Raw genomic sequence first — 115,343 nt, forward strand, 5'->3', positions numbered from 1 at the left:
GGCTGTTACCAAGGCAGAGTGATTGGTAAGTGAAATGGCGGGGAGCGCTTGCTGCAGACGATCGGCTAAGTAGTCTCCATTCAGTTCATCCCATTCTTGGACTAAGGAATTACGAAAAGATGAGGGGACAGGCCTTTTGGATAGAAAGCCTTTCATGAGCTCGCCGACAATATGATCACAATCAGAGGCGCTCCCCCCATTGCCGCATAGCAGCATTTTTCCATCGGAATGGAACGCTTCCGCACATAATTGGAATGCCGCTATAATATCATGCGTACATATGTCTAAGTCTGGATAACGGGTTACAAGCTGCTGCATATGGTTTTCCAGGACCATTTTCTCCATCGTAAAATTCCCCTATCTACCGATCTCATCGGCTCGAAAATCATTAGAAATAGCGGCAATTTGAGGCAACCAGCTCTTATATGTTTCCAAAGAGAATGCGGGGAAGCCAAGCAGGTAGTGATTGCCATAGGTTCGTCCCTGAATGTTCCATTCAATGAGCAGTAATTGCTGCTTGGCATGGGAAATCGAGATTTTCCCTAGCTCAGAAGTGCCGTTAGCCTCGACCTCAAAGCTCCCTGCCATAAGCGTTTCTTTGGAATCAGCATCCCAAATGCGATAAGATCCAACAGCGGATTCCCGGGAGTCATTGCCTGCGGCTACACGCACATGCCAATTCTCAGGTTCATCGATCATTATGCAGACGGGGACTTGGCTTCTTTGGATATAATGAAAGGCCAACTTCTTGCCATAGTAATAATCAACGACGCTATCAGAGAATTGGGGCCAGCCGTCGATCATATTCCACCAGATGATGCCTGTTTTCCGCCATTTTTTGAGTCTGGCCGTCTCGATGAAGAACTTCTTGGCCTCAGCTTGGGAAATTTGCGATGCGAGTATAAAGTCTTCGATAGATTCGGGAACGGCACCGAATAACTCCTTAATTTGGTTCGCCATTAATTGGATCCGTGTCGCGTTATGTCCTTGATAGCCGCTAACTGCCGTTGCGTGCGCGACCCATTGCTCATCCTTACTGTTAAATGGCCATAGATGATCGGGTTCGATAAACTTTTGGATTGACGATAGATTCGGACAGCCATGATACCCAATTTCAGAGATAAAATGGTCACTACTCGTCTTATAATAGGAACTTTTATAGTAATCCCGCGGGCCCCAAAGATGCCGTTCGGGAGCTAGGTTCATGTTGCCTGAACGGATCACCTCAGGTGACAGGTAGGGAGAACTTGGCAAATAAGCACGGTGAGGATCATACTGCTGAATCACTTGCGGAAGCAAGCTTCGTGTGATCTGATTCACGCCAGGATCAGGCAGACCATACCACCCATAAGCCTCGTCACATTCGTTATCCCCGCACCATAGAACAAGCGAGGCGTGGTTCCGTAATTTGCGGACAACAGCGCTTGCTTCAAGTCGCATGGACTCGCTGAACTCGGGCGTTTGTGGATAGACAGCGCAAGCCATGGCAAAGTCCTGCCAGACCATTAACCCATGACGGTCGCAGAAGTTAAAAAAGGCATGATCCTCATAGACATTGCCTCCCCAGCAACGAACGATGTTGCTGCCTGTTTCAGTGAACAGCTGGAGAGCCTTCTCGTAGCGACTGGCGTCTCGGCTATGAAACGCATCCATCGGCACCCAATTTGAGCCTTTGCACATGATCGGGGTATGGTTTACTTTAAATAGGAATTCGCCGCCCGCTTCAATCGTGGTTGTTTCGGTCCGAATCAATTGAACATGACGAATGCCGATTTGCTCTGTACGTGAAGCGAGTATACGTCCCTGATGAATTAATTCGGTCGTCATCTCATAGAGATGGGGATCCCCATATCCATTCGGCCACCAGAGCAGGGGGTTCTCGATGGAAACGGTAAGGGAGCCGACGTTGAATAAGACGGGCCTACTCAGCTGAAACTGAGATGCTCCTGACCTGCCGCTCACCCGAATCTCCAATCCATGATAAAAATAAGCAGGATCTGTGGTCACTCGGTAAAATAATCCGATTTGGGCAGCTGAAAGATTTTTATCTACAGATAGGGTATAGAAATATAGATCGGTCAGGGCATGATCCTCACATGCGACCAACGATACGGATCGCCAAATGCCCGCAGACACTGCGCGGGGCATAATATCCCATCCGAAGCTATGAGCAGCCTTGCGTACGAATAATTGCTCGCCATTGGTGGCCTGTCCATAGCAAATCACATCGGTGCTGCGCTGCCCTGCCTCGATAATCGGCGAACGCAACCGGACAAATAGCGTATTCTCACCATCGTACAGGAGTGTATTTGTTGTTTCGAGACTCACTTCAATGAACATATTGTCGCTGGAGCCAAGCTCTTCGCCGTTCAACCAGTAAGTTGCGCAGCAGTCAACCCCTTGAAACACCAGCTCGGTTCGCTTGCCCGCCATCGTTGGCGGAGCGGTGAACGTTAAGCTGTACCACCACTCATAGAGCTCGTAAGGGCGAAGTTCATTAATATTGGTTCCTACGAAGGGCTCAGGAAGCAGGTCGCTCCCTACTAAGTCGAGCTCGACATTCCCCGGTACTTGAGCGTTAATACAAGGCAAATCTAAGTTGTTCAATTCATCTGGATGGTGGACCTGCCATTCTCCTTGCGGAAAATAAACAAGCTTCCATTGACCGTCCAGGCACAGTTCTTTTGTCATTTGAAAACCTCCTTCAATTAAGTGCCAATGGATTCATTGTAAAAGGGAGGCCGTAATAAAACTTGCCGTATGTTCAGAATACTTGCACGATTATCGGATATGACTCATTTTGAAGGAAAATGCACAATGTGTAATATACTTTGCCGTAAGTATCACCTAAAGTTGAAATGTAATATGAAGTGATTTATATGGGGAATGGGGTTTGTCACATGCCTACGAATCAATATGAGCTTCACCGCCAAGTTCCAGTTTACGATCGTGCTGATTTGGTAGTCATTGGGGGAGGGCCCGCTGGTGTTGCTGCAGCCATAGCTGGAGCCCGTTGCGGGAAAAGGGTGATTCTGCTTGAACACTCCGCTCAGCTCGGGGGGATGGGAACACTTGGAAATGTGAGTATTTTTATGAAGGTTGGCAATTGCACAGGCATTTATAGGGAGCTCATTGCTGAGTTTGCTTCTGCACATCTGCCGAATGGCCATGAGGAAGGTTTAGAGCATCAATTTAATCCATTTCGTCTCCGCTATTACTTAAATGAAAAGTTGGAACGCGAGCATGTAAAGGTCTGCTATCATACGAGTTTTGTTTCCTCTGTTCTCATCGAGAATCAGTTGAAGGCAGTAATCATCAACACCCGGGAAGGATTACGAGCTGTTGAAGGGGGAATATTTCTCGATTGCACGGGAGATGCGCGCGTAGCGATTGATGCTGGGGCTGCTTACACATCAGGGCGCGAATCTGATGGGATGACACAGCCCATGACGCTGATGTTTATGATGCAGAATACCGGGGCGCCTGTACAAGCCTATTTGCCAGAGGGATGCTATTCCTATGAGACGCCAGCGGATTTGCCCCAAGGGCGGCACTTATATTGGGAGCGAATGGGCGATGGCACGTTGCTGGTGAATATGAGTCGGGTAAAAGGGAATGGCGCAAAAATCGATGATGTTAATTTTGCAGAGAAGGAGTGTCTTCGACAGGTTTTCTCTATCGCGAATTATTTACAGCGAAATGGTTTTGAGACCTACACGATTTCCCATATTGCATCGCAAACAGGAGTCAGAGAAACGAATCAGCACGTAGGATTATATACACTGACGGAAGAGGACTTAATGACAGGTCGCCGCTGCGCAGATGTGGTGGCGCAAACGAACTACGAGATCGATATCCATAGTCCTGACGGCGCAAAGGTTACCGATGAGAGGCACATCGATGGTTATGACATTCCTTATCGCTGCATGGTACCGGCAAGTATTGAGGGAGTATTGGTAGCCGGGCGCGCTATATCCGCCACCCATGTAGCGATGTCATCCATGCGTATTCAGGCTACGTGTTACGCGCTAGGCCAAGCGGCAGGGATAGCTGCTTCGATTGCGATAGACAGCAATTCCAAGTTGAGAGACGTTCCTATCGAAAAGCTTCATGAAGAATTAAAGAAGCAAGGTGTTCATTTTGTTCAATGAATGATCCAAGGATATGAACTGAAGCTGACCTCAGATGAATATGATTTTACAATTGAAGGAGTTGCGTGCCCATGAATCCAGAGAGCCGCCGACAGACTGCGGAAGCATTTATTTTTGTCCGAGAAGAGAACGTGTCTATCCGGTACCGTCCTTTAGTCAAGCATCCTATGGTATTGCGGAGTCATGCGGATGAGGATCATCCGGACAATATCCTTTACGCAGAGGGAATAGATTATGTCGTCGATTACGATCGCGGTGTCATTCGCCGGACAACGCAAAGCGGGATCCCTGATTGGTCCCGTCACGAATTATACAGCCAAACGGAGTTTGATCATACCGTATTCAAAAATTGCAGCAATCGTGAATTTACCGTGTATGGGGATTATGTGTATGAGAACGATCCGTTAACAGACGGCTTCGTTGCCCATGATAAAAGCGAAAATCGAGCCGGAGTGGAGCGCTGGTTTTCCAAATTGCGAACCAGCGAGGAGAGTTCAATCGTTGTTTTTGGCGACAGCATTAGTGCAGGCGGGGAGGCGAGCGAAGAAAAGTTTATGTACTTCAACCGAGTTCATCAATTTCTCAATGATCACTATCCGAGCAGCCGAATCCGTCTGTTGAATAAATCAGTCGGAGGTGAAACGAGCAAAGATGGAAAGAATCGCCTAGAGCGCGATGTCATTCCTTTGCGGCCTGATCTCGTAATCATCGGATTCGGGATGAACGATCAGAACAAATATGGGGAAGGAGTAGGTGTTTCGCCGGCGGATTTTGAAAGCAATCTACGTCAAATGATCGAGGCCATTAAGAAGTTGGGCAACAGCGATATTGTGCTCGTTACGCCTTGCCTGCCGAATCCGAAATGGTGGTATGCCAGCGGATGGACTGGCCGGTATGCGGAAGTCATCCGCCGGCTGGGCCGGGAATATGGTGTCGGCGTAGCTGACGTCACTGCGCTTTGGGAGCAGGAACTGGCAGCCGGCAAATCACCGGAAAGTCTGCTCCTGAACAACATCAATCATCCGAATGATTATGGGCACTGGCTTTATTTCCAAGCTTTTGTCCCGCTGCTAAGGGATAACTTAAATATAATCGAAACGGGAAAAGCTTGAGAAATCAAGCTTTTTTGTATTTGGACTCCTTCACAAAACCGGCCGTCCAGCACTCGGAGAAAACCCATACTTCCTTTTAAAACAACGAATAAAATAAGGCAAAGAATTAAAGCCCGACGCCAGAGCTATTTCCGTAACAGGTAAGCTGGAATTATGCAGCAGCCTATGAGCGTATTGAAGTCTGTGCTCCTGCACATATTGCTGAAACGATTGACCGATGATGCTACTAAATTTTTCGCTAAAATAGTTCGGGCTCCATGTTGTGTGTGCTGCTGCTTGTTTCAATGTAATGGGTTCACGAAAATGAAAATCGATATAGTTCAAGGCTTTGCGCAGTTTGATTCGTTCAGGGACATCGCTGGAAGAAGTCTCTATAGTAGTGTGGAGATCCGTCGGAATCATACGCAGCAGATCAACAAGCAATCTGTCCAATGTGGCACGGATGGCTTGTTTTTTGCCGATTCTGGATGCTGTGCACTCCGCTAATAATCGGCGGCACTCCATTTCGATATAAATCAAATATTCACCCTCGCAGCGGACGGATAAACGATTAGGCTGCCTAAAGAGAAAGAGTCGCAGCTCCTCATCGAGCCATTCCTCAGTAAATTTCAAATTGATTAAACGAAGCGGGAAACCTGGGTCAGGAATAATGGTATGGAAATCAACAGGGGTTAAAAGGTAAACCGAGCCTGGGACGAGTTGGGACGACTCACCGTTTAAGATTTGCGTACCTCTTCCAGATAGAATAATCTCCATCTCAAAAAATTCATGGCCATGCAAATCGTGAAACCGGCTTACCTCATACTCAGAGATGCTGAAATGAAAGGATGGTGTGAGAAATTCATCGATCATATACCGATAGGGTGCTGGCGCTTTTCGCATAACTACGCTCCTCTCCTTACTTCCCATGTGTGTAGTATACAATATCAAGCGCATTCGTAGGTGGGGACAACTCTGTTTTCCTGCGAAGCTTACCAAGGTTAGAGGAAAACACGTGATTTGGAGGATTCTAACTCAATGGAACCTACACTTTTTTGGAGGAAAATACCTAGTTTATAATATACATTCCCTGGGCCATCCCCTAAAGTTGGGGTATCGACCAAGATGGCAGTCAAAATTACTAAGCTAGGATGTGTTGGATGGATGGTAAGAATTTTCAAGAAAAATTTCGGAGTGACCCTACTGGCACTACCAGGATTCCTGTTGATTTTACTATTTAATTATGTGCCGCTTTACGGATTACTGCTTCCTTTTAAAAATTATAAGTACAATTTGGGGATTTGGAATAGCCCGTGGGTCGGGTTAGACAATTTCGGCTTCTTATTTAATGGCAATGTGCTGTACAGGGTTCTGCGCAATACGCTCCTGTATAACACGGTTTTCATTATTTTGGGGACGTTCCTCTCCATCGTCATTGCCCTATTGCTATTCGAGTTGAGTCGGAAATTTGTAAAGGTGTATCAAACGATTTTGTTCATTCCTTACTTTATTTCCTGGGTAGTTGCTGGATTTGCCTTTCGGGCCCTGTTTGATATGGATCATGGCGTTATCAACTCCCTCTTGGTTGCTATGGGCAAAGCACCGATCCTCTGGTACAGCGAACCTCAGTATTGGCCGTACATTTTAGTAGCCGCAGCTGTTTGGAAGGGACTTGGGTATGGATCGGTCATCTATTACGCCGCTCTTATGGGGATTGATGCCGAGTATTATGATGCAGCCAAAATCGATGGCGCTAGTAAACTTCGCCAGGCATTTTCGATCTCAATCCCGATGATCAAACCGATGATTACCATGTTGGTTATCCTGCAAATCGGAAGTATTTGCTACAGTGATTTCGGTTTGTTCTACAATGTCACGTTGAATTCATCCTTGATTTATCAGACGACGGACGTCATTGATACTTTCGTGTATCGCTCTCTGATTGATATGGGGGATATCGGGATGGCATCGGCAGCAGGCTTCTTTCAATCGATCGTCGGGTTTTGCCTGGTTCTGTTAACCAATACGATCGTAAGACGGATTAATCCTGAAAATTCACTTTTCTAAGGAGCATCGACTATGAATTCTTACAAAGCAATTCGGTTAAGACCTACATTGACCATAGGAAAATTAGTGATTCATATCTCATTTATTTTGTTGTGTGCGGTGTGTGTGTTTCCTTTTCTTGTCATTATCGGCACCTCATTTCAAACGGAAAATGACATTATCAAATTTGGCTACTCCATGATCCCCAAAAACTTTACGTTAGATGCGTATAAGGTGATTCTGCGTGAGCCAACTGTTCTGCTGAACTCTTATCTGGTTACAATCGGTACGACGATCATCGGTTCTTTGATTGGGATGTGGGTAACCACGACCTACGCCTATGCGATTTCGCGCAAAGATTATTCCTATCGTACGTTCCTTGCCTTTTTCATCTTCTTCACGATGCTCTTTCATGGAGGGATGGTTCCTTCTTATATCCTGATGGTGAAATGGTTGGGACTCCGTAACAACATCCTGGCACTCATTTTGCCGTATCTGATTAGCGGTTGGTTCGTGCTGTTGATGAAAGGTTTCTTGCAAACAATACCAGATGCCATTATTGAATCAGCTAAAATGGACGGCGCAGGCGAGCTGCGCATATTTACCCAAATTGTTTTGCAAATATCCAAACCAGCACTGGCAACATTAGGCCTGTTCTTTGCTCTCCAATACTGGAATGATTGGTGGCTGACCTTGCTTTACATGGACCAGAGCAATTTAATGAAGCTGCAATATTTACTTATTCGTGTTCTAAAAAATATGGAGTATTTGAATTCGGCCGAGGCCATTCAATATGGACTTGTGAAACCAGGTATGCAAGTACCTTCATTAACTGCTCGCATGGCAATGTGTATTTTGGCTGCAGGACCGATGCTGCTTGTTTTCCCGCTGTTTCAGAAGTATTTTGTTCAGGGGTTAACGGTAGGTTCTGTCAAAGGTTAATAATTTCAGGTGCAGGAGAACCGCGCTGCGTCTGTAAATTATATAAAGACAATATAAGGGAGGCAATCCACGTGAAAGGTCAACAAACAAAAGCTGCAAAATGGTTAGTACCAGGAACATCCGTCTTGCTTGCATCAACGATTGTGATTAGCGGCTGCAGTACAGATGACAAAACGAGTCAAAGCGCAAGCCCAGCTGCTAGTACGGCAGCAAGTACGGCAAGTACGAGTCCGACGAAAGATTATGTGGATATTAGCTGGTTCATGCCCAAACCGATCGACAATATGAAGGATCAAGAAGCGGTTGAAGCGGCAGCGAACAAACTGATTAAGGAAAAATTGAATGCCAATGTAAAATTTAACTTAATTGATAATGCGGGCTGGGAAGATAAGATCAAGCTGAAGTCCGCTGCCGGTGAGCCCTATGATCTCGTATTTACTTCCAATTCGTCCAATAACTTGAATGCGAATGTGCAAAAGGGTGCCTTTATGCCCCTCGATGACTTATTGCAGAAGTATGGTCAAAATATTTTGAAGAAAGTAGATCCTCGCGCTTGGAAAGCTGTTACTTATAAAGGCAAGATTATGGCGATCCCTGCGCAGACCCCTTACAGTCCGGCATCTGCCTATGTATTTAAAAAAGATTTAGTTGAAAAATATAAATTCGATTATAAGAACGTCAAGAGCCTTGCTGACTTAGAGCCATTCTTGAAACAGATTAAGGAAAATGAGCCGAACATGATTCCCGTCATTGCCACGGCCAATGGAGCGACCTCTGGCGTAGGGTTACCCGACTATACAACTGTCGTTGGTGGCATATCTTTCAGCGAGAAGGATGGTAAATTCGTCAAGACGCTTGATATTCCACAAAATTATGAAAATTATCGCGTTATGAATGATTTTTATAAGAAAGGCTACATTGCCAAGGATGCAGCGATCAAAACAGATTATCTAGCTGAAGCGAAATCCGGAAAATATGCCGTGCTGCGTGATTCAGGCGGTTATACCGAGGATGGGTCGAAATCGACGAGCACGTATGGCTTCCCAACGGTTGAAACATTCAGCTCCCAGCCGACCATTTCAACTGCTTCCATGACTGCTGCTGCAACAGCGATTAGTGCAACTTCGAAGAATCCAGAAAGAGCGATGATGCTGCTCGATTATATTTGGAGTGACAAGTACTTATTGAATACACTTGCTTATGGCGTTGAAGGTAAAAATTACACGGTTAAATCGGGTACAGTTAAAGATCCTAACCCAACGATCGAAGCGAAAAGCGGTGCTGAACAAACATGGGCGATTTGGCACAACTGGCTTGGGCCGCTTTGGGATCAATGGGATTCCAACTGGAATTCAACGAAAGCTTTGGAAGCGATGAGAAAAACAAACGACAACGGTAAGGCATCAGGTTTGCTTGGATTCGTCTTTAACAACGAGCCGGTTAAAACGGAAATTGCACAAATCAATGCCGTCAATAAAGAGGCAAACCCGATCTTTACGACGGGATCCATGCCGGACTACGCGAAGTATGTTGAGGATACGAAGAAGAAACTGGTTGATGCAGGTATAGATAAAATAATGGCTGAGATTCAGAAGCAATATGATGCTTGGAAGGCAGGTAAGTAACTAACGACATGTTCTTGTGACGATAATGACGCTGCTGAGTTTAGGCAGTGTCATTATTTTCAAGAAGCCAATTAATCCACAAGGAAAGGGAGTTTAATGATGATTAAAAAGCTTTTAGGCATGATCGTTACCGCTCTACTTGTATGCGCTTTCACAATTGTGCTTCAGTCAACTGAAGTTAAAGCGGAAGCCACTACTCCTGAAGGGGGGTATGTAATCGATGAGGATTTCTCGTTCTTATCAGCCTTGACACCAGGGAATAGTCAGCCATCCGGGTGGGATGTTCGCGCTGCCGGAGGAGCGCTGGTCTCCCTGTACAATACGAATTTCAAAATCAGCGACACGAGCACGGTGCTGCCCGTTTCTATGAATAAGAAATTTGTTTCTCAAAGCGAAGGCAGTCTGACTATGGAATTTCGAATAAAGCCTTTGTCCGTTATAGACGGTTTGAAGTGGCAGTTGCTCAGCAATGACATCGTAGGCGTCAGCTTAATTACGCAAAACAATACGCTTAGTCTGGAGACCGGCACCAACACCGTTATTCCTCTGCAAACCTATGTAGCAAACATTGAATATGGCATCAAGGTCGTTATGAACCTGAACACGCACACGACAGATGTGTATATCAATGGTGTGAGGAAGGCGAACGGTGCACCCTTCAAAAATGCCGTAACGAATCTGAATCAGTTTCAAGTGAAAACAGGCGACGCCTCCATGGGGGAGTTCTTCTTTGGTCCTTTGAAAATTTATAAAGGGTATGTCGTCAATGAGAGACTCATTTCGGTCGTTGCCGGTGGCGCGATTCCGCAGGATTGGACTGCTGTTACGTCAGGCGGCGCAATTACCGTCGGCAGCATGCTTAGTTCCCCGCAGCCGGATATCAATAGTATGAAGCTGAACGCAAGCTCGGCTACAGGCAGTATGAGCCTGACTAAAACGATCTCGCCGATATCGGATAATTTCACCTACGACTTCAAGGTTCTTTACAAGCAGAAGGCGGATGGATTGGAAGCTGAGTTAAAAAGCGGCACGACGAGCGTCATCAAATTAACGACGGCTGGCGATAAATTGGCTTATGTCAACGGCAGCGGGCAAACTGTCTCGTTGGATTATTTAGCGAATCTGTGGACGCATATTCAGATCAAAGTGAACTGGGCGACGGCTCTAGCGGATATTTATATCAATGATAAGCTTCAAGAGGAAGGTGTAGCGCTCGCTTCAGGCGTGACAGCTATTGACAGTATCAAATTCACAACCCCCGCCTCGTATCGGGGAGAAATGTGGCTCGACGATATTCTCTTGTATAAAACGGTGCCCCTCCCGGCTGACTATGTACCGGCTCCTGTTGTGGTCAGTAAGGACGCGGGCGCTCCGAAAGTGGGCGTTCAAAGCTGCCCGATGTGGCGGGAAGGCCATCATTTGGGTTGGGATATGATTCAGCCTTACCCGGATCGGACGCCTCTTCTTGGATTCTACGACGAAGGCAACCCGGAAACGGCCGATTGGGAGTCGAAATGGCTGGAAGAGCACGGCATCGATTTCCAGATGTCCTGCTGGTTCAGACCGCTAGGCGGAGATACGGATCGGATGCCGATTAAAGATTCGTATTTATCCCATGCTTTGGATAACGGTTATTTTAATGGCGCGTATAGCGATCAAACCAAATTCGCGATTATGTTTGAAAACCTCAATTCCAAAGTTAAAGATGCTGCAGATTTCCGAACAAATCTGATTCCGTACTGGATTGAATATTATTTTAAAGATCCGCGTTATTTGAAGATCGACGGTAAACCTGTATTCACGATCTACAATTATGAAGAGTTATTCAATGCTTTTAAAGACAGCAATGGCAACGATCATGTGAAGGAGGAGCTGGATAACTTTCGGACCGAAGTGAGCAATGCGGGGTTGGGGGATATGATCCTGTTGAACGTATATAACGGGACGGACTACGCGCAGTTGAAGAAACGCAAAGATGCTGGCTTTGATGGCGTGTATGCATATTCCTGGGGCTCCTTTGGCGGACATCCGGAATTTCAGAAATTGAAAATGACGCAAGAGAAGGATGCTGGCGCCATCGATATTATCCCTGGTTTGAGCATGGGCAGAGATGATACGGCTTGGGGCTTGAACTTCGGTTATTATGCGACGCCGTCGGAATTCGAGTCTTTGGCGCAGTGGACGAAGGATAGCTTTATGCCATCGCTTCCTGCAGGCAGTCTTGGTAAGAAGCTGGTGATGCTGGATAACTGGAATGAGTTTGGAGAAGGCCACTTTATTATGCCTGCGGGGCTGGCCGGTTTCGGGTATGTGGATGCCATTCGCAATGTATTTGGAAGCAGTGCACCGCATACGGACAGCGTGCCAACGCAGACTCAGAAGGATCGGATCAATACCCTTTATCCTGCGGGGAGAGTGGTTCCTAATTTGAACCAACCTCAGCCAGTGATGACCAATGTCTACGGGAACATGTGGGAATTCAATACGCCGGGTGATGCGGAAGGCTGGACAGTTGAAAAGCAGATTGTAGGCGTGACCGTACAGGATGGCAGTTTTTCGGGGGTAACGAACAATACCGATCCCGGCATTCGTTCCGCTGATCACCTTGGGATCAAGGCAGAGGACATTCCTTATATTGTAATTCGAATGAAGAACAGTGCGAATGATATTGACGGCCGCTTCTTCTTTACGACGGAGGCAGATGGTACCTGGAATGAGGCTAAGGCTGTCGGCTACTTTGTAAATCCGTTGGATAGTGGTTATACGGAATACATTATTGAGGCATGGAGAAACAAGAACTGGACGGGGACAATCCGGCAAATGCGGATCGATCCAATTTCGGCTGTAGGGCCTATTAGCATCGATTACATTCGAACCATTTATTCCCCTCAGCCTGGTATTCGGACTTACGTCGACGGCGTTTACAAACCGTTCAGCCAACCAGCTCTTCTGCAGGACGGCATCGTGATGCTTCCTATGAAAGAGACCTACCTGCAAATAGGCGCAAAGCCGGAATGGGACCCTGCGACGAATACTCTGTTGGCTGTGAAAGATAACGTTGTCTATAAAGTAAAGGTCGGCGATAGCATAGCTTATAAGGGGAATCAGGCAATTACGTTAGAGCATGCGCCTGTTAAGCTGGCGAACGGAACAGTATTGGTGCCGCTCAGCTATCTTCACCAAGCTTTTGGCGCTATAACGAAGTGGAATGCAGCTGCGCAAAAAGTAGATATTTATCCAACGGCGATCACATGGGATTTTACGACGAGCAGCGGTTGGACGGCGAACAGTCAGATCGCGAATCCCGTCGTTGCGAATGGCGTCTTCAGCGGAACTTCAAACGGGGTATCTGGAAGTGTCCAGCCAGCGATTCTTTCACCGGATAATTTGGAATTTGCCGCTTCGGATATTAGACGGATTCGCGTCCGAATGAACAACATGACAATTGGCAATGAGGCAAAAATTTATTTTACGACGACCGCGGATAGCACTTGGAATGAGGCGAAAATGCTCTCGTCTTATATCCTCCCGAACGATGCCGTTTATCGGGAATATGTATTCGATACGTCAAGCTTCGCTGCGTGGACGGGGACTATTAAACAAATTCAAGTGGTGCCAACGACGGCTTCCGGAGCCTTCAGTCTGGATTCCGTTCAATTGGAAATTACGCCTACGGTTGCACTAAAAGGAGATAATCTCATTGAAGATCCGGGATTTGAAGGAAGTATAACTTCACAATATAAGCTGCAGAATGCGACTGCTGCAAAGGATACGACACAATCACATAGCGGCCATCAGTCCGTCAAGATCACGAAATCGACACGTTACGGCAGTATTAGTTTTCCAGTGAACGTGGAAAAAGGCAAGCCGTATACGTACTCAGCTTGGGCCAAGTTGGCAACTGGCACGACGACCAATGAATTTTTAAGGGTGGGAATCCAATATAACTTGGACGGGGGTCCTCCCAAGCAACTCATTATTTTCACAAGCCCTGGTCTGAAAGCGGGAGAATGGACACAGATCGAAGGTACTTACACGATTCAGGAATCAGGAGTCGTAACGAATGTTCTAATGTATCTCTATACGGAGATTAACAATCCAGGCGGAGTTTACTATGTCGATGACGTTGCGGTTAAGCCAATAACAGATTCAGGAAGTTCGGTTTGGGTTCATCCATCGAATATAAGTTTTGGTGCGACCTCAATGACGGTAGGTGTTGGTAAAACCAAAGCATTGGTTCCTGCGTTCACACCAGTGAATGTAAGCAATAAAGAATTAATCTGGCGTTCGAGCAATCCAAGTGTAGCGACAGTGGATGTGAACGGCATGGTGTATGGCGCGAGCTTAGGCACAGCAACGATAACGGCAACGACGGTAGATGGCGGAAAAGTCGCATCTGTGCTCGTCACGGTAGATGCTACGGTTTCAGTTACGGGAGTGTCGCTAACACCGACTTCACTCAGCTTGCCGCTCGGCACTCAGCAAACGCTTGTCCCGACGGTAACACCGGCCAATGCAACCAATAAGCTCATCAAATGGGAATCCGTGAATCCCTTTGTGGCGGCCGTCGATACCAATGGGATCGTTACAGGCGTGGGCACGGGCATAACCCAAATTAAAGCAACCTCGGATGATTCGGGTAAGCAAGCTATCGTTACGGTTACGGTAACAGCACCGACGAACACGGTACAAGGCACGAACCTGATTGTAGATCCTGGCATGGAAGGCAGTACATTAGCGGCTCCTAACTACGCTTATCAGGCAGTGCCTTCCCTGACTTCGGCGGAACAACATTCGGGCCAGAAGTCCTTATTGTTGACGAAGACCGATAAATACGGAGGCGTTAAATTTCCTGTCCCACTTGTAAAAGGCAAACCCTATTACTATTCAACCTGGGCGAAACTAGCATCTGCTCCTACTTCCACCGAGACGATCAGGATCGGCTTGCAGTATAAGCTAGACGGTGATCCTATACCTAAACAGTATATTATGTTCGTCAGTCCATCCCTAAATGCTACAGAATGGAAACAAGTGCAAGGGAGTCTGATTATTAATGAAACGGGTGTTGTAACCGAAACAACCATGTTTTTATACACCGAAACTCAGGGTAACGGCACTCCGTTCTATGTTGATGACGTGGAGGTCAGACCATTGACTGTCGATGATATACCTCCCGTTACGGTCAGTGACGCGCCGTCTGGCTGGCAGACAACGGCTCAGGTTGTTCACTTGACGGCGAGTGACTCGGGAAGTGGCGTCGCAAGCACATTCTACAGCTTGAATCATGGCGCTTACGTGGCTGGGAATACGATCTCCATCGCTGCCGAAGGTGCACACACGCTGGATTTTTACAGCAAGGACTTGGCTGGTAATCAGGAAGCGACGCAAACCGTCGCTGTCCGAATCGACAGTACGGTCCCAACAACAACGGCTGTCGTTGTCCCATCAGTGCCAGACGGATCGAGTGGTAATTACATCAATCCTGTTACGGTCACGCTAAATGCTTCTGATAACTTGTCTAGCGTTGGGCAGGTTGTCTATAGCGTGAATAACGGAGTGACATGGACGCCTTACACAGCTGCGCTTACCTTTGATAAGCAGGGGGCGTATACACTCCAGTACCGTGCGACCGACTTAGCGGGCAACAGCGAGACAGCCAAGAGCATAAGCTTCAATCTCGCCGCTACAGCGGTGAAGGTTCAGCTCAAAGACAGCACCGGCAATCCGTTAAGCGGCGGAATTGTCAAATATTTGGATGGCACTTGGAAAGAGTTTGGCGTAACCGATGCTTCCGGCTCTATCAGTAAGTCGTTAGGGGAAAAGAGCTATCTCTTCTCTATGACATATGAAGGGAAAACGCAGCAGCTTACGCAAAACATCAGTACGAATGCTAATGTTGGTTTTCAGACGGAGTTGGTTCAAGTACATCTGCAAGACAGCCAGGGTAACCCGTTAAATGGCGGGAACGTAAAGTTTCTCTCCTCCGGCAGTTGGCGGACACTGGGCACGACGGCAGGTGGAAAAATAAGCATGGAAGTATTCCCTGATACGTATACGATCGGGATGACGTATGAAGGGAAATACAAGGAAATCGTTCAGAATACGGCTGCCAGCAGCAACGTTGTTTTTAGCACGGTAAAGGCGAGCGTGCAGTTAAGAGACAGCCAAGGCAATCCACTTGATGGAGCCGTTGTCGACTACTATACAGGAGGTAGTTGGAAGCCAATGGGCACTACGGTTGGTGGAGAAATCAGTAAAGAACTGCTCGCCGATACGTATACGTTCGGATTGACGTATGCAGGCAAGCGTCTAGAAACAGTCCAAAGTACAGCTGCGAACCCTGTTGTCAGCTTCCATACGGTGAAAGCTACCTTGCAAGTGAAAGACAGCTCTGGTAATCCGCTGAGCGGTGGTACTGCAAAGTTCTACTCGGGGGGAAGCTGGCAAAACCTCGGACCTGCAACATCAGGAGAGGTTAGCAAAGAATTACTGCCTGCCAGTTATACGTTCAGCATGACGTATGGTGGTACGACAAAGGAAAGCACGCGTGATATTAGTGTTGATCCGGTAGTTGTTTTCCAATATTGAAATAGGGTAACTACACAGGAACCCATCAAACAAAGGAGCTTATCAAAGTGACCAAGATAAAAGTAGGTATTATCGGTTTAGGAGAAGTCGCGCAAATGGTTCATTTGCCGATACTGGAGTCTCTGTCTGAGCTTTATGAGATCGAAGCCATATGTGATATTTCACCCCAACTGTTAGCCAAGATCGGCGAGAAATATCGTGTGAAGCATTTATTTCTGAACATGTCTGATATGTTGGAACAGTCTGATCTTGATGCTGTTTTTGTACTGAATAATATGGAATATCATACGGAATGTACAATTGCAGCACTGAACAAGAACATCCATGTATTTGTAGAAAAGCCCATGTGCATTACCCAAGGTGAGGCTCATGCGATTATTCAAGCGCGCGATGCCTCACGCGCACATGTCATGGTAGGCTATATGCGGCGTTTTGCTCCCGCCTACCTTCGGGCGCTCGAAGAAGTAAAGACGCTAGGACCGATTATTTATGCCCGCGTGCGGGATATTATTGGCCCTAATCCATTTTTTACGCGTCAATCCACCCCTATTTATCGTTTTAATGATATCCCTGCCCAAGCTGCACAGGATCGCAAGGAACGGAATGCCAGATTAATGAGAGAGGCGATTGGCGATTTGCCAGATGAGATGTATGGCGCCTATGGCTTGTTGCTGGGACTCAATAGTCATGACATATCGGCTATGCGAGAGTTAATTGGGATGCCGATTGGGGTCAAAGCAGCCTCCTCTTGGCTGGGGGGAAGATTCAAGAATGCCATCTTTGAATATGAAGGGTTTAACGTAACCTTTGAAACGGGGGTAGATCAACAAGGCCGATTTGATGGGCATATCGAGGTGTTTGGGGAGAATAAGTCTATTCTCGTCCAGTACGATACGCCGTATATCAGACAGTTGCCAACGACGCTGCATATCAATGAGACAATTGGAGACAGCTTTAATCAATCAACTGTCCGACCGACCTACAAGGATGCTTATGTGGTTGAGTTGGAATACTTCCACGAAGTCGTTTCGAAGGGGTTGCCGCCCAAAACGACACCCGAAGATTATTTGCAGGATCTCCTGATTTTCCAAATGATCATGGATGCTATTCAGCAATAATAGAAGAATGATCGTCGAGTGTAAGGCACGGGGAGCAATTATTATTTATAAACTTATCGGAATAGTTGAGTAAGAGGTGCATTGACAATGAAAGTATGTTTAAACGAAGAATGGCAGCTAACGTGGGAGCCGCTCTACCGACAGCCGGCAGACTATTTACAAGTTAAAAATAAAGGGCAGAATTGGCTGCGGACAGATTTGCCCTGCGATGTGCATATGCCGCTCATCGAGCAAGGGATCATCGCGGAACCGCTAGTAGCGGATCAATGCTTTTCGAGTGAATGGATCGAGGACCGGTCTTGGTGGTTTAAGAAGACATTCATATTGACGGAGGATCAGCTGCATGCAGACCAAGTGATTCTTCGATTTGAATCTTTAGATGTAGAAGCCGATATCTGGTTGAATGATGTCCATCTGGGCCATCATCGCAGTGCTTTTTATCCATTTGCTTGTGATGTGAAAGGTAAGACGCAGCAGGGAGTTAATCAACTCCTTGTGCGTGTTACCACTGGTTTGGAGCACTACTCCGAGAATGATCTTGCGCTCATTCGCGAGGCCAAAGTGGTGTATGAGAATGAGCAGGTCGTTCACAGAGGCGATCATCGTCGTGGCATGCTGAGAAAACCGCAATATGTATTTGGTTGGGATTGGGGACCAAGGGTCGCGACGTGCGGGATTATGGGCGAGGTAAGTCTTGAATTTGCCCAAAGTTTTCAGATTCGCGACATTCATGTCACAACGACAAGATTGGATGCTGTCAGCAAAGCTGCACACTTACAGTTTCAAGTAGAGCTAGAGAATCTGCATCCTTTTCAAACGCTAGAAACAGAGCTGAAACTGGCACTGCTTTTCAATGGCAAGGAAGTTCAGCATATTGGGAAGGATTGTTGCCTACGTTCCGGGCTGAACTATATCGTCATTCCGATGGAAGTGCCTGATGCTCAATTTTGGTGGCCCAACGGGATGGGTGAGCAGCCGCTGTATTCGATTCGGGCAACCCTGCAGACGCCAACACATGTTGTAGAATACCCCCCTTTTTCATATGGGATACGCACATTGCACCTAAACATGGATAAAATCCCAGAGCATCAGGATGAACGTTCGTTCACATTTGAAATTAACGGTGTGACTGTCTTCAGTAAAGGTGGAAACTGGATTCCTGCGGATGCCATCTATGCGCGGGTCACGGATGCTAAATATGAAACTCTGCTCAGTGAAGCCAAGGAAGCGAACTTCAATATGCTGCGTGTGTGGGGAGGAGGTATCTACGAGAGGGATATTTTCTATGAGAAATGTGACCAATACGGGATTCTGGTTTGGCAAGATTTCATGTTCACCTGCGCGAAATACCCAGATCATTTGGCTTGGTTTCGGGACGAAGTAGAGCGGGAGATCGATTATCAGACTCGTCGGCTTCGCAATCACTGTTCCCTCGCGCTTTGGTGCGGCAACAATGAGAATCATTGGGGTTTTGAGGAGTGGTGGAATGAGACACAAGCTGCCGATTTCTATGGGGGAGCGGCCTGTTACAATGATATAGCGCCCCGTCTTGTCCAGCGGAACTGCCCGGATATTCCCTATTGGAATAGCTCGCCTTACGGCGGTGCCCATCCGAATGGCAACCAATCGGGTGACACGCATCATTGGAATGATTGCATGATGCATGCCGACATGGAAAAACGAATTACACCTGAGGAATATGACAAGGTGAGCGGTAAATTTGTATCGGAGTATGGCTACATTGGCCCTTGCCGTAAAGGTTCCACGGCTATCTACCATCCTGGTCAGCCGCTTGATAGCAAAAGTAAAATTTGGAGGCTTCATACGAATTTTTTCGAAAAAGATACGGTACTTGCCGGTATCAACAAGCATTATTTGGCTGGGGAACACTTGGGGATTGATGATTATTTGCTATATGCAGGTTTATGTCAGGGTGTAATGCTGGGGTATTCACTTGAGGCAATACGATCTAAGATGTTTTGTTCTGGCGCATTATTCTGGATGTACAATGATTGCTGGGGAGAGGTCGGCTGGTCGATCATTGATTATTACCTAACCCGCAAGATTTCTTATTATTTTGTGAAACGGGCATTAGCGCCGGTAAAACTCATTTTACGCGAGCAAGATGGGATGATTCAGCTTACAGCCATCAATGAAACTAGCTCGGTTATTCGTGAAGTCCTAGAATACGGCTTAGTCTACTATGATGGAAACGAGAAGCAATCAACGGAGGTAGAAGTGGAACTCCCGCCATTCTCGCGGGAAGTCGTCCTGCAATGGTCAACACCTGCCTATTCTTCGAGAGAGGCGTGTATCTTCGTCAGTGTGTTAAGTGAATCCAGCGAAATACGCCCAGCTGTGATACAAAACGAAGTGGTTCGCGGTCTCATTTTGCCTGACCCGCAAGTAAAGGTATCCGACATTCATGCTGTAGAACATGGGCAAATCCGTTGCACGGTTTCAAGCGAAGCCTTTGCGCATGCGGTGCATTTTGGATTGGACGAAGGGATTCGATTGAGTGACGAATATTTCGATTTGCTCCCAGGTGAGAAGCGGGATATTACAATACAGCACGGGGACATTGCCCTTACAACAGATCAGATCGTACCTCGAGGGATCACACTCAATAATAATGAAGGCGGATTATAAAATGAAACAGAAATTTGCTGTACAACTATACACCTTGCGAAACGAATGTGAACAAGATTTCCCGGGCGTGCTAAGAGAACTGAAGCAGATGGGCTGGGCAGGGGTTGAACTGGCGGGTTTGCACAGTTACACGGTTGAAGAGATTTCCGACGTGCTGCAAGAAACAGGCTTACAAACCGCGGGCATGCATGTTTCACTGCAGCGTTTAAGCAGTGAGCTAGAGAGCGTGCTTACGGAAGCACGACTTTTCAACACGACATCATTAATCTGCCCCTCTGTCCCCCATGAGCTTCGAAATGAGGAAGGCTACCGTCAATTTAAGAACCAATTAAATGACATTGCGAGGGAAATACAGCAGGATGGCTTTACACTCAGCTTTCACAATCATGCTTTCGAGTTTGAAACAAATATAGACGGTACGAATGCTTTGGAATATCTGATTGAGCCATCTGCGGATAATGCCGTATTGGCAGAAATCGATGTCTACTGGGTAAAGAAAGCTGGGAAAGATCCTGCTGCCTTCATTCGTCCATATAGCCACAGGATGCCTACGATGCATGTGAAGGATATGACCAATGACGAGAGACAGACGTATGCTGAAATTGGCACAGGCGTTATCGATTTCGATCCTATATTGAGTTGGGGAGAGCGGAATGGCGTAGCATGGTACGTCGTGGAGCAGGATGTGTGTCAGGGCAAACCAATGGACTGTGTAAAGCTTAGCTTAACGAATTTACACCGAATAGCGGACCGACTTTTAGAATATCGATAGTCGCATAAAGAAGGAGCTGCTTTGTGGCAGCTCTTTTTTCATTGGTATCTTGTTAGAGTAACATTCCGGAGATCTCTTCTAAATCAATGGTTGCCAATTAAACTGTAACCTGATAGTATACACTTAATCGAATATGAACCTTCGGGGCAGGGTGCAATTCCCTACCGGCGGTGAGGATACCCGTGTGTATCTAAGCCCGCGACTCCCAGCCAGCAATGGTTGGGACTGACTTGGTGTGATTCCAAGGCCGACGGTATAGTCCGGATGAGAGAAGGTGAAGAACAAACTTGTTAAATTTCATTATTTAACAGGTCTGTTTGTCAATGCCCCCGCCATCAACATGAGCGGGGGTATTGTTCTTCGAGAAGGTTCAATTCAAAACATTCTTAGGAGGTTTTTGAATTGGAAAATGCATTTAAGCTTGGTAGTAAAGGTGCGACTTCGCAATCCACACGTACGAGTGGTATGAGCGGAATCTGGTATGTCGCGCTTGGTGCAACCCTATGGGGGCTAGATCCACTATTTCGCATCTTATTATTGAAAAGCTTTACCTCTGCGCAAATCGTATTCATCGAGCATGTCCTATTGGCCATTTACGCGGTACCTGTACTGATGAAGTATCGCCGTACGCTAACTGGCAAACTTTCGCTTGCCGTTATTGGTGCGCTGCTCTTCATTTCTTGGGGGGGATCGGCAATTGCCACCATTCTCTTCACCGCGGCATTCTCTCATGGCAGCGCCAATGCGATCTTACTTCTGCAGAAATTACAGCCCTTATTCGCCATCATCCTAGCGCGTGTGCTGCTCAAAGAAACACTGCCTTCGAAGTTTTTTGCCTATATTGGGGTGGCATTGATAGGTACTTATCTTTTGACATTCGGCCTCGGTTTACCCGGCATGGGATTGAAGGATTTAGGTACAATAAGCTGCTTATTTTCTATACTGGCAGCTGTTTTATGGGGCGGTTCCACAGTAATGGGGAAATTCCTGCTTCAGAAAAAGTTGGATTTCCCAGTTGTGACCTCACTTCGCTTCTTGCTGGCACTACCGCTTCTGACGATTGTTCTGTTAGCGAGTGGCGACCACTGGCAGCTGAACGGTTCGAGCAGTGGGTTGACGATTATCGCGGTAAACCTGCTGTTCCAAGCCTTTTTCCCAGGATTGCTTAGCATGCTGCTTTATTATAAAGGCTTGTCTTCCACTAAAGCGTTCTTCGCAACATTAGCCGAACTTGCCTTCCCTGCAGTTGGGGTCTGTATGAACTGGCTTGTCTTCGGTCAAAAGCTAACGATAGGTCAGCTGCTTGGGTTTATACTTATCTGGTTGACGCTGTGGTTTATGAGTCGGCAGAGTAACCAGCAGGGATAAATAGAGGCTTTCGGAACCGAGGTTGGTGGGATACATGGAAAAACGCCAGTTAATTTTCGCTTTTTCACCATAAATCGCGGATTAGATGGATGACATGAAGTTATGTTCAGCGGATTCGGCTTAATGGCTGTGAAACGGTGAAATTAACTGGAGTAAATACAGCTATTCGTCTAACATAGCGTATTTCCCACTAAGTTAACGGGAGAAAATCCAGTTAGTTGTATCAACTGTCGCTGAAGCAGTAACCCTCATTGCACAAATGGGGTAAGCGGATCACAGGCCATCGGAACGGTCCTCAGGTAGATGCAGCCCGAAACTCCCATCTTTCCAATTCCTGTATAACATGATATATTAATATCATTATATGATATAACATTTGGTTGTGCGTAGGGAGTGGGGAGCAAATGTCAACAGATTCAAGACCCATTTATGAGCGAATATATGAAACGCTGCGTGAAGAAATTTTACAACGCAAATATAACATTGGAGATCGCGTCCCTTCGGAGAAAGAATTGGCCGATGACTATAACGTGAGCCGGATTACGAGTAAAAAAGCGCTGGAGATGCTGGCGGAAGTGGGATTGATCGTTCGGAAGCCAGGGAAGGGCTCCTTTGTCGCGGAGGAAGGCGATCCATCTGCGGAAGTCTTGTCCTCCGAGGAACGGGCCAAACATACGCTGATTGGTCTCGTGATCACGGATTTCGGCAATACGTTCGGAACGGAAATGATCTATGGTATGGAGCGCGCCTCTGCTGATAATGATAGTTTCCTTGTGCTGCGCCGCTCCTTCGGCTTACCTGAGAATGAAGAGAAGGCAATTCGCTCTTTTCTCGAATTAGGCGTGGATGGCATCATTGTATTTCCTGCACAAGGAGAGTTCTACAATGCAGAAATCTTGAAGCTAGTTATTCAGCAATTCCCGTTAGTGCTGGTGGACCGTCATCTTAAAGGTGTAGCTGCGGCTTCGATCAGTACAGATAACATTAGTGCTGCGCGCACAGGTACAGACTACTTGCTTGATTTGGGACATAAGCAAATCTGCTTACTAACACCGCCCCCAATGGATACAACAGCGATTGAAGATCGCATCGAAGGCTTCGTTCGGGCTCATGCGGAACGCGGAGTTCTGGTGGATCGCTCTTTGTGGCTGGACGAAATTATGTCCACACTTCCAAATTCGTTCCATCAACCCAACATGGATCAAGATATCGAGATGATCAAAGCGCACTTGCGGAGCAATCCACAGATTACTGCGTTATTCGCGATTGAATATAATATAGCCTTACTTGCCAAGGCGGCGGTAGAACAAATGGGACTTCAGATACCAGGGGATATTTCTATCCTTTGTTTTGATAGTCCATCGACTACGCTGGGCAGCGGCTATCGCTTTACACACATGATTCAGAATGAAGATGAAATCGGCAAATTAGCTGTTGAGAATGTGCTCAAGCTCAAGCGCGGTGAGAAAGTGTCCAACAAAACAACGTTGGATGCCAAGCTAATCATCGGCGAGTCAACAGGTCCAGTAAAATGATCGGAACCAAAATCAACGAATAACCTATCATCAAGCTCTACACCGGAGATTGCTAACCTAGCAATCTCTTTTTTTGTAATGATATATTAATTATTTAAATGGTATGTAAATAATATAACAAATACATATTGACATAACGTTAATCGGTCGCCTATAATCATAAATGTAAGCGTTTTATTTCCAAGTTAAGGGAGAACGTTCACCCGATGAGCAATTCTTCTGTGCTTCCGACATCCATGTGCAATCTCATTGATCTCGTAAGGAACGAGCTGCACAAGATCGAGCGGCCAAAGCTCGCTGATATGTTTGGCGAATGCTTCGCAATGTCCCCAGCTTGTTCTCCATCCCGTACCTAGACTACACGAAACCGACGGATCCTACTTATCAGCGTACGCGGAGCTTTATTCTAAGCAAAGAAAATCCTCACTTTTATACAGGAAAAGTTGCTGAAAGTATTGGCAGTCCGCATACTCCTGGGCAAATGCCATGTTTAGTAAGCTTGTGTTGGATGTTGTGGTCTTTCCATTATGAGAATAGTCCGGCAATCAGGCTAGGTTATGCGGGGGTAACCCCTTTTAACATAAAGATTGAAGCACTCATTGTTTCATATAAAAGGGAGGAAGAATCATGAAAAAATGGATGACTGTGATCACCGCTGTTACACTAACGCTTAGCTTAGCTGCCTGTACGTCCAAAACAAACACAGACCAAACAACGGCAACTACGAAGCCTGAGGGCACGACAGCACCAGCAGCTTCGGCAACACCGGCCCCTGCAGCCAAAGCTCCCGTAGAAATCACCTTCTGGGGTGATTGGGGCGGCGAAGGCGAGAAGCAGTTCGTCATGATGGCGGATGCTTTCAATAAGTCGCAGGATAAAATTAAAGTGAAATACGTGCTGCAGGAAGATATGATCACGAAGTTTTTGACAGCAGCGTCCTCTGGCGGATCGCCGGATGTGATGTTCTGGGATAGATGGCGAACTTCCCTTTATGCATCCAAGAATGTCCTTCATCCCATCGATGAGTATATGAAGAGAGATAACATTAAGCGCACGGATTACTATGATGAAGCTCTGAAAGAACTGTCTTCCGGCGATAAATTGTACGGTCTTCCTTTGACAGTCGATGCAAGAGCACTCTTTTATAATAAAAAGTTATTCGCTGAAAAAGGACTGGGGCCGCCGAAAACGTGGGAAGAGCTGGAGATTGCGGCTAAGCAGCTGACCATCTGGGAAGGCGATAAGCTGGTTCGCTCCGGGATGTCGATGAACGATAATGGTTTGTTTAATATGTGGCTGCAGCAAGCAGGCGGCTCCATGGTAACGAGTGATATGAAGAAAACGAATTTCAATAATGACCAAGGTAAGCAGGTACTGGATTTCTGGGATAAACTGATCAACAAAGATAAGGTGTATAAAGTTGGTTTTGAAAAAGGGTTAGGTGAAGGCACAGATGCCTTCGTAACGGGGAAAGTAGCGATGACTTATACAGGTCCTTGGATGTTATCTACGTATAAAAAATACGGCAAAGAGCTCGATTTCGGTGTGGTTCCTCCACCAACTGGACCTGGCGGCGGCAAAGGAAGCGTCATGGGCGGCTTCGGACTTGTGATTCCTGCGGGTTCCAAACATAAAGAAGAAGCATGGGAGTTCGAGAAATGGTGGTTAGCGAATAAGGACAATGCGCTTCTATGGGCGAAAACAAGTATGAATCTTCCTGGCTTCAAGCCAGCACTACAGGATCCATTCTTCAAGGATGATCCGAACTGGAAGCCGTTCATGGATACGCTAGAGTTCGCGAAGATTCGTCCACAACATCCTGGCTATTCCGTCATGGAAGTGGATGGACTGATGCCGAATCTGGATCTCTTCGTTCAAGGTAAGCAAGATGCAGCAACAACCTTGAAGAAGGGGCAGGAGCAAGGAGATAAACTGCTGGATCAGAATGCGGCAGGCAAGTAATAGACATACATGGGGAAGGTGATCCTTCCCCCTTTCTTGTAAGGAGGAAATCTATGGCATCGGTCAGTAAGCTTAGCCGGCATCAAGCTAGGATGGGATACTTTTTCATTACGCCGACAATAATCTTATTTGTCATATTTACCGTAATTCCCGTGATCATGGCGTTGTATCTAAGCTTCACCAATTATGACATTGTGAGCAAAAATGATTGGGTTGGCTTGGTCAACTACAAGCGACTCGTGGATGATCCTACATTTTGGATAACGTTGAAAAATGTTTTGTTTTACTCGGTGCTGTATATTCCTTTGAATATCGCCATTTCTTTATCCATGGCCGTCCTCTTTATGCGTAAACGTATAGGCGTGAAGCTCTTTCGCACCGCAGGTTATTTACCAACGTTAACTTCAGGCGTTGCAGCTGCAACGGTCTGGATTTGGCTGCTGAATCCTGAATTTGGCCTCGTGAACGAGCTCCTGAGCAAAATTGGCATTACGGGCCCATCATGGTTGGCAGAAATGCCCTATGCAATGCTCTCCATCGTATTCGTGACCTTGTGGCAATCGGTTGGATCGAATATGATCATCTATTTGGCCGGACTGAACGGCGTGCCTGATCATCTGTATGAATCGGCAAAGCTCGACGGCGCGAATGCTTGGCAATCTTTCCGTTACATTACTTGGCCTGTGCTAAGGCCGACGACTTTTTTCGTTAGCACCATGGCGATTATTGGAGCCCTTCAGCTCTTCGATCAAGCCTATGTACTGACCAAAGGCGGTCCCGCGAACTCGACGAAAACGACGGTGTACTATATTTACCAGCAAGGTTTTGGGCAGTTGCAAATGGGATACGCAGACGCGATGGCTTTCGCCTTGTCCCTCATTATTCTCGTATTCTCACTCGTCAATATGAAGCTTAACAAAGAAGAAGAATCCATGGTGTAGGAGGGATGGACAATGAAAAACAATTATTTGTATACGACGATTTTGTATCTCATTTCCATCGCGGTTTCCCTTGTCATGGTGATCCCCTTTGTATGGAGCCTAGTCACTTCAGTCAGGCCAGATGAAGAGATTTTCATTCTTCCAATACGATGGATTCCTTCCGCTTTGACGATATCACATTATACGAAGGCATTCGACTTAGTCCCGTTTGGGTTGTATTTCAAGAACTCGTTTTACTTAGCCTTTATGGGCGTTATGTTTAATCTGCTGTTAGGATCATTAAGCGGGTATGCGTTTGCGAAGCTGCGGTTCAAAGGCCGTGATACGATGTTCAAAATATTGCTCGCCGCCATGATGATTCCTGGTGTCGTGACCTTGATCCCGCAATTTTTTGTACTCAAACATATCCCCTTCGTAGGTGGGAATGATTGGCTTGGTGGTGGCGGGAACGGACTGTTGAATACGTTCTGGGCCGTTATTTTGCCTGGAGCTTCGGGATCATTTGCTGTATTTTTCATGCGGCAGTTTTTCGTATCCTTACCAAGTGATCTGCAAGAGGTGTCACGCATTGAGGGAAGCGGTGAGCTCCGCATCTATTGGAATATCTATATGCCGCTGGCTAAGCCAGCCCTAGCAACATTAGGTATTTTCACCTTTCAAGCAGGCTGGAATAGCTTTCTCGGACCGCTCATCATGCTGAACGATCCAGCAAAGAAGACGATTCAGCTAGGATTAGCTGCATTTACTTATAATAAACAGGTCGATTTCGGACCTTTGATGGCTGGGGCTTTGATCGCAGTTGTCCCTATTCTGATTCTGTTCCTGCTATTGCAGAAGTATTTTGTGCAGGGGATTGCGTTTACAGGGACCAAGGGATAATTCGTCAAGTCAGATATGAAGGTGAATCCGATTGAACAAACGATGGAATCAGAGATTAGCTCTAACAGCTGTCGGGATAGGCATAATCATAGTGGCTACTTGGGGAGTGATGAACATGGGGAACGAACACGAAATAACAACGGAAGATCAAGTAAGTTTACCTAAGACAGAAGCGTGGGCAACGAGAGCAGAGTTCGCACAAGCGGGATTGATGAAGCAATATTGGAACAGCAAGCGGAACTTATTCGATAATTTATCGCCGTGCAACGATTTATGCAATGAGAAATTTCATTATTGGTGGCAAGCCCATGGCGTAGATACGCTGGTGGATGCTTATGTAAGAACGGGAGATAGCGCAGTTAAAGGCTATTTGGCGAATATGTTTCAAGGTATGTTGGATCGCAACGGTGGCGCTTGGCCCAATGATTTCTATGATGATATGGAATGGCTGGCGATTGCGTGGCTTCGAGCGTATGAGGCAACGGGTGATGAACAGTATAAACAAGCGGCACTGCTTCTTTGGGAAGATATCAAGACAGGGTGGAACGAGGAGCAGGGTGGAGGCATTGCGTGGCGCAAGCCCCAGCTTGATTATAAGAATACTCCGGCGAATGCCCCGGCTGTCATCCTAGCGGCGAGATTGTATCGGCAGTTTGGCCAGGCAGAAGATCTCAAATGGGCGAAGAAGATATACGATTGGCAGAAGGCGAACTTGGTGGATCCAGAGTCAGGCTTCGTCTGGGACGGGAAGAACCGTGAGGGTGATAGCAAGATCGATAAGAGTTGGGAGTTTTCCTATTGCCAGGGTGTATACATCGGCGCAGGCGTTGAGCTGTACCGCGTAACGGGAGATAAGAGCTATCTGGCAGACGCATCGCGAACCGCTCAAGCATCGAAAGCTAGGCTAACTAGCCCCATCACGGGCATGCTGCCTAGCGAGAGCAATGGGGATGGCGGTTTGTTCAAAGGCATATTTGTCCGTTATTTGGCTGAACTGGTGCTAGTTGACCCGAGTCAGAAGGAGTTCCTCGACTTACTAGTAACGAATGCGAATAGCCTCTGGACTTACGGGCGAGATGAGCAGCGTGTGATGTTCAGTAAATCATGGGCAACCTCGCCAGAACCAGCGGAGGATTTAAGCGTTAATTTGAGCGGCGTCATGCTGCTGGAGAGAATGGCTGTTTTAGAGAAGAAGGGCTTTTTGAGCCAGTGAGAAAAGGTTCGTTGGCGGGATTCAGATTGCTCATCTCCATTCTCGAACACCCAGCAGCAGAGCACTGAGCTCACGGGCACCGAGCACCAGCACCGAACACCGAACTCTGAGCACCGAGCACCGAGCACCGAGCACCAGCACCGAACACCGAACACCGAACACCGAACACCGAACACCGAGCACCGAGCACCGAGCACTGAGCACCAGCACCAGCACCGAACACCAAGCACTGAGCACTGAGCACCAGCACCAGCACTGAGCACCGAGCACCGAACACCGAACACCGAGCACCAGCACCGAGCACCAGCACCAGCACTGAGCACCGAGCATCGAACACCGAGCACCAGCACCGAGCACCCAACAACGATCTCCACGTGTCGCTAACGGACACAGATGACGTTATATGCCTGGTATATACGGTTTTGCCATGCTAACGGACACAGATGACGTTATTCTATGATATTCGTCAACTATAGAGCGCTGAATGTCATAATAACAGCTATCGTGTCCGTTAGATTCTCAATCGAGCCATTATGGCGGAATTAACATCTGCTGTGTCCGTTAGATGTGTAGCTAGTCAAGAGAGGAGTTGTGACGAGGTAGAGGAATGGATAGCAATAGACTATATGTCTCAAAGGAGGTGAATTTGACATTATTGTAAGCGTATTCATTCACTTCTATTCTTTGCACTCAATTTTTATAAAAAAGGAGTTGTTGATCGTGAATCTATTCAAAAGAACAGCAACCAAATGGGTCAGCTTAAGCTTGGTGATGACCCTTTTCCTAAGCGTTTGGGGAGGCGCGCATCGTGCATCTGCTTTCACCACGGCTAATGCAGATGCAGCGATGACTTCGTTTGTAAATACGTTTTATGATGCATCTGCCAAATACTTCTACACCAACAGTAATCATCAGATTGAAGCTGCGCATGCGTATGGTCCAAACAGTGGACTCTATACGGATTTCTGGTGGGAAGCACAACTGTGGGAGACGGTTATGGATGCTTATCAACGCACGGGAAGCAGCACCTATCGTACCATGATTGATGATATTTACACGGGCTTCAATGCCAAATACACGAATATGATAACGAATCAATTTAATGATGATCTCGGCTGGTGGGCTCTTGCCTGTCTGCGTGCCTATGAAATTACAGGGACACAAGAATATTTGAACCGCGGCTCTTTTCTCTTCGATCACGTCTACGCGAGTTGGGATACCTCCTATTATGGCGGCGGCATCTGGTGGAGAACGGACGCGCAGAATCCAGCAGTTAGCACCAACGCACAGAAAAATATGGCTACCAATGCGCCAATGGTCATGACAGCTCTTAAGTTAAAGAATGCTTACAATAATGCCAGTTATTTAACGAAAGCGCAGCAAATCTATAGTTGGATCCAAACGAAGCTCGTCAATGGTAGCAAGGTAAATGATCACATGGAAGGCACAGGGGCTGGCATCGTGAAGGATTGGGACTTCACCTATAATTACGGAACCTATCTAGGCGCAGCAACAGCTTTATATGGAGCTACGGGGACTACCAGTTATTTAACAGATGCGAATAATGCAGCAAATTATGTCATTAACAATATGACTTCCGCAACAACCCTATTATATGAAGGGGAAAATGATGCTCCTGGCTTCAAAATGATTTTTGCCCGCAATCTCAATCAACTTCGCACACAAGCTAGTCAATCCCAATATCTTAACTTTTTACAGCAAAATGCCACCCAAGCTTGGAATCACAGACGAACATCCGATGGTATTATTGGCAGTGATTGGACGGCGCCTACCGGTTCAGGCTATATTCAAAGCTTGGCTGCAGCCGCCGGAGCTTCTATTTTGCAGCTAGCGCCAGCTGATAATTACACGGGAAACATTGCTGGCAACGGTGTGTATGAAGCTGAAAATGCAAGGCGAACCTTAGTAAGCGGCAGCGGTATGATCAATGAAAGCACACAGAGTGGTTTTAATGGGCGCGGCTATGTGGCTGGTTGGAACACGAATGGCACGTCAATTGATTTCTATGTGAATCAGAATACGGCAGGGACCAAAACCATTACTTTCCGTTATGCGGCAGGAGCAGGAAATGCGGGCCGATATGTGAATGTCAATGGCGTCGATGTCGCGACTAATCTCACCTTCAATGGTACTTCGAACTGGAGCACCTGGAACACTGTTTCCTTGACGGTATCGCTGGTTGCCGGATCGAACGCGATTCGGCTGGGGCAAACCAGTTCGAAAGGGAATACGAACTATTTGAACGTGGATCGATTAACTGGTTTATAGATAGAGAAGGTCTGAAATTTGTACTAGTCAAATAATGTAAGATGCATTAAGCTTGACTCATTGTTGAGATGTATTGTGATGAGGAGGGCTACTTAAAATGGAAATCAAATTATTTAAAGCATTGTGGGGCATGGAGGGTTCGCTTGAGTCCCAGTTTGAGCGTATTGCTGGAGCGGGATACGAAGGGATTGAAGCGCCATTGCCGGCACTTGCGGAAGAAGATCAATTCCGGAAACTGCTCAAGAAACATCAATTGGACTATATTGCGATGGTATTTACCCAGGGTCCTGATCATGTCGCTTCTTTTGCTGAGCAAGTGGCACGAGCTGTTTCATTTGAACCTATTAGCATTACTTCACATAGCGCGAAGGATTCGATGCCCTTTGAAGAGCAAGTCGAATTCTTTCGTCAAGCAGCTGTAATTGAGAAAAAATACGGGATTGCCATCGGCCATGAGACGCATCGCGGCAGAGCGCTGTATAATCCTTGGGAAACGGGCAGGCTGCTAGATGCCGTTCCTGAGATCAATCTAACAGCTGATTACAGCCACTGGTGCTGTGTAACTGAGACGACCTTGGAGAGCCAAGAGGAGAATCTGCGTAAATCCTTCTCCCGTGTCCAGCATATTCATGGCCGAGTAGGCTATGCGCAAGGACCTCAAGTGCCAGATCCAAGAGCGCCAGAATATGCACACGAATTGCAGAGGCACATGAGCTGGTGGGACAGCATCGTGCAAGCGAAGCAGGATGCAGGTATAACAACTATCACCTATACACCAGAGTTCGGACCTCCAGGTTATTTGCACACCCTACCGTTTACGAACCAGCCTGTTGCAGATTTATGGGACGTTTGCCTTTGGATGGGAAAACATTTCAAAGGACACTATAAGAGTATCTAATCCAATTACTCTCAGTTGAAGGTATAATCATGCTTAAAAAACTACAGAAAATGCCTGCGTCCAGACTTATTGTTATCGCTTATCTGATTGGCATCTTCCTTATCGCCATCCTTCTTAAATTACCTATCAGTTTAAAAGCGGGCGCCACAATCTCCTTTGTGGACGCCCTCTTTACATCAGCTAGTGCTGTCAGTGTAACGGGGCTGACAACGGTTGGTATCAATGAAACGCTTAGTAGTTTCGGCATTGGCGTACTTATCGTCGCTTTTCAATTCGGTGGAATCGGTGTCATGACGTTGGGGAGTTTCTATTGGCTCTTGTTCGGGCAGGAAATCGGCTTGCTGCAGCGGAAGATGATTATGATTGACCAGAATCGCAACAATTTATCGGGCTTGGTTCAGTTAATGCAGCTAGTGCTGCTCTTTACGCTGATATTAGAGGCGATTAGTACATTGGCATTTGGCTTCTATTTCTATTTCACAGGTGAATATGAGTCGATTTGGCGTGCCTTGTATTTCGGGATGTTTCATACCATTTCTGCCTTTACGAATGCTGGATTTGATCTATTCGGCAACTCGTTGCTGAATTATTCGAGTGATTATTTCGTACAGGCGCTTACGATGTTTTTGATTGTATTAGGTGGGATTGGATTCCCTGTTCTGGCGGAGTTGCGAGAATATTGGTGGGGAGGTCATAAGAATTTCCGATTCTCCCTTTTTACTAAGCTGACACTCATTACGACATCGGTATTGTTACTGTTCGGGGCGATCGGCTTCTGGTTGACAGAGCGAACACATGCGCTCTCAGGGATGAGCTGGCATGGGAAAATACTTAGCGCACTCTTCACGTCTGTCACATCTCGCAGTGCGGGGCTTACAACCATTGATATGTCTACCATAACGGAGGCAAGTCTGCTGCTTGTTTCTATTTTAATGTTTATTGGGGCAAGCCCATCCAGTATGGGGGGCGGTGTTCGAACAACGACCGTAGCCGTTATTGTACTAGCTCTGATTGCTTATGCGCGCGGGGAAAAAGAACCGAAAGTCTTCGGCCGAATGATAAGCCAAGAGGACTCACTGAAAAGCTTTGTGTTTTTCCTAACGGGCATTGCATTGCTTCTCGGAGGGATCTTCATTCTGTTGTTAGCAGAGCCGGACCGTTGGGGAGTATCTGCGATCTTATTCGAGGTGGCGTCAGCATTCGGCACATGCGGTTTATCGACGGGAATTACCGCAGATCTTGGCACCGTTAGCAAAATCTCGCTCATCGTGCTCATGTTCATCGGACGCATCGGATTGTTTCTATTCTATTCCTTATTTACTAACGGTAAGAAGAAACCGCTAATTCGCTTTCCAGAAGAAAAGCTAATCATTGGATGATCACTCAAGCAACCAAACACAGTAACCGGGGTAGATCATCGATCTATCTCGGTTTTTCATTTGCGATCAAGTCATCTTAATCGGACATTTTGAGTCTGGCGCCTTAAGTACTGGATATTTCAAACCATTTCTGTAGATTAGCTAATAGGAAAGATCAGGAACTTTCCCCTATACTAATTGTAAGCGTTTTATCCGAAAAGGGGGATTTACTTTTGAGCCAACGCCCGAACATTCTATTTGTCACAACTGACCAGCAACGCTTCGATTGCCTCGGGATTGCTGACTCCATGCATCCTGTGATGACGCCACACTTGGATCAACTGGCGTGCGAAGGGATACGTTTCACAAGCGCGTATTCCGATTGTCCGCTTTGCATCCCATCGAGGACGTCGATGATGACAGGCCAAGCTGCTTACCATCATGGTGTAGCCAAGAACGGAGAGTTTCGTATCCCCGAGGATTCGAAAATGACCATGCCTGGCAGGTTGAGCAACGCAGGCTATCAAACGCATGCTGCCGGCAAGATGCAGTTTATTCCGCCAAGGAATCGAAATGGATTTGAACGGATGAGACTCGTTCCTGAGGATTATGTGAACTTCCTTGAAACCACGGAATATCGAGGATTATATCGTGGGCATGGTATTGGTGGAAACGAAGTATATCCGGTGTATAATCCGGTTCCCATTCGATATTCATCTACGCATTGGACAGTGAATGAATCGATCGACTTTTTGCGTCAGCGTGATTCAGAGAAGCCTTTCTTTCTATGGACCAGCTTCGAAGCGCCGCATCCGCCTTACGACCCGCCGGAATCCTTTGTCAGACTCTATGATGGTGTGAACATTTCGTCGCCGGTAGCTGCAGATTGGAACACCTCGGAGGAGCTTCCTGAATGGGTTCGTACGAGGAAGAAGAGTCACAAATTAGATGTCTTACCTCCACACATTGTAAGTATGGCAAGGAAGCATTATTACGCGCAACTGACTCATATCGATTACGAGCTAGGACGATTATTTGGTGAACTAAAAAGCCAGCACCTTTGGGATAACACAGTTGTTATCTTCACTTCAGATCATGGAGAGATGCTAGGGGATCACGGGTTATTTCACAAAACATGCTTCTATGAACCATCGTCCAAAGTTCCCTTCCTTCTGAAGCCGCCGAAAGATTGGCAGGGAGCCCTAACTGCTTCGACGGTAAGCGCTGCACCTATCATACTGGCTGATATTTACCCCACTGTGCTTGATTTTGCTGGATGCCTACAGGAGGATGACCAGAAAAGAGACGGTCGCAGCTTGCTGAATTTGACTGCATTATCCGAGGATCGCCCGTGGATTTATGGTTATATGAATGATCTGGATGGCTTGTATATGGTAACGAACGGTGAGTGGAAATATCTCTATTATGTCTGCGGGGGGAGTGAGCAGTTGTTCAACCTAGCACAGGATCCAGAAGAAAGGAATGACCTTAGTCAGGATTCAAGTGCTAGAAATCGCGATATGCTAGACACGTTGAGAACGCTGTTAACGACGAAGTTTCCTGATTTGCTCGCCGCCGATGCAGATGAAACAGGGATGCTCTTCCATACACGCCCCAAACTAACAGATGAGCAATTGAAAGCGACGAATCCTTTTGCCTGGCGAGGTCCAATTCGTTACGGCGGTCAGTGGTAGTCAGAAGCATTAGAGTGTTTTTGGATACAACTTTGTTGTTTTTGGATAAATACTTGCCTTCTCCTGCTCGGTATAATGGGATTTATTCAGTATAAAGATCCCTGACTATTCGGGTAAGAGGAGGCAAATATAACGATGCAATATACGAGTTTTGCGGGTTCAACCGATCCAGTTTCACGTCTTGGCTTCGGTGCAATGGGCCTAGGCGGGTCATTCGGTACATATGATGAAGCGTATTTGATTCAATCTGTGCTGCATAGCCTAGAGCAAGGAGTCACTTTAATAGATACGGCGCGAGCTTACGGAGAATCGGAACGGATTGTCGGTCTTGCATTGAAAGAGTGGCGGGGGGAGCGTCCTTTTGTTGCCTCGAAAATACAATCTTTAGGCCCAGGATCGATAGGCTGGGGAACGCATATTCCTGTTGAAACCGCGTATCCGCAAGGCTGGCTGCGTGAAAGCACGGAAATCTCTCTCAAGCAGCTAGGGCTTGATACGATTGATCTAATGCAACTCCATCAATATTGGCCACAGTGGGACAAGAAGGACTACTGGATGGAAGAATTGCTTCGTCTCAAAGAAGAAGGGAAAATTCGATACATCGGAATTTCGATCCCCGATCAACGTCACGATATAGCGCTGACGCTTGTACAAAGCGGGAAAATCGATGCTGTGCAGACGGTATTCAACATTTTCGATCCGCTGCCGCTTGATTGTTTAATCCCATTCTGTGAGGAGCACCAAGTGGCTTTCCTTGCACGTTGTGTCATGGATGAGGGCGGACTAACAGGTTTCTTAACGAAGGAAACACAATTTGAGAGCACGGATTATAGAAAATCTTACTTTGACTATGTGCCGCGCGAGATGTATATCGAACGGGTCGATCGTTTGCGCAAGTTTATTCCGGATTATGCAGATAGTCTTGCTGAGTTAGCCATCAAATTTGTCTTGAAGCATCCTGCTGTGACAACTGCGCTTGTATCTATGCACGTGCAGGAGCAAGCCACGCAGAACATCGCTGCACTTGCGAAAGATCCGCTTCCAGATGATGTGTTCGAAGAAATACGTAGATACCATCGTTGGGTGCGTAACTTCTATGACACGAAGTTCTGGTAAGCCGATGAAAGTATTGTGGTCAGAGCTTCTGCCCTATGAGTTTAAGGAAAGGCTATCCGCCTGCCCGGTCGTTTATCTTCCGCTAGGGATTTGCGAGCCGCATGGGCAAATTAGTGCCTTTGGATTGGACACGCTGAAGGCAGAGTGGCTTTGTGTGGAAGCGGCGAAGCGAGTCGGAGGCATTGTAGCTCCCTCACTGGGCTATCACATCCACGAGTCAGGCTATCATGCACGGTGGCTGGAGGAAGTCGTCGGCGAAGAACAAGCGCATATGACCGGTATGCCGCCGCATGTGTTGCTGCACTTCTTCTTGTATCAACTGCGAGCTTTCGTGGGAGCGGGTTTTCAATCCATTGTAATCTTAACCGGACATGGTGGCGGGAATGAGCTCGACTTGCGACGAGTAAGTGATGCGTTCTCCCGCGAGACTGGAGTAGCGATTATAGTCAGCACGGATGCTCAGCTTGTCCGAGATCAGTATCAGGGAGATCACGCAGGTCGGTATGAGATATCTCAGCTCATGTTCCTACGTCCCGAGCTGATCGATTTCTCTCAGTTATGGCGGCAAACGGAAGTAGGGGCAGGCGGCCGATTAGCGCTTGGCGAAGATGCCACGGAGGCGAGTGGTGAACAAGGTGCCCGTATCATGGAGGCATGTTTGGCTCAGTTGTGCGAAGTTGTAACGAAGCAATCAGCATCTGTGCAACATAAGGAAAACTTGATAAAGCCACGTTTACTCTCTTATGAAGAAACAGAAAATATATGGCAGCAGGCCAAATTCATGGGACCTTGGAACACGTCCCTTCCACACGCGGATCAGAAGACGGTGTCAGAAACGTCCCAATGGAAATTTTTTGAATATCATAAGTTATAAGATGTTATAATAAGATAAAACGCAGCCGAGGATTGTCCTGTGGCTGTTTTTCTTTTGAATTCTGGGGGATTTTGACTACTAAAGTCGAATTCACAAATAATTTACCCAGGAAAGTGAAACGTGATTGAATTTCATGCGTATCAGATAAGGGAGTTCACTAAAACAGGTAAGCGAAGGGAGGTGACCTCGTTGACAATCAGTTTAGTCAAAGGTCAAAAGATTGATTTAACAAAAGGTAACGCAGGTCTTTCTAAAATTGTGGTTGGATTGGGTTGGGATCCTGCCGTAGTTGAGAAAAAGGGGTTCTTCGGCTCGAAGAAATCGGCAGTTGAGATCGATTGTGACGCTTCCGTAATCCTATTGGATGAAAAGGGAAGAATAACGAATCAGAAACATGTGATTTATTTTGCTAATCTACAAAGCCCTGATGGTTCAGTTGTTCATTCTGGTGACAACCGTACCGGAGATGGCGATGGTGACGATGAGACGATTTCTATTAATTTAGGACAAGTTCCCACGGATGTAAGTAAAATCGCATTCGTCGTGAATATTTATGACTGTGTGAATAGAAAGCAAGATTTCGGTCTCATTCAATCCGCTTATATCCGTGTATTGAATGGTTCTAATCAACAAGAGTTGGTTAAGTTTAACTTAACGGATGACTACTCAGGCAAATCATCGCTTATTGTTGGTGAAATCTACCGACATGGCGGCGAATGGAAATTCAGTGCAATTGGTGAAGGAAGTACAGATACAACTATTGGACAATTGGTCAAAAGATATCAATAATGGCACAGCCAAATCCCATATAAAGAGAGGTATTTCACATGTCAATTTCATTATCTAAAGGTCAGAAAGTCGATTTAACGAAAACAAACCCAGGTTTGACGAAAGTTCTTGTTGGCCTAGGATGGGATACGAACAAATATGATGGCGGTAAAGATTTCGATTTGGATGCTTCCATTTTTGCAGCAAATGCTGCTGGTAAAGTTGGCAACGAATCCGATTTCATTTTCTACAACAACACCAAAAATGCGAATGGTTCTATCGAGCATAAAGGTGACAATCGTACAGGCGTAGGCGATGGCGATGATGAAGTTATCTCCATTGATCTTAGCGCAGTACCTGCGGAAACAGAGAAAATTGCATTCTGCATTACGATTCATGATGCGGAAGCAAGAGCGCAAAACTTTGGACAAGTTTCCAATGCTTATGTGCGTGTACTAAACGAAGGATCTGGCGCGGAATTAATTCGTTTCGATCTTGGCGAGGATTTCTCCGTTGAAACAGGTGTTGTTATCGGTGAGCTTTACCGTAATAACGGTGAGTGGAAATTTAGCGCAATTGGTAGCGGTTATAAAGACGGACTTGCAGGCTTGGCACGCGATTATGGTTTACAAACTTCCTAATAGGAAGTTTAATGTAATAAGGTGGTGCTTTCTGGAGCATCACCTTCTCTACTCTTCTTAATCAATTCAACTCGAGAAATGGTGTTCACTTGACCAGCTTTGTTGCGTTATGGATTGGAATTCAATGATCCGAGTAGACGAATCGTGTAATCGGTGAATGAGATAGATGAGGTTAGATCGCGCTAGGATGAATAGCAATTAAAACAGGGGGTCCATCTTAATGTCAGACTTTTTCCAAAGCTTTGTAGATAATTTTATGAATTTCTTTAGTTGGGACGTGCTCTCAGCAACACTAACTGATCCTGTAAACTGGGGGATTATTGGTACACTTGTCCTTCTCGAAGGATTGCTTTCTGCAGATAATGCGTTAGTACTTGCTGTAATGGTTAAGCATTTGCCGAAGGAACAGCAGAAGCGAGCTTTATTTTATGGTTTATTAGGAGCCTACATATTTAGGTTTATCGCCATTGGTGTAGGTACGTTCTTAGTACAGATTACCTGGATTAAGGTAGCCGGTGGGGCGTATCTCCTTTGGATTGCTTATAGTAATCTCTTTAAGAAGAAACACGACGATGGTGGGGAAGTCAAGAATAAAGGTCTTTCCTTCTGGCGTACGGTTCTTGCGGTAGAAATCATGGATATCGCATTCAGTGTCGATAGTGTTCTTGCAGCATTTGGTGTGAGCGACAAGGTGTGGGTATTGTTCTTGGGTGGTATCTTAGGCGTCCTCATGATGAGAGGCGTGGCGCAAGTCTTCTTGAAGCTCATTGACAAGATCCCGGAACTGGAGAAAACAGCGTTTATCTTAATTATCGTCATCGGTCTTAAAATGATTGCTGGAGCATTCGGTTTCCACATCTCACACGTGATCTTCTTCTCCGTCATTATTGTTTTGTTCGGTGGAACGATCATTCTAAGCATGCTTCGTAAAAAGGACAAGCCTGGATCCGTGAAAGAATCTTAAGTTTATTTATACGTGTAACCAATGGGCAATCCCTCCGCTAAGGAGGGATTTGTTTATTGAAATAAAGAGGGAGGAATCGGCATGCGATATTTCAATTATTTAACCGCGGATGAAGAGAAAGCTTTATTTTATTTACCGCCGAATTCCTTCCATAATCATTCGCACAAAGACATTTTAGCTCATTCTGTCGGCGCTGCTCTATACATGCCAGCGACCCGACGTACGTTCGCAGAAGATATTGCTTTTGGTAAAATCGAAGGGTTGGTGTCCGTAGTCCTTGATCTGGAGGATGCTGTAGGTGATAACGAAGTGCATGCTGCAGAAGAATCGCTTATTGGGCAAATGAATCAGATCGCTCATTGGATGGAAGTAGGCATTGTAAGTGCAGAGAATCTGCCGCTGATATTCATTCGTGTGAGAAGTGTAAATCAATTGAATTATGTGCTAGAGAGATTGGAAGAGAATGTAGCTCTACTAACGGGCATTGTGTTCCCGAAATTTACTGTGGAAAATGGCGAGGATTATTTTCAAATTCTAGAAAATTACAATGATGAGAAATCGGCATCTGCACCAATTTTATATGGATTACCGATTCTGGAATCTGCCTCGATTATTTATAAAGAAAGCCGCACTTTTACCTTACTGACGATTAACGAAATTATAACCAATTTTAAGGATTTGGTCTTGAACATCCGGATTGGCGCTACTGACTTCTCAAGCTTATTTGGGCTGAGACGAAGTCCGGACAGAACGATTTATGACATTGCTCCGATACGGGATTGTGTTGCGGATATTATTAATATATTTGGTCGTATGGAAGCTTCTAACGTGATTTCTGGACCTGTTTGGGAATATTTCCCGACGAAGGGACTCCTACATGAAGTGATGCTGGATAAAGAGAATGGCTTGATCGGCAAAACGATTATTCATCCTACGCATATTAAGCCGGTGCAAACTCTGTATGCGGTCACACATGAAGAATATACGGATGCAATAAGTATTCTGAAGAACAGTCATGGCGACCTTGGGGTTATGAAGAGTGTCTACGGCAATAAAATGAATGAATTCAAACCCCATTTCAATTGGGCGAAACGTATTCTTTTACGATCACAAGTTTATGGGGTGCTGCATGAACAACAAACCTTTGATGGATTACTCACTAGGCCAAACCGAGCGTACGTATAAAATAGCCGGCGATTTGGAGCTGCACGTCACCGTGACTTCCAATCCCCACAACATACCGCTCGACGCCTTATTCGCGATGGCGGCGAGAATTAATAAGAAACGATCTTTTTTATTTGTAAGCAAGGTGTTAGGCAAACATATCCCGGTGAACCCGTACACGTCACTGCTAAGTGGAACTGCGTTAGCGTTATTACTGCAACAAGAATTACAAGGAAGCAAGACTGAAGAGAAGGTACAGCAGGCTGTTGAGGGGCTGATATACCCTGAGAAAGCGGAAAAGGCCTATAAAGCGATCATGTCTGAGCGGTTACCGTTAAACGAGCCTATTGCTTTCATTGGATTTGCGGAGACGGCTACAGCGATTGGTCATGCGGTCTATGAAGCTTTTGGACAAGGAAGCCACTATTTGCACACGACACGCGAAGTGATCGAAGAATCACCGTCCATTCTTCAATTCGAAGAAGAACATTCGCATGCTACAGCGCACTATGGCTACTCCGATGACCCTGCCATTCTTGCTCAGCCTGAGATTCTCGTTCTCGTCGATGATGAAATTACGACAGGCCGAACTTCGCTTAACATCATTCGCGACCTGCAAGGGAAATTTCCTAAGAAGATGTACTACGTGTTAGCACTGCTGGATTGGCGTACAGAGGAAGATATTTTGCAATTTGCCCAGTTGGAAAGGGAACTTCACGTTACGATTCAAGTAATCTCATTAATTCGCGGAAATACGAAGGTAGTTGGCTCTAGTGAAAGCTTGCCATTGCAAGCGCCTAGCTCTTTACCTGAGGAAGGCACAGAACTTCTGCAAATTTCTTATGTGAATCAACTATTTTCCCACGCTCCTTTTGCAGGTAATAGACCTTATTTGCAGCATAGCGGAAGGTTCGGACTTACCCCCTTCGATACTGAACAACTAGATCGTTCGATCATGCAAACAGCCGAGCTGCTCAAGCGTAAACGTACAGGGACCAAGACACTCTGTGTGGGCACAGGAGAGTTTATGTATATCCCGATGCGGATTGCTGCTGAGATGGGTGATGGGGTGTCTTATCAATCGACCACACGCAGCCCTATTCATGTCATTGAACGCGGTGACTATGCCGTGAAATATGGCCATGCTTTCCCTTCTCCAGAGGATGAACAAGTCGTTCACTTTTTCTACAATATCCCGCACGGCATGTATCAGGAACTCTTTCTTTTTATGGAAAGAGAAGCTTCACCTTCATCCATGGAGCCGATTTTGCGAATTCTCCAAGCCAAAGGACTGCACACCCTTCATATCGTTTTCTTCTCGCCACAAACGGTCGATTGGAAGGAGGCTAAGGTATGGAAACTTGGCACGCTAGACGCATAGATGACCCCCAGCCTATGGGAAGTTATCCACCTGGTGATGTGACATTTCTACTGAAGGATATCAGCAATATCAAGCTGGAAGTTGCTTTAGATGCCAGAGAGCGGGCTATCCAAGCTGGAACGCACTATTCCGAAATGCTTCCTCAGGAGCATCTGCCTTCCTCTGATTATTTAAACCTATATCAAGAAACCCTCGAGCTGTCTGCAGAGAAAGTAGCCCTATCCGTAGGTGTGGTTGCTGAGCTTATACGAGCAAAGAAAGGGTCGAATACGGTCCTTGTTTCCTTGGCTAGAGCGGGCACGCCCGTAGGTATTTTGATCAAGCGATATTTACAAGATATCCACCAGATGAACCTGCCGCATTATAGTATTTCGATTATTCGCGGTAAGGGAATTGATGAGAACGCTCTCTTGTACATGCTGCAGAAACATCCGGGCGCAAGACTGCAGTTCATTGATGGGTGGACAGGCAAGGGGGCCATTCGTAAAGTGCTTACCCAAGCTTGTGGCAAAATGGCAAAGGATCACGGGATCATCCTGGACGATGATCTAGCTGTTCTCGCCGATCCTGGGCATTGCACGGACATGTTCGGAACCCGCGAGGACTTTCTCATTCCGAGCGCATGTCTAAACTCGACAGTCTCCGGTTTAATGAGCCGTACAGTGCTGCGCGACGATTTGATTGGCCCCTATGATTTTCATGGCTCGAAATATTACAAAGAATGGCTGGATCACGATCAGTCTAATCATTTTATCGAAGCGATTGTGCCTTTTTTCAAGAAGGTGACTAAGGAAGCACAGGAGATGGCGCAATCTATAGCCGCGCATCCGCCTGAGATTTCTTGGCATGGCTTACGGGATATCCAAGCGATTCAGACAACCTATCTCATGGCTGATATCAACCTGATTAAGCCTGGTGTGGGAGAAACGACGCGTGTATTGCTTAGGAGAGTACCGTGGCGGATCTTGGTAGACCGTATGGATAATCCGCATATTCGGCATATTTTGCTGTTAGCTGAGGCGCGTGGTGTACCAGTTGAGGTGTATCCAGGCCTCACGTATTCGTGCTGCGGCCTCATACAATCTGTGAAAGGGGATGCCGAATGATTTATGCCAGTGATTTAGATCAGACTTTAATTTATTCGCAACCAGCAGAGCGAGCGGAGCATTTGGGAGATCGTATCATGGTTGCCGAGCTCATCGATGGCAAAGTGAGATCCTATATGTCCTCCAGCACGTATCAACGATTACAAGAGCTGATGAATGAACTCATTTTCATCCCTGTGACAACACGAACGATTGCCCAATATGAGCGAATACACCTCATCAGTCAAATTCTGAAACCCCAATATGCCGTGACAAGCAACGGGGGGAATATGCTGATCGAGGGTAAGGTGGATATGGAGTGGCGAGATCTTGTCAGGACTCGTGTCAGCGAAACGAGTGCGCCAGTGGAAGATATTCGTCTAGTCATGCATGACGTGCTAAGCCAGGACTGGGTGATTAGCTCAAGTTGGTGTGATGATCTCTTCTATTCTCATATCGTTGAGCGCGACCGAATGCCACTGCAGGAAATAGCTGATCTCAGCACTCATTTGAGGGGGATGGGCTGGCGTACTTCCGTGCAAGGAAGAAAGGTGTACATCGTCCCTGAAGGCGTAAGCAAAGGAGCCGCAGTTGCACATCTGAAGCAAGTACTTGATGGACGGAAGGTTATCGCTTCCGGCGATTCACTGCTGGATCAGAGCTTATTAGACATCGCAGATTATGCCATTGCTCCAGGTCATGGAGAGTTATTCCGTCAAGAGCAACTGACACCGTCGGGGGTATACAGATTTACGGAGGAGTCTGGCATTTTTGCAGCCGATCATATCACGTCATTTGTACATTCCACACACAGCGAGCACCGAAAGTTGCTCATAAAGGAGCCCTTATGAAAAAAGTATGGTTTAACCGTTGGTTCTCGGTCGCTTATCATTACATGAACAGCATTCGTAACAATGAGGATGGCGTTCAGTTTAAAATGTACGCTACACATCCAGATCGTACTCATATGGCGCTGCAAGCGGCGGATTTTGCAGATACAGAGCCGGTTCTCGGCGATGACGACTATGTGGAATTCGCATTGAATTTCTGCAAACAGCATGGCATTGATGTGTTTATTCCTAGGCTGCATATGTACGCGATTGCCAAGCATATCGATGAGTTTGAGAAAATTGGTACACGTGTAACGGTTTGTCGTAATCTTGAGCTTTTAGAGAATCTCATGGAAAAGCAAAAATTCTACGAATCGATTCGGCCTAAGGGGATCGTAGCGATTCCCGATTATCATGTGGTGAATACCGCCGAGCAGTTCCTTGTGGCGCATGATGCCCTCACTGCGGCTGGTCATGGTGTCTGTATGAAGCCGACGAATGGTGAAGGTGGCAATGGATTCCGCATTATCAGTAATAAGCGGAATGCGCTGAGTGATATGTTTGGACCGGTTATGCCGTATCTCACGAAAGAGCAAGCCTACCAGAACTTCTCGACAGTGGAACGTTTTGAAGACGTCATGGTTATGGAAGTACTGAATGGCCATGAATACAGCATTGATTGCTTAGCTTCGGCATCCGGTGAGCTGCTTGCCGCAGTCCCTCGTCGTAAGGCGGATGGACGATTGAGGCTGCTGGAAGAAGTGCCAGAGCTGATTGAACTTGCTAACCGTGTAGCTGCTACCTATCGCATTCCTTTTAATTATAATATCCAAGTTAAATACAATCAGAGTGTACCGAAGCTGTTGGAGATTAATCCGCGGATGTCAGGCGGTTTGCATGTCACTTGCTTATCGGGCATTAACTTCCCTTATTTAGCAGTAAAATCACTGCTTGGCGAACATGTTGAGGTCCAAAAGCCGACCTTCGGCTTATTGGCAAGCCATATTGAGCAATATGTTATTATGAATCTGGGTGAATAATCACTGCCGCGCATCATATCTTTGATAAGAGATGATCATTTCGTATCAATCAGCAAAGAGGGTGCGCGGTATGATCGTAGGCGGAATTATCTTATTCGGAATTATTGTAACGTTAATCGTCATAGCAAGTGCAGAGAAAGCCGAATATGTGTCCAATTTTATCGATAAATAGTCATCTTTGAAGCCTGAAAAGGTTTCTTTTTTTTGCTTCGATTTGGTAGAATAGAAGATAGGTAGTTTACTAGGTGAAGGAGATTTAACATGCTGCAATTAAGCGATAGTCAACTTGCAACAATGTGGAGTCAAGGAGATGCGAAAGCGTTTAATCGACTTCTGGAGCTGTATAAAGACAGAATTTATCGATTAGCTTTTCGTATGCTTCGTAATAAATCAGATTCCGAAGATGTTGTTCAGGAGACTTTTTTGCGTGCACATTTGAATTCCCATCGATTTGACGCTACCAAAAACTTCTCCAGCTGGATCTTTAGCATTGGCAAAAATGTCACGATTGATCTGATGCGGAAGAAGAAAAAAGAACTCTCCATGGATACGAGTGGGTTTCCTTCGCAAGATGAACGCCCCCTGATTGAGAAGTTAGTGAGTCATGAGAAGACGCCTGAGCTTCAGCTTATCGAACAGGAAACGTATAGCCAGGTGGAACAAATGATTCAAGATTTGCCAGATAAATATAAAGACCTCATTGTTTACAAATATTATTTGGATATGTCGCTAGAAGATATTAGCCGAGAAGTGAATTTACCTGTTTCTACGATTAAGACGAGGCTTTTCCGTGGCCGGAATTATATCAAAAGAAAATGGGGATCCTTATTCTTCATGCTGCATAGCTTATCCACGATGATTATTTTATAAAGGTAAGCCGATAAGGCTTATTTTTTTGCCCATTACCTTATGTTAAAGGAGTTATTCATGAGTATTCTTAAATTAGATGCACCCAAAATGCCTAAAGAATTGCCCGTCATAACCTTGCAAGAAGGTAAATTTGAACCTGAGGATAGTTTTCATACTGGCATCATTAGTGATTGTATCATTGATAATCAGTCAGCCTATAAGGTAGCGTTTGATAAAGTTATTTTTCGCAATGTGACCTTTACGCGAATTGCTATGAAAGAAATTGAATTTACGGACGTTATTTTTGATCGATGTGATTTATCGAATGTCGACTTTACAGAAGCAACGATACATCGAACGGAATTTCGGAATTGCAAAATTATCGGCATGGATCTTACTGGATCTACATTACGAAACATCCTTTTTCAAGATTGCTTAGGGGATTTTTCGACCTTCCGAATGGCAAATCTCAAACAAATCACGTTTCATACGTGTTCTTTAAATAGTTCTGATTTTTATGAAGCGACTTTGCAAAAGATACAATTTGAGGTTTGTCAGTTGGAACAAGCCCAATTTACTGGAACGAAACTGGATGGAATCGATCTCAGCACGTGTGAGTTTACAAGCTTGGGTGTAAGTATTGAGGATTTGCGCGGTTGCATCATTTCTAGAGAACAGGCTTCGGTATTTGTAAGTCTTTTTGGGATCAAACTAAAAGAATAGAGTCAAGGTGAATGGAGGGGTAAACGGTGAAACTTGGATTTGATATTGATGATACCCTCATTAATCTAAGAGAACATGCTTTTCATATTTATAATCAGACGTTGCAACAGAACATTGGGTTAGAGGTGTTTCATGCCTTGCCATCGATGGAGATTCACAGCGCTTTTGGATTAACCAAAGAAGAAGGCGGAAAGTTGTGGTACAGCTTGCGTGATGAAATTTATTATTCAGACTGTGCGTTATTCCCCCATGCGCGTGAGGTTTTGAACCAACTGGTGGAGCAAGGACATGAGGTGTATTACATCACGGCTCGAGCCAAAGAGCATACAGAGCGCACACGACAATGGTTGCTCGACCATGGATTCCCTGTCGCAGAGGGGCATTTCTTCTGTGGGATGAGTGATTCCGAGAAAGTACATATCATAGAGGCGCTAGAGCTGGATTATTATTTTGATGATAAACCGACCGTTCTAGAGACGTTAAGCCACCTGCCTGTCCGTATTTGTGTGAAGGATAGATCCTATAATCGCCATCTGGCATTGCCGCGGATTACGTCTTGGGATGAACTAGATGAGCTTATGAAGGGTTAAAAAAGCAAAGAAGTGCTCGCCTCGTTACAAAACGATTCGAGCACCTGGCTGAAGGGAGAGCAGATCTTGCTCTCCCTCTTTTTCTAGCTGTTGGAGCAACGCATCCGTATCCCGTTTCGGTGCATGGACGAGCAGCTTGAAGTTGCTGCGCATAGATTGGAGCATCCGGCGGACATCGGGGAGTCCTTGATGAATTTTGTAGCGGGTGGCGCGTATGCGGCATCCGCTTTCTGGATCTGGCAGGGCTAGTAGACGCCAAGCGAACGTACCTTTCGCAACATGCCCCGTGATCAAGATGCCATTGTTTGGATGATGACGAAGCACATCGTAATACCGTTGCGCTTTGAGGGATTGCATCATGCCATCTGTCGTGAACCAAATGGCCGCGCGCGAACATGCAATGTCCTCCTGGAGAAGACGTTCACGTTCAGCATCGGTCGAGATGATAGTATAACGTGACCTGCTTAAGGCTTCGGCTAATCGCGCTGCCATGCCTCCCTTGAGCCAGCTTGGATGCCCAAGCATGAGCTTCATCGAATCGATCAGCTCGCGCTCCACCCGGATCGGCGTTTCAGGATACCGCTGTTCCATAAGGAGCAGAAGCTCCTGTCCTCGTCCGGAAACAGGAACGGGCAAGAGTAGCAGGCTCTTTGCATTCATAACGCAATCTGCCTCCTTGTAGAGATGCTCAAGCTTTGTCTCTTGCTCATCCATGTCCGTGCTGTAGGCAGCATCGATGATGGCACCATCGATTGTGATCCCCTGATCGCTTAGCCGCGGCGTATCTGTACCGAGCAGAATCGAATCCTCGCTATAGTCTCCTGAGTAGAAAAATCGCTTGCCTTCAAGTTCTATCATAAGCCAGATGGAACCGAGCATATGGCCGCTGCGCCCCCAACACACGCGAAGTGTAGGGGAGATTGCAAACCATTGCTGCGCCGGGGCACTCTCTTCGATGAATGCGTACCTGACAGAAGCAAGGTGGGATTCCTCGTAAGGGAGTTCGCCACCTTGTTGACGCACATAATTTCCCCAGTTCGAATGATAACTAGGAAGCTGCTCAGCCGTAATGCGCGTCGTCCATACGACGCCTGTGTAACCTAATTTATACAACCAAGGGATGGCAATTGAATGATCTTCATGAGCGTGTGATAGAAACACGGCATCGAGTGCAGCCACTCTTGAAGCATCTAGGAGAGGGTATTCACCGACGCCTTCACGTTTTACCCCACAATCGAGCATCACACTGCTCTGCGCATTACCAATCCAATAACAGGAGCGCCCGTGTTCACCGGCTCCGCCCCATACTTCCACATGCATCATTCCACATTCCACTTTCTGTTTGAATTCATGTTGTTGACAATCAATAGTAGGATCGTCGTAAGCCCTACGGAAACGACGGCCATGGCCATGCCGAGCGAAATTTGACCTTGTTCAAATTGAGCGAAAATATACGTCGCCGACGTCTGCATCGACGGCGGAAGCACCATCATCGAAGCGACAAGCTCGCGGAGCGAGATGGTGAAGGTCATCATCCAGCCGGCGATAATGCCCGGCAGGAGAAGGGGCAAGACGATACGTCGGAACACGTACCACGGCTGCCCGCCGAACACTTGCCCGGCTTGCCGCAAGGACTCGTCGAGCTGGCCGTTACGTGCCTTGACGTATTGCACGGTGTACGGCAGGAAGAATACCACGTAAGTGAGTACGACCATGCCGTAGGTATTGTAGAGATGGAGCGGCATCCATGGCGCGTTCCATAGCATGATGAGTCCGACTACGAGGACCATATCGGGAACGGTGTTCGGCAGCAGGCTGAACATGTCTGTGATCCGTTCCGGCAAGCGTTTGCCGCGCCCGATCGTGAGGGCGAACCATGTGCCAAGCGCTGCCGCTAAGCAGGCGGCGAGCAAGGCGAGCCCCATGCTGTTCGTTAGGGCCTTCATGCTTGGCGAGCCCCAAGTCAGCAGCTCACCGTAGTGTCGGAAGGTGAGGTTCGTCCAAGCGAGCCCATTGCCCCTAAGCTTCATGAGCGAAGCCGAGATGATCGAGAAATAGGGGATGCCAATCGCCGAGGCGAGCACAAGAATGACGTACAACCAAGCTAGAGCACGTTGCCAACCGCGATAGCCCATTAATTTCCCTTGCGAGCTTTTTCCGCTCACAAGGTTATAGGAATGTCGGCGTACAATGACAGATTGTACATACCAGAGGATGAGGCAAGCCATTAGCAGGAGCGAGGCTAAGGAAGTTGCTTTTCCGAAATCGACTGGCCAACTAGAGATAGAAGATTGAATCTCCGTTGTAAGAACGAAATATCCGATACGTTTCCCGAACGTGATAGGAGTACCGAACTCGGCCAATGTTTTTACAAATATGAGCAGTGCTCCCATTACATAGCTGGAGAACACAAGCGGTAGAAGCACCCGCCGTAAAGTATAGGAATAGCTAGCCCCATGTACAGCTGCAGCTTCTTCTTTATTACCGCCGATTTGCAGAATGGCATTACGAAGAATGAGATACAGGAATGGAAATAAATGCAGGCTCATTATGGTGATCATGCCGAACAGGGTGAAGAAATGGCTGCTTATCCAGTGACTTCCCGGAAAAAATTGCTCAAGGTATCCTCGCGGCTGCATAAAGAGAATCCAGCCCATAGATCCAATGTATGGTGGCGTCATGAAGGGAATCAGCAGAACGATATCAAGCCAACGATGCTTGCGCAGCGGTGTTTTAGCCATGATCCATGCAAGCGGTAAGGCGAGCAGTGTACTGCCAACTACCACCCAAATGCCCAGCATAAAAGAATTTGTGAATACACCAGATAAATCTTTTTCGATTACGGTTCGTAATGGGGCTAGGAGATCTAAAGTCCCTTTTGTCCAAATACTTTTCCAAGCCACAAATAGAAGAGGAAGGACGACTAGCATAGCTAGAAGCAGCAAGGCTAAGTACGTCCCAGTACGTTTTGCGATCATCTTGTCGTCATCCCCAACCTCATCTTACTTTTTGAATAATTGCGTAAATTTTTGAGTGATTGCATCTTGATTTTCATTCATCCAGCTCCAACTCACATCAAAAGTAGGAATGTCTTTCGCACTAACGCGGCCTTGAATTTGGATGTCGCTGCGACCTGAAAGCAAGTAGGAATCTGTAACTAATTTCTGAGCTTCATCCGAAAGCAAGTAATCAATAAATGCTTTGGAGGCATCAACGTTTTTGGATGTTTTCATAATCATCGCAGGTCGCGGGGAGATGACCGTCCCACTTGCTGGATAGATCAAATCAATCGGCTCACCTTTTGCTTTTGAAGCGTAAGTCATATAGTCAACACTTGCCATAACGATCTTTTTAGCCCCAGAGATAACTGGATCCATAGCTTCCTGATTAGCACCGGCAATGATAGCGCCATTTGCTTTCACTTTTCCGAACAAATCCCAAGCGGCATCACCGTTTTTATTTGTATAGCCAGACATGAAATCAAGTGCGGAACCGGATTGCGCTGGGTCTGGAATATTTATTTGATCTTTCCACTCTGGCTTCATCAGATCGCTCCACTCTTTCGGCGGATTCGTTACAAGCTTCGTATTATAAGCGATACCTAAGGCAGACAGACTGTAGCTAAAATAGTTCCCGTCCTTGTCAGAGTAAGCAGGAATCAATTTATCCCCATTTTTTGCTTCTTTATACGGAAGTGTTAAACCACTTTTTGTCATTCCGATTGCGGAAGGAAGCGAAGCAAGAATAACAACATCGACAACAGGATTGGACTTTTCAGCTTCCATACGTGCCATGATTTTACCAGTGGTTCCTTGGAACATTTCAACTTCTACACCCGTTTTTGCTTGAAAAGCTTTTTGAATGCTAACGGCAAGCGGGTTAGGCCCGGCGCTATAGACAACAATTTTGCCACTAAGTTTTTTAGCTTCTGGCGTTGCCGTTGGTGCTGCTGAAGTACTCGCTGCAGCAGTTGCAGGTGTAGCTGTAGCTGTCCCTGACCCTGCTGTCGTTGTTTTACTAGCCGTCCCGCACCCTGTTAAACTGACTCCTACTAAAACCGTCATTAATGCTAATGAACTCATGTGGAAAGACTTTTTCATTTTCGTTTTCATTGTTTTAACGCCCTCTCTTATAAATGATTATGGTAATTGCTAGTTAAAGCACATGAATCTGTTGCTGTGATACATATAACTGGACTGAATCTCCGATGGTTAATCGCGAAGGGTGGTAAGCCATCCAAACCTCACCCGTGCTTAGTTGCACAGTAATTTCATATCGTTCTCCCATGTAACTGACCGTTTGTACGATACCTGTGTATGTCAATTCGTCTTCTGATAAGGATGTCCATCTCACATGCTCAGGTCGGACTAATCGCTTGTCCACTTCCAACCAATTGGTTTTACCAATAAATCGGGCTGTGAAGGGATGGGAAGGTTTTTTGTAAATAGTTTCAGGTGTATCTTTTTGTAAAATACGACCATCCTTCATGACAATGATTTCGTCTGACATCGACATCGCTTCGGTCTGATCATGCGTGACATATACGGTTGTAAAACCGATTCTTCGAACTAAATTCATGAGCTCGAGGCGCATTTCTTCTCTTAAAAGAGCATCTAAGGCGCTCATTGGCTCATCGAACAAGACGAGCTGAGGCTGAACCACAATCGCACGAGCGAGTGCGACACGTTGCTGTTGACCTCCAGAAAGCTCATGTGGATAGCGCTTTTCTTTTCCTTGCAACTGTACCAACTCAATCGCTTCCATCGTTCTTTGACGCCAATTTGTTTTGTCGCCAGTAGCTTTAAGTCCGAAAGCAACATTCTCTAACACAGATAAATGTGGCCAAAGTGCAAAGTCTTGAAAAACCATGCCAAAATTACGTTTGTGTACAGGGCGATTAATTCTGCCTTTTTTTGAAAACAAACAGACATCTCCAAAATGAAGCTCACCTTCATCTGGTGTCTCCAGACCAGCGATGATCCGAAGCAGGGTTGTTTTACCGCAACCAGAAGGGCCGAGTAAAGTTGTGAACCGTCCTTTGGCGAGGGAGAGTTCAATGCCTTCCAGTGCCGTCATGGAACCAAATGTTTTGCTTATACCGCTAAGTTGTAGAGACATCGCATGCTTCCTTCCGTGCTTTTGATCTCACCTTTAGTGTAGAAGCGGAGCGTCAGCTAAGTGTCAATGCGAGGTAAATAGAATGTTAAGTTTTTGTTGTGTATCTATTCATCTCCATAGATTTTTTCTATAATGAGCCCCAAAGAGATTGAACTAGGAAGAAGAGGGATACGGAATGAATTGGCATATGTTAAAATTTCAGGTCATTGAACTGCTGGATAAGCACAAACGCATTACGTCAGTTGCAGAGCACCTAGGACTCAAACAGCCCACAGTATCATTCCATATGAAATCAATGGAGCAAGAGATGGGTGTACAGTTATTTTATTCTAGAGGGGGGAAAGTCCATTTAACCGATGCGGGGCAATCGTTGCATCATTATGCTAAGAAGATCAATGCGCTTGTGCAGGAAGCGGAACGAGTTGTGAAGGAGTTCGATGAGCGAGGCAGTGGTCATTTGAAAATAGGGGCAAGCTCCGTGCCAGGTACGTATGTGCTTCCGGAAATGCTAAGCTCATTTTCAAAATTATATCCACAAATTTCGGTATCTTTAACTGTTCGACCAACTCCGATCATTCAAGAAATGCTGCTCAACCATGAAATCGATATCGGCATTATGTCTGCAGAGCCTTTTCAATGGTCTCCGCTTGTTGGGGAAACACTGTGTGAAGATGAACTGGTTTTCTTTTTTAATCCGAATCATCGCTTTGCACGACAAGAAACACTATACCCAGAATTATTAAACGAAGTTCCTTTTATCTTGCATGGGCAAGAGTCTAGCACAAGAACCATGACACTGAATTGGGCCAAAACACTAGGGGTTAAACTCAAACCGGTCATGGAAATGGATTCCTTAGAGGCGATCAAACAAGCTGTTTTGACTGGAGAAAGTGTTTCCGTTATATCGAAAATAGCAATCGCTAAAGAACTGCAACGAGGTGAATTAAGTTGTCGTAATATCCCTCAAAATCCTTTTAAACGATACATTTATTTCACTTACAATGCGGATCGGATCCGTTCCTCTTTCTTTGATAGTTTCTTATCTTGCTTGCATGATTCAGTTCGTGCGTTTTAATCCTTTACAAAAACATCATGCACCGATGACAATCTTCGAATAAATCTACTTTATGCTCATGTCTGTAAGAAAAAATTTCCAGAAACGAAGAGGAGATGTGTGATGTTTAAGAAAAATGCGTTGACTGTCATCATGGCCGCTGTAGTCGGGACTAGTTTACTTGCGGGTATTGGTACAGCACCTCAACCAGCGAGTGCAGCAAGCAACATGGTTCCAGATTACGAGGTAAAGCTCCTTCTGAATCCAAGTGTCGTACTCGGAACTGATTTCAAGTTGACAAGCAGCGTAAGATCAGCATTTGGTATGCCGGATACCGTTACCAAAATGAATGTAGAATTCCTCGATACAAATGCTAAGGACATTTACAACAACGGTTGGAGCCCGCGTATTCGCAAGACAGAAGGAGAAAGCGACTTTGAACTTAGCTATAAAAAGAGATATGCCATAACGGGAAGCGACATCACAGGCGCTCTGACATTGGCGAATCAACAAGGATTTAATTCAGGAGATACGGGGTACGAAGCGCAAGTAGAATGGGGCTATCAAAAGAAAACCCTTAGCATAACTCGTTCCAAGAAAGGGAGTAAATCGGGTTATAGCGGTATGGATCTGCCTAATCTAGCGGATTCACGGAGTCTACTGATCAATAATGCACCTGATAAATTTAACAATTGGGTTTCCAGCGGTTGGGGAACCAGTAAACTATCCACATCGCGTGTATTCGGACCCATTCTAGCCAAACGTTCCATCGGTACATGGAGTGGATTGCAGTTGTACATTGAAGTTTGGCCAATTCGTAACGCAGCAGGGACGGGGACAGAATATGTCGTAGAAGCTTCCTTTAAAACATCGAGCCAAACGACGGCATCTACCAAACATGATGAATTAATTACTTATTTGCAAGGCAAAGGTTGGTTCCTGGCTCAAGATTCCTTGAAGACACAATTAATTATGGACCGTTACTAAATGACGAATGGAGATGACTCAATCAATGTTCCAAGCTTATAAATTGTCCAAAGTAATCATGGCTTCAACTGCAGCAGCCTTGCTTTTAACTGGTGGCATTCTGAGTCCTCAACAGGCTTCCGCAGCAAATGGTACACCCAACTATGAAGTTAAATTTAATCTAAATCCCAGTATCGTTGTGGACTCTAGCCATAACTTAATCAGCAGCGTACGCAGTCAATTTTCAACCGGCTCTTCATCCAAATCCTATCGTGTTCAGTACATGGATACTGCGACAGGAGCAATGGATGCTCAAGGCTGGAGTGACAGGATTCGTAAAAAAAGCAGCGACAGCACACACCAACTGCAATTTAAGAAGCGTTATCCCATAACGAACGGTGACATTACCGGTGCTTTGACAACTGCAGCGAATGATGGTCTGAATAGCTCCGCCTCTGGATTTGAGTTTCAAGTTGACTGGACCTTGAGCAAACAAACCTTAAGCGTGCAGTATGAAAAAGATGTGACCGTTTCTGGCTACAGCGGCAGTGGACTCAACGCTCCGAATCTAGCGACATCTCGATCCATCTCCGTTTCCAATGCGCCAAGCCAGCTTAAAAACTGGAGCAGCTCAGGTTGGGGAACAACACAATTAAACAATTCCGTGATCTATGGTCCAATTGATTTTAAAAGATACGAGGGTACTTTTGATGATTTCGACCTAGATATCGAAGTGTGGACCATCCTGAATGCCGCCAAAACAGGAACAGAAGACATCGTAGAGGCCTCCTTTAAGGCAGATACCCTAAGTGAAGCAACGACAGCACGTACCGCTCTTATGAATTTACTTAATTCAAAAGGATGGTTAGTGCAGTCTGACGTGCTAAAAACAAGCTTGATTATGGAACGTTATGCGCCCACCGCTCCAACACCAGATACAACAGTACCATCTGTAGCAACGGGATTAACCGCTACAGCAACATCCAGTACCCAAGTTCAATTGAATTGGACGGCTGCGACAGACAATGTCGCTGTAACAAGCTATGATGTTTATCGCAATGGGACTAAAATTGGCTCATCCTCTACGCTGGCATACAGTGATTCAGGCTTGACAGCTTCAACAGCTTATAGCTATACAGTAATTGCTAAAGATGCAGCTGGGAATGCTTCCATAGCTAGCAGTGCAGTCTCCGCGACTACATCGGCTGGTGGTGGAACAGGAACCCTGTATTACAACGTAAATGGCAGTAACGTTTCCTATATCGAAGCGGAGACCTACACAGCCAAAACAGGTACATTTACACAAACATCTTGCACTGCATGCTCGGGATCGTCTAACATGCAGACGCCAAACGGATCGGGAGACAGTGACACGAATTACCTCAAATACGACCTTGAAGTAACAAATGGAGGTTCTTTCTACATCTACTTGCTTTCACAAGGTCCAGATGGCAGTTCAGATAGCTTCAATGTGGCTGTGGACTCAGGTAGTAACTACCAAGTAACTACAGGCAGCGCGGGCAGCTGGGCTTGGAAAAAGCCAAGCAGCTCAATCTCACTTTCCACTGGTACACATACACTTTATATCAAAGTCAGAGAAGATGGCGCCCAAGTGGACAAAATCGCACTCTCCAAAACAAGCAGCACCCCAAGCGGACTTGGCGGCACAGCTCTTGTCCCGTCTACACACTAACTGCACTCAATAACTACATAAATAGTAATTCCAAACTTTCGAAACCATCCAAGTGATGGGGACGGAAGTTTTTTTTCATAGCGTTGCGCTTTATTTGAAAAGTCTCAAGCCCCCAAGCGCCCAAGCGCCCAAGCGCCCAAGCGCCCAAGCGCCCAAGCCCCCAAAGCCCTAAATACCTTTGTCTCTAAGTCATTACAAAAACTAAAGCGAGTTCTTGTACACTGTCCTATATCATTCGCAGCCATTTATGTCCACTATCCCCTTAGCTCAGAAAAATGATAGCACTATGAATTTGTGATAGTGTGACAAACTAGACCAGACAAGTTCTTATTATTAGTCCCAACAGATCAACACAAACTAAACGGCCACCACTACAGAATGGATATCCACAACCCAACACAGATTAAACAGACCCCACTACAGAACGGGATTCCATAACCCAACAAAGCTAAACAGACCCACCGAAGAATGGAAATCCATAAGCCAACAAAGCTAAACAGACCTCACTACAGAATGGGATTCCATAGCTCAACACAGATTAAACAGACCCATTGAAGAATGGAATCCATAACCCAACAAAGCTAAACAGTCCTACTGAAGAATGGAAGTCCATAGCCCAACAAAGCTAAACAGACACACTGAAGAATAGAAATCCATAACCCAACAAAGCTGAACAGCCCCCACTACAGAATGGAAGTCCATAGCCCAACAAAGCTAAACAGACCCCACTACAGAATGGGATTCCATAGCCCAACAAAGCTAAACAGACCCACTGAAGAATGGAAATCCATAACCCAACAAAGCTGAACAGACCCCACTACAGAATGGAAGTCCATAACCCAACACAGACTGAATAACCCAGACCCAACTACAGAATTGAACGCAACTGCTCAATCCAGACCGAACTATATCCAGATATCTGATTAAACCAGATAAACAAATCCATCTTTAAGCGATTCATCTCTAAATCTAAAAGGCGTGACTGAATGTAAATTGAAGGAGTTTAAAAGATCAAAAAAGTTACTGACGAGCAGTGTCCTCAAAAAAGATTAGTGATTGCAGTAGAATTAAATATGCAGCGTTTAATCAAGTTTTCAAAGACAGGTATTTTAGACGTAGTAAGATTAATTCGGTAGCAGAATTCGTCTAAATAGCTTTGAAGGTGACGGGCGCCGATGCCATGGAAGGTGGTATTCATCCAAGTGCTTGCTTGTTTAGCAATTTCAAGTAGGGGGCGCTGCCGTTTTGACGTATAGAATCCAGTTATCGTCTGAATCGCTTTCACAGTATGTTCGATATGGTTCTTTTGAAAGGTGGCTAAGTCGTTTTTAGCAATATGTTTATTTGTAGGATGTGAGGGTATAACATGTTTAATTTTGATATGAGTAGGTTCACTTGAATCATTGAGTGAGGAGCCTACAAGCAAGAGATGTTCTTGAGGATGCTTGTGGACAGTTGGATTGAATGGTTTTCCATAGATGGCGGAGTTAATTTGAACAGAACCTGTCAGCGGACATTGATTATCCGCCTGTAGGATGGAAGTGCGAATTTTATGAAGGATTAACCAGGCTGTTTTGTAAGTGACTTTAATAAGAGTTGAAAGCTCCATGGCAGTTGTACCAATATGAGTACGAGAAAATAGGTAAATTGCCAACAACCACTTACGAAGCTCAGTTCTTGAGCCTTCCATAATCGTTCCAGAAAGTAATGATACTTGGAATCGACAACGGGAACATTCATACAAGGGCAAACGTCGAGTTGTTGTTACATAGGCGTGACGATGTTCACAATGTGGGCAACGAAAGCCTTCAGGCCATTTTGTTTGAATAAGAAAGTTGATGCAGGTATCTTCGGTGGAAAAATAATTATGAAATTGCTCATAAGACAAACTTGAAAAGTCCATAAAAATTTCTCCTTAATTACATGTAATAGAAACGTTTGTTCCCTTTTCATTATACCAAACATATGATCTATTTTCAAGAATTTGGATGAAAAATCAGGCTCTTTTTATCTGAGTGAAGGGGATAGTGGGGATAGAGTTTGAGGAGAAGAAGTAGTGGGGGCAAAGGCACTGGGGGGCGTAGTTGATATTGGGTATTGTAATTGAGGAAAAGTTAGTACGTAAGGATTAGGGAAGTGCAATCGAGAAAGGTATTGTGTAGAAGAGGGGGAGTGCAATGGGAAAGGCAGGAAGTGTGAAATAGGGTAAGTGCATTTGAGGAAAAGTTAGTACGTAAGGAATAGGGAAGTGCAATGAGAAAAGTAGTGTGTAAGAAGAGGGGGAGTGCAATTGGGAAAGGCAGGGAGTTTGAAATAGGGTAAGTACATTTGAGGAAAAGTTAGTGCGTAAAAAGGGCAGAGCAATAACAACGGTAATGTGTAAAAAGTACGAAAGTGCAATCGGGACAGGAGTGAAATAGGATAGTGTGGTTTGGTCATGTGGAGAGAATGATTGGGGAGTATGTTAGTTAGGAATGATGGATGGTGGAGGATTGGATCGTCTTTTTCAAAACATGTCCGCATAAGGTAGTACTAATGAATTATGTGGAATTTGGTTACGGAGGAAGGGGGAAACGCATGCTGCAGAGGCGACGATGGAGAAGCAGGCCAACTGTAAAAACAAGCCGTAAAAAGGTACTGTGGATTGGTTTGCTCATCTTAGTCTTGTTTTGCATTCAGTTTTTTATTTTTATTGAACGAAATTTAAGGCCGCCTTTGATGAATCTGGCGAAGGTTAGGGTTAAACAGATTGCAACCCAAGCGATAAATAGTGCAATTGCTGATCATGTGGCAGGAGGAACGAATGCTGAGCAATTAATTGATTGGAAAATGGATAAGAACAATAAAATAACAGGTTTTATGTTGAACTATAATGAGCATATGAGGATTACTTCGGAGGCTATTAAGACGGTCCAAGGAGAGTTGAATAATCTAGAAAGTATTGCAGATCATATTCCGCTTGGGCAGGCTATGAATAGTGCTATTCTCGCCTCATTTGGTCCAGATATCCCGATTAGACTACTTCCTGTTGGAAGTGTGAAAGTGGATTTAAATACAAGAACTCAGAATGTTGGGATTAATATGGTGATGTTTGAAGTATATGTGCACATTGTTGCCGAAGTTTCTGTTATTATTCCATTTGATTCCGAAACTGAAATTGTAGAAACGGAAATTCCTATTTCCTATTCGCTTGTTGTGGGGGATGTTCCTACTTATTACTATGACAATAAAGGTAATCCAGTGGGAAGTTCGAAGGAGGGCAGTCCACCAAGCATAACATTACCAACTATTCCACATTCAGGGTCAACGAATGCTACACCGAAGGAAGGTGTAACTAAATAAAAGTCTTAAAAAAATAAACCCACCGTAAGATGGCGGGTTTATTTCTTTTTACTTCGATCTTCGCGCTCCCATCTTCGTAAGGATGGATAGGGATCGTAGCTCCATTCTGTTGAGCCGTTATCACGGTATAGTCCGAAATGAAGATGAGGAGGAAATTTACCGGATGTACCTGGTTTTCCGTATCCGGAGCTGCCGACCCAACCGATGGTTTGTCCGGGCTTGACGATATCGTTTATTTTGAGCGTCTTTTGAAAACCAGAAAGGTGGGCGTAGTAGTGATAAATGTTGTTTAGATCACGAATGCCAACTCGCCAGCCACCGTAGGGGTTCCACCCTTTTATTTCAACGATGCCATAGCAAGTGCTTCTAACAGGAACACCGTAGCCAGCGAATAGGTCAGTTCCTTCATGTGTACGGTGTCCACCCCAGCCGCGACTATCTCCCCATGTGCTTCGGTAAGAGTAGTTGGATGTAACAGGGAGTGGGAATGCATGAGCATTTGCCTCTAATGTGCCCAAAGACTCATAGATTGCAGCGAATTGACGGATACGTTCTACGCTACGTGCGTTGTGGTAATAATTCCAAAGGTTCATTTGTAAGTTATCAACTTTAGTTCCATTATTGCCTAAGATCGCTGCCATAGCCGCTAGTACATCTAAATCGTTGGCTCGGTCAGCGATGCCATCCCCCGATCCATCCCGCCCTAAGCCATGGAAAAAGGAAACACTTTTCAAATTGGAGTCTTGTGGATCTGGATTAAGCATACCCGCCCAAACCAGTTCTGAAAAATAAATATTCGTGATGCTTTGTTGAACTGTTCTTTTTTTGGCGGTGTTCATGGTTTTCTCATATTGATCTACAGCAGCTAGGTACGTCCAAGGGATACCCGTGAGTAAGCCTATTTTTTCAAAAAGCTCTTTTCGCTCCGCTTGTGAAGGTTTGGTCGGTTGGGAGTTTGGTATAGGAGCCTTCTGGTCATATGTCATAGCTGATGATACATCAATAGTTGAAAAAGGTGGTAATGAGATTGTTGATAGGAGGAGGCTAAGGACGAGAACCTTTGACCAAAATGCTCTGCTTTGCATCTCTATCATCCTTCCTGAAATGTTAGTTCTTAGGATGTACGGATGTCTTGTTGTTTATCCTTCGATCTTTCGTTGTTGCGTGATATTTGCTATGATGCCAATAAGAGGTGGAAACAGTGACTTTTAACCATAGAGATGAGCATGTAGACGATCATATGCTATTAGTTCAAGCCAATTTGGATGATATGAATCCAGAGTGGATGACTTATGTGATGGATAAGCTTTTTGATGTGGGTGCAAATGATGTATACATGGTGCCCATCATTATGAAACGAGGACGTCCTGGCATCATGCTGAATGTATTAGTGGACGAGGCACGATTGTCTCAGATTGAGGAAGTTATATTTAGTGAAACGACCACACTTGGCATTCGATATTTGCATGCATCTTGTCATCGATTGGCCAGAGAATTTGAGCATGTAGAAACAGCTTGGGGACCCTTAACGGTAAAAGTTGGGTATCACGCTGGTAAGTTAGTACAATATGCACCTGAATTTAAGGAATGTGAACAAGTAGCAAGAATGCATGAAGTACCTCTGAAAATGGTTTATGAGGAAGTTAGGTTACTATTTATGCAACAACAGAAACAAAAAAACGCTCTTCCATTGTGATGGAAGGGCGTTTGTCATGTTTAATGCTATTGTGGGGTGCCAGGTGCGGCATCGCCATGATGCGTATGAGTATGAGAGTGATCATGATGATGATGATCGTGATCGTGTTTATGATCGACTTTATGGTCATGACTGTGTGAATGGTCATCGTGCGTATGCGTATGATCATGATGGTGGTGATGGTCATCGTGCGTATGTGCATGATCATGATGGTGGTGATGGTCATCGTGCGTATGTGTATGTTCATGACTATGATCATGCGCTAGATGCTCATGGCTAACCTGCCATTTACCAATAAACGGGTCAATTTTGCCAACGACAACACGCAGAACATTTGGCTGTTTAGGCAAGTCTCTTGTGCCTGCACCATAACCGATTTGGTCAACGACCATCGGTGGGAAGCTTTTGGAGAACTCATCTACAATGCCAGAAATAATTCCGGCACCAGTTGGCGTTGTCATTTCTAAACTATAAGGCGTTGACGCGATAGGTAAGCCTCTCATCATCTCCAGTGTGGCAGGAGCGGGTACCGGATAAATACCATGATCGATATGTATGGTTCCTGATCCAAGTGGTACTGGAGAGGAGAAAATACGCTCGATTTGTAAAGAGTCGATGGCTAATGCAACACCTACGATGTCGACGATGGAATCAATGGCACCGACTTCATGAAAATGTACTTTTTCAATAGGAGTAGCGTGAATCTTAGCTTCAGCAATCGCAATTTTTTCGAAAATAGCTAAGCTTAGTGCTGTAACCCGCTCATTGAATTCTGCTTTTTGAATGGCATTGACGATTTCTGAATAATGTCTGTGTTTCTTTGGAGGATGTTCCGGATCGAGTATGACATCCAGTTTAAGGGCAGAAATGCCGCGTTTCACAACACGCTTCCATTCCAAGGTGTAGGGCTCTAGTTTGATTTTGGAAAGCTCATCCTCAATGTAAGCACGATCTGCTCCCGCATCAACCAAAGCGCCAAGGGTCATATCGCCGCTAATTCCGGAGAAGCAGTCCAAATATAAAATGCGCATGGTTGTAATTCACGCTCGTTTCGACATATTTTTGTTAATGAGTCCCGCATAATAACCACCACCAAAACCATTGTCGATGTTAACGACAGAGATCCCCGGCGAGCAGCTATTGAGCATGGATAGCAGCGGTGCGATCCCGGCAAGGTTCGCGCCGTACCCAATACTCGTCGGTACAGCGACGATGGGTTTAGACACAAGCCCGCCCATGACGCTGGCGAGTGCGCCTTCCATGCCGGCAACAACTACAATCGCGTTCGCACCGCGAATGAGCTCGAGCCGGCGGAAGAGCCGATGAATGCCAGCGACACCCACGTCGTACACGCGTTCAACGTGGCTGCCTAGGCATTCGGCTGTAAGGGCCGCCTCCTCCGCCACAGGGAGGTCGGAGGTGCCTGCACACACGACGGCGATATAGCCGTCGTGGACTTTGAGCAGCGGGCGCTTAAACCAAGTGAGCGCCCTTGCGGTTTCGTGGTAGGTGACACCTTCCACGTTGGCTACAACATAGGCGGCTTTGGCCGCGTCGACGCGTGTGGCGAGCACGCGGTCGGTATGCTCCATCAGCCGCCGGAAAATGGCCTCGATCTGCTCGGGCGTCTTGCCTTCCCCGAAAATGACCTCGGGGAAGCCTGTACGCTTCTCGCGATCGATGTCGAGCTGCGCAAATCCAAGATCAAGGTTGGCGGGACCTGACCCGCCTTCTTTGATGATTTGCTTTTTGGCTTCGTCGATGTCCAGATCGCCGGCCTGGACGAGTTTTAGGATCTTCTCTAAGTCCATCATAAGGAAGCTTCTTTCACCTTATCTTTCGTTTCTTGGGATAGCACTTCATTCATACTGCCCGTGCGGTAGCCTTGCAAATCTAACGTGACATACGTAAAGCCAAGCTTGCTGAATTTCTCATAAATCGCATCGCGATGTTCAACGACTTTGTGAATTTCGTCTGGCATGACTTCGATTCGTGCAATCTTCTCATGATGACGCACGCGTACTTGATAGAGCCCAAGCTGGGAAAGGAAATATTCGCCTTCATCCAATTGGTCAATCTTCCACTTCTCGATTTGCGTACCATACGGTATACGAGAGGATAAGCAGGCAAAAGAAGGTTTGTTCCATGTGCTCAGACCAAGCTCTTTGGAAAGCGCTCTGATCTCGTCTTTGGTTAAGCCGGCTTCTTGCAGCGTACTGCGGACGCCTTGCTCATTCTTCGCTTGCAGTCCTGGTCTATAGTCGCCTAGATCGTCGACATTGGAACCATCCAAGAGAAACGGATAGCCCAGTTCCTTCGCGATGTCTTGTAAATGGGAATAAAGCCCCGTCTTGCAGTGGTAACAACGGTCAGGATTATTGGCAACGAAATTCGCGTTCTCCAATTCCTTTACCTCTGTTTTATGCAAGCGAACGCCAAATTGCTCTGCAAGTTGTGCAGCGGCATCAAACTCCCTCGTGGGAAACGTTTCAGATGCTGCGGTTACGGCAAGGACTTGGTCACCCAGCTCTTGCTGTGCACGTTTGAGGACGAATGTACTGTCTACCCCTCCGGAGAAGGCGACGATGACACGGCCCATGTTTCTCAAAATTTCGCCAAGCTTGCGATCTTTCTCGCGCGTCACTTCAGTTATGCTCATGTTTCTTTCCTCCCATACAGCCTTTATGTAGTAAGCTGAGCTGTTTTGGTCCATCTAAACAAGTGTATCACAAGTGACCCCCAAAGTGGATTGTTTTGTCAGTCATTCATGTTATAATAACATCATTGAGAAACCAAATAAAAAGGCGGGAATTACAGTGCCTAGAAAAGTATTAGAGAGAAAACCAGACTGGTTAAAGATCAACCTTAAGACCGATGAGAATTTCAAAGAAATTAAATCCATGATGCGTTCCAAGACGTTGCATACAGTATGTGAAGAAGCCAAGTGTCCGAACATTCATGAATGCTGGGCGAATCGGACAGCGACTTTTATGATATTAGGCGATATTTGTACGCGGGCTTGTCGCTTTTGTGCAGTTAAAACAGGTCTCCCAACAGAGCTTGACTTGGAAGAGCCGGAACGTGTTGCAGATGCAGCGCTACAAATGGGGCTTCGTCATTGTGTTGTTACTTCGGTGGCACGCGATGATTTAACGGATGGCGGTGCTATGATTTTCGCAGAGACGATCAAAGCGATCCGTCGTAAACTGCCGATGTGCACAGTTGAGGTGTTGATTCCTGACTTCTTAGGTCGAGAAGAATCACTGGCTACCGTGCTTGAAGCAAAGCCAGATATTCTGAATCATAATATGGAAACGGTTGAGCGGATGTCAGATCGCGTTCGTTCCAAAGCGAAATACCGCCGTTCACTTGAGTTGCTGCAGCGTTCTAAACGGATAGCCCCGAACATTCCAACGAAATCCAGTGTCATGATTGGTGTAGGGGAAGAGTGGGACGAGCTGCTGCAAACGATGGAAGATCTGCGTGAAGTGGATTGTGATATTATGACGATCGGTCAATATTTACAGCCGTCCACGACGCATTTATCAGTTTCAAAGTATTACACACCTGAACAGTTTGCAATGCTGAAGGAAGAGGGCATGAAACGTGGCTTTAAACACGTAGAGTCGGGCCCGCTGGTTCGCAGTTCCTATCATGCGCATGAACAGGTGAAAGCAGCATCAAGCGTTTAGAATTCGAATTCAATGAACGGATCATAGAAAGGAGAGCTTCCTACCACCATGATTCATATTGCCAATAAAACATACGAGCTTGTTACCGATCACAAAAATGGTTGGAATTTCGAAGTGTTCAAGGAACGCTTCAGCGAAGTGTTGGAGCGGTACGATTATATTGTGGGCGATTGGGGATATAGTCAATTACGACTGAGAGGTTTTTTTAAAGAAATCCACCCAAAGGCGACCAAAGAATCCTCTATCGCAGCTCTTCAAGATTACTTGAATGAGTACTGCAACTTCGGTTGTGCTTACTTTATTATCGAGAAAGTAAACGCGCCTAAACAGCAAACACCAGCAGAAGTAATCAGTTCAACTACAGTTTAAGCAGCCATAGTAAATAGAAAAACGCCATCTGAACTCCATGAAAAAGGAGCGCAGTTGGCGTTTTGTTGTTCAGTATCCTATTTGACTTCAAGGCCAACGAAGGCCTCGCGAACACGATTCCAGAAAGGGAACGGACGGAAGCGAGCAAATTTCACTTTGACATGGGAAGCAACGCGGCAACGGATGGAGACGACATCGGCACGCTGCATATATTTATGGTCGAGCGACAGCAGCATATTCTGCTGGGCCTTGGGGTAAATGTCACAGTGGTGATGCTTCGGTAAAATCATCGATGAACCCAGTGTACGATACACGCGATTGTTAATCGATGCGATCTCGGCAATTTGAATAGCTTCAAGCGAGGGATGGACCATGGCGCCACCCAAGCTCTTGTTGTAAGCCGTACTGCCTGCAGGAGAAGATATGCAGATACCGTCACCACGGAACATTTCGAACATTTCATCGTTCACGTGAAGTCTTGCAACTAGTGAAACTTCGATCCCGCGAATCGTAAACTCGTTAAGAGCAAGATGTGTTTCAACCCCATTGTCCGTCGTTATTTCGATTTCGACAACGGGGTAGCGCACGACTTGCAACTCCTCTGGTGTTGCAACACTAAACATTAATGAAGCTAGATGATCTAATTCGTTCGGCTTCCAATCAGCGAAGAAACCAAGATGCCCCGTGTGGATACCAACGAATGCGATATGATCTAACTTGTCCACATATTTATGAAAAGCTTGGAGCATCGTGCCGTCTCCGCCAATGGACAGGACGATATCAGGATGATCTTCATCCCTTGGCATGCCTTGCTTAGCGGCGAGAGCGTGGAAGCGTTCGGTCAGCCCCTTGGAGATGTCATCGCCTCGTTCAATGACGTTATATTTCAATCTTGTTCCTCCTAAGAGTTTTGCTTTAGCAAAATGTGCTACGTAATCATGGACTAAATTTTCGTGAAATTGTTTCTTAGTAGTTGGAGCAGTAGGCATCAATTTCTTGGAGAATGGATTCAGGCGTATGCCGAAATTCTGCGGCAACCCGATAGCTGTCGTTGCTGAAATGCGTAACTCTTACGATTTCACCATAAACAGTTATAGGTTGAGAGACATTCGGGAGTATGAAGCTGAACTCCAGAATCAAAGGAAAGAAAAGTCGATTGGATGTGACAAAGGATAATCCGCCAACACTGATATCGAGGAGTTGTCCGGTAAAAGCGACGCCCTTCTGAACAGATAAGCTTCGTATGCCAGCCACACGTAAGGTGATCGGTGTGCGCAGTGTAAGCTTAGCACGAGGATGTCTGCGGTTTTGATGTTGAAAAACTTCCTCAGGAATAGATAATGTCAGGGTACAGATCGTTTTTTTGAGTTCAAGACCAATCAAATCGACATAAGCGTAGTATAAAATGGCACCATCTTTGAAAGAAAATTCAACGAAAGAAACATGTTCGAGTTTGTCGAAAGGGTAAACACCCAATTGTTCAAGACATACCGTTATCGAATCTTCACTTATTTTGTCGATAGCAAAGTTATCTTCAAAGCAAAAAGGTTGTCCATCTTTACATTCACCAACAATGATAATATGACAATCCTGATTTGGCGAAAAGGAAGCCAATTCTAGTACCTTATTCCAATCCATAGCATCACCAAGTCGTTAGATTTACATTCACATCTGCCTGTACATCCTGTAAATACTCTTCTCATCATAATTTATCTAAGTCAATAAGAAAAGCCCCAAACGGGGCTTTAGCTTAGGTTATTCGATTTTATTCTTAAGACAAGGTGCTCGTAACGAGGGAGAGTTCAAACGAATGTGCAAAGTTGGTTGAGATGGGACGCACACGAATCGAGAAGTGAGGCCCATGAACAAGATGGGAGGGAATGGTAGCTTGGAAGCGCTGTGATTGCTCAATAAGTTCCCCAATCGGAGCCATGAGGATGATTTTCTGCTCCCACGTTTCGCCATTTTCTGCATAATAAATGACTTCTACTGCCGTATCCTGCGGCCAAATAGGGCCGAAATGGATTTGTGCCGTTATCTCTTTTGTCCCGGGTGGAATCTCATCCAAGGGAATGTCAGAAGTTGATTTATCGGCGTGATCATCATCAATATTCATGATTCTAACCTGATGCCAATTACTGCGGATGAACTGCTTGTAATCGGCAACTTTGGTCGCCACATCATAATTGTCCGCGACAAAAAGACGAGCACGTTTGGCTGTTGGTATATACGACAAATTCGTATAGTCTTGCACCATTCGGTGCGTGTTATAGACTGGGCTGAGCGATTGAACAGATTGCTTCATGCGTCTAATCCATTGATGAGGGATTTCACCTTGATTGTAGTAAAGTGGGATAATTTCATTCTCCAAAAGGTGATAAATCGCTTTCGTATTTTCTTTCTCCTGTGCAGCCCAGTCCGCGGCTCCCGTGGATCCGATAGCCCACCCATTCATACCGTTGTAGCCTTCTTCCCACCAGCCGTCCAGCACGCTAAAATTAAGAACGCCGTTCATTGCGGCTTTCTGGCCGCTAGTTCCGCTAGCTTCAAGAGGTCTGCGAGGGTTGTTTAGCCATATGTCGACGCCTTGAACGAGATAACGAGCCATGTTGATATCATAATTTTCGAGAATAACGATTTTACCGAGAAACTCTTTTAACTGAGAGATGCGGTAAATTTCTCGTATGAGATCTTGGCCAGGGTAATCAGCAGGGTGGGCTTTGCCTGCAAAAATAAACTGCACAGGTCGCTCAGGATCGCTGATAAGTTTCTTGAGTCGATACAAATCATTGAAAATAAGATTGGCCCGTTTGTAAGTAGCGAAGCGTCTGGCGAACCCAATTGTAAGGGCTTTAGGATTTAAATACTGTCGAACCTCTTCAATCCGTTCTTCGGATTCCCCGTTACGTTTGCGTTGCTCCATGAGACTATTGCGAGCATAACGCACTAAATCTTCCTTCAAATGCTGATGAACCTTCCAAATGGATTCGTCGGGAATAACCTCGATTTGCGCCCATTGATGCTCGTTGGACTGCTCCGCTCGCCATGTGCCTGGGAGGAATCGATCGAAAAGCTCCTTCCAAGCCGGGGCGGTCCACGTATCCAAGTGAACTCCGTTCGTGATTGAGCTGATCGGGACCTCACTGGCATCGATATGACCATGGAATTCCTTGAACATTTCGCGCGAAACCTGCCCATGTAGTTTGCTGACACCATTGCGGAGTCCCGCCGTATTCATCGCCAAATGTGTCATATTGAATTGCCCGGATTTATGATCAAGCCCTAATGAAATAATGCTTTGTTTATGCTTAGACAGCTCGCTGAAAAGGTGACCGAGATAGTGTTCCACCATCCCGACGGAGAACGTATCATGACCTGCTGGAACAGGTGTATGGGTCGTGAAAACAGTAGCGGAGCGCACGGTCTCAACCGCAACATGAAAAGGAAGTCCCAAGTGAAGCAGTTCTTTCAACCGTTCTAACGTCAGGAAAGCCGCGTGACCTTCATTGATGTGGTACACATTCGGGTAGATGCCTAGTGCGCGGAGGACCTTAACGCCACCGATTCCCAGCACCATTTCCTGGGCGATCCGCATATCTTGATTGCCCCCATACAACTGCGCAGTTAATGCTTTATCCCCGTCATTATTCGCTTCATGATCGGTATCCAGTAAAAAAACCAGATTGCGTCCAACCTTTGCAGCCCAAACCAAGAGAGTGATCGTGCGACCAGAGATATCGAGTGAGACCGTGAGCTGCTGGTCATTTTGAAGTACCGGACGAATCGGAAGCTGCGCAAAATCATAGGTGAATAATTCACTTTGCTGACTGCCATTCGCATCAATTTTTTGCGTGAAATAGCCTTTTTTATAGAGTAGGCCAACGCCTGCAAGCGGTATTCCGAGGTCACTGGAAGATTTGATATGGTCACCGGCAAGAATGCCAAGCCCGCCTGAGTAAATTGGAAGCGCTTCATGAAAGCCGAATTCAGCAGAGAAATAAGCAATTTGTACATCGCCTTCGGCTGCATGATTATTTGCATACCAACCGGGTTCATTCATATACGTATCGAATTTTAGTATGACTTGTTGATAACGCTCGACAAAATCAGTATTCTTGCTTAAGGCTTCAAGATGGGGAGCATCTAGCTCGTGAAGCAGTCGAACGGGATTGTGACCGAGGGCTTTCCAGCGGTTAGGATCCATGCTTTCAAATAGCTGCAATGCATCATGGTTCCAACTGAACCATAAGTTAAAAGCCAGCTCACGAAGTCGTTCAATCGTCTGTGGTAATTTTTTCGCCTCTTGGGGGACGGCTTCTATCATATCTGGATATTCGCTCCCTTTATAAACATGATCGTAGTTACCCATATTATCTTGTTCCACCAACCTTTTCATACACCAGTCTAAGTAAGGAATATGCGAGGAAGAGACTCATGATGACAGCAAAAGCACCAACAAAGACCATCGCACTTATCGGGAAAATAAGCTTTAGATAGCTCAAAACGGGTGAATTTGCCTCGTAGAGCGGCAAGAACACGGCCTGAGGACTTCGAAACCGTTGCATAGGCTCCCAAATAAGGAGAACAATAGCAGCAGAGAGAATGCCATGAAGGAGGCGGGCGAAAAGGAACGGGAGATAGCGCATGTTTGTATGGCTTAACAAGCTGACAATTTGGGCATGTACGGACATGCCGGCCCAGGAGAGGATGAAGGCGCCTATTGCGACTTTACTGGAAAGCGCCAACGCAGCGGGGGCACCACCTGCAGCTTTCGCACCGAGTGTTACTTCGAACAACCCATTCATGACGGCTTGCGAGAGTTCATGAGGTAAGCCCGTGAGCGTTAAGAGAGAAGTGATCAGAATGTAGAACACATTCATCACCTGAGCAGAAGTGAGAACCTCAAGAACGACCGAGAAGAAGACAACAAGTCCACCAACAACAAACATCAAACGAAGAGATTGAAGAATAGATTGGCTTAACAAGGTACCTAGAGGTCTTCCATCCTGTAGTCTCGCGTTGTGCATAGTCTCAAAGGCTTGTTTCCATATAGGACCTCTCTCCTTAATCGGCTGAGGTGTAGGTAACGCCTTCCTGCCATGAAACCGCATAACGAGGCCGATCATGAAAGAACCTCCATAGTGGGCAATGGCTAAAATAAAAGCTAAGGACGCGTCGTGGAAAAATCCGATCGAAACGGCTCCGATCAGAAATATCGGGTCCGAACTTGTTGTGAAGGCAACAAGCCGTTCACCTTCTTCGCGGTTGACCAGCTTCTGTTCCCAGAGCTGCGCTGTTAGCTTTGCACCGACAGGATAGCCGGCAGCAAATCCCATGGCCATCACGAATCCGCCAATCCCAGGGATACGGAAGACGGGACGCATCATCGGATCAAGCAGTGTGCCGAAGAAATGAACGATTCCGAAGCCGAGCATAATTTCGGAGATAACGAAGAAGGGGAATAAGGCTGGGAAGAGTACATCCCACCAAATGGAAACGCCGCGCAACGCGGCTTGAAACCCGTCATGCGGGAATAGAACCAAGCATACAATGATGGCTATGATAACAAATGATATAAGTAAGGCTGGGGTGAAGTTTTGTTTCGGCATAGACGGTAGATACCTCCTCTTATTCAACTATATGAATAAGCTTGGACATACATGCCGCCCCGTATTTCATGAAATAGCAGGTCGTCTAGATAAATACCCATGTCCAAGTAGGACTATTTAGCCTTTTATTTTAGTCTGCGGGACTGTTCAGTCCTTGTTTTTATGGTAAAATAGAACTAGTAATACTTAAATCCATACGTCGGGAGTGATTCAAATGACAGGTGTCATTGCCGGATTGGTTGTCTGTATGTTCGTGTTTGTCATTCGAGAAACGCTCATGCACGCAGGGGACGAGGATTTAGAGAACTATTGAATACGAATTGCGAGGTTTCTTGGTATGTCAGAGAGCAAAAACAGAACCATATTTGAGTTGATGGGGGGGGCGGAGACGGTAAGTCGTTTGGTAGAGGCCTTCTATCCGAAAGTGCAGCAGCACCCGTTACTTTCGCCGCTTTTTCCAGCTAACATAGACCCAGTTATAGAGAAACAGACATTGTTTCTCACCCAATTTTTCGGTGGGCCAACCTTGTACTCCGATCGCCATGGTCATCCGATGATGCGAGCTAGGCATATGCCTTTTCCGATTACAAGAGAACGTGCGGATGCATGGTTGGCTTGTATGACAGAAGCGATGGCTGATATAGGTATGCCGGATGATTTACAGGCTTTTCTCATAGAACGGCTAAGAGGTTCTGCCTATCATTTTATCAACACACCTGAGGAAGACTAGTCCATTCTTCCTATACCACAATAATTAGGGAAAAAGGCGGGATTGCAAGTGGTCGAACCTTTATATGACATATCAGTGACATGCACTTACTGTACCAATACGTTTAAGTCGAAGAAGGTTCGACCAAGCTTCAAGAAGGCAAGTAAAACAGATACGGATTTCTGCCTTCACTATAAGGATATTAATCCTGATTTCTACGTAGTGCGGATCTGTCCTTTTTGCGGGTACGCACATACGGAGAACTTCTCGGATAAATGGACTCCGGCGGAACGAACCATGTTCCATGAAAAAGTAGCTCAGAACTGGTCGATGCGCGATTATTGCAAGGAGAGAACGTGGGAAGATTCCATTCAGTGCTTTAAACTAGCGCTTCTAAGTGCACAAATCAAAAACGAGAAGTCACGTGTAGTTGCTGGTTTATTGCATCATTTGGCTTGGCTTTACCGGGACAAAGGTGACTGGGGGCAAGAAGAACGTTTCCTCACATTTGCGTTAGATTCCTATGTGAATGTTTTCGAAACGGAAGGCATGGATTTGAATAATGCGAAGCTCATGTATCTACTGGGTGAGCTGAACCGGAGATTACAACGTTTCCAAGAAGCAGTTAAATGGTTTTCACGGGTCATTAATGATCGTAAGATTATGGACGCCGGGATGATTAGGGCTTGTCGCGAACAATGGGTGACAACGCGAGAAGATATGCTTGCTATGCGTCTAGAACTGCCGGATGAGATGAAACAAGCTACGTAAAAGCACAATAGATCGGCAAGAAAATAAAATGAACGCTTAGCCATGGCACGGTATATAACCGGATGGTTAAGCGTTCATTTTTTGTGCAATTCCTTGTGGATGTTTGAATAGTGTGGGACGGTTTTTGCCAGTGTGCTTGGATTGATAGAGGGCGTGATCGGCTTCCGAGATTAATGTTTTAAGATCCATATGTGGAGAGTCAGCCGTTGAAATCCCGATAGAAATAGAGATGGGAGCCGCTTCCAAGCCGTTCTTTTTGTAGAGAAATAATTCCGCAATGGAGGTACATAAGGTTTGTCCGTAGCTAAGAACTCGTGCAGGATCTGTTTCCGTACAGAGCAGAATAAATTCTTCTCCCCCATATCTCGCCAGGTAATCTTGCTCATGAATCAAATGACGAAGAACCGAGCTTACTTCTTGGAGTAATTGATCGCCTTCTAAATGCCCGAATCGATCGTTGTAAAGCTTGAAATTATCGAGATCAATCATCATGATAGATACTTTACGCTTGTGTAAGGTACTCTGAGCGATGGGCATAAAACTTCTTAAGTTGGGCATCTTGGTTAAACCGTCTTGATTCGCTTGCATTTCAAGCTTGCGTTGCAGTCGCCAATTGTTGTTCTCGTCGTTCACCATGATGATGATCATGAAGAGGGTAGCGGAAGTAATAGCAAACATGAACAATTGATCAAGCGTATAGGACCAAGATAAACTGCGTTCTAGGAAACTATGGGTAAGTATACGCATAATGAAAACGAAACCACATATTTGTAGAGCGAGTCGAATAGGTATGTCCAAGAAGCCATTTCGGTATTCTTTGTTATGGAAAAAGGAGCTAATGAAGGCTGGAGCAATGAGGTCTTGTGCGATGATGAACCAGGCTTGATTTTCTTGTGAGATAAGACTAGAACCAGCAGGTAGTATGGTCGAGAAGAGGGCAACAGGTAATCCATATCGTAGACCTGCCATGAATATGGGTAATGAGCGAAGATCGATTAAGCCGAATGTCTCAGGAAGTGGAACCAGCATCATGATGATGCTGGCTAACCCTGTAAGCAAGGATGCAAAAAGATGTTCGTGTGAATCAATCAACATCTTGCTATGAACTTTTAAGGCCAAATAATTTAAGGTTACTAAGGTACATGCGCTTGTCAAAGGAATGAGGTACTCATTCATAAAGGTTCGTTTGCTCCTTGCAATGAACTATGAATTATGTTTATTTCGTACCGCGGTGTCCGCTAGTAAGTAATCTCGATCTGTATCCACAAGCGTCAACTTGTTATGACAACAAGGGAAGACAAGCAGTTTCTTTTTACCCTCGTGTATGGACTCGAGCTCATGAATTTTGAGCGGCAGCAAGACATTGGAGCTTAGACAGAATGGACATTGGGCCACATAAATGTCCTTCATGATGATGTCGTAAGGCCATGTGTTAGCAAAAGGTATCAAGGGCTACTTCGATTCCGATTCGCTCGTGTCTGACGATGTGCTTTTCGCGAGCTCAGCTAATTTTTGAAGAAGAATATGTTGTGGCATATGCATGAGATGTTCTAAAGGTACTTTAAGCTGCTCTGCTAATTTAACAGCTGTTTCAGGAGAAATTTGTAACGGTTTCATATTTTAGAAATCACCCATCCTGTTCCGATTTAGTCAGAAGGAACTATACATAATTGAATCATACTTTTTGAAGAGAAGCAATGAGGAAGATGCGGATAGTTGGCGAATGACTGGTGGATATGATTTAATTAAAAGTGGAAAGGAAAGGTGATCGCGTTGTTAACATTACCTCTTAATCAAACATGGAATCTTGAAACATTTTTCCCTGGAGGAAGTGATTCTCCTGCATTCGCAGCACACCTGAAGAAGCTTCAGGAGTCTATTGCATCTTTTCAAGAGCAAGTACGTCGTACAGCTTCTCCGCAAAGCGTAGAGGATACCTCGTCACTGGCACAATTGATTGAATTGCTTCAGCACAACGTGATGCATATTCATGAGGCAGATTCTTTCGTAGGTTGTTTGCAAGCGGACAATCAGAAGGATAAGAAAGCACCTGTGTTAAGCGGACAAGTCAAAAGCTTATATGCCGAGCATTTATCTTCACTTACTCATTTTGATCAGATTCTAACAGGGGTCCCTGATCAGGTTTGGGCAGCCGTGTTGCAACAAGAGCCCTTTCAAGCTATCGCTTTTTCGCTCGATGAACGTCGCGCATTGGCAAAAGAGAAGCTCCCGCCTGAGCAAGAAGCTTTAATAAATGATTTGGCCGTAGACGGCTATCATGGGTGGAGCGATTTGTATAATTCGACCGTTGGTCAATTCAGCATGGCTGTTGTAGTTGACGGTAAGAAGGTTGAATTGTCCGCAGGTCAAGCTTTCAATAAGCTGCATACCGAGAATCGTGAAGAACGTTTAGACCTATTTGATAAATGGGAACAAGCATGGACGGATAAAGAAGAATACTGTGCAGAAGCATTAAATCACTTGGCTGGCTTCCGACTTCAAGTTTATAAGGCAAGAGGCTGGAAAAGCATACATAAAGAACCACTAGCAATCAATCGTATGGAAGAAAAGACCTTGAACGTGATGTGGGACGTTATTGACCGCAATAAGGGACTTTTCGTGGAGTACTTACATCGAAAAGCGAAGCTGCTTGGTGTCGATAAGCTTGCTTGGGTAGATGTGGATGCGCCGCTGGGCGATTCCTCCAAGAAGATTTCCTATGACGAAGGTGCGAGCCTAATTATTGACCAGTTCAAGCGGTTTAGTCCGAAGCTTGCTGCTTTCTCTGAGGAAGCTTTCGAGAAACGCTGGATTGAAGCGGAGGATCGCCCTGGTAAACGTCCTGGAGGCTTCTGTACTTCATTCCCACTAGAGGGAGAGACACGTATCTTCATGACGTACGGCGGGACGCTGAATAACGTTTCTACGCTCGCTCATGAGCTAGGTCATGGGTACCACCAGCATGTCATGACGGATATGCCGGCGCTCGCGCAGGAATATGCGATGAATGTAGCTGAAACAGCTTCTACTTTTGCTGAAATGATCGTTGCAGATGCTGTCGTGAAGAGTGCATCGACAGATGATGAGCGGATTGTATTGTTGGAGGATAAAATTCAACGAGCTATCGCTTTCTTCATGAACATTCATGCGCGGTTTATTTTTGAGACGAACTTCTATGGGGAACGCAGTCAAGGCTTAGTGAGTGTGGAGCGCCTTAATGAGCTCATGGTTGATGCGCAAAAGCTTGCTTACAAGGATGCTTTGAGCAGCTACCATCCGCATTTCTGGGCAGCTAAGCTGCACTTCTACGCGACAGACGTTCCATTCTACAATTTCCCGTATACGTTCGGGTACATGTTCAGTGCTGGCATATATGCTAGAGCTGTGCAAGAAGGTGCAACCTTCGAAGACAAGTACATCTCCTTGCTTAGAGATACAGGAAGTATGAACGTAGAGGAACTAGCGCAGAAGCATTTAGGCGTGGATCTCACGGAGCCGGATTTCTGGCAAAGTGCTGTCGATATGGCAGCGCAAGACGTGAAGCAATTCATGGAGCTAACCGAATCGAAGGTACGTGTGTAGGTTTGGTTAGTGGCGGTAGGTGATGACGCGGGGGAGCAGTAGATAATGAATGAACATTACTGTCCCACTAAGGTTCCAACCAAAGATCAAACCAAAGATCAAACCAAAGATCAAACCAAAGATCTCAAACCAGTTAGCGCTGGCAAAATTGCAAAAGTGCACTTTTAAATGGGTTTTCACTTGATTTATTGGTCATTGATGCAAAAAGGCATCAATTTAGAGGGAATTGAGTGGAGATTGTTGAAAATCGCTAATAAGGATGCCTATTTGCACGTATTTTCTAGTTTTGAGGAAGAATGAGGAAAAAAGGTTGCCTATTTGCATTTTCAGGGAGAAATCATCCTTCAACATTGACTTATCCCGCACATGCATCATAAGCGTCCACACACTGCTTTCCGTCTCGTATCGAATAAATGAACAGCCCCCCTGAGGGATGACCTCAGAGGGGCTGTTTTTCGTTTAAAGCTTAAAGATTTGAATGGTTTGCTGCAACTGGGTCACAACCCGCGTCATTTCTTCCGCTTGCGTTACGATGCCCTGTACAGTTGAAATTTGCTCATTCATGGAAGCAGACACTTCTTGCGTACCAGCCGCGGACTCTTCTGTGATGGCTGAAATATTTTCCATCGCTGCTGCGATTTGTCCTGAGCTTTGAAGCATGCTTTCACTTTCTTCAGCAAACCGTGTAATTTCCTCTGAAATGAAGCCGACGCTGCCAACAATCTCAGCAAATACGATTTCGGTTTGATCGATTAAGACGGTTTGTTTCTTAACAACATCTTCATTGACTTGGATGCTGCGTATCGCATCTTGAATGCCTTGCTCAATGCTCTTAACGAAGCCGAATACTTCACGTGTAAGGGAAGTGGATTCTTCAGCAAGCTTACGTACCTCTTGTGCTACGACAGCGAATCCTCGGCCATGTTCACCGGCTCTAGCAGCCTCAATGGATGCGTTGAGGGACAATAGGTTCGTTTGCTCAGCAATTTCTGAAATGGAGCGTGTAACGCTCGTAATGCCGGCTGCTTGGCGAGCAAGCATATCAATCGTATCGGATACTTGTCTCGTTACTTCTACATTTCGTTTCATACCGACGCCTTGGCTTTCAACCGATGTGCGTCCTTTTTCTACGAGGGTCATCATGAGATCCGAACGGTGTTTCATTTCTTGGGCAGATCCAGCATAATTAACGATTTTCACTTCAATATCTTTCGATGTGATGGATACGCCAGAAATCTCCTCAGAGATTTGTCCCGCACCAGCAGCCAGCTCATGGGCCGAAATACTCACTTGCTCAAGAACAGTACGAAAGCTTTCATTCTTCACATAGATATCACGGCTTGTCTGGAAAACTTGCTTCGAAATAGAGCCTGTATCACGTAAAATATCGCGGAGCTTGTCAATCATTTTGTTGAAGGATTGGCCCAGTTGACCTAGTGAGTCGTCAGACGTGATAGCAACCTTCTGAGAGAAGTCCCCTTTAGAAATGTTAAGAGCAATCCGGGAGATACCATCGATTGGCTCCGTAAGTTGACCTTCAAACCAACGGATAAAGGGGAAGCTTCCAGCTAGGATAATAATTAGGAAAATAATGCCAAGTAAGCGGTTCCAGTCTGAGGCGAAAGTTACAATTAACATGAAGATCGAATTCAAACCAATTAGTGCAAAACAACCAAGTTGTAGTTTCTTTCTAAACGATAAGGATGAGATTTGTTCCAATCCGATCGACTCCTCTGCAAAATTTGTTTACTTATGGAGAAAAATAATAGGTGCATTTGAAAATTATATCACCGAACTTGGAAACATTCTACAGTTTTTCGACACAAATCGTTCGGTATTTACAAGAAATTTGGAAATTACATTAAGTGAATATAAAGAATATAGTGAATTATTCAAATATTGGAAATAAACTGTTGAATTATGTAAATTGTCTGGGTATAATAGGTCTACAGTCACAAAATTAACATAATTAGTAAATATACGTAATTTAAGGAGGAGTATTATAAAATTGGAACAGTTTACACTCGCGAGACAAATCGATATGGTATTTCGTAAGATTAAAGATGAGCTTTCTCATGTGAACTCAGGTACGGTGTTTGTTCATATTCGCAACAATGAGATTGGCAAATTTGGTATTAAACATTTGCCGTTTGAAAGCTCAGAGGGTGTATTGCCTGCAGCTGTTAGCGCGGGGTTAACGGAAATACAATTCCAAACGTTTCGTCAAATGGCAATCGAGTCACTTAAGCGTAAGAAGAGCTGGACGCATGGGGAAATTATGTTTGACTTTACTGTAAGAAAGAATGTTATTTCAATTAGCATCATGTTTGAAAGCAATTATAATATGGCTACATACGCACGAACGATTTAGCACTTATATACTTACTATTACTGCGTGGAAGAAGAACCCCGATCACAATTGTGATTGGGGTTCTTTCGTTAACAAAACGCGACCTTTGCCATACGGAATGCACATCGGTGTTCCGAAGATAGGATCAGTTGTAACCTGACAATCCATCCCAAACACTTCACGCAACAAAGGTGCATTGACGATGTCCTCAGGCTTGCCTTCCGCATAAATGGAGCCTTTCTTGATGCTGACAATATGGTGAGCGTACCGACAAGCTAGATTAATGTCATGCAGAACCATAACAATTGTGCGCTGTTCTCGCTCGTTCAGTTCGAATAATAAGTCCAACACTTCAATCTGATGGGTAAGATCAAGATATGTGGTCGGTTCATCAAGTAGTAATGTAGGCGTGTCTTGGGCTAAGGTCATCGCGATCCAGGCACGCTGGCGTTGTCCTCCGGAGAGTGAATCCACAGTGCGATCAGCAACCTCTCGCATATCGGTAAGCTCGAGTGCCTTCATGACCTTGTTCTCATCCTCTTGACTCCATTGTTGCAGCCAACTTTGGTAAGGATAGCGCCCTTGTTTGACGAGTTGTCTGACAGTGAGGCCTTCCGGAGCTGTTGGCCCTTGGGGCAAGATCGCCATTCGTCGTGCGATCTCTTTGGTCGAGAGCTTCGCGATCTCATGTCCGTCCAATAGAATGCTACCTGAGGTTGGTTTCATAAGCCGAGCAAGTGAGCGGAGCAGTGTGGATTTTCCACAGCCGTTACTGCCGATAAATACAGTGATTTTGCCTTTAGGGATCTGCACGTTTAAACTTTGGAAAATCGTTGTATCGCCGTATGTCAATTGAAGCGATTGGGCTTCGAGTGCGTGGTCTGAGGTGGTCATAAACTGTTTCTCCTTTTCGTAGACATACGGGTTATCCCCGATTCCTACTGCGATATAGGACATAGATGAAGATAGGTGCGCCAATGGCTGCCGTGAATACACCTGCGGGGATATCGAGTGGTTTGAACAAGAAACGACCACATAAATCCGCGAGCAGCAGCAGCAGAGAGCCAGTGAGTGCAGAGACTGGAATCAAGGTTCCGAAGCTAGGACCGACAAGTTTACGTGAAATATGCGGAGCCATAAGACCAATAAAGCTTATCGCACCGCCAAAGGCGACAGCAGCTCCAGCCAAAGCAACGCTAAGCATAATTAACAGAAACCGTTGACGCTGTACATGGCTGCCAACACTCTGGGCAATATCTTCTCCTAGCGACTGGATAGTAATGTGCCGCGCATAGAAGAAGATAACCGGTATCAGCACAGCCACCCAAGGGAGCAAGGGATATACTGCTTTGGCCCAAGATACGCCATATATGCTGCCAGTCATAAAAGTAAGTGATTGTTGGGCCAGTACGATAGGACCAGTAAGCATCATGAGATAAGATACTGCGCTCATTGCAGCAGTGAGTCCCGTTCCGATGAGGACAAGTCGCAGCGGTGTAATGCCATTTTTCCATGAGAAGAGGTAGACTAGCAGGGTTGCAAAGAACGCCCCTAGAATAGCTGCGACTGGCAACCAATGGATACTAAGTTTATCTGAGAAGAAGAAGAAGAAAGATACAGCGCCTAGCGTTGCACCGCCTGTTGTTCCAATCGTGTCTGGTGATGTGAGCGGGTTTCTCACAATCCCTTGCAGAATAGCGCCAGCTACGCCTAGAGATGCGCCGATCAGTACAGCTACAATAACACGAGGCAAACGCAATGTACGAACGATCATCGTACTTGAATCCGTGCCATAGCCGAATACGGCCTTTATGACATTCAATGGTTTAATCGTAATACTGCCGACACCAGTGCTTATAATCATCATAAGGATGACGGCAAGGAATAGAGACAACGTGACGATAATGGCTTTTTTGCTAATTAAAAAAGAGTAACTTTTGCTTCGAACCATAATATCTCGCTTAGAAGTACTCATTTAAGGAGTCCCCCTTTACGTGCTATGTAAATAAAGAAAGGAACACCAAGAATAGCGGTCATCACACCGACATGGACTTCTTTCGGCATAATAATGAAGCGAGCCCCTATATCTGCGCTTACTAACAGAATACCGCCTAGCACAGCACAGTAGGGAATGACCCATCGGTAGTCAATCCCGACAAGAAAGCGGACAATATGAGGGATCATGAGGCCGACGAACACTATGGGACCTGCAACAGCGACAGATCCACCGGCAAGAATAATAATAATGAGTGCTGTAATTAGTTTGATGTAGACTGTTTGTTGTCCTAATCCTTTGGCAATATCATCACCCATGGATAAGACATTGATGTGGGGTGATAATACGATCGCCCCGATCCAAGCAAGCAACATATACGGATAAACGGATTGCAGCATAGCCATCGTACGTCCTTCGACAGAACCAACAAGCCAGTAGAGTACTTGTTCGAAGGCTTTGCCATTACTTAGCAATATCCCCTGAGTGAGTGAAGCGAAAAAAGCCGTCATCGCAGCGCCTGCGAGTGTGATCTTCATGGGTGTTAAGCCATCGCGACCTAGTGAGCCAAGCACATAGACCAATGTAGCACTCACAGCAGCACCAAAAAAAGCAATCCATGTAAATTGCGTTAGGCTGGATATATCAAAAAAGCTAACAGCTACTACGATAGCGAAAGCAGCCCCAGAATTAATCCCGAAAATACTCGGTGAAGCTAGTGGATTTCGAGTCATCGCTTGCATAAGTGCGCCAGCAACGGCTAAACTGCCCCCAACGAGTGCAGCAATCAAAGCCCTTGGTATTCGCACAGTTTGTATAATGATGGATTCATTTGTTGGTTTCGCAGAAGAATCAAAAGACGTGAAGATTTGATCCCAAGAATATGTTTTGAGGCCGAATCGGACACTGCTAAGGATTAATGCGATAAGTACACAAGCGGCAGCTAGTAATCCGATACTTTTGTAAAAATGAGAGAGTCGTTCCGTTCTTGATGTATGCATGATGGTTGTCTGCTTCCTTCCTACTTTCTCGCTCCGTTTATTTTAAAGTCAACGGTATTTGAAGTCAATGAATATGAGAATCATTATCAAAAATCTTGACAGATTAGGTCCAATTCTAGTATTATGTGCAAAGTAGTGAGAATCGTTATCACAATAAAGTACAACTAGGGGGAACACAATTATTATGTTTAGTCAAAAACGCCGCACGTTTGGAAGAGCGTGGGCTCTTGTTGCATGTCTATTTGTTTTTAGTATGATCGTAACAGCTTGTGGAGCGAAATCAGAGCCGACTACGGCAGGCTCCGCAGCGCCGCAAGAAACAGCAAAAGCGGATGCTCCTCGCACAATTAAACACGCTATGGGAGAAACAGCCGTACCTGCTAATCCTAAACGTGTTGTCATTTTAACCAATGAAGGAACAGAAGCTTTACTTGCGCTAGGAATTAAGCCGGTTGGAGCTGTTGAATCCTTCTATGGCAATCCTTGGTTTGATCATTTCAAAGCGGACATGCAAGGTGTTACAACAGTTGGTGTCGAAGGACAACCGAATTTGGAAGTCATCGCATCGCTGAAGCCTGATTTAATTATCGGTAACAAGCTTCGCCAAGAGAAAGTATACGAGCAATTGAAAGCTATTGCGCCAACTGTTTTCTCAGAAACACTGCGCGGTGAATGGAAAAATAACTTCAGTCTGTACGCAGACACATTGAATAAGAAAGCTGAAGGAGACAAAGTGATCGGTAGCTTCGATAAACGTATTGAAGATTTCAAATCCAAAGCAGGCGATAAGCTGAAAGAAAAAGTAGCTGTTGTTCGGTTTATGGGCGGTAAATCAAGATACTATTACGGCGATATGTTCTCAGGAGTTATCTTCAAACAACTTGGTTTCGCTCGTTCCGATGCTAAGAGTGATGAGAAGTCGTTCGAAGATATTACGAAAGAACGTTTAACCGAACTGGATGCTGCGGATCGCGTATTCTACTTTACGTATGAAATCGGCGATGGCAAAGGGAATAAACAAGAGCAAGAGTGGATGAATGATCCGCTTTGGAAAAATCTAAAAGTGGTGAAAGAAAATAAATTAGTTAAAGTTAATGATGCTACTTGGAATACGGGCGGCGGCGTTCGGTCAGCAAACATCATGTTGGATGATTTGTACAAAATCTACGACATTAAATAGGTTGAAAAAAAGGGCTTTCTCCGAGTATCTACCCGGATGAAGGCCCTTTTGTTGCTTAAGTATTTTGGAGCGAAATTATCTGCTGAATTTGTTGCTTGAACCAGCAAGTTGTTGCTCAGCAATTTGAACGAGACGACGAGTGATGCTGCCTCCGATAGAACCTGTGTCGTAAGACGTCATATAACCGTAGTAGCCATCTTGAGGAATTTGGATGCCCAATTCTTGAGCAACTTCATACTTCAATTGGTCTAGGGCTGATGAAGCTTGAGGAACTACTAAGGAGTTACTGCTGCGAGATTGTCCTGTAGCCATCTGATATCACCTCCAGTAATAGGTAGTATGAACAGTTTTGTAAATATTACTCATACTTTTTTTGGAAATTTAATCCTTTTTATAAAAGCGTAAAAGCAGGAATGTTTCGACTTTGTTATAATGGGAAAAAGGACGTCGGGAAAGCGGGGAGAAAGCATGTTTGAACTAGCGATTAAGGGCTGGTCCTTAGATAAAGATTTACAAATCATTCAAGCGGATGTTCATATGTCTGTCGAAGATAGTCTCATTATTGAAGAACCTCTATGCATTGATGTTGGACTGCCTGCTTTGTTATACAGTGCACTGCATGATACAGCACCGAACCGTTTCGCTCCAGCCGATCAGTGGGAGCGGATGCCGTTCTTCGTATGCGGATGCGGTGACCCGGAGTGTAGAGGTTTCTCATTCGTTGTTCGGCATTTGCCTGGGGAGCAGCTTGAACTCTCTTCTGTAGAAGAGCGAACTAACGGTTCTTACCGCGAACTGGAGACGCATGTCATCCCGACTCGCGAATATCGCGAACAACTTGCAGATATTGGGGAAACCTATTTGCAATTTGTTGCAGATTTGGATTATCGTCCGTATTTTCAGGATACGGTGAAGGTCGTTGAAGATCTTGTAGGACAATTACAACTAACATTACGGAGTGAATAATATGGCTGCATCAAAATTTTATGTGGTTTGGGTTGGGCACAAGCCAGGTGTGTATCGCTCATGGGCTGAATGCCAAGCGCAAACGAATGGTTATCCGCAGGCGAAGTTCAAGTCTTACGAATCCGAAGGTGAAGCACGTCAAGCACTGGAGAAGGGGTGGCAGAAGTCACTGAATTTTGCGGCAAAAGGCACTGGAGGAACGCAAGGTGCTGCCAAAAAGTCTGCGACTCCCGAGTCTGCACCCGAAGTAGATTATGACAGTATTTCAGTGGACGTAGGCTGTTCCGGAAATCCAGGCATCGTAGAGTACAAGGGCGTAGATACGCGGACAGGTGAAATTATTTTCTACCAAGGACCGATATCGAAGGGAACGAATAACCTAGGGGAGTTTCTAGCCATTGTACATGGACTGGCTTACCTGCAAAAAAAGGGAAGCAATCAAACGATTTATACCGATTCAGTTACAGCACTAAGTTGGATTCGGAAGAAGGAAGTATCTACTAATTTAGTTAGAGATGCGTCTACTGCGGAAATATGGACCTTGGTGGATCGCGCGTTAAAATGGCTGCATACGAATACGTATACTAATAAAATCGCCAAATGGGACACGAAAAAATGGGGCGAAATCAAGGCGGATTTCGGGAGAAAGTAAGTAACTATACATCTATTTGTAGAAAATTGTCGAAAGAGTACAGAATTATATTGACGGAAGTTCCCTCTAATGCTACTATAATCTAAATTCCCAGTAGAACACTCGGCATAATAATCCGATAGATTCAGTGGGAAATAGAGAGAGTATGATCGGGAGGGAAATTCATGAAAAGAACCAAATTACTTAATGTTTTCATTAGTTTAGCATTAGTAGGAAGTGTGCTTTCAGCTTGCGGACAAAAAGATAGTGCAACTGAAACAGCAACACCTGCAGCAAGTGCAAGTGCATCAAATTTAACAGGTAAGAAAATCGCGCTTGTTATGCAATTCAATACAGGAACGTTTTCTTCACAATATGTTGAAGGTGTGAAAGAGCAAGTTGAAAAACTTGGCGGTAAGGTTACGGTTTTCGTAGCTGATACAGATTTGGCGAAAATGGCTTCTAATTTAGATGCTGCCATTAACCAAAAATTCGATGGAATTCTTATCGATCATGGTACAGCAGAAGCACTTGAAGCTGGTGTGAAGAAAGCGGTAGAGAAGAAAATTCCTGTTGTTAGCTTTGACTCCATCCTAACTGTTCCTAATGTAACATCACTAGAGCAAGGCGATCAAAAAATGGCGGATGCCACGCTGGAGCAACTTGCTAAAGATGCTGGAGGCAAAGGGAATATCGTTAAAGTATGGGTAGCTGGCTTCGCACCAATGGAGCGCAGACAACTGGCTTACCAAGCTTTCCAAAAGAAATATCCGGATATTAAAGAAGTAGCCGCTTTCGGAACAGCGAAAGATCCGGCATTAGATACACAAACACAAATGGAAGCAATCTTGAAAAAGTACCCGAACAAAGGTGATATTACAGCCGTTTGGGCGGCATGGGATGAGTTCGCAAAAGGCGCTTCCCGAGCCATTCAACAAGCAGGACGTACTGAAATTAAAGTTTATGGTATCGACTTGAGTGACGAAGATCTACAGCTTTTGCAAGATCCGAAAAGCCCTTGGGTAGCTTCTTCAGCCGTAGATCCAAAAGACATCGGTCGCGTACAAGTTCGTTATTTGTATCAAAAGCTGCATGGCGATCAAACGCCTGATAAAGTGGTTTTGGAGCCTGTATATGTATCCAGAGACCAATTGCCTAAAGACAAACAAATCAACACTACACAACTTAGCGAGTACGTAAAAGGTTGGGGCGGAAGCCAACAAGGCTATACGGACTGGATGAAAGCAGCAGAAAAAAAATAAGGTTTTCTATGCAGTCCCATCGCTATTTTGCGGTGGGACTTTCAGATTAAGAAGCGAGGTGAAATTACATGCTGAAAGATCAGGCAGATTTATCTTCATTATTGCAAATGAAGGGGATTACAAAATCCTTCCCAGGTGTGAAGGCACTGCAGGAAGTGGATTTCAATCTGCAAGCGGGAGAAATTCATGCCCTGCTCGGGGCTAATGGTGCAGGTAAGAGTACCTTGATGAAAATATTATCCGGTGCTTATACGCACGATACGGGGCATCTTTCTATTCATAATCAACCATTGGTCATACGTACTCCAAAGGATGCAATGGATCACGGTGTTTATTGTGTCTATCAAGAGGTGGATACAGCGTTAATATCGGAATTAACGGTTACGGAAAATGTCATGATCGATAAACTCGTCCAAGGAGAAGCTTGGGTAAGTTGGCGTAAGCTGCATAAGGAAGCTGAAGCCATTCTGGCGAAAATTGGTGCGACATTCTCCGTGCGGAGCAAAATTGATGAGTTAAGCATTTCGCAGAAGCAGCTCGTGTTGATTGCAAGAGCTATGGCGCATAAAGCGAAGATGATTATTTTCGATGAGCCGACGGCACCGCTGAGCTTAGAAGAGTCTGAGAGGCTGTTCCGCATTATGGACAGCTTGAAGCAAGAGGGCGTGGGAATTATTTTCATCTCCCACCGCTTGCAAGAAGTGTTCCGTGTTGCTGACCGGATCACGATCATGCGTGACGGCCGTCATGTGCTCACGCAGCCGGCCACAAGCATGGACATCGCCTCCGTCATTGAGTCGATGTTGGGTAAAACCTTCACCGAGGAGTTCCCCAAAGTGGGTGTGCCCATTGGCAGTACCCTCCTCGAGGTGAAGGGCTTGCGCCTCGGCACCAAGGTGCGCGGCGTCTCCTTTGATCTCCGCCGAGGGGAAATCCTCGGCGTCGTAGGTCTAGTCGGCGCCGGCAAAACGGAGTTAAGCCGGCTAATCTTTGGCGCCGACGCCGCGGACGCCGGCGAGGTGTGGCTTAACGGGCGCAAGCTCACGCTGCGCCAGCCGGAGGATGCCGTGCGCGCCGGCATTGCGCTCGTGCCTGAGGAGCGCCGCAAACAGGGCGTCCTTGTGGAAGAGACAGTGAAGCGCAATCTGTCTCTGCCGATTTTGCGCAAGCTGAGCACGTTTGGCTTCGTGAAGCGCAGTGAGGAAAATGAGTACGCCGCGAAAATGGTCAGTCAGCTAGGCGTACAGCCAGGCGATCCCAATCGCACGGTGAAGCACCTGAGCGGCGGGAATCAGCAGAAGGTGGCGGTAGGCAAATGGCTGCCGACAAACGCTGACGTGTACTTGTTTGATGAGCCGACCAAAGGGGTTGATGTCGGCGCCAAAAGCGATATCTATCGCTTAATCGGTCAGCTGGCTTCGGAAGGTAAAGGAATTATTTATTTATCATGTGAACTGAATGAAATTATAGGAATTGCCGATCGCATCATCGTGATGAGCTATGGGTCTGTGGTGAAGGAGCTGTCCCGCGCGGAAGCGACGCAGGATCTCATTTTAACGTATGCGAGCGCGGGGGAGGCTGAATAGTTTGAAGGAAAAAAGTTTGGATTTTTCATTTAAATACGGTGCTTTGTTTATTATTGCACTTGTTCTTATTGTATTTTCTATTATCAATGAAAACTTTATGACTTATGACAATATCGCGGATATTTTACGTTCGATCTCGATTGTGATGTTTGTTGCGATCGGTGTGACATTATCTCAGATTGTCGATGGTTTCGATTTATCCGCAGGGTCAACCGTGTCATTAGCTACCGTATCAGCGGCAGCTATGATGGTTTGGTACGACCAACCGTTCTATCTTGTTATTCTAGTGCCATTGCTTATCGGTGCGATCATCGGATTCTTAAACGCTGTGTTGATCGTGAAAGTGCGTATTCCCGATCTACTAGCCACGCTAGCCATGATGTATATCATTGGTGGCATCCAAAAAACGTATACCAAAGGTTTCTCGATTTATAATAATATGAGATTTCAAGATGGCACGGTGGCACCAGGGAAATTCACTTCCGAATTTCTATGGATTGGACAAGGCAAGCTATTAGGTGTCCCTGTTCCGGTTGTTATTATGCTTGTTGCGGTTATTGCAGTGCATGTGTTCCTTACTTACACACGTTGGGGTCGCCAGCTGTATATTACAGGAGGGAACCGCGAAGCGGCTCGTTTATCCGGTATATCCGTTAACAAAATCCGCTTTGCAGCTTATGTTCTTTCTGGTATTTTTGCAGCAATTGGCGGTATTCTGTACGCATCTCGTGTAGGTTCTGGGCAAATTGATGCCGGTTCACCGCTTTTGATGGAAGCAGTAGCCGCAGTATTCGTGGGGTATTCTGTGCTAGGAGCAGGGAAACCTAATGTGATTGGTACATTCTTTGGAGCTGTACTAATCGGGGTGCTTTTGAATGGACTCACGATGCTCAATGTTCCATATTTCGGGTTCGATATTGTTAAGGGCGGTGTGCTTGTTTTGGCGCTAGCCATTACATTCGTTCATTTGAATCGTCGAAAAGCTTAAAGGATGTTGTGCGCGGTGTTTCTCGTACGTTGATGCGTCATCACACTAAAGGAAGAAATATTGTGAGAAGTGTGGTATGATAGATTCATTATTTTTATTTCTGAAATGAAATTTAGGAGGAATTATAGAATGGCACAACAAAAACAGCGCAGCGACATGATCAAAAAAGGTTTCGACCGCGCTCCACATCGCAGCTTGCTGCGTGCAGCCGGCGTTAAAGAAGAAGATTTCGGCAAGCCGTTCATCGCGGTTTGTAACTCCTATATAGACATTATTCCTGGACATGTTCACTTGCAAGAGTTTGGTAAAATCGTAAAAGAAGCCATTCGTGAAGCAGGCGGCGTTCCTTTTGAGTTCAATACAATCGGCGTTGACGATGGTATTGCTATGGGTCATATCGGTATGCGTTATTCCTTGCCAAGCCGTGAGATTATTGCGGATTCCTTGGAAACTGTTGTTAATGCTCACTGGTTTGATGGCATGGTTTGTATTCCTAACTGTGACAAAATTACACCAGGTATGATCATGGGGGCTCTTCGCGTTAACATCCCAACGATGTTAGTAAGTGGTGGACCGATGAAAGCTGGTAAAGATAAAAACGGTAAATCCATCTCCCTTTCTTCCGTATTCGAAGGCGTTGGTGCATTCCAAGCTGGTAAATTGGATGAAGCAGGTCTGGAAGAGCTTGAACAATATGGTTGTCCAACTTGTGGATCATGCTCCGGAATGTTCACAGCGAACTCCATGAACTGTTTGGCTGAAGGTCTTGGACTTGCAATGCCAGGTAACGGTACAATTCTTGCAGTTGCTGAAGAGCGTAAGCAATTCGTTAAAGACTGCGCGAAGCAATTGATGGTTCTTATTGAGAAAGACATCAAGCCGCGCGATATCGTAACGATTGACGCGATTGATAATGCATTTGCTTTGGATATGGCAATGGGTGGTTCTACAAACACAGTTCTTCACACATTGGCTATCGCGGCAGAAGCAGGAATTGATTATCCGATCGCTCGTATTAACGAAGTGGCTGAGCGTGTTCCTCATCTTGCGAAAATCGCTCCAGCTTCCGATTACCACATCGAAGATGTGCATTTGGCAGGCGGTGTGAGTGCGGTTATTAATGAGCTTTTGAAAAAGCCAGGTGCTTTCAACGGCGAGTGTCTATCCGTAACGGCACAAACGCTTCGCGAGAACGTGGCTGGTCGTGAAATTCAGAACTTTGACGTTATTCGTCCTTTGACGAACCCGCACAGTGAGCGCGGCGGACTAGCTGTTCTGTTCGGTAACTTGGCGCCTGAAGGCAGTATCGTAAAAGTTGGTGCTGTTGATAAGTCTGTTGGCGGACGTCACGTAGGCCCAGCGATCTGTTTCGATTCCCAAGATGAAGCTTTGTACGGTATCGCAAACGGTAAAGTAAAAGAAGGACACGTTGTTGTCATTCGTTACGAAGGACCGAAGGGTGGACCTGGTATGCCAGAAATGTTGGCACCAACATCCCAAATCGTAGGTATGGGTCTTGGCGCGAAAGTAGCCTTGATTACAGACGGACGTTTCTCCGGCGCATCCCGCGGTATCTCGCTTGGTCATATGTCACCTGAAGCTGCTGAAGGTGGACCACTTGCTTTCGTACATGATGGCGACATCATCGACGTTGACATGGATGGACGCAAAATCGAATTGCAAATCAGCGATGAAGAGTTTGCTAAACGTCGTGAGTCATGGGCAGGTTTCCAACAGAAGATTACTTCTGGTTACCTAGCTCGTTATACGAAAATGGTAACAAACGCAAGCGCTGGTGCTATTTTGAAAATCTAATTTCGTACAAGATAAAAGCCCTATCCGACTAGTTCGGGTAGGGCTTTTTCAGCAACTATTGAGTGTAAAGATATGTTATGTTCACTATCCCCTAAGCTCAGTTCAGCACTATCTGACGATAACCTGAGCAAAGGGGATAGTGGTCATAGATTCAGCTGTCACGAAGATCCTTGAGGTAAAAATCGAAGTCCATCGTGCAAATTCCATAGTGGAAGGGAATTTTGCGTACTGCTTGATTATTGATATATTCAAGCAAGAAAAAAATGCATAAACAAAAGCGACCCGCTCAAAACCGTTACCGCCACGACAATCGAAAGTGTTAATACAAATCGTGCTTTGAAAATCGATAGCATCATTAATGTACTTTTCACGTCTATCATGGGCCCGAATACAAGAAAGGCAAGCAGGGAACCAGGTGAGAATGACTTGGCGAAAGAGACTGCGACGAAGGCGTCTGTGGTCGAGCATAAGGAGAGCAAGTAGGCAAAGCCCATCATGAACAGATGGGAGATGAAAGCGCCCTGTCCAATGGCGCTCAGGCTGTCCTGTGCCACGAATGTCTGTATTAGAGCTGTCAGTAAGGCGCCAAGCATTAAATACTTGCTCATCTCGAATAGCTCGGAAGAGCCGTGGCTGACCATCGTCATGATCCTGCTGTCTCCATGAGTGTGGGTGTGGCCATGATGGTCATGTCCATGATCATGCTGGTCGACGTGTTGGCTACCATGCGCGTGGTTATGGCGATGTGTTAGGCTTGCTGCTGCAGGCTCAATCGGATGCCGCAATGGGTTGCTCTTGAGGAAACGCGTGAGCAGGAAGCCGACCACAAGGGCTACGCCAAAGGTGAGTCCCATACGTGAATAGGCCATGGCTGGGTTACCGCGGAAAGCCATCCAAGTGGAAGCAAAGACGATAGGGTTAAGAATAGGTCCCACTAGAATGAAAATGACTGCGATATAGACTGGCATGCCTTTGCGCATCAGCCTGCGTACGAAAGGGATCATGCCGCACTCGCACAAGGGAAACATAATACCTAGCACACAGGCGAATAACACACCACCGAGGGGGTGTTTGGGGGTCAATCGTTGGATAACTCCCTCTGGAATGAAATTTTCTACGATCGTAGATAACAGTACGCCGAGAATCATGAACGGAAGGGCATCTAAGAAGATGTCCATAAAAGCCATAAAGACATGGCTGATAGGTTCCATGACCATTCCCATTGGGGGGAGTTGTCTCGTTGTTACGATCAGGAACAAGAGAAACACGCAAATCACCGTGGAGGCAGGAAGGCTCCAGCGGTATAGAGTTGAGGACAATGCTTTGACACCCCTTTGCCGAAGGAATTGGTATGTAACTATCCTATGTACATGCTGGGCTATCTAGGACAATGTCCTTGATTGACATTGATACTTAAGCGTGTATAATAATAGGAAATCAATTGCGATGATAGGAACAAGTACGTTTGTCTCCCGTTTCTCAGAGAGCCGGTGGTTGGTGCGAACCGGTGAAACAAGCAGACCGAATGGATCCTTGAGCTTGAAGCTGAACACTGTGTAGAATCACCGGAACCTAGGCCGGATTAAAACCACAGTTAATTATGCTAAACGGTAGCTCTCCGTTATCAGAGCCTGAAGGTTTACGTGCACATAACTTCGGTTATGTAAGTAGACAAATTAGGGTGGTACCACGGTCTCTCGTCCCTTGCGGAGGGAGGCTTTTTTGTTGTCTTTTTTACCGATACGAATGGGAAATAGTGAAAATCATTGGAGGTATTTGGAATGAAACGTGTACTATCAGGCATGCAATCCAGCGGTCAGCTGACGATTGGCAATTATATTGGGGCACTTCGCAACTTTGTGAAGCTGCAAGAACTTCATCGCTGTTATTTCATGGTGGTCGATATGCATGCGATCACAGTGCCGCAGGATCCAGCCGCGCTTCGGGAACAAACGGAGTCTATCGCTTCCTTATACATTGCTTCGGGTCTAGACCCGAATAAGGCTTCTGTCTTCTTGCAGTCCCATGTTCACGCACACGCAGAGCTAGGATGGATTATGACGACGCTGACGCATATGGGCGAACTTGAGCGCATGACACAGTTTAAGGATAAGTCCGAAGGTAAAGAATCTGTTGGCGCAGGATTATTCACGTATCCATCTCTGATGGCGGCTGACATTTTGTTATATAACGCAGATCTAATTCCAGTTGGAGACGATCAAAAACAACATTTGGAACTGACGCGTGATTTGGCTAACCGATTTAATAACCGTTTCGGCGATATGTTTGTCATGCCACAACCCTATATGCCTGAGGTAGGCGCACGCATTATGTCACTAGATGATGCTTCCAAGAAAATGAGCAAAAGTAGTCCAAATGCCGGCAGTTACATCGCGATGCTTGACGAGCCAGATGTCATTCGTAAGAAGCTTAGTCGTGCTGTTACGGATTCTGGGCGTGAAGTGACGTATGATCCTCAGAATAAACCCGAGGTCAGTAATTTAATGTCAATTTACTCGCACTTTGCGGAGATGAGTTTAGCGGAAATCGAGGCCAGGTATGAGGGGCAAGGTTATGGTCCATTCAAAAAGGAACTGGCCGAACACATTGTTTCTGTTCTGGAGCCAATCCAACAACGCTATCGTGAGATTCGCAGTTCAGGAGCCATTTTTGACATACTGAAAAAAGGTGCGGACGAAGCTGCCGAAGTGGCGAATCAAACACTGCTTGAAGTAAAGAAACGGATGGGCTTTATTGTTCGTTAAGCCTATTTCTTCACATACAAAAAAGCTCAAATCCCATTGATTGCGGATTTGAGCTTTTTGTTCATTCGGAAGGTGTATTTTTCCGACGCATTTTGGCTTTCGTCACGAAGCCATATCCGATAAACCCTAACGAAATGAGGGAGAAGAGGAGTACCATCCAAGGCTCGCGGAGAGCAATGAATAGGGAGATGCAAGCGAGCAGCAGCGTACCAACAACTGCGAATAGGAGAGCAAGTGGTTTACTCATTTAGGCGACCTACTTTCTTGAAGTTCATGACATCTTCTTATATTAAACTTTTTTGAGCGCTGTGCATATAAATTCATTTCCTCCACATACTATCTTTGCAAGCTTGCAAATACATCAAAGATTATAGCTGACTGAAAGGAGTACGATCCTGATGGCACAATCTCGTAGCAACACACTGGTAGTTCCGCAAGCCAATCAAGCTCTAGATCAATTGAAATATGAGGTAGCTCAAGAGCTGGGCATTCAAATTCCTCAAGACGGTTACTATGGAAACATGGCAACCCGAGACACTGGTTCCATTGGTGGTGCGATTACTCGCCGCTTGGTACAAATTGCTGAGCAATCGCTCGCGGGACACTCTGGTTCTAATTTCCGTTAATTAGATACTCGTCTCCGTACTAGCATACCCGAATTATGTAATAATAAAGCTCAGGAGCCTAAATAGCTCCTGAGCTTTTGGTGCGTGCATTAAGCGAACCACGAAAAAAGGCCCCTGCAATCATGCAAGGGCCTCGTCTTTTTATACATTTGCCTCAATAAAGATCAACTTTCAGCTTCTTCTCGAGCTTCGTATCGTTCACCCAGCCTACGTAAGAATCGAGTGTTTGGAAATTGCGGTCCATCCGAATGACGCCGACGAACGGGAATTGTTTGCGATGGCGGTAGCGGACATCCGCCCATCTCACTTCATAGCCCCACCGATGTTCTTTGACCTCAGCGCAGGTGAAGGAGGAGAAATAGAGTAACGCTTGAATGTCCTCATGCTGTTTGGAAACCTCGATGGCAGGGTGATCAGAGCAGGTGATGGTGTCCAGCCATTTCAGCTTGCCATTTTTGAGCTCACCTAGCTGGTAGGTTCCGTCTGGGCACTCTTTCACAACATTCCAGACATAGAGATTGAATGTTACAATAAGGGTATATTTATCACCGGGCTGATATGTGGCATCTTTGCGATAGAGTCCTTTTTCAATAATAGCATGGTCTAGCGTCCGCCAAATGTAATACAGTGCAAGTAAGCCGTATAAGGTAGGGAAAATCAGCTGTGGCCTTGCTAGATGAAAGGACCACATGAAGATCGCGGCAATGTGACTCGTGAATATAAACGGATCGAAGATGTGAATGATGTTCCAGGACACCCATTTTTCCGAAAAAGGTCGAATGGCTTGCGTACCGTAAGTATTGAAACAGTCGGTAAACACATGAACGCAAACCGCGATACCAATCCACATAGCGAGATGCAGGAAGGATATGCCATGGAAAAATGGCGCGAGTGCACCAGTAATCAATAACGTCCACAATGGAAGGGCTGGCAAGGAATGTGAGCGGCCGCGATGATTGCGAATATAGAGGGCATTGCCCTTGAATCGGAGCAGTCCATCAATATCGGGAATCTGAGAGCCAACGACAGTTCCTATGAAAACGGCAGTTGTTGCTGCTGTACTTGCGGAAATGCTTGGGTCGATTTGCGAGAGCCCTGCTAATCCTAAGCCAATGACAAGATGAGTGCCTGTATCCAACTGGTTATCCTCCTAAGTGTTCTGTACACATGGTTTGTTCTGTATCTGAGCTGAGGGGTCAATTTACATCTTGCTCTTAGTTTACCATTTTAGAGCAAAAAATAAATCAGAAGGAGATCTAAAAATGTCTAAAGTTTTTGTAGAGTATGCCATAAAATCCGAATTTCGGGCTTCTTTTCTCATCTATATGCAAGGGCAACAGCTACGGGAAGGGCGTTTGGAGCTATTGGAGGGTACAGATCAAGAAGGGCTTTATGTAGAAATTTGGCATGATATAACGTACGAGGACTACCTGAGCATGAAGGAGGAACGATTGAACGTTGAACGATTGCATGATGGTCATCATGGTGACTGGGAGCAATGGATCAAAGGCGGCATCCAGAAACTGCATATGTGGCATTTCTCACCAGCTACGTATTCTTAAAACAAAAAAACCGTTGCTCTATCGAGCAACGGTTTTCATACTATTATCTGGAGAGTGCTCCGCCCCGGAAGGGGTAGGTGTAATTCAGTTCTTCATCAAATGTAATGTAATCCAAATTCACCATAAGTAATAGGAAACGCATGCCAGTAACAGGATCGCTGATAATGATATGATCACGACCTGCAGCTTCTAATCTACCTTTGAAAATTTTGGCGTTCCACTCGGAGTTGTTTTCATATGTCATATAGATGGTTGCCATTTTACCGAGGTTCAAACGAAGAATATTTTCGATATACGACTCCTCAAGTGTTGGGAGTCCCGGTACGTTCACGCCTGTTTGTAATCCACTTCCTGGTGGTGTGAGGACAGATCCTGCTGGTGTTTGGGGAACAATCTTATTCGTAATGGAAGTTGGAACAGGATAAGCCGGATAGGGATTGCCGTATTGCATTTGCGGCATTGCTTGATTACCTATTTTGTAAGGGTTATTCAACATAATAATAATTTCCTCCTTGAGCTTTCCATACGAAAGCTTTCTTCATAAATGTGTTTGAACGATCGAAAAGGTCATTTTCCATAATCATCATATTGTGCTTCTGCCTATTTGGTGACGAATTTGTGGGCATTTTACAAAACAAAAAAGCTCCCGAAGGAGCTTTATCATAGTAGAAATTTATAACCGACACCCCACACGGTCTTGATGTGCTTAGGTTCTTTGGGATCATCCTCGATTTTTTTGCGAAGGTTGGCGATATGCACATCGATTGCACGCTCAGTTACTTGGGAATCAAAGCCACGAACACGATTTAACAATTCTTCTCGACTGTAAACCCTGCCTTGATTTTGCCAAAAAAGCTTCATGATTTCGTATTCGGAGAAGGTTGTTTCGATAATCCTACTGCTAACATATAAGCAGCGCTTCTCGAGATCCAAATGGATCCCCTGTGGAGTGAGCACGTCGGATGGCGATGGAACCTGTTGGGGAGAGGTATTCGAACGTCGGAATAACGCTTGAATTCTGGCCGATAGCTCTCTCATCGAAAATGGTTTGCACAAATAGTCATCAGCACCTGTCTGAAGGCCCTTCACACGATCCGAAACTTCATTCTTGGCGGATACCATTAAGATCGGAATGGTTGAGGTCTGACGAATCGTTGTACATAACTGAATCCCGTCCATATCAGGCAGCATAAGATCAAGAATAATCATATCGGGTTGAAAATCCCGGAATAAGACCTCGCCTTGTCGGCCGTTCTCTGCGCGTTTCACTTCGTAGCCATCTTCGTATAAATAAATGGACATCATTTCACCGATACTTAAATCGTCTTCGATGATTAAAATTTTGGACATACAGGTTCCCCTCCTTTTCCTTTAAAAGGTTAGGTGCTCGATATGCCTTCCCGCAAAAATCGATCCTATCTATATGACATGTTATCCTATCCATTTTGTGACGTCCAGTTTTAACTTTTTTACAAACAGAAAAAAGAAGCTGATCCTACCTTGAACCTTCATTCTTTAGGTCAAGTTCGTCAGCTTCTTTCGGTTTGGGGGTATAAGAATGAGAACGATCATACCGTCAAATGCTTCCGGACGAGATCTTCGCTCAGATGCTCTGCTTTCCCTTCGGCAGCAATAGTGCCACGGTCGAGTACATAATAATAATCAGCGATGCTTGTAGCAAATTCTAAGCTTTGCTCTACTAAGAGAACGGCAATTTCCCGATTGCGTTTAATCGTTTCAATGATGGCCTCAATCTCCATGACGATAGATGGCTGTATCCCCTCCATAGGCTCATCTAGAAGCAACAGTTTAGGTCCTGGAGCCAATGCCCGTGCGATAGCTAATTGCTGCTGCTGACCGCCACTCAGGTCCCCACCTTTGCGATGGAGCATTTGTCGAAGGACAGGAAACGTATCGAAGATCGAATCAGGTAATTTCTTACGGCGATCGGATGAGGCTTCTAAGCCTAATAAAAGATTCTCCTCAACGGACAGCTGGGGAAATATTTCCCTGCCCTGCGGTACATATCCAATGCCTGACTTGGCACGACGATCTGGTGAAGATGAAGTAATGTCTGTATCCGAGTAGTGAATGGAACCCGATCGGGGCTTAATGAGTCCCATAATACTCTTCATTAGTGTTGATTTCCCAACCCCGTTGCGCCCCATTAGGCAAACGATCTGACCTGGCCTTACTTCGAGGTTGACGTTACGGATGACCATACTTTCGCCATAACCGGACTCTATACCTTGTAGTTTAAGCACCGCGTTCAACTCTCCTTCCGAGGTAGACTTCTGCCACTTTATCGTCATTCTGTATGTCTTGCATGGTGCCTTCGCGCAGGACGGTTCCTTCATGGAGAACCGTTACCATTCTAGCGAATTGGCGTACGAAAGCCATGTCGTGCTCGACGACGATAATCGTCTGATTCTCTGCAATTTCATGGAGCAGTTCACCGGTCTTCTCGGTTTCACTATCCGTCATGCCAGCGGCAGGCTCGTCGAGCAGCAAGAGATCAGGCTCTTGCATCAGGAGCATGCCGATTTCAAGCCATTGCTTCTCCCCGTGGGAGAGGGAGCCAGCACGTTCTTTGGCTTTACTGGTCAGACCAATCATATCAAGCCTAAGGTGAAGTCGTTCTCGTTGTTCACTCGTAGTTTTGGCCCAAAGCGCGCTGAGAAGGCCGCGCTGCTGCTTCATGGATAGTGCCAAATTCTCAAACACCGTCAACGTGGAGAAGACAGTAGGAGCTTGGAATTTGCGACCAATCCCAAGCTGAGCAATTTGATGCTCTTGGTGTTTGGTGAGATCAATCGAATCCTTGAATAGTACTTGGCCTTGGGAAGGCTTTACTTTGCCGCAAATGACATCAAGCAGCGTTGTTTTACCAGCTCCATTCGGACCGATAAGAAAGCGGAGTTCACCTTGTTTTAACGAGAAATCAAGATTTCGCAAGGCTTTGAAACCGTCGAAGTTCACCTCAAGTCCCTTGACGCTCAGGATTGTCTCGTCAGTTGTCGGTTGTTGTTTCACTAATTGTCCTAGCATTGAAATGTTCCCCTTTCCGGTTTGCATAAGTGCGGTTAAGTTTCTATGACTTCTTGTGTTGTAGAGATTTGCTTTGGATGATGGCTTCTGTTTCTTTTCCAATTGGAGAAAAAGTGGGTCAATGTGCCGACGATTCCTTTCGGCAGTAAGAGGACCACGACGATGAACATGGCGCCGAGCATGATAGGCCACCAAGCGGGATAGGCTTCGCTGAAAGTTGTTTTAGCTGCATTCGTAACTAATGCGCCAAGTACAGCACCGCCAATCGTTGAACGACCGCCAATAGCTACCCATAGCACCATTTCAATCGATGGCACGATACCCATTTGCGCTGGGGAGATAATCCCTTCTTGAAGTACGAAGAGTACGCCGGCAAGCCCAGCTAACCCCGCGGAGAGGCAGTAGATGAATACCTTATACGTAACGGGATTATAGCCGATGAAGCGCACCCGATTCTCACCATCGCGAATCGCTGTAAGAATATTGCCGAGACGGCTAGTCACGAGCATGGTGCTAAGGATCAATACGATGAGCACGACAGCTAAGGTGAGATAGAAAAACAGCAGTTTGGTTGATTGTAATTGTAAGTTCAGACCGAGAAAGGTCGTGAAATTCGTCAAACCATTCGTCCCGCCCGTATAACCTTGCTGACCAACGAAGAGCGTAACCGTAATGATGACTAAGGCTTGCGATAAAATGGAGAAGAATGCTCCTTTTATCCGATTGCGGAACGTGAAATACCCAAGGATAAAGGCGACAATCATCGGTACAATGAGCGCCAATAGGAACGCGGCCGCGGCGCTGTGGAACGGCACCCAGAACCACGGTAAGCTTTTGACACCACTCCAAGACATGAAATCAGGTAATTGATTTGGCGTGGAAGCCAGCTTCAAGTGCATGGCCATACAATAAGCGCCGAGTCCGAAATAAACGCCATGACCAAGGCTTAGAATGCCGGTATATCCCCAGATTAAATCAATTCCGATCGCGATAATGGCATAAGCCAGGAATTTGCCGAGTAAGGATAAACGAAAGTCAGACAAGAATAGGGGGGCAAGCGCGATGAGTAGCAGACAGACCCCATAGATGGTTAATTTGAGCTTAGATTGTTTGGCAAAGAGCATAGACGGTAGTCACATCCTTTCTTCAATCTAAGGATCTCGAACGCATCGTTACAAGTCCCATTGGTTTCCATTGTAGGAAGGCGATGATCAGTGTGAATACAAGGACTTTACCGAGTGTAGCGCTGGTTGTATATTCCAAAGCCGTATTGAAAACGCCGATTCCGAGTGCTCCAGCTACGGTGCCGATTAACTTGCCGATCCCGCCAAGTACGACGACCATGAAGGCATCTACAATATAATAGGTCCCAATTGTTGGCCCGATTGGTCCAAGTAAGGAGAGCGCACAACCAGCGATACCTGCCATAGCGGAGCCGAAGGCGAAGGATTGAGCATCGACCCTACGCGTAGAAATACCTAAACATGAAGCCATTTGGCGATTTTGCATGACCGCTCTCATACGTCTTCCGCCTGCAGAATGATAGAGGTACAGATAGATGATCAAGATGCATAAGGCCACAAGTCCGATGATAAATAGTCTTTTATATGGAAGAATTAAGTCTGCCGTTACATGCCATCCGCCTTCCAGCCATTGTGGTGCTTTCACTGCGACGTTGGGAGCCCCGAAGATGGATCGTGCAATTTGCTGTAAGGCGAGGGAGACCCCCCAGGTAGCGAGTAGGCTATCCAACGGTCTGCCGTACATGAAGCGAATGAGCACAACTTCGAGCAGCCATCCTATGGCGAAGGCAACGACAAAGGCGACGCCGAGTGACACGACGAAATACCAGCCAAATGCAGAAGCGGGCATATACGATTGAAACCATTTCTGTACGAGATAAGCCATATAAGCGCCGATCATAATAAATTCGCCATGCGCCATATTCATAACGTTCATAAGACCAAAGGTGATGGCGAGACCGATTGCGATTAATAGCAGAATGGAGCTTAAACTGAGTCCGTTAAATATTTGCAGCAGCAACAAACTCATGACAATCTCTCCTTTCTGAAGTGGGAGTAAAATGATGAAATCCAGGACTGCGGTTAGGCAGTCCTGGTTTCTTAGTACCAACTTGTAAGGATCACTTCGTTACTTCTGCGCCCCAAGGGTATGTTTTGAGGAAAGGATCTGGCTTGAGTGCTTTACCAGAATTCCAAATTTCTTTGATTTGGCCATCTGCTGTAATTTGGCCAATACGTGCTGTTTTGTAAATATGTTGATTCTCGCCATCAATCGTGACTTTACCTTCAGGTGAATTCCACTCGATGCCTTTGGCAGCTGCTTTTACTTTCTCTACGTCAAAGGAACCGGCTTTCTTCACAGCTTCAGCCCACAGATACACAGCTGTGTACCCAGCTTCAATCGGATCATCCGTTACGCGGTCTTTGCCGTATTTGGCTTTGTAAGCTTCAACGAATTTTTTGTTTTCAGGTGTATCTGTTGTTTGATAGTAGTTCCACGCTGTGTAGTGTCCATCGAGAACCGAAGCGCCGATACCACGCACTTCTTCTTCAGCAATACTCACGGACATGGTTGTTAAATCTTTTGCCGAAATTCCAGCATCTTTCAGCTGTTTGAAGAAAGCAACGTTACTATCGCCGTTCAATGTGTTGAAGACAACGTCTGGTTTTTCCTTTTTAATCTTACTAATGATTGTATTGTAGTCGGTGTGTCCAAGCGGTGTGTATTCTTCAGCAACCAGTGTCCCGCCATCCGCTTTCAGCTGCTCTTTAATAATTTTGTTAGCTGTTCTAGGGAAGACGTAATCAGAACCGAGGAGGAAGAATTTCTTGCCTTTGTTTTGCAGGAGCCATGTTACTGCGGGGATGATTTGTTGGTTCGTTGTTGCACCAATGTAGAAGATGTTCGGTGAGGATTCTACGCCTTCATACTGAACTGGGTACCACAGTAATCCTTTGTTTTGTTCGACAACCGGTAGGACGGCTTTACGGCTAGCCGATGTCCAACAACCGAAAATTGTTACTACGCTGTCTTTTTGCAGGAGCTTCTTTGTCTTCTCTGCAAAAGTTGGCCAATCCGATGCCCCGTCTTCGATCACGGGTTTAATCTTTTTGCCCAATAGTCCCCCAGCTGCATTAATTTCATCAATCGCCATAAGCTCAGCATCTCGAACGGATACCTCACTGATGGACATTGTACCTGTTAGTGAGTGAAGAATACCCACGGGTACGGTATCGCCAGATGTTGTTGAAGCCGCAGGTGCAGTCGTCGTAGAGGTGGTAGATTCTGTCTTCGCACAGCCGGCCGCTACCAACATCAACGCCATACTTAGTGCAACTGTAAGTTTACCTTTGTTTCTTATCTCTCTCATTCACGTCCCACTCCCTTGCCTTACAAGATTTGGATTACATGGCTTATGATAAATGGCGATACAAGTTAATGTCAATATACATGACACCGGTTAAATGTTTTTTGGTAAAAATGCACAAAAATAAGTGAAATTGTTGTGAAAATCACATGAAAACGAAATATTTGTTCTGGAAGTGCGTATTTAATGTCAATATACATAACATTAAAGATTTACAATCGTGAAATACACGAATATAATGAGTGTAAAGGATTGCCATTATTCGGATTTAGAAGAGGTGAGAAACGTGCATTTAACGGAAAGAGAGAAAGAGAAGTTGCTCATCACCGTAGCTGCTGACCTAGCTAGACGAAGGCTTGCCAGAGGATTAAAGCTGAATTACCCAGAAAGCATTGCGCTGCTGACCTCCGAAATCATGGAGGGAGCTAGGGATGGCTTGACGGTCGCGCAGCTCATGGCGTTTGGTACGACGATTTTGAAGGCAGATCAGGTTATGGAAGGTGTGCCTCAAATGATTCATGAAGTGCAAGTAGAAGCCACGTTCCCCGATGGAACTAAATTAGTTACCGTACATGAACCTATTAATTAATTATTCATGAAAGGGGCGAGCATATGGTTCCCGGCGAATATCGAACAGCCAAAGGCTTTATTGAAATGAACGCACACAGACAGACGATAGAAATCATTGTTACGAATACAGGAGATCGACCGGTTCAAGTAGGGTCGCATTTTCACTTTTTTGAAGTCAATCGAGGATTGAATTTCGCACGAGAGTTAGCCTTTGGCATGCGCTTGGATATTCCGGCAGGAACGGCAGTCCGTTTCGAGCCTGGTGAGCAGAAGCCGGTTCAACTTGTCGAATTAGGCGGAGCCAAATTGAGTTATGGTCTTAACAATTTGAGTCAAGGATTAGCGGAAAAAGACAAAATGCCAGCAGAAACGAAAGCAAGATGGCAGGCTTGGGAGGGGATGCTCGGTGAGTCGAATAGATCGTAAGAACTATGCGCTGATGTTTGGCCCTACAACAGGCGATGCCATTCGATTGGCAGACACAGAGCTCTGGGCGCAAATCGAACATGATTACACTGTTTACGGGGATGAATGTAAATTTGGCGGTGGGAAAGTCATCCGTGACGGCATGGGACAATCTAGCGGTGCGACCCGTGCACAGGGTGTTCTTGATACCTTAATTACGAATGCTGTCATTATTGATCATTGGGGCATTGTCAAAGGCGATATCGGTATTCGGGATGGTCATATTGTCGCAATTGGCAAAGCCGGTAACCCGGATATTATGGATGGCGTGCATCCGAATATGATCGTAGGTGCAAGCACCGAGGTTATTGCGGGTGAGGGGAAAATCGTAACTGCTGGCGGCATCGACGCGCATATTCATTTCATTTGTCCGCAGCAAATTGAAACTGCGCTTTCCTCAGGTGTGACGACGATGATCGGCGGTGGTACCGGTCCGGCAACGGGAACGAATGCCACAACCTGTACGCCAGGTGCTTGGCACATGCAGCGGATGTTGGAGGCAGCCGAAGGCTTTCCGATGAATCTGGGTTTTACCGGTAAAGGGAACTCTTCCTTCTTGGAGCCTTTGACGGAACAAATTGAAGCGGGCGCCATCGGCTTGAAGCTTCACGAAGATTGGGGAACAACGCCGGCAGCGATCGATATGTGCTTGGAAGCGGCAGATCGTTATGACGTGCAAGTGGCCATTCATACGGATACATTAAATGAAGCGGGATTTCTTGAGGATACGCTCGCAGCGATCAAGGGACGTACCATTCATACGTATCATACTGAGGGAGCGGGAGGCGGTCATGCACCGGATATTATCCGCGCGGCCGCTGAGTTGAATGTCCTGCCCTCTTCGACGAACCCGACTCGCCCATATACAATTAATACAATCGAAGAACATTTGGATATGTTGATGGTGTGTCATCACTTGGATAGTCGAATTCCGGAAGATGTTGCTTTCGCAGATTCTCGGATTCGTCCTGAGACGATTGCGGCAGAAGATATTTTGCATGACCTAGGCGTATTCAGTATGATAAGCTCCGATTCCCAGGCGATGGGACGGGTAGGTGAGGTCATCATTCGAACGTGGCAAACAGCGGATAAAATGAAAAAACAACGTGGACCGCTAGCCCCCGATACCGAAGACAATGATAATTTTCGCATCAAACGTTACATGGCGAAATATACAATAAATCCAGCGATTACGCACGGCATTTCGCATCTTGTTGGGTCGATTGAACCAGGCAAGTTTGCAGATTTGGTTGTTTGGAGTCCAATGTTTTTCGGTGTGAAGCCGGATCTCGTTCTCAAAGGTGGCAGCATCGCATATGCCCAAATGGGTGACCCGAACGCTTCTATACCAACACCGCAGCCTGTCTTCGGTAGACCGATGTTCGCTGCATTTGGGAAAGCGTTGACGCAAAGTTCGATAACCTTCGTTTCTCAGGCAGCGTATGACAATGGAATCGGAGAACGATTCGGATTGCAGAAGAGGATTGAGCCGGTGAAGGGCTGCCGCAGCATTTCGAAGAAAGATATGATTCATAACGACGAAACTCCTTCTATAGAAGTAAATCCAGAAACCTACGAGGTGAAGGTTGATGGCGAAGCCGTAACCTGTGAGCCTGCGACAGAGCTGCCGATGGCACAGTTGTATTTCTTATTTTAAAAAGGATTGGAAGACAGTCCTGACTGAGGTGACAACAATGACTGCGTTAGAACATCCACCGTTCCATTGGTTAGCCTACCAGCAACTGTTGGATTCGGCACTTCCGATTGGCGGGTTTTCCCACTCGTTTGGTTTGGAAACACTTGTCCAACAGGGAAGACTGACAACGATCTCCGAACTGGAAGCCTATATTCGGTCGATGCTTGCGGGCAGTTGGGCATCCTCGGATGCAATGGTTATTAAAGCAGCATATCTGCACATCCCTCGAGGGGAGTTGGGGCAGCTTTGGGACCTCGACCATATGCTCCATGTGCAGCGGGTAGGAAGTGAGACGCGGAGCGGCGTGCAGAAAATGGGGCGCAGATTGCTCCAATTATCACGTTCGCTGTATCCGGAGCTGAATTGGCAGCCGCTCGATGATGCGGTAAGTGCGAGGAGATGCAGCTCGAATCATCCAGTTGTTCATGGTTGGGTGAGCTACCATCTAGGCGTCCCTCTACATCAGGCTGCCGAAGGCTATCTCTATACATGTATCATGACGTGTATCAATAGTGCGCTTAGGCTTATGTCCATTGGACAAACGCAAGGTCAGATGTTACTTGCAAAGCTCGTTCCTTTGACAGGAAGCGAATGGCAGCGAGTTTCGCACTTAGATCCAATGGAGGCGTACACGAATTCACCAGCGGCTGATTTAGCTATGATGCAGCATGAAACGTTATATTCACGTTTATTTATGTCCTAGAAGGAAATCTAACAATATATCTGAGGAGGAATGACAATGTGTCAAGGTAACGGTCATCATCATCATCACGAATGGGAGAAGCCAGCAACAGATCGCAGTCGCCCGATGCGAATTGGGATCGGAGGTCCTGTAGGTTCAGGCAAAACAGCGCTAGTAGAACGCTTGGCAAGGAAGTTGAACGGCCGATATAGTATAGCAGTTATTACGAATGACATTTATACGAAGGAAGATGCACGTATTCTGATTAGTTCAGAAGCACTGCCTGAGGAGCGAATCATTGGGGTAGAGACAGGTGGATGTCCGCATACGGCGATTCGCGAGGATGCATCGATGAACTTCGAAGCGATTGAAGAGCTGGAGAAGCGTTTCGATAATCTCGATATTATTTTTATTGAGAGTGGTGGCGATAATTTGGCAGCTGCTTTCAGTCCAGAGCTCGTGGATCGCTTCATCTATATTATTGATGTTGCCCAAGGGGAGAAAATCCCACGTAAAGGCGGCCCTGGCATCATGCGTTCGGATATGTTGATCATTAATAAAATTGATCTTGCTCCATATGTAGGTGCTAGCTTAGAAGTGATGGATTCCGATACGAAAAGAATGCGCGGCGAGCGTCCGTATATCTTCTCAAACCTGATGGGTGGTACAGGGTTGGATGATATCGTGTCTTGGGTAGAGAAGGAGTTTAGCCATGCCTAAGCTGACTGGGGAGATAACCGCACAATTTGCGGTGCGCAGCGGCTTCACGCGGCTTGTACACAAATATCATGCCTCCCCACTCAAAATAGCCAAAACGTTTCGTTATGAAAATGAAATGTGTATGGATGGTGCCCCCCCTATGGATCAGTTGGGCGTATATATGATGGATTGCTCACCTGGGCTGATGGCCGGTGATCATTATGAAATTAACGTGCGCCTTGAAGAGGGCGCACGTGTTTTTCTAACGAACCAGTCGTTCACGAAGGTGCACCCTTCGGCAGAAGATCAAGGAAGCACGCAGCATCAGATACTTCGACTTGAAGCTGAAGCGTTGCTTGAGTATATGCCGGAGCCTTTAATGCTGTATAAGGATGCTGACTTGTTCGGTGAAACGGAGGCACATTTATCGAGAGGATCGACTTTGATTTACTCCGATGTCCTTTGTCCAGGTCGCACGCATCGTGGGGAAATATTTCACTACACAAGGTACGTGAACAGGATGAAGGTCTGGTATGAAGGTGAGCTGATCTTCTACCAAAACCAGCGAATTGAACCATTGGTGATGGAGCTGTCTTCACCAGGTTGCTGGGAAGGCGAGACACATATGGGCAATCTGTTTGTCTTCTCAGACCGACTTGGTCCACGCCACCTTGAAGTCATTGTGGACAAATTAAGTCAGCTCGAAGGCCAAACGGTTCGAGTAGGAGCAAGTCTAACTTACAAATATGGACTTGTTGTGAACGTCATGGGCAGACATGCTTGGGAGTTGCAAGATGTTCTGACCAAGGCATGGCATCAAATCCGCCGAAGTTTATTTGATTTAACACCGTTGCTGGTGAATAAATAGAAAGAGGAGGCAGGCTTCGACCTGTCTCCTCTTTCTATTTGTACGGGCATTCAGGTGCTCCGCCCGTAAATCCTCACAACTTTTTCACATATTCCAAAATGGAATCGAATGGTAAGTGCATTTTCCACGCATACTGGAAGGGAGAATCGACAATATGATGACAACTGCCCGTGCTTCATTGTCAAATGATGTAGGGGTTGGTATGATGAGAATGTTCATTAAGATGTAGGATCGGAAATTCGACATAGAGGAGGTAAGCGCACATGGATAATCAAGTCACTTACGAAAATGTTTCAACCGGCTCGTCCCAAGGGCAAGCTGGAACTGATGCCATAGATGCTAGCTCGACGAAAGGTGCAGATGGGCCTGTGACCTTGAAGGAATATTACCGACTGATAAAACCGGGTATTATTTATTCCAATTTGATGACAGCTTTCGCTGGATACTGGGTAGCGGCCAAGTGGGAAGTTGACTGGCTCCATTTAATTATGACGATGCTAGGCACAGCACTTGTTATGGCTGGAGGTACGGTACTGAATAATTATCTGGACCGTGAGATGGATGCGAAGATGGAACGCACACAGAATAGAGCACTGCCAAGTGGACGGTTAAGCGCCAATTTTGTTCTTTGGTTCGGAATTATTCTTGGTACGATTGGATTAGGGGTTCTCTATTTAGGGGCGCATTCACCTTTAGCTACATTAATGGGTTTACTTGGATTGTTCTTTTATGTTTGGATCTATACAGCGTGGTTCAAAAGAACATCAGTATGGAGCACATTCGTAGGCGCGATCTCGGGAGCAGTACCACCTCTGATCGGTTATTGTGCGGTTAGTGGGAATATTGATTTGGGAGCGATCTTAGTTTTCTTGTTCCTATTCCTATGGCAGCCACCGCATTTCTGGGCGCTTGGCATTCGCCGTATGGAAGAGTATCGTGCAGCGGGCTTCCCGTTATTGCCGGTAGTTAAAGGGACTTTCGTAACGAAAATTAGTATGGTTCGTTATGTTGTTCTATTAGTACCTGTTACAGTCATGCTAACGGCGTATGGCTATGTAGGAACGATTTTCTTAATCGTATCTACGATACTTGGATTAACATGGGTTTTCATGAGCGTCAAAGGGTTCAAAGCAAATGGGGAAGCGGAAATTGTATGGGCAAAGCGTATGTTCTTGTTCTCCCTTTTATATTTAACGCTGCTATCGATCTTAATGGTTATTGATACGACAGCGAAATTTTAGTCTGGGGGACGAAAACGATGGGGACGTTTTTGGAGAAAAACTGGTTTAAGTTAGCACTAGGTGCGATTTTAATTGCGATGATTGCATCTTTCGCTTATAAATTAGTGTCGAACGGCAGTAATCCGGATGAAAGATTAACGGCCATGAAGGCTGCGCCTTCTTTTACACTGCAAGATTTAGATGGTAAAACAGTTACCTCCGAAAGTATGAACGGTAAAGTACGACTCGTGTATTTCTTTTACTCTTTCTGTCCAGATGTGTGCTTGCCGACAAGTTTCTTGATTTCACAGGTGCAGGATGAATTGAAGAAAAAGGATTTACTGGGATCCAAAGCGGAAATATTATCGATAACTGTGGATCCAGTAAGGGATACTGCAGAGGTGTTAAAAGCATTCGGAAATCGCTTTGAATCGAAGCCGATTCCAGGCGGATGGACGTTCCTCCGAGGTGAAGAAGCGAAAGTTCATAAGCTTGCTGAAGATTTCGGTATTATGGTGATCAAAGAGAAAGACGGAAATTTCTCACATTCCAATGCGATTTTGCTCGTTGATCCAAAGGGTCAGCTAAGAAATTACTATGATGCAAGTAATCCGGAGTTGGATGCAGATCATATCGTGAAGGATGTTGTAACCCTTTCAAAAGGGAAATAATGCAAAGTGATTATTCATAAGCAGGGTTGGGCGCAGGGTAGATAATATACGCGTCCAGTCCTGCTTTTTCTAATTGCTGGGTGAGATATTCTTCGGGTGTGCCTTCGACACCTGCATATCCCTTACGGGTATAAATATGTTCAGCGTCTGGAAATGTATCGCGCAGCAAATAACGGATTTTTTTGCCGGATGCATCGTTGTCGGTGAATATATAAACGGGCAAATCACCTACTTTTTTTCGCAATGAGTCAAGCGTAATGGAACTGGGAGTGCCGAAGGTACAATGGATGATCACGGTTTCATCAACGACTCGCTTCAAGCGACTCTTATCATTTTTTCCCTCAACAATAATGGCAATGGACATGGACACCTTCACTCCTTTTTAGAGTAGTATACCCTGTTTGGAGCGGCGAACCAAGTAACTGGATGACGCGATATTTCCTGGGAAATGACAAGGATTTACAGCGTGTGACAGCAGGAAAGGGCCTGATGGACGACATCAAGCCTTTTGATTGAAGAGAAATTATGAAGTTAGCATAGGCGATTTGAACGTTCGAAGCGGCAGAAGTGATAGGGCTAGCATGAGGATGAAGAATGCAATGAAGTACGAGGAAATATGATCTCGAAGCTGACCGGCCATCATCGGGCCAATAAAGGCACCAACGGAATAAGAAATGGAAAGCAAGGAAAACACGCGACCGTATCTTGAACTGCTAGTAATACTGGCAAGTAAAGCTGCAAGTGCTGGATAAATGACACCTTTGGCCATTCCGATTAAGAAGAGGGAAACGGTTAATGGAATTGGCCACTGTATAGCTAATCCGAAGAAAACTACGGCAAGCCCGATGCTTCCGCCAATGGTCCTCAGAAAAGGTGAAATTTTATTCAAAAACCAGAAAGAAATACTAAGCAGTGCGCCTAAACTCACTAGTGTGAAGAAAACACCAGATGTGAGGATGGATTCTCGCGCTGATTTCATCAATGGAAGTTCGAAGAACAGAATACCCTGTGAGCAAGAGAGTGCCATGGGAATGAGGAAGAAAAGCCAGGGGATAGAGACACCATCTCCATCATCGCCTTCTTTAATATTCTGAGATGCATGGTGACCGTGTGGATCTAAGATGGCCTTAGAGCTCGACTTGTCCTCATTGTGGGACAGCATTTCCTTCTCTTTTACACCGAAGATGGCGAGAATACCTGTGATAATCAGGATCCAGCCTAACACGGAAAATGCGGTCGTAAAGCCAATTTTGGCCACTAATACAGCACCTGCCGCAGGTGAGACTACGGATGCTAGTGTGTGAACGAGGCCGTTGCCAGCCATGAGCTTGCTTTGGTGAATGCGATCACGCGCTATACGAGCTAGTAAAGTTAAACAAGCAGGGGATAGGAAAGCAAGCACAAATCCACTGATGGACCGAATGTAAAGCAGATGCCACGGATCTTTCACGTTGGATTGAAATAGTAAGATGATCCCTGCTACAATTAAACTAAAGACAATGAAAAATTTACTGCCGTATTTGTCTACACCATAGCCTGCAATGAGATTGCCAGGAAGATGGGTGAGTGAATATACGCCCATGATGAGCCCTATAAATGAAGGAGCAGCTCCCAGCGATAAGGCGAAAGGGGATAAAATCGGGTATTGCGCGTGTAAATCAAAAAATGCAACAAACATAAATAAATACAACCATATGGCTGTTCGCACGGTTTTACCACCTCGATCCTTTAGTTTCATCTCTTCTTAAGTTTTACGCCGCTCGTCCCAAGGATATGACCGTTCGGGACAAATGACACAAATTTGAAACAGGGAGGACACATGGATCCTATCGTTTTTATACTTTTGGCTGCAGTCGGAATTTTTCTTGTTTTTCGTTTAAGACAGTCTTATCGTAAGACTGGAAAAAGCATTGATAAGACCAAAGAAATTGAGCAGAAGCTAGCACAGTTAAGGAAAAAAAGAGATGAAGATTAAGGAGTCCATGTAGTATGATAGGAATGGACTTTTGGATTATGAGGAGGGGTTAAAGATGGATCAGTGGATTTCGTTTGCACAGGATCGTTGGTATTTAATTGTAGGGGCCATTATTGTTTTATTTATTGTGATTGGTATTGTAAAAACCGTGGTGAAATGGGTAGTAGTCCTTGTCATCGTTGGGGCGCTTATCGTTTATGGAGCGAGTTATAAGGATAAAATAAAAGATATTGGGACAACGGTTATTTCTCAAGTCAGCGATGACATCAAAGATAAAGCGGTTAGTGCTTTGACTTCCGAAGCCAAAGAGGCGAAATTCAAGGCAAATCCGGATGGTTCCTTTTTAATTACGACGAAAAGTTTGCAAGTAGAAGGTAAACCAGGATCCGATGAAGTTCAAGTTACTTTTCTAGGGAAATCCTTCAAAATGAATGCCAATGCTGCCGTGAATGCATTCATCGAGCAAGCAAAGAAAAATGCCTAGTCAATATCAAGTCTAGCCTATCAAAGGAAGGTGAGTACACATGACGGATAACGCGTGGTTTCAAACAACCTCAATCAATTTTATATCCATCTTGATCGTTCTCACGATTGCAGCTTCCGTGCTGCAAGGATTTTTCCGTGGTGGCTCTGGCTCAGCCAGGCATTTCGTAGCAATGTTGGTGGAAGCAGTGCTCGCCATCCTCTCCATGTTTCTGGCTTGGAAGGGTGTGCAACTAGTTTCACCTTGGATTCAATCGTGGTTGAAAGATCAGAATTTGCAGATTCCAACGGTTGATATAAGTACGTTAAAACAAGCTTACTATACCGTCATTACTAGTTTGCGTGATTTTCCTTTACTCCGTTTTGGCGTTTTATTTATCCTCGGCTATGTGATTATCAAACAACTCTTGAATCATTTAGTTGATTTAGGGTTAGGGCGATGGTTAGCTGAACGGTATGCCATGCCGAAACGGAGCCATTCTATTTGGAGCTCGGTTTCAGGCGGGGCCATTGGATCCATAGCAGGATTTGCTAGAGCTCTTATGTTGATCGCTATTTTGTTCATTTATGTCTCCATATTCCCTCACTCGATGCTAACCCCGTATATTGAGTCCTCCCATATGTATCAAAAAGGAGCTCAAGAAGTGATTTCACCGTTCACAGGTGATTTTATCGCGGAGAAGGCGCCTGTTTTCACACGTGCCGTAGAGCAAGAATTCACGAATATTTTGCAACGAAAATATGAAGTTCTTGACGCGAAAATCCCTGGTAACATCGCAGATGCGGCCAAAGAAATTACAGCGAATGCCACGACGGATGAAGAAAAGGCTAAATTGCTGTACAGTTGGATCGGAACTCGGGTTCAGTATGATTGGAATAAAGTGAAGTTATATGAAGAACAGCGAATTTGGAAGGAGCAAACGCCTGAGGATACGTTCAATACCAAAGAAGGCGTTTGTATTGATTATTCAAGGTTATATGCACAAATGGCCAGATCCATTGGACTTGATGTGAAGGTTGTCACAGGTCTAGGGTATGATGGTCAGGGGGGATATGGCCCGCACGCTTGGAATGAAGTGTATCTGAAGGAAACGAATAAGTGGGTACCATTGGACTCTACTTGGGTGGCAAGCGGAGCGAATTGGTTCAATCCGCCGAATTTCGATCAAACACATGTGAGAGACGTATAGAGGAGAGAATATGCACAGAGAGTTGCATTCTTACAAGATGATTTATCTAGATGCAGGCGATACGTTAGTCACGATTCCTGCCGCACAAACGATATTGAAGCAATACTTGCAACTGCGCGCAGTTGACCGGGATGAAGATCATATTAATGAACTTTTTACTGAAGCATTTCGTCTATTTTATTATGTTGAGAAAAAAGATAACTTCGTGGTGTGCAGTCCAGAGTCAGATCGTGAATTCTGGGTAAACCTATACCACTATGTCCTGCATAAGTTAGGCGTTCATGAGGATTGGACAGAGGAAGAGATTTTCAACTGCTGTCATGAGTTATATGAAATTTTCACTGCACCGGAATATTATGATTTATTTGATGATGTGAAGCCATTTCTGGAAGAGCTGAAGAGACAAGGCTTTCGAATTGGTATTATATCTAATTTTGCTCCTACGCTGAAAGCCATTCTGGCTGATAAAGGGGTGTTACATTATTTTGACCCCGTACTCGTATCAACCGAAGTTGGTTTGGAGAAGCCCGATCCTGCAATTTTTCAGCTTGCTTTACAGATGGCGGACGTTGAGGCTAGTGATGTCCTGTATGTCGGAGATCATGAGACGAATGATGTTTGGGCTCCTAATCAAGTTGGAATAGATGCTGTTCGTATTATTCGGTACCCTTATCACACGGGAGATGGAATTCGATCTCTACTCGAGTTGATTCAGGATCCTGCCGCTGAAGTACGACCTAAGTGATAGTGAGAAAGGATATGAACCCGCATGAAGTCATCCATTATGGATGATCCGAAGAAAAAAGAAATCACTAAAAAACGGCACTTTTCGTTTCGGATCAATATATTTTTCTTCATTACTTTTTTACTCTTTTCCGTACTTATTGTGCGGTTAGCGATTCTTCAATTCGTTCAAGCCAAGGATCTGAAGGCTGCAGAGAATACCAACACGAATCAAACCAACAAGATCGCCCCGATTCGCGGCAATATTTATGATTCTACGAAATCCCCGCTGGCGTATACGATTCCCGTACAGTCCTTATTTTTTCGCATTGAACCAGGCCAGGATAAGGATGCTAATATTGATTTAGCCAAACGCATTAAGACCTATGTATTTGACCCATTTGCGAAACCGAATACTGTTAGTCCGACAGCTGAGGAGATTGTCCTTGCAATGGACCTTGGTTATGACATTAATAAAAAGCCAGTGAAAGAACCGAGCTACTATTCCGTACCACGCCGTATTAAAGCGGATTTATCGAATGCTGAAATTGCGTATTTGCTGGAGCATCGGGATGAATTCAAAGGGCTGGAAGTAACGGAAGAAAGCATCCGCACCTATGAGGTGGAAGACGATAAGACGACAATTGCCACGCAATTAGTCGGATATACGAATGCATTTTCAACCGAAACAGCGAAAAAAATCTATAAGGATAATCCGAATAGTGAAGAATATTTAAGCAACGAAAATGTCGGTTTTGATGGGATCGAGCGGATGTATCAGGATGAGCTGCGCGGCAAGAACGGCAGTAAGAAGTATCCGGTGAATGCCGCGATGAAAATCATTGGAAGAGCCGAAGTGACAGCTCCCATTAAGGGGAATAATCTGTATCTGTCGATCAACAAGGACGTTCAGAAGGCGACGGAGAAAATGCTGCATGATCATATCCAATATCTCCGTTCTCCTTCCAATGCCAACGATGCGTATTTGAAATATGGGGTGAAAGCCTCCTCGGGATTCGCAGTAGCGATGGAAGTGGACACTGGACGTATCATCACGATGGCGAACTACCCGGATTACGATGCGAATGCCTGGACAGGCGGGATGGCAACGGCTACGTATAAGGAGATCGAGACTTACATACAGAATGGTACGATCACTACAGCCAAAGCCAAATATCCAGACGCCAAAGAAAATGCAAAGCATCCTTCTTCCATTGTTTTCATGGGTTCTACGATTAAACCGTTATCCGTATTAATCGGATTGAAAGAAAAGTTCTTTTCTGCGGGGGTTCAGAATTACAATGATACAGGTACATTTACCTTTGGTAGGGATGGCAATAGCTCCATCTCAAACTCCGACAAACACGCATATGGCAGCTTAAACGCGTCGTCCGCTATTGAGGTATCCTCGAATACGTATATGTCGGCGATGGTAGGTATTCCTTTCTGGAATAAATACGGGCGAGAAAACGCAAAAGTGACAGCCAAATGGGCGGAGTATCTAGCTAAGTTCGGGATGGGTGTGCAAACGGGCAGTGGATTGCCTGGTGAGTACGCAGGATCCAATGACTTTATTAAAAATGCGGAGAAAGATAGTTATCAATCTGCGATGGTTTACGCATCATGGGGACAGAATGAGAAGACGACTACGCTGCAACTTGCGCAATATACGGCAACGCTTGCTAGTCGTGGGAAACGGATGAAACCTCAGTTCGTAGAAGAAATACGTGATTATCAAGGCAATCTGGTGAAGACGATTGAGCCTGAGGTCCTGGATGATTCATCCAAGGAGTTTTCTCAAGCTGACTGGAATACAATTATTCATGGGATGAAAAGCGGCGCTCAAGGCATTGATGAATTACCCTTCAATGTCGCTCGTAAAACAGGAACATCCACACAGGATGTGGCTGGCGGAAGGGTTGAGAATGCCGTATTAATCGCCTTTGCACCAGTGGAGAATCCTAAACTGGCCGTAGCGGTCGTAGTACCGGAAGGTGGTTTCGGACGCTACGGGGCCTCCCCGATTGCGGCGAAAATCTTCGAAGCATACGACGCGGCGTACGGTGGCGTTCTGACGAAGCTTGGCGGCGGGAAGCGGCCTTGGTAAAGAAGCGGAAGAAAGATAGTAAAGAGATATGAATGGGAAAGAGCTTGCTGCGGCAGGCTCTTTTTTTGTGATTAAAGCTATTGTAGCGTGCAAGGGTCTTTGGCGTTGGTTATTTTGCCGCAGTAAGTCGACTACGGTTGTCGAGTGCCGAGTGCCACATGCACAAAGTACAACCCGCAACCCGCAAATCACAAATCACGTACCACAAACCCACATACACATACCGCAATCCGCAAACCACAAACCACAAACCACAAACCACAAACCACAAACCACAAACCACAAACCACAACCACATACCGTAAACCGCAAACCGCATACCGTAAACCGTAAACCACAAACCACATACCGTAAACCGCAAACCGCATACCGTAAACCGTAAACCGTAAACCGTAAACCGTAAACCGTAAACTATAAACCCAAACCCAAACCCAAACCCAAACCCAAACCCAAACCACAAACCGTAAAACCACTGACTACATAGTAACTGCAACTGGCCGCTGCCGCTGCGACTCCCACTCCCCCGCCCATTGAACGTCGTTTGCCTCATTTTTGCGAATAGATGGATTTCCTGTAGTTATTTCTTCTTGAAATCGATATAAATCGAGAATAGCTGGATTTTCTACAGTTAATTTCAGGGATTTACGCCAATATGTGCTGATGGGGGAGAATTAGCTACATGTTTTCCATCTAAATCGATTTATCCGATGGATTTCTCCTAAATAGCTGTACTTTTTCCAGTTAAGTTGAGTAGAGAAAAATGAAGTCAGGTCGAGTTACGTTTAAGTTTAAGTTTAAGTTGATCTACTGAGGTACGTAATCGAGTAACGAGACTCTCCCTTTTTAGCAGCATGCACCAGTTACTCCCCAACGGCATATCCTATTTCAAGGGGAGAAACTTACTTCACCCTAAATGTTGCCCGAGGTCAACTTTTGTGCACAGAGGAAAGGTGGTCGAATCTCATGAAAAAAAGCCGGTTATCTGCTTCTTTAAAACGACTTCTCATTTCCATCATTTTTCTATAGGATACAGCCATTCTCGTACGCTCACGGTATTTCCTGAATGGCGGGCTGATATGGTATAC

Annotated in this window: 104 protein-coding genes, 1 riboswitch and 1 other annotated feature (1 of these 106 only partly in view); of the genes, 68 read left to right on the top strand and 36 right to left on the bottom strand. The window is 45.6% G+C overall.

Annotated elements, in window-relative coordinates; all coding sequences use genetic code 11:
- Positions 1-345, bottom strand: the 5' portion of a protein-coding gene (locus HQN88_RS25435) for a D-sedoheptulose-7-phosphate isomerase (protein ID WP_173117789.1). Its footprint begins 306 nt before the window's first position; only the first 345 of its 651 coding nucleotides appear in the window; it begins with the start codon at positions 343-345; the stop codon falls past the left edge of the window.
- A 12-nt stretch (positions 346-357) separates the two neighbouring features.
- Complete coding sequence (locus tag HQN88_RS25440; protein ID WP_173117791.1) at positions 358-2,691, bottom strand: glycoside hydrolase family 2 protein; 2,334 nt, start codon at positions 2,689-2,691, stop codon at positions 358-360.
- A gap of 209 nt (positions 2,692-2,900) precedes the next feature.
- Between HQN88_RS25440 and HQN88_RS25445 the strand changes: the two genes are divergently transcribed.
- Together HQN88_RS25445 and HQN88_RS25450 are read left to right on the top strand one after the other, a co-directional pair.
- Positions 2,901-4,151 carry an FAD-dependent oxidoreductase gene (locus tag HQN88_RS25445; RefSeq protein ID WP_173117793.1) on the top strand — a complete coding sequence of 417 codons (1,251 nt, stop codon included), beginning with the start codon at positions 2,901-2,903 and terminating at the stop codon, positions 4,149-4,151.
- Between the two features lie 71 nt (positions 4,152-4,222).
- The gene (locus tag HQN88_RS25450; RefSeq protein ID WP_173117795.1) at positions 4,223-5,263 is read left to right on the top strand and encodes an SGNH/GDSL hydrolase family protein; all 1,041 of its coding nucleotides are present in this window, start codon (positions 4,223-4,225) and stop codon (positions 5,261-5,263) included.
- Between the two features lie 30 nt (positions 5,264-5,293).
- On the opposite strand, the gene HQN88_RS25455 is transcribed toward HQN88_RS25450, so the two are convergent.
- Entirely contained in the window at positions 5,294-6,145 is an 852-nt protein-coding gene (locus HQN88_RS25455; RefSeq protein ID WP_173117797.1) for an AraC family transcriptional regulator, read from the bottom strand.
- 261 nt (positions 6,146-6,406) lie between these two features.
- Between HQN88_RS25455 and HQN88_RS25460 the strand changes: the two genes are divergently transcribed.
- The 31 genes from HQN88_RS25460 (at position 6,407) to HQN88_RS25610 (ending at position 47,144) form a co-directional block, all read left to right on the top strand.
- On the top strand, positions 6,407-7,309 hold the full coding sequence (locus tag HQN88_RS25460) for an ABC transporter permease (RefSeq protein WP_173117799.1): 903 nt from the start codon (positions 6,407-6,409) through the stop codon (positions 7,307-7,309).
- A gap of 12 nt (positions 7,310-7,321) precedes the next feature.
- On the top strand, positions 7,322-8,230 hold the full coding sequence (locus tag HQN88_RS25465; RefSeq protein WP_173117801.1) for a carbohydrate ABC transporter permease: 909 nt from the start codon (positions 7,322-7,324) through the stop codon (positions 8,228-8,230).
- Positions 8,231-8,301: 71 nt separating this feature from the next.
- The gene (locus HQN88_RS38480) at positions 8,302-9,855 is read left to right on the top strand and encodes an ABC transporter substrate-binding protein (protein WP_173117803.1); all 1,554 of its coding nucleotides are present in this window, start codon (positions 8,302-8,304) and stop codon (positions 9,853-9,855) included.
- Between the two features lie 96 nt (positions 9,856-9,951).
- Positions 9,952-16,443, top strand: a complete 6,492-nt coding sequence (locus tag HQN88_RS25475) for an OmpL47-type beta-barrel domain-containing protein (protein ID WP_173117805.1) — start codon at positions 9,952-9,954, stop codon at positions 16,441-16,443.
- A gap of 47 nt (positions 16,444-16,490) precedes the next feature.
- Positions 16,491-17,561, top strand: a complete 1,071-nt coding sequence (locus tag HQN88_RS25480; RefSeq protein WP_274319178.1) for a Gfo/Idh/MocA family oxidoreductase — start codon at positions 16,491-16,493, stop codon at positions 17,559-17,561.
- Positions 17,562-17,648: 87 nt separating this feature from the next.
- The gene (locus HQN88_RS25485; protein WP_173117807.1) at positions 17,649-20,210 is read left to right on the top strand and encodes a glycoside hydrolase family 2 protein; all 2,562 of its coding nucleotides are present in this window, start codon (positions 17,649-17,651) and stop codon (positions 20,208-20,210) included.
- A 1-nt stretch (position 20,211) separates the two neighbouring features.
- Entirely contained in the window at positions 20,212-20,982 is a 771-nt protein-coding gene (locus HQN88_RS25490; protein ID WP_173117809.1) for a sugar phosphate isomerase/epimerase family protein, read from the top strand.
- 133 nt (positions 20,983-21,115) lie between these two features.
- A riboswitch (FMN riboswitch) is annotated at positions 21,116-21,262 on the top strand.
- A gap of 122 nt (positions 21,263-21,384) precedes the next feature.
- Positions 21,385-22,350, top strand: a complete 966-nt coding sequence (locus tag HQN88_RS25495) for a DMT family transporter (protein WP_246320452.1) — start codon at positions 21,385-21,387, stop codon at positions 22,348-22,350.
- 404 nt (positions 22,351-22,754) lie between these two features.
- Complete coding sequence (locus tag HQN88_RS25500; RefSeq protein ID WP_173117811.1) at positions 22,755-23,885, top strand: GntR family transcriptional regulator; 1,131 nt, start codon at positions 22,755-22,757, stop codon at positions 23,883-23,885.
- 313 nt (positions 23,886-24,198) lie between these two features.
- Positions 24,199-24,516, top strand: coding sequence for a glycoside hydrolase family 125 protein (locus HQN88_RS38170; RefSeq protein ID WP_173117813.1), 318 nt, complete (start codon positions 24,199-24,201; stop codon positions 24,514-24,516).
- Positions 24,513-25,847 (top strand): ABC transporter substrate-binding protein, encoded by a 1,335-nt coding sequence (locus HQN88_RS25510; RefSeq protein ID WP_173117815.1) that lies wholly within the window; start codon positions 24,513-24,515, stop codon positions 25,845-25,847. The genes HQN88_RS38170 and HQN88_RS25510 overlap by 4 nt, the downstream gene beginning before the upstream one ends.
- 53 nt (positions 25,848-25,900) lie before the next feature.
- Complete coding sequence (locus HQN88_RS25515) at positions 25,901-26,788, top strand: carbohydrate ABC transporter permease (RefSeq protein ID WP_173117817.1); 888 nt, start codon at positions 25,901-25,903, stop codon at positions 26,786-26,788.
- Between the two features lie 12 nt (positions 26,789-26,800).
- The gene (locus HQN88_RS25520) at positions 26,801-27,667 is read left to right on the top strand and encodes a carbohydrate ABC transporter permease (RefSeq protein WP_173117819.1); all 867 of its coding nucleotides are present in this window, start codon (positions 26,801-26,803) and stop codon (positions 27,665-27,667) included.
- A 115-nt stretch (positions 27,668-27,782) separates the two neighbouring features.
- Complete coding sequence (locus HQN88_RS25525) at positions 27,783-28,880, top strand: glycoside hydrolase family 76 protein (protein ID WP_173117821.1); 1,098 nt, start codon at positions 27,783-27,785, stop codon at positions 28,878-28,880.
- A gap of 720 nt (positions 28,881-29,600) precedes the next feature.
- Positions 29,601-31,169, top strand: a complete 1,569-nt coding sequence (locus HQN88_RS25530) for a glycoside hydrolase family 76 protein (protein WP_173117822.1) — start codon at positions 29,601-29,603, stop codon at positions 31,167-31,169.
- A 97-nt stretch (positions 31,170-31,266) separates the two neighbouring features.
- A complete protein-coding gene (locus HQN88_RS25535; protein ID WP_173117824.1) occupies positions 31,267-32,067 on the top strand; it encodes a sugar phosphate isomerase/epimerase family protein in 801 nt (266 codons plus the stop codon).
- A gap of 29 nt (positions 32,068-32,096) precedes the next feature.
- Positions 32,097-33,446, top strand: a complete 1,350-nt coding sequence (locus HQN88_RS25540; RefSeq protein ID WP_173117826.1) for a TrkH family potassium uptake protein — start codon at positions 32,097-32,099, stop codon at positions 33,444-33,446.
- 212 nt (positions 33,447-33,658) lie between these two features.
- On the top strand, positions 33,659-35,119 hold the full coding sequence (locus tag HQN88_RS25545; protein WP_173117828.1) for a sulfatase-like hydrolase/transferase: 1,461 nt from the start codon (positions 33,659-33,661) through the stop codon (positions 35,117-35,119).
- Between the two features lie 135 nt (positions 35,120-35,254).
- Positions 35,255-36,235 (top strand): aldo/keto reductase, encoded by a 981-nt coding sequence (locus tag HQN88_RS25550; RefSeq protein ID WP_173117830.1) that lies wholly within the window; start codon positions 35,255-35,257, stop codon positions 36,233-36,235.
- Entirely contained in the window at positions 36,216-37,109 is an 894-nt protein-coding gene (locus HQN88_RS25555; protein ID WP_173117832.1) for a creatininase family protein, read from the top strand. The genes HQN88_RS25550 and HQN88_RS25555 overlap by 20 nt, the downstream gene beginning before the upstream one ends.
- Before the next feature lie 189 nt (positions 37,110-37,298).
- Positions 37,299-37,898: a TerD family protein gene (locus HQN88_RS25560; protein ID WP_173117834.1), complete on the top strand. Its 600-nt coding sequence runs from the start codon at positions 37,299-37,301 to the stop codon at positions 37,896-37,898.
- Between the two features lie 38 nt (positions 37,899-37,936).
- Positions 37,937-38,518: a TerD family protein gene (locus HQN88_RS25565; RefSeq protein WP_173117836.1), complete on the top strand. Its 582-nt coding sequence runs from the start codon at positions 37,937-37,939 to the stop codon at positions 38,516-38,518.
- Between the two features lie 220 nt (positions 38,519-38,738).
- A complete protein-coding gene (locus HQN88_RS25570) occupies positions 38,739-39,482 on the top strand; it encodes a TerC family protein (protein WP_173117838.1) in 744 nt (247 codons plus the stop codon).
- Between the two features lie 81 nt (positions 39,483-39,563).
- Positions 39,564-40,667, top strand: a complete 1,104-nt coding sequence (locus HQN88_RS25575; protein WP_173117840.1) for an HpcH/HpaI aldolase/citrate lyase family protein — start codon at positions 39,564-39,566, stop codon at positions 40,665-40,667.
- A complete protein-coding gene (locus tag HQN88_RS25580) occupies positions 40,612-42,027 on the top strand; it encodes a phosphoribosyltransferase family protein (protein WP_246320453.1) in 1,416 nt (471 codons plus the stop codon). Before HQN88_RS25575 ends, HQN88_RS25580 begins: the two co-directional genes overlap by 56 nt.
- Positions 42,000-43,133, top strand: a complete 1,134-nt coding sequence (locus tag HQN88_RS25585) for a cysteine protease StiP family protein (protein ID WP_173117842.1) — start codon at positions 42,000-42,002, stop codon at positions 43,131-43,133. The genes HQN88_RS25580 and HQN88_RS25585 overlap by 28 nt, the downstream gene beginning before the upstream one ends.
- A complete protein-coding gene (locus HQN88_RS25590) occupies positions 43,130-43,963 on the top strand; it encodes an HAD family hydrolase (RefSeq protein WP_173117844.1) in 834 nt (277 codons plus the stop codon). The genes HQN88_RS25585 and HQN88_RS25590 overlap by 4 nt, the downstream gene beginning before the upstream one ends.
- Complete coding sequence (locus tag HQN88_RS25595) at positions 43,960-44,982, top strand: ATP-grasp domain-containing protein (protein ID WP_173117846.1); 1,023 nt, start codon at positions 43,960-43,962, stop codon at positions 44,980-44,982. The genes HQN88_RS25590 and HQN88_RS25595 overlap by 4 nt, the downstream gene beginning before the upstream one ends.
- Before the next feature lie 261 nt (positions 44,983-45,243).
- Positions 45,244-45,852 carry a sigma-70 family RNA polymerase sigma factor gene (locus HQN88_RS25600; protein ID WP_068668226.1) on the top strand — a complete coding sequence of 203 codons (609 nt, stop codon included), beginning with the start codon at positions 45,244-45,246 and terminating at the stop codon, positions 45,850-45,852.
- Between the two features lie 57 nt (positions 45,853-45,909).
- Positions 45,910-46,554, top strand: a complete 645-nt coding sequence (locus tag HQN88_RS25605; protein WP_173117848.1) for a pentapeptide repeat-containing protein — start codon at positions 45,910-45,912, stop codon at positions 46,552-46,554.
- A 26-nt stretch (positions 46,555-46,580) separates the two neighbouring features.
- Entirely contained in the window at positions 46,581-47,144 is a 564-nt protein-coding gene (locus tag HQN88_RS25610) for a 5' nucleotidase, NT5C type (protein WP_173117850.1), read from the top strand.
- A 24-nt stretch (positions 47,145-47,168) separates the two neighbouring features.
- Here HQN88_RS25610 and HQN88_RS25615 read toward each other — a convergent pair whose 3' ends face one another.
- Genes HQN88_RS25615 through HQN88_RS25630 form a run of 4 tightly spaced genes read right to left on the bottom strand, consistent with a single transcriptional unit; the run spans position 47,169 to position 52,262 of the window.
- Complete coding sequence (locus HQN88_RS25615; RefSeq protein ID WP_173117852.1) at positions 47,169-48,467, bottom strand: MBL fold metallo-hydrolase; 1,299 nt, start codon at positions 48,465-48,467, stop codon at positions 47,169-47,171.
- Positions 48,464-50,122: an ABC transporter permease gene (locus tag HQN88_RS25620; protein ID WP_173117854.1), complete on the bottom strand. Its 1,659-nt coding sequence runs from the start codon at positions 50,120-50,122 to the stop codon at positions 48,464-48,466. Before HQN88_RS25620 ends, HQN88_RS25615 begins: the two co-directional genes overlap by 4 nt.
- A 24-nt stretch (positions 50,123-50,146) precedes the next feature.
- Complete coding sequence (locus HQN88_RS25625; RefSeq protein ID WP_173117856.1) at positions 50,147-51,256, bottom strand: ABC transporter substrate-binding protein; 1,110 nt, start codon at positions 51,254-51,256, stop codon at positions 50,147-50,149.
- Positions 51,257-51,299: 43 nt separating this feature from the next.
- Complete coding sequence (locus HQN88_RS25630) at positions 51,300-52,262, bottom strand: ABC transporter ATP-binding protein (protein ID WP_173117858.1); 963 nt, start codon at positions 52,260-52,262, stop codon at positions 51,300-51,302.
- Between the two features lie 175 nt (positions 52,263-52,437).
- Between HQN88_RS25630 and HQN88_RS25635 the strand changes: the two genes are divergently transcribed.
- From HQN88_RS25635 to HQN88_RS25645, 3 genes are all read left to right on the top strand, one after another.
- A complete protein-coding gene (locus HQN88_RS25635; protein ID WP_173117860.1) occupies positions 52,438-53,337 on the top strand; it encodes a LysR family transcriptional regulator in 900 nt (299 codons plus the stop codon).
- Between the two features lie 102 nt (positions 53,338-53,439).
- A complete protein-coding gene (locus HQN88_RS25640; protein WP_173117862.1) occupies positions 53,440-54,303 on the top strand; it encodes a hypothetical protein in 864 nt (287 codons plus the stop codon).
- Positions 54,304-54,328: 25 nt separating this feature from the next.
- Entirely contained in the window at positions 54,329-55,975 is a 1,647-nt protein-coding gene (locus tag HQN88_RS25645; RefSeq protein ID WP_173117864.1) for a fibronectin type III domain-containing protein, read from the top strand.
- A 1,039-nt stretch (positions 55,976-57,014) separates the two neighbouring features.
- On the opposite strand, the gene HQN88_RS25650 is transcribed toward HQN88_RS25645, so the two are convergent.
- The gene (locus tag HQN88_RS25650) at positions 57,015-57,878 is read right to left on the bottom strand and encodes a transposase (protein WP_173117866.1); all 864 of its coding nucleotides are present in this window, start codon (positions 57,876-57,878) and stop codon (positions 57,015-57,017) included.
- A 674-nt stretch (positions 57,879-58,552) separates the two neighbouring features.
- Between HQN88_RS25650 and yunB the strand changes: the two genes are divergently transcribed.
- Positions 58,553-59,317 (top strand): sporulation protein YunB, encoded by a 765-nt coding sequence (gene yunB, locus HQN88_RS25655; RefSeq protein WP_246320454.1) that lies wholly within the window; start codon positions 58,553-58,555, stop codon positions 59,315-59,317.
- 38 nt (positions 59,318-59,355) lie between these two features.
- Here yunB and HQN88_RS25660 read toward each other — a convergent pair whose 3' ends face one another.
- Complete coding sequence (locus HQN88_RS25660; RefSeq protein ID WP_173117868.1) at positions 59,356-60,402, bottom strand: M23 family metallopeptidase; 1,047 nt, start codon at positions 60,400-60,402, stop codon at positions 59,356-59,358.
- A gap of 116 nt (positions 60,403-60,518) precedes the next feature.
- Here HQN88_RS25660 and larC2 point away from each other — a divergent pair, with 116 nt between their 5' ends.
- Positions 60,519-61,013, top strand: coding sequence for a nickel pincer cofactor biosynthesis protein LarC2 (gene larC2, locus HQN88_RS25665; protein WP_173117870.1), 495 nt, complete (start codon positions 60,519-60,521; stop codon positions 61,011-61,013).
- 26 nt (positions 61,014-61,039) lie between these two features.
- Here larC2 and larC read toward each other — a convergent pair whose 3' ends face one another.
- The 3 genes from larC to larE are packed head-to-tail and all read right to left on the bottom strand — an operon-like array spanning position 61,040 to position 63,672.
- Positions 61,040-62,044, bottom strand: coding sequence for a nickel pincer cofactor biosynthesis protein LarC (gene larC / locus HQN88_RS25670; protein WP_173117872.1), 1,005 nt, complete (start codon positions 62,042-62,044; stop codon positions 61,040-61,042).
- Positions 62,045-62,053: 9 nt separating this feature from the next.
- A complete protein-coding gene (larB, locus tag HQN88_RS25675; RefSeq protein WP_173117874.1) occupies positions 62,054-62,827 on the bottom strand; it encodes a nickel pincer cofactor biosynthesis protein LarB in 774 nt (257 codons plus the stop codon).
- Positions 62,824-63,672, bottom strand: a complete 849-nt coding sequence (larE, locus tag HQN88_RS25680; protein WP_056613311.1) for an ATP-dependent sacrificial sulfur transferase LarE — start codon at positions 63,670-63,672, stop codon at positions 62,824-62,826. The genes larB and larE overlap by 4 nt, the downstream gene beginning before the upstream one ends.
- Positions 63,673-63,757: 85 nt before the next feature.
- On the opposite strand from larE, the gene lipA reads away from it, so the two are divergent.
- Both lipA and HQN88_RS25690 read left to right on the top strand, forming a co-directional pair.
- A complete protein-coding gene (lipA, locus tag HQN88_RS25685; RefSeq protein ID WP_173118014.1) occupies positions 63,758-64,705 on the top strand; it encodes a lipoyl synthase in 948 nt (315 codons plus the stop codon).
- Between the two features lie 48 nt (positions 64,706-64,753).
- Positions 64,754-65,074, top strand: coding sequence for a YutD family protein (locus tag HQN88_RS25690; RefSeq protein ID WP_065850742.1), 321 nt, complete (start codon positions 64,754-64,756; stop codon positions 65,072-65,074).
- A 77-nt stretch (positions 65,075-65,151) separates the two neighbouring features.
- On the opposite strand, the gene HQN88_RS25695 is transcribed toward HQN88_RS25690, so the two are convergent.
- The 4 genes from HQN88_RS25695 to ylbJ form a co-directional block, all read right to left on the bottom strand.
- Positions 65,152-65,964: an NAD kinase gene (locus HQN88_RS25695; protein WP_173117877.1), complete on the bottom strand. Its 813-nt coding sequence runs from the start codon at positions 65,962-65,964 to the stop codon at positions 65,152-65,154.
- A gap of 76 nt (positions 65,965-66,040) precedes the next feature.
- Positions 66,041-66,712, bottom strand: coding sequence for a flagellar brake protein (locus HQN88_RS25700; RefSeq protein ID WP_173117879.1), 672 nt, complete (start codon positions 66,710-66,712; stop codon positions 66,041-66,043).
- Positions 66,713-66,845: 133 nt separating this feature from the next.
- A complete protein-coding gene (glgP, locus tag HQN88_RS25705; RefSeq protein ID WP_246320455.1) occupies positions 66,846-69,443 on the bottom strand; it encodes an alpha-glucan family phosphorylase in 2,598 nt (865 codons plus the stop codon).
- A 1-nt stretch (position 69,444) separates the two neighbouring features.
- On the bottom strand, positions 69,445-70,683 hold the full coding sequence (gene ylbJ, locus HQN88_RS25710) for a sporulation integral membrane protein YlbJ (RefSeq protein ID WP_173117881.1): 1,239 nt from the start codon (positions 70,681-70,683) through the stop codon (positions 69,445-69,447).
- Positions 70,684-71,020: 337 nt separating this feature from the next.
- Here ylbJ and HQN88_RS25715 point away from each other — a divergent pair, with 337 nt between their 5' ends.
- Positions 71,021-71,413 carry a globin domain-containing protein gene (locus tag HQN88_RS25715; RefSeq protein ID WP_173117883.1) on the top strand — a complete coding sequence of 131 codons (393 nt, stop codon included), beginning with the start codon at positions 71,021-71,023 and terminating at the stop codon, positions 71,411-71,413.
- A gap of 48 nt (positions 71,414-71,461) precedes the next feature.
- Complete coding sequence (locus HQN88_RS25720) at positions 71,462-72,163, top strand: DUF2225 domain-containing protein (RefSeq protein WP_173117885.1); 702 nt, start codon at positions 71,462-71,464, stop codon at positions 72,161-72,163.
- 66 nt (positions 72,164-72,229) lie between these two features.
- Here HQN88_RS25720 and HQN88_RS25725 read toward each other — a convergent pair whose 3' ends face one another.
- The 3 genes from HQN88_RS25725 to HQN88_RS25730 are packed head-to-tail and all read right to left on the bottom strand — an operon-like array spanning position 72,230 to position 73,780.
- Positions 72,230-73,339 (bottom strand): GGDEF domain-containing protein, encoded by a 1,110-nt coding sequence (locus HQN88_RS25725; RefSeq protein ID WP_173117887.1) that lies wholly within the window; start codon positions 73,337-73,339, stop codon positions 72,230-72,232.
- Positions 73,340-73,366: 27 nt separating this feature from the next.
- Positions 73,367-73,612 (bottom strand): hypothetical protein, encoded by a 246-nt coding sequence (locus tag HQN88_RS37860; protein WP_082595376.1) that lies wholly within the window; start codon positions 73,610-73,612, stop codon positions 73,367-73,369.
- Between the two features lie 3 nt (positions 73,613-73,615).
- The gene (locus HQN88_RS25730) at positions 73,616-73,780 is read right to left on the bottom strand and encodes a YycC family protein (protein WP_068668182.1); all 165 of its coding nucleotides are present in this window, start codon (positions 73,778-73,780) and stop codon (positions 73,616-73,618) included.
- A gap of 156 nt (positions 73,781-73,936) precedes the next feature.
- Here HQN88_RS25730 and HQN88_RS25735 point away from each other — a divergent pair, with 156 nt between their 5' ends.
- Both HQN88_RS25735 and HQN88_RS38175 read left to right on the top strand, forming a co-directional pair.
- Entirely contained in the window at positions 73,937-75,745 is a 1,809-nt protein-coding gene (locus HQN88_RS25735) for a M3 family oligoendopeptidase (protein ID WP_173117889.1), read from the top strand.
- A 45-nt stretch (positions 75,746-75,790) separates the two neighbouring features.
- Positions 75,791-75,913, top strand: a complete 123-nt coding sequence (locus HQN88_RS38175; protein WP_274319188.1) for a hypothetical protein — start codon at positions 75,791-75,793, stop codon at positions 75,911-75,913.
- 291 nt (positions 75,914-76,204) lie between these two features.
- On the opposite strand, the gene HQN88_RS25740 is transcribed toward HQN88_RS38175, so the two are convergent.
- Entirely contained in the window at positions 76,205-77,464 is a 1,260-nt protein-coding gene (locus tag HQN88_RS25740) for a methyl-accepting chemotaxis protein (protein WP_173117891.1), read from the bottom strand.
- A 289-nt stretch (positions 77,465-77,753) separates the two neighbouring features.
- On the opposite strand from HQN88_RS25740, the gene HQN88_RS25745 reads away from it, so the two are divergent.
- Positions 77,754-78,116, top strand: coding sequence for an O-methyltransferase (locus tag HQN88_RS25745; protein ID WP_246320456.1), 363 nt, complete (start codon positions 77,754-77,756; stop codon positions 78,114-78,116).
- Positions 78,117-78,158: 42 nt separating this feature from the next.
- Here HQN88_RS25745 and HQN88_RS25750 read toward each other — a convergent pair whose 3' ends face one another.
- The 3 genes from HQN88_RS25750 to HQN88_RS25760 are packed head-to-tail and all read right to left on the bottom strand — an operon-like array spanning position 78,159 to position 81,089.
- Positions 78,159-78,989, bottom strand: a complete 831-nt coding sequence (locus HQN88_RS25750; protein WP_173117893.1) for an ABC transporter ATP-binding protein — start codon at positions 78,987-78,989, stop codon at positions 78,159-78,161.
- Positions 78,990-79,020: 31 nt separating this feature from the next.
- On the bottom strand, positions 79,021-80,070 hold the full coding sequence (locus HQN88_RS25755; protein WP_173117895.1) for a FecCD family ABC transporter permease: 1,050 nt from the start codon (positions 80,068-80,070) through the stop codon (positions 79,021-79,023).
- Positions 80,067-81,089 (bottom strand): FecCD family ABC transporter permease, encoded by a 1,023-nt coding sequence (locus HQN88_RS25760; protein ID WP_173117897.1) that lies wholly within the window; start codon positions 81,087-81,089, stop codon positions 80,067-80,069. Before HQN88_RS25760 ends, HQN88_RS25755 begins: the two co-directional genes overlap by 4 nt.
- A 184-nt stretch (positions 81,090-81,273) precedes the next feature.
- Here HQN88_RS25760 and HQN88_RS25765 point away from each other — a divergent pair, with 184 nt between their 5' ends.
- Positions 81,274-82,269 carry an ABC transporter substrate-binding protein gene (locus tag HQN88_RS25765; RefSeq protein ID WP_173117899.1) on the top strand — a complete coding sequence of 332 codons (996 nt, stop codon included), beginning with the start codon at positions 81,274-81,276 and terminating at the stop codon, positions 82,267-82,269.
- 75 nt (positions 82,270-82,344) lie between these two features.
- On the opposite strand, the gene HQN88_RS25770 is transcribed toward HQN88_RS25765, so the two are convergent.
- Complete coding sequence (locus HQN88_RS25770) at positions 82,345-82,581, bottom strand: alpha/beta-type small acid-soluble spore protein (RefSeq protein ID WP_068668168.1); 237 nt, start codon at positions 82,579-82,581, stop codon at positions 82,345-82,347.
- A gap of 156 nt (positions 82,582-82,737) precedes the next feature.
- Between HQN88_RS25770 and HQN88_RS25775 the strand changes: the two genes are divergently transcribed.
- The 6 genes from HQN88_RS25775 to ilvD all read left to right on the top strand — a co-directional run bounded on the left by HQN88_RS25775 (position 82,738) and on the right by ilvD (position 89,517).
- Positions 82,738-83,235, top strand: coding sequence for a hypothetical protein (locus HQN88_RS25775; RefSeq protein ID WP_173117901.1), 498 nt, complete (start codon positions 82,738-82,740; stop codon positions 83,233-83,235).
- 1 nt (position 83,236) lies between these two features.
- A complete protein-coding gene (gene rnhA, locus HQN88_RS25780; RefSeq protein ID WP_173117903.1) occupies positions 83,237-83,887 on the top strand; it encodes a ribonuclease H in 651 nt (216 codons plus the stop codon).
- A gap of 164 nt (positions 83,888-84,051) precedes the next feature.
- A complete protein-coding gene (locus HQN88_RS25785) occupies positions 84,052-85,128 on the top strand; it encodes a sugar ABC transporter substrate-binding protein (protein ID WP_173117905.1) in 1,077 nt (358 codons plus the stop codon).
- 68 nt (positions 85,129-85,196) lie between these two features.
- On the top strand, positions 85,197-86,714 hold the full coding sequence (locus tag HQN88_RS25790) for a sugar ABC transporter ATP-binding protein (RefSeq protein WP_246320457.1): 1,518 nt from the start codon (positions 85,197-85,199) through the stop codon (positions 86,712-86,714).
- Position 86,715: 1 nt separating this feature from the next.
- The gene (locus tag HQN88_RS25795) at positions 86,716-87,702 is read left to right on the top strand and encodes an ABC transporter permease (protein ID WP_173117907.1); all 987 of its coding nucleotides are present in this window, start codon (positions 86,716-86,718) and stop codon (positions 87,700-87,702) included.
- 129 nt (positions 87,703-87,831) lie between these two features.
- On the top strand, positions 87,832-89,517 hold the full coding sequence (gene ilvD / locus HQN88_RS25800) for a dihydroxy-acid dehydratase (RefSeq protein WP_173117909.1): 1,686 nt from the start codon (positions 87,832-87,834) through the stop codon (positions 89,515-89,517).
- Positions 89,518-89,765: 248 nt separating this feature from the next.
- On the opposite strand, the gene HQN88_RS25805 is transcribed toward ilvD, so the two are convergent.
- Positions 89,766-90,836, bottom strand: a complete 1,071-nt coding sequence (locus HQN88_RS25805; protein WP_246320458.1) for a permease — start codon at positions 90,834-90,836, stop codon at positions 89,766-89,768.
- A 118-nt stretch (positions 90,837-90,954) separates the two neighbouring features.
- Positions 90,955-91,225, top strand: a binding site (T-box leader).
- A 73-nt stretch (positions 91,226-91,298) separates the two neighbouring features.
- On the opposite strand from HQN88_RS25805, the gene trpS reads away from it, so the two are divergent.
- Positions 91,299-92,282: a tryptophan--tRNA ligase gene (gene trpS / locus HQN88_RS25810; RefSeq protein WP_173117911.1), complete on the top strand. Its 984-nt coding sequence runs from the start codon at positions 91,299-91,301 to the stop codon at positions 92,280-92,282.
- Positions 92,283-92,343: 61 nt separating this feature from the next.
- On the opposite strand, the gene HQN88_RS25815 is transcribed toward trpS, so the two are convergent.
- On the bottom strand, positions 92,344-92,529 hold the full coding sequence (locus HQN88_RS25815; protein WP_173117913.1) for a DUF5325 family protein: 186 nt from the start codon (positions 92,527-92,529) through the stop codon (positions 92,344-92,346).
- Positions 92,530-92,680: 151 nt separating this feature from the next.
- Here HQN88_RS25815 and HQN88_RS25820 point away from each other — a divergent pair, with 151 nt between their 5' ends.
- On the top strand, positions 92,681-92,908 hold the full coding sequence (locus tag HQN88_RS25820) for an alpha/beta-type small acid-soluble spore protein (RefSeq protein WP_171629187.1): 228 nt from the start codon (positions 92,681-92,683) through the stop codon (positions 92,906-92,908).
- A gap of 154 nt (positions 92,909-93,062) precedes the next feature.
- On the opposite strand, the gene HQN88_RS25825 is transcribed toward HQN88_RS25820, so the two are convergent.
- On the bottom strand, positions 93,063-94,046 hold the full coding sequence (locus tag HQN88_RS25825; RefSeq protein WP_173117915.1) for a metal-dependent hydrolase: 984 nt from the start codon (positions 94,044-94,046) through the stop codon (positions 93,063-93,065).
- 124 nt (positions 94,047-94,170) lie between these two features.
- On the opposite strand from HQN88_RS25825, the gene HQN88_RS25830 reads away from it, so the two are divergent.
- A complete protein-coding gene (locus tag HQN88_RS25830; protein ID WP_173117917.1) occupies positions 94,171-94,470 on the top strand; it encodes a hypothetical protein in 300 nt (99 codons plus the stop codon).
- 43 nt (positions 94,471-94,513) lie between these two features.
- Here HQN88_RS25830 and gerQ read toward each other — a convergent pair whose 3' ends face one another.
- The 7 genes from gerQ to urtA all read right to left on the bottom strand — a co-directional run bounded on the left by gerQ (position 94,514) and on the right by urtA (position 100,912).
- Complete coding sequence (gene gerQ, locus HQN88_RS25835) at positions 94,514-94,966, bottom strand: spore coat protein GerQ (RefSeq protein ID WP_173117919.1); 453 nt, start codon at positions 94,964-94,966, stop codon at positions 94,514-94,516.
- A gap of 164 nt (positions 94,967-95,130) precedes the next feature.
- A complete protein-coding gene (locus HQN88_RS25840; protein ID WP_173117921.1) occupies positions 95,131-95,820 on the bottom strand; it encodes a response regulator transcription factor in 690 nt (229 codons plus the stop codon).
- Positions 95,821-96,038: 218 nt separating this feature from the next.
- A complete protein-coding gene (gene urtE, locus HQN88_RS25845; protein ID WP_173117923.1) occupies positions 96,039-96,734 on the bottom strand; it encodes an urea ABC transporter ATP-binding subunit UrtE in 696 nt (231 codons plus the stop codon).
- Entirely contained in the window at positions 96,727-97,518 is a 792-nt protein-coding gene (urtD, locus tag HQN88_RS25850) for an urea ABC transporter ATP-binding protein UrtD (RefSeq protein ID WP_173117925.1), read from the bottom strand. Before urtD ends, urtE begins: the two co-directional genes overlap by 8 nt.
- A 35-nt stretch (positions 97,519-97,553) precedes the next feature.
- On the bottom strand, positions 97,554-98,642 hold the full coding sequence (gene urtC / locus HQN88_RS25855; protein ID WP_173117927.1) for an urea ABC transporter permease subunit UrtC: 1,089 nt from the start codon (positions 98,640-98,642) through the stop codon (positions 97,554-97,556).
- Positions 98,643-98,664: 22 nt separating this feature from the next.
- Complete coding sequence (gene urtB, locus HQN88_RS25860; protein ID WP_056613419.1) at positions 98,665-99,570, bottom strand: urea ABC transporter permease subunit UrtB; 906 nt, start codon at positions 99,568-99,570, stop codon at positions 98,665-98,667.
- Between the two features lie 91 nt (positions 99,571-99,661).
- The gene (gene urtA / locus HQN88_RS25865; RefSeq protein WP_173117929.1) at positions 99,662-100,912 is read right to left on the bottom strand and encodes an urea ABC transporter substrate-binding protein; all 1,251 of its coding nucleotides are present in this window, start codon (positions 100,910-100,912) and stop codon (positions 99,662-99,664) included.
- A gap of 283 nt (positions 100,913-101,195) precedes the next feature.
- Between urtA and HQN88_RS25870 the strand changes: the two genes are divergently transcribed.
- The 8 genes from HQN88_RS25870 (at position 101,196) to HQN88_RS25905 (ending at position 107,780) form a co-directional block, all read left to right on the top strand.
- Positions 101,196-101,498, top strand: a complete 303-nt coding sequence (locus HQN88_RS25870; RefSeq protein WP_173117931.1) for an urease subunit gamma — start codon at positions 101,196-101,198, stop codon at positions 101,496-101,498.
- Between the two features lie 23 nt (positions 101,499-101,521).
- Entirely contained in the window at positions 101,522-101,905 is a 384-nt protein-coding gene (locus HQN88_RS25875) for an urease subunit beta (RefSeq protein ID WP_173117940.1), read from the top strand.
- Positions 101,886-103,601 (top strand): urease subunit alpha, encoded by a 1,716-nt coding sequence (gene ureC / locus HQN88_RS25880; RefSeq protein WP_173117942.1) that lies wholly within the window; start codon positions 101,886-101,888, stop codon positions 103,599-103,601. The genes HQN88_RS25875 and ureC overlap by 20 nt, the downstream gene beginning before the upstream one ends.
- Before the next feature lie 37 nt (positions 103,602-103,638).
- The gene (locus HQN88_RS25885; RefSeq protein ID WP_173117944.1) at positions 103,639-104,343 is read left to right on the top strand and encodes an urease accessory protein UreF; all 705 of its coding nucleotides are present in this window, start codon (positions 103,639-103,641) and stop codon (positions 104,341-104,343) included.
- Between the two features lie 36 nt (positions 104,344-104,379).
- Complete coding sequence (gene ureG / locus HQN88_RS25890) at positions 104,380-105,042, top strand: urease accessory protein UreG (RefSeq protein ID WP_173117946.1); 663 nt, start codon at positions 104,380-104,382, stop codon at positions 105,040-105,042.
- The gene (locus HQN88_RS25895) at positions 105,035-105,889 is read left to right on the top strand and encodes an urease accessory protein UreD (protein ID WP_173117947.1); all 855 of its coding nucleotides are present in this window, start codon (positions 105,035-105,037) and stop codon (positions 105,887-105,889) included. Before ureG ends, HQN88_RS25895 begins: the two co-directional genes overlap by 8 nt.
- Before the next feature lie 263 nt (positions 105,890-106,152).
- Complete coding sequence (gene cyoE / locus HQN88_RS25900) at positions 106,153-107,130, top strand: heme o synthase (protein WP_173117949.1); 978 nt, start codon at positions 106,153-106,155, stop codon at positions 107,128-107,130.
- 17 nt (positions 107,131-107,147) lie between these two features.
- Positions 107,148-107,780: an SCO family protein gene (locus HQN88_RS25905; RefSeq protein ID WP_173117951.1), complete on the top strand. Its 633-nt coding sequence runs from the start codon at positions 107,148-107,150 to the stop codon at positions 107,778-107,780.
- 10 nt (positions 107,781-107,790) lie between these two features.
- Here the strand turns inward: HQN88_RS25905 and HQN88_RS25910 are convergent, their stop codons facing one another.
- Together HQN88_RS25910 and HQN88_RS25915 are read right to left on the bottom strand one after the other, a co-directional pair.
- Positions 107,791-108,144, bottom strand: a complete 354-nt coding sequence (locus HQN88_RS25910; RefSeq protein WP_173117953.1) for a toprim domain-containing protein — start codon at positions 108,142-108,144, stop codon at positions 107,791-107,793.
- Positions 108,145-108,303: 159 nt separating this feature from the next.
- Positions 108,304-109,488 (bottom strand): MFS transporter, encoded by a 1,185-nt coding sequence (locus HQN88_RS25915; protein WP_173117955.1) that lies wholly within the window; start codon positions 109,486-109,488, stop codon positions 108,304-108,306.
- A 111-nt stretch (positions 109,489-109,599) separates the two neighbouring features.
- On the opposite strand from HQN88_RS25915, the gene HQN88_RS25920 reads away from it, so the two are divergent.
- Genes HQN88_RS25920 through HQN88_RS25940 form a run of 5 tightly spaced genes read left to right on the top strand, consistent with a single transcriptional unit; the run spans position 109,600 to position 114,258 of the window.
- Entirely contained in the window at positions 109,600-109,755 is a 156-nt protein-coding gene (locus tag HQN88_RS25920; protein ID WP_173117957.1) for a hypothetical protein, read from the top strand.
- Positions 109,756-109,810: 55 nt separating this feature from the next.
- Positions 109,811-110,239: a hypothetical protein gene (locus HQN88_RS25925; RefSeq protein ID WP_173117959.1), complete on the top strand. Its 429-nt coding sequence runs from the start codon at positions 109,811-109,813 to the stop codon at positions 110,237-110,239.
- A gap of 40 nt (positions 110,240-110,279) precedes the next feature.
- A complete protein-coding gene (locus HQN88_RS25930; protein WP_173117961.1) occupies positions 110,280-111,428 on the top strand; it encodes a transglutaminase domain-containing protein in 1,149 nt (382 codons plus the stop codon).
- A gap of 10 nt (positions 111,429-111,438) precedes the next feature.
- Positions 111,439-112,173, top strand: a complete 735-nt coding sequence (locus tag HQN88_RS25935) for an HAD-IA family hydrolase (protein ID WP_173117963.1) — start codon at positions 111,439-111,441, stop codon at positions 112,171-112,173.
- A gap of 24 nt (positions 112,174-112,197) precedes the next feature.
- Positions 112,198-114,258, top strand: coding sequence for a peptidoglycan D,D-transpeptidase FtsI family protein (locus HQN88_RS25940; protein WP_173117965.1), 2,061 nt, complete (start codon positions 112,198-112,200; stop codon positions 114,256-114,258).
- The last annotated feature ends 1,085 nt before the right edge of the window (positions 114,259-115,343 follow it).

It is taken from the genome of Paenibacillus qinlingensis, assembly GCF_013204845.1.
Classification (GTDB): domain Bacteria; phylum Bacillota; class Bacilli; order Paenibacillales; family NBRC-103111; genus Paenibacillus_E; species Paenibacillus_E qinlingensis.

Bases quoted from the DNA above. Each gene is read 5' to 3' on its own strand.
- HQN88_RS25440 (WP_173117791.1), bottom strand. From the start codon at position 2,691: ATGACAAAAGAACTGTGCCTGGACGGTCAATGGAAGCTTGTTTATTTT.
- HQN88_RS25445 (WP_173117793.1), top strand. From the start codon at position 2,901: ATGCCTACGAATCAATATGAGCTTCACCGCCAAGTTCCAGTTTACGAT.
- HQN88_RS25450 (WP_173117795.1), top strand. From the start codon at position 4,223: ATGAATCCAGAGAGCCGCCGACAGACTGCGGAAGCATTTATTTTTGTC.
- HQN88_RS25455 (WP_173117797.1), bottom strand. From the start codon at position 6,145: ATGCGAAAAGCGCCAGCACCCTATCGGTATATGATCGATGAATTTCTC.
- HQN88_RS25460 (WP_173117799.1), top strand. From the start codon at position 6,407: ATGGTAAGAATTTTCAAGAAAAATTTCGGAGTGACCCTACTGGCACTA.
- HQN88_RS25465 (WP_173117801.1), top strand. From the start codon at position 7,322: ATGAATTCTTACAAAGCAATTCGGTTAAGACCTACATTGACCATAGGA.
- HQN88_RS25475 (WP_173117805.1), top strand. From the start codon at position 9,952: ATGATGATTAAAAAGCTTTTAGGCATGATCGTTACCGCTCTACTTGTA.
- HQN88_RS25485 (WP_173117807.1), top strand. From the start codon at position 17,649: ATGAAAGTATGTTTAAACGAAGAATGGCAGCTAACGTGGGAGCCGCTC.
- HQN88_RS25490 (WP_173117809.1), top strand. From the start codon at position 20,212: ATGAAACAGAAATTTGCTGTACAACTATACACCTTGCGAAACGAATGT.
- HQN88_RS25500 (WP_173117811.1), top strand. From the start codon at position 22,755: ATGTCAACAGATTCAAGACCCATTTATGAGCGAATATATGAAACGCTG.
- HQN88_RS38170 (WP_173117813.1), top strand. From the start codon at position 24,199: ATGCTTCGCAATGTCCCCAGCTTGTTCTCCATCCCGTACCTAGACTAC.
- HQN88_RS25510 (WP_173117815.1), top strand. From the start codon at position 24,513: ATGAAAAAATGGATGACTGTGATCACCGCTGTTACACTAACGCTTAGC.
- HQN88_RS25515 (WP_173117817.1), top strand. From the start codon at position 25,901: ATGGCATCGGTCAGTAAGCTTAGCCGGCATCAAGCTAGGATGGGATAC.
- HQN88_RS25520 (WP_173117819.1), top strand. From the start codon at position 26,801: ATGAAAAACAATTATTTGTATACGACGATTTTGTATCTCATTTCCATC.
- HQN88_RS25525 (WP_173117821.1), top strand. From the start codon at position 27,783: ATGGGGAACGAACACGAAATAACAACGGAAGATCAAGTAAGTTTACCT.
- HQN88_RS25535 (WP_173117824.1), top strand. From the start codon at position 31,267: ATGGAAATCAAATTATTTAAAGCATTGTGGGGCATGGAGGGTTCGCTT.
- HQN88_RS25540 (WP_173117826.1), top strand. From the start codon at position 32,097: ATGCTTAAAAAACTACAGAAAATGCCTGCGTCCAGACTTATTGTTATC.
- HQN88_RS25550 (WP_173117830.1), top strand. From the start codon at position 35,255: ATGCAATATACGAGTTTTGCGGGTTCAACCGATCCAGTTTCACGTCTT.
- HQN88_RS25555 (WP_173117832.1), top strand. From the start codon at position 36,216: ATGACACGAAGTTCTGGTAAGCCGATGAAAGTATTGTGGTCAGAGCTT.
- HQN88_RS25565 (WP_173117836.1), top strand. From the start codon at position 37,937: ATGTCAATTTCATTATCTAAAGGTCAGAAAGTCGATTTAACGAAAACA.
- HQN88_RS25570 (WP_173117838.1), top strand. From the start codon at position 38,739: ATGTCAGACTTTTTCCAAAGCTTTGTAGATAATTTTATGAATTTCTTT.
- HQN88_RS25575 (WP_173117840.1), top strand. From the start codon at position 39,564: ATGCGATATTTCAATTATTTAACCGCGGATGAAGAGAAAGCTTTATTT.
- HQN88_RS25580 (WP_246320453.1), top strand. From the start codon at position 40,612: ATGAACAACAAACCTTTGATGGATTACTCACTAGGCCAAACCGAGCGT.
- HQN88_RS25585 (WP_173117842.1), top strand. From the start codon at position 42,000: ATGGAAACTTGGCACGCTAGACGCATAGATGACCCCCAGCCTATGGGA.
- HQN88_RS25590 (WP_173117844.1), top strand. From the start codon at position 43,130: ATGATTTATGCCAGTGATTTAGATCAGACTTTAATTTATTCGCAACCA.
- HQN88_RS25595 (WP_173117846.1), top strand. From the start codon at position 43,960: ATGAAAAAAGTATGGTTTAACCGTTGGTTCTCGGTCGCTTATCATTAC.
- HQN88_RS25600 (WP_068668226.1), top strand. From the start codon at position 45,244: ATGCTGCAATTAAGCGATAGTCAACTTGCAACAATGTGGAGTCAAGGA.
- HQN88_RS25605 (WP_173117848.1), top strand. From the start codon at position 45,910: ATGAGTATTCTTAAATTAGATGCACCCAAAATGCCTAAAGAATTGCCC.
- HQN88_RS25615 (WP_173117852.1), bottom strand. From the start codon at position 48,467: ATGATGCATGTGGAAGTATGGGGCGGAGCCGGTGAACACGGGCGCTCC.
- HQN88_RS25620 (WP_173117854.1), bottom strand. From the start codon at position 50,122: ATGATCGCAAAACGTACTGGGACGTACTTAGCCTTGCTGCTTCTAGCT.
- HQN88_RS25625 (WP_173117856.1), bottom strand. From the start codon at position 51,256: ATGAAAACGAAAATGAAAAAGTCTTTCCACATGAGTTCATTAGCATTA.
- HQN88_RS25630 (WP_173117858.1), bottom strand. From the start codon at position 52,262: ATGTCTCTACAACTTAGCGGTATAAGCAAAACATTTGGTTCCATGACG.
- HQN88_RS25635 (WP_173117860.1), top strand. From the start codon at position 52,438: ATGAATTGGCATATGTTAAAATTTCAGGTCATTGAACTGCTGGATAAG.
- HQN88_RS25640 (WP_173117862.1), top strand. From the start codon at position 53,440: ATGTTTAAGAAAAATGCGTTGACTGTCATCATGGCCGCTGTAGTCGGG.
- HQN88_RS25645 (WP_173117864.1), top strand. From the start codon at position 54,329: ATGTTCCAAGCTTATAAATTGTCCAAAGTAATCATGGCTTCAACTGCA.
- HQN88_RS25650 (WP_173117866.1), bottom strand. From the start codon at position 57,878: ATGGACTTTTCAAGTTTGTCTTATGAGCAATTTCATAATTATTTTTCC.
- yunB (WP_246320454.1), top strand. From the start codon at position 58,553: ATGCTGCAGAGGCGACGATGGAGAAGCAGGCCAACTGTAAAAACAAGC.
- HQN88_RS25660 (WP_173117868.1), bottom strand. From the start codon at position 60,402: ATGCAAAGCAGAGCATTTTGGTCAAAGGTTCTCGTCCTTAGCCTCCTC.
- larC (WP_173117872.1), bottom strand. From the start codon at position 62,044: ATGCGCATTTTATATTTGGACTGCTTCTCCGGAATTAGCGGCGATATG.
- larB (WP_173117874.1), bottom strand. From the start codon at position 62,827: ATGATGGACTTAGAGAAGATCCTAAAACTCGTCCAGGCCGGCGATCTG.
- larE (WP_056613311.1), bottom strand. From the start codon at position 63,672: ATGAGCATAACTGAAGTGACGCGCGAGAAAGATCGCAAGCTTGGCGAA.
- HQN88_RS25690 (WP_065850742.1), top strand. From the start codon at position 64,754: ATGATTCATATTGCCAATAAAACATACGAGCTTGTTACCGATCACAAA.
- HQN88_RS25700 (WP_173117879.1), bottom strand. From the start codon at position 66,712: ATGGATTGGAATAAGGTACTAGAATTGGCTTCCTTTTCGCCAAATCAG.
- glgP (WP_246320455.1), bottom strand. From the start codon at position 69,443: ATGGGTAACTACGATCATGTTTATAAAGGGAGCGAATATCCAGATATG.
- ylbJ (WP_173117881.1), bottom strand. From the start codon at position 70,683: ATGCCGAAACAAAACTTCACCCCAGCCTTACTTATATCATTTGTTATC.
- HQN88_RS25715 (WP_173117883.1), top strand. From the start codon at position 71,021: ATGTCAGAGAGCAAAAACAGAACCATATTTGAGTTGATGGGGGGGGCG.
- HQN88_RS25725 (WP_173117887.1), bottom strand. From the start codon at position 73,339: ATGAATGAGTACCTCATTCCTTTGACAAGCGCATGTACCTTAGTAACC.
- HQN88_RS25730 (WP_068668182.1), bottom strand. From the start codon at position 73,780: ATGAAACCGTTACAAATTTCTCCTGAAACAGCTGTTAAATTAGCAGAG.
- HQN88_RS38175 (WP_274319188.1), top strand. From the start codon at position 75,791: ATGAATGAACATTACTGTCCCACTAAGGTTCCAACCAAAGATCAAACC.
- HQN88_RS25750 (WP_173117893.1), bottom strand. From the start codon at position 78,989: ATGACCACCTCAGACCACGCACTCGAAGCCCAATCGCTTCAATTGACA.
- HQN88_RS25755 (WP_173117895.1), bottom strand. From the start codon at position 80,070: ATGAGTACTTCTAAGCGAGATATTATGGTTCGAAGCAAAAGTTACTCT.
- HQN88_RS25760 (WP_173117897.1), bottom strand. From the start codon at position 81,089: ATGCATACATCAAGAACGGAACGACTCTCTCATTTTTACAAAAGTATC.
- HQN88_RS25765 (WP_173117899.1), top strand. From the start codon at position 81,274: ATGTTTAGTCAAAAACGCCGCACGTTTGGAAGAGCGTGGGCTCTTGTT.
- HQN88_RS25770 (WP_068668168.1), bottom strand. From the start codon at position 82,581: ATGGCTACAGGACAATCTCGCAGCAGTAACTCCTTAGTAGTTCCTCAA.
- HQN88_RS25775 (WP_173117901.1), top strand. From the start codon at position 82,738: ATGTTTGAACTAGCGATTAAGGGCTGGTCCTTAGATAAAGATTTACAA.
- rnhA (WP_173117903.1), top strand. From the start codon at position 83,237: ATGGCTGCATCAAAATTTTATGTGGTTTGGGTTGGGCACAAGCCAGGT.
- HQN88_RS25785 (WP_173117905.1), top strand. From the start codon at position 84,052: ATGAAAAGAACCAAATTACTTAATGTTTTCATTAGTTTAGCATTAGTA.
- HQN88_RS25790 (WP_246320457.1), top strand. From the start codon at position 85,197: ATGCTGAAAGATCAGGCAGATTTATCTTCATTATTGCAAATGAAGGGG.
- ilvD (WP_173117909.1), top strand. From the start codon at position 87,832: ATGGCACAACAAAAACAGCGCAGCGACATGATCAAAAAAGGTTTCGAC.
- trpS (WP_173117911.1), top strand. From the start codon at position 91,299: ATGAAACGTGTACTATCAGGCATGCAATCCAGCGGTCAGCTGACGATT.
- HQN88_RS25815 (WP_173117913.1), bottom strand. From the start codon at position 92,529: ATGAGTAAACCACTTGCTCTCCTATTCGCAGTTGTTGGTACGCTGCTG.
- HQN88_RS25820 (WP_171629187.1), top strand. From the start codon at position 92,681: ATGGCACAATCTCGTAGCAACACACTGGTAGTTCCGCAAGCCAATCAA.
- HQN88_RS25830 (WP_173117917.1), top strand. From the start codon at position 94,171: ATGTCTAAAGTTTTTGTAGAGTATGCCATAAAATCCGAATTTCGGGCT.
- gerQ (WP_173117919.1), bottom strand. From the start codon at position 94,966: ATGTTGAATAACCCTTACAAAATAGGTAATCAAGCAATGCCGCAAATG.
- HQN88_RS25840 (WP_173117921.1), bottom strand. From the start codon at position 95,820: ATGTCCAAAATTTTAATCATCGAAGACGATTTAAGTATCGGTGAAATG.
- urtD (WP_173117925.1), bottom strand. From the start codon at position 97,518: ATGCTAGGACAATTAGTGAAACAACAACCGACAACTGACGAGACAATC.
- urtC (WP_173117927.1), bottom strand. From the start codon at position 98,642: ATGCTCTTTGCCAAACAATCTAAGCTCAAATTAACCATCTATGGGGTC.
- urtB (WP_056613419.1), bottom strand. From the start codon at position 99,570: ATGAGTTTGTTGCTGCTGCAAATATTTAACGGACTCAGTTTAAGCTCC.
- urtA (WP_173117929.1), bottom strand. From the start codon at position 100,912: ATGAGAGAGATAAGAAACAAAGGTAAACTTACAGTTGCACTAAGTATG.
- HQN88_RS25875 (WP_173117940.1), top strand. From the start codon at position 101,522: ATGGTTCCCGGCGAATATCGAACAGCCAAAGGCTTTATTGAAATGAAC.
- HQN88_RS25885 (WP_173117944.1), top strand. From the start codon at position 103,639: ATGACTGCGTTAGAACATCCACCGTTCCATTGGTTAGCCTACCAGCAA.
- ureG (WP_173117946.1), top strand. From the start codon at position 104,380: ATGTGTCAAGGTAACGGTCATCATCATCATCACGAATGGGAGAAGCCA.
- HQN88_RS25895 (WP_173117947.1), top strand. From the start codon at position 105,035: ATGCCTAAGCTGACTGGGGAGATAACCGCACAATTTGCGGTGCGCAGC.
- cyoE (WP_173117949.1), top strand. From the start codon at position 106,153: ATGGATAATCAAGTCACTTACGAAAATGTTTCAACCGGCTCGTCCCAA.
- HQN88_RS25905 (WP_173117951.1), top strand. From the start codon at position 107,148: ATGGGGACGTTTTTGGAGAAAAACTGGTTTAAGTTAGCACTAGGTGCG.
- HQN88_RS25910 (WP_173117953.1), bottom strand. From the start codon at position 108,144: ATGTCCATTGCCATTATTGTTGAGGGAAAAAATGATAAGAGTCGCTTG.
- HQN88_RS25920 (WP_173117957.1), top strand. From the start codon at position 109,600: ATGGATCCTATCGTTTTTATACTTTTGGCTGCAGTCGGAATTTTTCTT.
- HQN88_RS25925 (WP_173117959.1), top strand. From the start codon at position 109,811: ATGGATCAGTGGATTTCGTTTGCACAGGATCGTTGGTATTTAATTGTA.
- HQN88_RS25930 (WP_173117961.1), top strand. From the start codon at position 110,280: ATGACGGATAACGCGTGGTTTCAAACAACCTCAATCAATTTTATATCC.
- HQN88_RS25935 (WP_173117963.1), top strand. From the start codon at position 111,439: ATGCACAGAGAGTTGCATTCTTACAAGATGATTTATCTAGATGCAGGC.
- HQN88_RS25940 (WP_173117965.1), top strand. From the start codon at position 112,198: ATGAAGTCATCCATTATGGATGATCCGAAGAAAAAAGAAATCACTAAA.